This window comes from Zobellella endophytica, from assembly GCF_003012775.1.
Classification (GTDB): Bacteria; Pseudomonadota; Gammaproteobacteria; order Enterobacterales; family Aeromonadaceae; genus Oceanimonas; species Oceanimonas endophytica.
The window spans coordinates 1-115,343 of the sequence record NZ_PXYG01000004.1 but is presented as its reverse complement, the minus strand read 5'-3'; the positions used below and the strand labels follow the sequence as shown (position 1 = coordinate 115,343).

Here is a 115,343-nt window from a genome sequence, read left to right as displayed (position 1 = left end):
AACCCATCAGCTGCCGCTTTTGTCATCAGTGTGCTGCTTTTTTTGGCTAAACTTGCCGTAAGCCAAGGTGCCCTCATTGACTTGCCACGGGAAAGGCCTACAATTCCCCGCTAGTGAATGAACGTTCATTCAGAAGCAGTACACCACCAGAGCAAGCCAAGAGAATGTCGGATAAACGTGAACGCATATTGAACGCAGCCGAAACCCTGATCGCCCACTATGGCTTTCAGGGCATGTCGATGCAACTGGTGGCCAAACATGCCGACGTCGCGACGGGCACCATCTATCGCTACTTCCAGGATAAGGAAAGCCTGCTGCGTTGTGTTCACGAAGAGCGCATGCAGGAAGTGTCCCTGGCCATCTGCAAAGAGGTCGATCTCGACAGACCCGGCTATCCGCAGTTCCGCCAGCTGTGGCTGAACTGTATCCATTATCTGATGAACAATCCGGATTGTCTGCTGTACCGGGTGCAATACGAGGCCTCTCCCCTGTTCGACCGGGAGGAGGAAAAACAGATGGACGAGCACTACTTCAAGCCCATCTTCGAGTTTTTCGAGCGCGGCCGGCAGCAAGGCATTTTCCGGGATATCCCCGCCGAACTGCTGGGTTTTCTGGCGCTGGAAAACCTGATGCTGTTGTCGCAAAAGCACACCAAAGGCTGTATCGAGCTCGATGAAACGCTGTATGAGCAGCTGATCGATGCCGCCTGGAACGCCATTCTAAAACGATAATAATGTCGCGGGAGTAACCCTGATGAAAAAGTGGACCCTGTCCATGCTGCTGCTTGTGATCCTGATCTTCGGCAGTGTAATTGGCTTCAACCTGTTCAAGCAAAAAATGATGGCCCAGTACTTCGCCAACATGCCGGTACCCAGCGTTCCGGTGACCCTGGCCGAGCTGCAACCCCGGGACTGGACGCCACGCATCGCCGCCATCGGCTTTATCGAGCCGATCCAGGGCATCAACGTCAGCAATGAATCTGCCGGCATCGTCCGCACCATCCACTTCGAATCCGGCCAGCAGGTGACGGCCGGCGACATCCTGGTGGAGCTGGATGCAGACGTGGAAAAAGCCAACCTGCGCAGCGCCGAGGGCCGGCGGCCCTCGGTGCAGGCCAACCTGGAACGGATGCGTCAGCTCTATGGCCGGGGCTCGGTGTCCAAGGGCCAGCTGGACGAAGCCGAAGCCAACTATCGCGAGCTGCAGGGGCAGATAGACTCGCTCCAGGCCACCATAGAGCGGCGCACCATCCGCGCCCCCTTCGACGGCATCATGGGCATCCGCAACGCCTTCCTCGGCCAGTACCTGAACGCCGGCGCGGACATCGCCCGGCTGGAAGACATCAGCCATTTCAGCATCCGCTTCACCATCCCCCAGACCCGGCTGGCCGACATTGCGGTGGGCCAGGCGCTGAATATCTTCGTGGACGCCTACCCGGACACCCCCTTCGAAGGGGAAATCACCGCCATCGAGCCGCAGGTGAATCCCGACTCGGGCGTGGTGCAGGTGCAGGCCAGCATTCCCAACCAGGACGGCAAGCTGCGCTCGGGCATGTTCGCCAAGCTCGACGTCAGGCTGCCGACCCTGAGCGAGCAGATGCTGGTGCCCCAGCATGCCATCAACTTCACCCTCTACGGCCAGACCGTCTACGTGGTGGAGGAAGAGCAGGCCGACAACGGCGAAACCGTGCTGGTCGCCCGGCAACGGGTGGTGGAAGTCGCCGAACGGGAGGCCGAGTTCGCCCGGGTGGTGAAGGGGCTGGAACCCGGCGAGCAAATCGTGACCTCCGGCCAGGTGCGGCTGTCGAACGGCAGCCGGGTCACGCCGGTGGAGAGCGACGCCCTGGATACGCCTGAATCGACCCCCATGCTGTAAGCGGAGAACCCGATGCGCTTTACCGATATCTTTATCAAGCGGCCGGTACTGGCCGTGTCGATCAGCCTGCTGATCGTGCTGCTGGGGTTGCAGGCCCTGCAGAAGATGCAGGTGCGGGAATATCCGGAGATGACCAACACCGTCATCACCGTGTCCACCGGCTATTACGGCGCCAGCGCCGACCTGGTGCAGGGCTTTATCACCCAGCCGCTGGAGCAGGCCATCGCCCAGGCCGACAACATCGACTTCATGAGCTCCACCAGCAGCATGGGCAGCTCCCAGATCACGGTGCAGATGAAGCTGAACACCGACTCCAACGCGGCCCTGTCGGACATACTGGCACGGGTCAACTCGGTGCGCTCGCAGCTGCCGCGGGAGGCGGAAGACCCCAGCCTGGAGATGACCACCGGGGCCTCCACCTCCATCATGTACATCTCCTTCAGCAGCGAACAGCTGAACTCCTCCGAGATCAACGACTACCTGGAGCGGGTGGTGCGGCCCCAATTCTACTCGGTGGACGGGGTGGCCAAGCTCAACCTGTTCGGCGGCTCCAAGTTCGCCCTGCGCATCTGGCTGGATCCGCTGCGCATGGCCGCCTACCAGCTCACCGCCGGCGAGATACTGTCGGTGCTGCAGGCCAACAACTACCAGGCCGCCGCCGGCCAGGCCACCGGCCACTTCATGCTCTACAACAGCGACATCAACTCCCAGGTCAGCAGCACCGAGGCGCTGGAGTCGCTGGTGATCGCCACCCGCAGCGACGCTGTGGTACGGCTGCGCGACGTGGCCCAGGTGTCGCTGGAAAAGAGCCATGATGTGGTGCGCGCCCTGGCCGACGGCGAGTCGGCGGTGATCATCGGGGTGGATCCCACCCCCTCCGCCAACCCGCTGGACGTGGCCGCCAACGTGCGCGAGATGCTGCCGGGCCTCGAACGCAACATGCCCGACACCATCAAGATGAAGCTGTTGTACGACGCCACCGACGCCATCAACGAGTCGATCTTTGAAGTGGTCAAGACCATCCTCGAAGCCTCGCTGATCGTGCTGGTGGTGATCACCCTGTTCCTCGGCTCACTGAGGGCGGTGCTGATCCCCATCATCACCATTCCCCTGTCGCTGGTGGGCGTGGCGATACTGATGAACCTGTTCGGCTTCAGTATCAACCTGATGACGCTCTTGGCCATGGTGCTGGCCATCGGCCTGGTGGTGGACGACGCCATCGTGGTGGTGGAAAACGTCGACCGCCATATCAAGGCCGGCGAAGACCCTTACCGGGCCGCCATTCTCGGCACCCGGGAGATCGCCCTGCCGGTGATCACCATGACCATCACCCTGGCGGCGGTGTACGCCCCCATCGCGCTGATGAGTGGCATCACCGGCTCGCTGTTCAAGGAGTTCGCCCTGACCCTGGCCGGTGCGGTGTTCATCTCGGGCGTGGTGGCGCTGACCCTGTCGCCGATGATGTGCTCCCGGCTGCTCAAGGCCCACGTCAATCCCAACCGCTTCGAACGGGGGGTGGAAGACACCCTGGAGCGGCTGACCGATGCCTATGCGCGCATGCTGGACGCGGTGCTGGGCAAACGCCCGGTGGTGATCGCCTTCGCGGTGCTGGTGTTCGGCTCGCTGCCAGTGCTGTTCAGCTTCATCCCCAGCGAGCTGGCGCCCAACGAAGACCGCGGCGCCTTCCTGATGATGGCCAAGGCCCCCAACAGCGCCAACCTCGACTACATCGAGAACAACATGCGCAAGGCGGTGGCGGTGCTGAACCGGGACGATGCCCTGGCCACCTCGCTCACCATTACCGGCGTACCCAATGCCAACCAGGGCCTGGCGGTAGCGGTGCTCAAGCCCTGGAGCCAGCGTGATTCCCAGAAGGCGGTGATCGAGCGGCTGACCCCGCCGTTACAGGCCATTCCGGCGGTGGCCATCAGCGCCTTCGAGTTCCCCGAGCTGCCCGGCGCCTCCAGCGGCCTGCCGATACAGTACGTGCTGACCACCCCCAACAACTTCGAGAGCTTGTACGAAGTGGCGGCGGACGTGCTGCAGAAGGTCAGCAGCAACCCGCTGTTCATCTACAGCGAGCTGGATCTGGCGTTCGACGCCGGCACCATGAAGATAGATGTGAACCGGGACAAGGCCGGCGCCTACGGGGTGACCATGCAGGACATCGCCATCACCCTGTCCACCATGATGAGCGACGCCTACGTCAACCGGGTGGATCTGGACGGCCGCAGCTACGAGGTGATCCCCCAGGTCACGCGGGAAAACCGGCTCAATCCGGACTCGGTCAACAACTACTATGTGCGCGCCCACAACGGCGACATGGTGCCGCTCAGCAACCTGCTGACCATCACCATGGAAGCCCAGCCGCGCGCCCTGCCCCACTACAACCAGCTGAACTCGGCCACCATCGGCGCCGTGCTCACCCCGGGGGTGTCGATGGGCGATGCCATCAACTTCCTGGAGCAGGAGGTCACCGCCCAGTTGCCCACCGGCTACAACCACGACTACCTGGGCGCCGCCCGCCAGTTCGTGACCGAGGGCAACGCCCTGTACATGACCTTCCTGCTGGCGCTGTTCATCATCTTCCTGGTGCTGGCGTCCCAGTTCGAGAGCGTGCGCGATCCCCTGGTGATCATGGTGTCGGTGCCGCTGGCCATTTCCGGCGCCCTGATCGCCCTGGCCTGGGGCCTGGCCACCATGAACATCTATACCCAGGTGGGGCTGATCACCCTGGTGGGCATCATCACCAAGCACGGCATCCTGATGTGCGAGGTGGCCAAAGAAGAACAGCTGCATCGGGGCCGCGGCCGCACCGAGGCCATCCGGGTGGCCGCCCGCATCCGCCTGCGCGCCATCCTGATGACCACCGCCGCCATGGTCGCGGGCCTGATCCCCCTGCTGTTCGCGGTGGGCGCCGGCGCCTACTCCCGTTTCGGCATGGGCATCGTCATCGTCTCCGGCCTGAGCATCGGCACCCTGTTCACCCTGTTCGTGCTGCCGGTGATCTACACCTTCCTCGCCTCCCGCCACCAGCCGCTGCCGGAGTTCGACGAAGCGCTGGCACCCAAGGCGCACGGCATGCACTGAGCCGACAGTGAAGCAAGAAAAAGGGCTGCATTGTGCAGCCCTTTCCTTTTTTCCGGCCGCCGTCACATAGTAAGCTGACCTTTTCGGACGGGGGGAAGCACCATGCTGCTATGGATACTGCTGCTGGGGGCGGGGCTGCTGGTCACCTCGCTGTTGCTCAACCAGGGCCGGGCCCAGGGGGAGCTGGAAGAGCGGATACGGGGGCTGGAGGCAGACAACCGGCAGTTGCACGAGCGGATAAACACCCTGGAGGAGCTGGTGCTGGAGCGGGAAAAACGCCGCCCTTTCGAGGACATGGCCAAAGATCCCGACCGCTACTGAAAACGCCGCCTCTTCTCCTGCCCCGGCTTATTGCCTACACTGGAGGCCTCTGTCTCCCACGGGCCCGATAACAAGATGAAAGATCAGAAAAAAGCCTACCTGTACGGACTGGGGGCCGTGGCCTGCTGGTCCACGGTGGCCACCGCCTTTAAGCTCTCCCTCGGCTACTTTTCCCCGGCCCAGCTGCTGCTGGTGGCCACCGCTACGTCGCTGTTGCTGCTGCTCGGCCTGTTGGCGGCGCAGGGCAAGCTGAGGTACCTGGGCCGCTATCTGCGCGACCGGCCCGGCTACTACCTGCTGCTGGGGCTGCTCAACCCGGCGCTCTATTATCTTGTCCTGTTCCAGGCCTACGACCGGCTGCCGGCCCAGCAGGCCCAGACCCTCAACTATACCTGGGCCATCACCCTCACCCTGCTGGCGGTGCCCTTCCTCGGCCAGAAAATCCGCGGCCAGGACTGGCTCGCCATCGTGCTCGGCTACCTGGGCGCCATGGTCATCGCCACCCGGGGCGACGTATTCGGCCTGAACTTCGAGGATCCCCTGGGAGTGGCCCTGGCGCTGGTGTCCACCCTGATCTGGGCCGGTTACTGGATCCTCAACACCCGCAACCAGGGCGATGCGCTGGTAGCGCTCACCCTGAGCTTCCTGCTCGCCCTGCCCTTCATCGTGCTGGCCACCGCCCTGTGGTCGGATTTTGCCCTCACCGCCTGGCAGGGCTGGGTCGGCGCCATCTACGTGGGCCTGTTCGAGATGGGCTTCGCCTTCGTGATGTGGCTGCTGGCCATGAAACACGCGGAAAACACCGCCCGCATCTCCAACCTGATCTTTATCTCCCCCTTCGCCTCCCTGCTGCTGCTGTGCTTCCTGGTGGGCGAGGCCATCTACCCGGCCACCGTGGTGGGGCTGGTGATGATAGTGGCCGCGCTGCTGATCCAGCAGCTCCGGCTCGGGCCCCGGTTTGCCAAGGCTTCCGGGGCGGAGTAGAGTGACCGAATCACAGACCCGATACGATGTCAGATGAACCGGACGCCCTGCAAAATCCTGCCCCTGCCGGTAGTCGACATACTCCGCGCCCGCCTCCTCGAGGGCGAATTCGGTGCCGGCGCCGCCCTGTTGCAACAGCCTATCGAATCGGCGGGTCGCCCCATCAAGCAATTACTCACTTCGCGTTAAGGAATCGCCATGACTTATGCCACTCGCCTCGCCGCCGTCCGGGACAGCATGAACCAACAGGGCCTGGACGCCTTTATCGTGCCCCACGACGATGAACACCTGGGGGAATACATTCCGCCCCATGCCGAGCGGCTGGACTGGATCAGCGGCTTCAACGGTTCCGCCGGCGCCGCCGTGGTGCTGGCCGACAGGGCGGCCATCTTCGTGGACGGCCGCTACACGGTACAGGTGCGCCACCAGTGCGATCCGGCGCTGTTCGAGTTCCGCCATCTGGTCAACGAGCCCTTCCTCGACTGGATAGCGGTGGAGCTGCAGGCCGGCAGCCGGGTCGGCTTCGACCCCCGGTTGCACAGCCAGAGCTGGCACCGGGCGGCGGTGGCCAGACTGGCGGCGAAAAACATCAGCCTGGTGCCGCTGGCACAGAACCTGATCGACCTGCACTGGCACGACAGACCCGCCCCGGAGCACCGGCCGGCGCTGCTGCTCAGCCAGGAATACAGCGGCCAGCACAGCGAGGCCAAGCGCCACCGCATCGCCGAAACCCTGGCCGCCGCCGGCGTCGACGCCCAGCTGCTGACCCAGGCCGAGCCTATCAACTGGCTGCTCAACATCCGCGGCCGCGACATCCCCTGCCTGCCGGCGGTGCTGAGCTTCGCCCTGCTGCACCGGGACGGCGCCGTGCAGCTGTTCGCCGATCCCGCCAAGTTCGAGGATCTGGATCTGGCCGCCCACTGTGGCAAAAACGTCAGCCTGGCACCGATGGACGGGCTGGAACAGGCCCTGCTCGCCCTTGGCAAGCAGGGAGCCCGGGTGCAGCTCGACCCGGCCACCGCCAACGCCTGGAGCGCCCTGGTGCTGGAGCAGGCCGGCGCCGAGCTGGTGTTCGCCGACGACCCCTGCATGCTGCCCAAGGCCTGCAAGAACCCGGTGGAAGTGCACGGCAGCCGTGCCGCCCACCTGCGCGACGCCGTGGCGGTATGCCGCTTCCTGGCCTGGCTGGACCGCCGGCTGGCTGAGCCCAACCCGGAACGGGAAGACGAAGGCACCCTGGCCGACAAACTGGAGGCCTTTCGCACCGAGCAGCCCGAATTCGTGGAGCCGAGTTTCGGCACCATCTCCGCCCTGGGCCCCAACGCCGCCATGTGCCACTACCGGCACAGCAACGGCACTCCGCGCCGGCTGGGGCAGGACGCCATCTACCTGGTGGACTCGGGCGGCCAGTATCTGGACGGCACCACCGACATCACCCGCACCGTGGCGGTGGGCGAGCCCGACGCCGAGATCGCTAAGCTGTTTACCCTGGTGCTGCGCGGCCATATCGACCTGGCCTGCGCCCGCTTCCCCGCCGGCACCGGCGGCCTGCAGCTGGACGCCCTGGCGCGCCTGCCCCTGTGGCAGCAGGGCTACAACTTCGACCACGGCACCGGCCACGGCGTGGGCCATTTCCTCAGCGTGCACGAGGGCCCGCAACGCATTTCGCCCAAGGGCAGCATGGTGCCGCTCACCACCGGCATGATCGTCTCCAACGAGCCCGGCTACTACCGGGAAGACGCCTTCGGCATCCGCTGCGAAAACCTGGAAGTGGTGCAACCCGCCGACACCGACGGCGACATCCCGGTGTTCGAGTTCGAAAACCTCACCTGGGTGCCCTTCGATCGGCGGCTGATCGATACGGCCTGGTTCGAGCCCAAGCATGTGCAATGGCTGAACGACTACCACGCCCGGGTGTGGGAGCAGGTCAGCCCGCGGCTCGCCGGGGACGACCTGGCCTGGCTGGAACAGGCCACCCGGCCCCTTTGAGGGACTCGGGAATAGGGACTCGGGAGTGGGGTAGCCGCGCTAATCCCCAGTCCCTGATCCCCAGTCCCCGCAGTAATTTGCCGCCTTTCCCCTAAATTCGGTAAACTGCCCCGAATCTTGTCGTTTGAGTATGGTCTTACTCGGCAACCTTATTAACCAGGTTTACCTATGCAACTAGCCAACTACTACCGAACCCTGCTGCAGCGACTGCCGACCCTGGCGGTGAATGCCGACCGGGTGCAGGTGCTGCACTCCGCCCGGGCCTTCAAGCAGCGGCTGCTGGAGCTGATCGCCGCCGCCCGGACCCGCATCTGCATAGTGGCGCTCTACCTGCAGGACGACGAGGCCGGCCGGGAGGTGCTCACCGCCCTCTACGAGGCCAAACAGGCCAATCCCGTGCTGGACGTACGCCTCTATGTGGACTTTCACCGGGCCCAGCGGGGGCTGATCGGCCATCAGGGGCAGGGCGGCAACCACCTGATGTACCAGGAATTCGCCACCCGTTACCCGCATCCCATCGCCATTCACGGGGTTCCGGTCAAGGGCCGGGAAATCCTCGGGGTACTACACCTCAAGGGCTTTATCTTCGACGATACCCTGCTCTACTCCGGCGCCAGCCTCAACGACATCTACCTGCACCAGCAGGACAGGTACCGCTTCGACCGCTACCACCAGCTCACCTGCCCGCAGTTGGCGGACACCATGGCCGACTATATCGACCGGCTCTTTGCCGACAATCCGGCGGTGCCGTCGCTGAACAACCCGGAGGTGCCCCGAGCCCGCCAGTTGCGCCAGCAGATCCGCCAGTTCAAGCAGCAGATGCGCCGGGCGCATTACCAGTTCGAGGACCTGCCCCGCCAGCCGGGCCAGGTCGCCGTTACTCCCCTGGCCGGCCTCGGCAAGCTCGGCAACCGGCTCAACCGCACCATCCGCCACCTGCTGCGCGGCACCCGGGAAAAGCTCTTTATCTGCACCCCCTACTTCAACCTGCCCAAGCCGCTGGCCAAGGACATCCGCGGCCTGCTCAAGAAAGGGATTGAAGTCACCCTGGTGATCGGCGACAAGACCGCCAACGACTTCTATATTCCGCCGGAAGAATCGTTCCGCACCATCGGCGGCCTGCCCTACCTGTACGAAACCAACCTGCGCCGCTTCGCCCGCGCTAACCAGACCTTCATCTACCAGGGCAAGCTCAACATCATGCTCTGGCGCCACGAACGCAATTCCTACCACCTCAAGGGGCTGTTCGTGGACGACGATCTGGCGATGATCACCGGCAACAACCTCAACCCCCGCGCCTGGGGACTGGATCTGGAAAACGGCCTGCTGCTGCAGGATCCGGAACTATTGCTGCATGCCCGGTTCGAGGCGGAAAAGGCCAATATCCTCGAACATTGCACCCGCCTGAAGCATTTTTCGGAAATCGAAGAGCTCGGCGACTACCCGGAGCCGGTGCAGAAGCTGCTGAAACGGGTGGCCCGCACCCGCGCCAATGTGCTGCTGAAGCGGCTGCTGTAAGAACCGGGATTCGGGATTCGGGATTCGGGATTCGGGATTCGGGATTCGGGATTCGGGATTCGGGATTCGGGATTCGGGATTCGGGATTCGGGATTCGGGATTCGGGATTCGGGATTCGGGATTGAAGACCAGAACCAGGAACCAGACAACCCCCAGTCCCCAGTCCCCAGTCCCCAGTCCCCAGTCCCCAGTCCCCAGTCCCCAGTCCCCAGTCCCATTTTAATCCCGCCTCTGCTATCCTCTGTAAATATTTACAGTGTAAGGCCGCTATGAATCTGGACAAGATGTCCCTCAGCCTGCTCAAGGGGGTGGGCGATAAAATGCTGGAAAAACTGCACCGCCTGGGCCTGGATACGGTGCAGGACCTGCTGTTTCACCTGCCCCTGCGCTACGAAGATCGCACCCGTCTCTACCCCATCGCCGGCCTGATGCCGGGCATGCACGTCTCGGTGGTGGGCGAGATCGTCGACAACCACATCAGCTACGGCCGCAAACGCATGCTGATCTGCCGCCTGCGCGACGACAGCGGCACCCTCACCCTGCGCTTCTTCAACTTCGCCGCTGCCCAGAAGAACAGCCTAACCGCCGGCACCCGGCTGCGCGCCTTCGGCGAAGTCCGTCCCGGCCACCACGGCCTGGAGATCATCCACCCGGAATACAGCCTGCTGCAGGGGGAACAACCGGTCAGCGCCGAGGCCAGCCTGACCCCGGTGTACGGCACCACCGAAGGGTTGCGCCAAATCAGCCTGCGCCAGCTCAGCGACCAGGCGCTGGCCCTGCTCGAACAGCAGCCGCTGCAGGAATGGCTGCCCGACGGCCTCTACGACCGTCAGCTGGGGCTGAACGAGGCGGTACGCCTGCTGCACCGGCCACCGCCCGAGGTGTCCCAGCAACAACTCGAGCAGGGCGAGCATCCGGCCCAGCGCCGGCTGGTAATGGAAGAGCTGCTGGCCCACAACCTGTCGGTGCTCAAGGTGCGTGAGCAGAGCCAGGCCCACCATGCCCGCCCGCTGCCCTGTCCGCAGCCACTGCTCGACCGCTTCCTCGACCAGTTGCCGTTCGCCCCCACGGTTGCCCAGCGCCGGGTGGTGGCGGAAATCGGCGCCGATCTGCAGAAAACCGTGCCCATGATGCGGCTGGTGCAAGGGGACGTGGGCTCGGGCAAGACCCTGGTGGCGGCGCTGGCGGCGCTGCAGGTGATCGGCAACCAGGGCCAGGTGGCGCTGATGGCACCCACCGAACTGCTGGCCGAGCAGCACGCCAACAACTTCGCCGCCTGGCTGGCCCCGCTCGGCATCCAGGTGGGCTGGCTGGCGGGCAAGGTCAAGGGCAAGGCCCGGGCCGAGCAGCTGGAAAAGCTGGCCGGCGGCGAGCTGGCCATGGTGGTGGGCACCCACGCGCTGTTCCAGGAGCAGGTGCAGTTCAACGCCCTGGAACTGGTGATCATCGACGAACAGCACCGCTTCGGGGTGCACCAGCGCCTGGCCCTGCGCGAGAAGGGCAGCCAGGGCGACTATTACCCGCACCAGTTGATCATGACCGCCACCCCCATCCCCCGCACCCTGGCGATGACCGCCTACGCGGATCTGGACACCTCCATCATCGACGAGCTGCCGCCGGGCCGTACCCCGGTCACTACCGTGGCCATTCCCGACGGCCGCCGCGACGAGGTGATGGCCCGGGTGCGCCAGGTGTGCCGGGAGCAGGGCCGCCAGGCCTACTGGGTCTGTACCCTGATCGACGAGTCGGAAGTGCTGGAATGCCAGGCGGCGGAAGACACCGCCAGCGAGCTGACCGCCCAGTTGCCGGAGCTGAAGGTGGGGCTGGTGCACGGCCGGATGAAGGCAGCGGAGAAACAGGCGGTGATGGCCGCCTTCAAGGACGGCGATATCGACCTGCTGGTGGCCACCACCGTGATAGAGGTGGGGGTCGACGTGCCCAACGCCTCGCTGATGATCATCGAAAACCCCGAACGACTCGGCCTGGCCCAGCTGCACCAGCTGCGCGGCCGGGTCGGCCGGGGTGCCACCGCCTCCCACTGCGTGCTGCTTTACCACGCCCCCCTCACCAAGACCGCCGGCCAGCGGCTGGGGGTGCTGCGCGACACCAACGACGGCTTCGTCATCGCCCAGAAGGACCTGGAAATCCGCGGTCCGGGCGAGCTGCTCGGCACCCGCCAGACCGGCCTGGCCGATCTCCGGATTGCCGATCTGGTGCGCGATCAGGCGCTGCTGCCGGAAGTACAACGGCTGGCCCGCTACCTGGCCGACCACCACCCCGAAGTGGTGGACCCGCTGATCCGCCGCTGGCTCGGGCTGCGCGACCACTACGGCAAGGTGTGAGCCCGGGTGTTCCCGCCCAAGGCCAAGCTATGTATGATACAAGCCTCGGATTTTAAAGGGATGTTGCATGAAAAAGCTGGCCAGATATCTACTGGTGTTATTGCTGGTGCTGGTCGCCGGCGGCTGGCTGCTGCTCAGCCTGTTTGATGCCAACCAGCTGAAAAAGCCGGTGCTGGGCTGGCTCAACGAACACACCGAGCTGGATCTCGCCATCGGCAAGCTGGAATTCAACCCGCTGCATCCCTACACCCTGCTGGCGGAAGACGTGCGCCTGGGTGACTGGTTCCGGGCCCGCCAGCTGTACCTGGAGCTCGAGCAACTCTCGCCCCTGGCCGGGCAGACCCGGGTCGCCGTGCTGGATATCATCGACGGTTACCTGCACCTCGACCGGAATGCCGAACTGGCGCTGCCGGACAACCTGGCCAATATCACCGTGGCCGAACTCAATACCAAGAACCTCACCCTCGCCTGGGACGGCTGGGAAGCCCAGGGCGCCAGCCTGACCCTGCGCGACTGGCAGCCCCGTCAGGACGGCGACTGGCAGTGGTGGTCCGACCTGCGCCTCGACGGCCAGGTGCGCCAGCTGTCCCACCCCTGGCTCGAAATGTCCCAGATCAGCCTGGAGGGCCGCCTCAGCCAGCGACAACTGGTGCTGGAGCGGGTGCAGAGCCGATTGTTCGGCGGCCTGTTCGACAGCGGCCTGACCCTGGATCTGCCGGCGCGGGAACTGGTGCTGAACGCCCCCCGCTTTAGTCACAACCGGCTGCAGTTTGACCGCGCGCCCGCCCTGGCCGAGGGCTGGACCCTGCTGCTCAACCGCGCCCGCCTGGAAGATCTGAGCCTGACCAGCCCCTGGCTCACCGCCAACGGCATCGACGGCAACTTCCGCTATGTGGAATGGCAGGGCCAGGGGCTGCCCGAGGCCCGGGGCGAGTGGCAGGCGGAAGAGGCGGTCATGGACTGGCTGCGGCTCGACGCGCACCAGGCCCAACTGACCGGCAGCCGGGAGCGGCTGGGGCTCGCCCTCAGGGGCAAGGCCTACCAGGGCAGCATCGAAACCGAACTGAGCTGGTACCCGCAACAGGGCCGGCTGGATATCGACAACCTGCAGCTGCTGGGCAACAAGCTGGAATGGCTACCCGACATGAACTGGCCGGTGCCGGATGTCCGCATTCACAAGCTCAACCTGGGCCAGGGCGAGCTGCTGTCCCTGGATCCGGCGCTGCCCCTGTCGCTGCTCGGTGGCCAGTTGTTTGTCGCCGACCTGGCCTGGTCCGCCGATCAGTGGCGCCCGCTCAGCGATCAGGCCCGGCTGGAGGGTCGCTGGAGCGAGCTGGCCTACGACAGCCTGATCGCCCGCCAGGGCCAGTTCAGCGCCCGCCTGAACGACACCCTGCTGCTGCTGGACGAACTGGACAGCGAGGCGCTGGAAGGCCGGGTCCGCCTCAGCGGCAGCCTGGGACTCTATCCGCCCCATCAGGGCCGGTTACAGCTCGAGGGAGAAGCGCTGGAATTGCGCCGGCTCAGCAACTGGCTGAGGGTGGAGCGCGGCTTTTCCGGCACCCTGGATATCCGCGCCGGGCTCGCCGGCGAGCCGTGGCAACCGGCCAGCTGGGCAGGCAGCCTGGCGCTCAGCGGTCGAGATCTGTTCATCGAGCGGCTGGCACTGGATGACTGGCTGAAAAACCGGCTGCGGGAAGAGTACCCCCAGCCCAAACAGGTCGACCCCGCCCTGGCGGCCCTCGATCTGGACGGGGCCGACGCCTTTCTCTACCGGGCCGAACTGCAGGGCCCGGTGGCCGGGGGAGCATGGCGGCTGGACGGCAGCGCGGTACAAAGCGTGCGCCACCTGCTGGCGATGCGTGGCACCCTGGATTTCGCCGGAGGCTGGGAACTGGAGCTGGGGGCGATCAACGATCAGGGCTGCCGGGAGCTCGCCGTCCGTCTGACGGACAGCTGGCGGGCGCCCCGATTACGGCTGCACCAGCCGGCCCTGGCCGAGCCCTGCCAGCCCTGGTACCAGGGGCCCGTGCCCTATCCCGCCGCTGGCCTGCCCGGCCGGCTGGCCGAGGCGGTACGCAACCTGCCACGGGAGCCGTAAAAGAAGGGCCCATTTCAATGGGCCATCCCAACACCGATGCTATGTTTTGGTCGACTGAAGTCGACCCTATATGGTGGCCCGGCTTTAGTGCGGCAGTATCACATAGCGGCCGGTAAAGGTGGCGGCCTTGGCGTCCCCGCTGTAGAGGGTGACATTGAGCTCCACCTTGACCCTTTCCCCTTCCTTCAGCGGCAGCAGCTGCTCGCGCAGCCGGCCCTGCACCTCGGCGGTGGGCTCGTCCCACACCGGGGTCAGGTACTTGATCTCGCCGCTGCCCTGCACGATGTCGCCGGTTACCCCGTATTCCTGCATCTGCAGCCAGATCAGACCCCAGCCGGTGAGCACGCACTGGCTGTAAATGCTGCCGGCGAACATCGACTCGTGCAGGTTGAGGTTGGCGGTCAGGTTGGCCCGGGTCTTGAATTTGGTGCCGGTGTACTGGGTGATCTTGATACCCATCTTCTCGCTGATGGGGATGCGCCTGTGCCACTGGCGCTGCAGCTCGTCGCACAGCTCGGGGCAGTGACGGATCTGGTGGATGGGGGTCAGCGCCTTGATCATCTGCCGGTGCGGTATCTTGCCGAAGCTGATCGGACCCTCGCCCACCACGGTAAAGCCGCAGCGGCTGTAAAACGCCACCGCCTCTTCCCGGGCATTCATCACCAGCCGGCGCACGCCCTGCTGGCGGGCCACCTGCTCCAGCGCCTGCACCATGCGCGAGCCCATGCCCTTGTCGCGGCATTCCGGCACCACCGCCATAAAGCGGATCTGGGCCTCGTCGCCGCTCACGTAGAGCCGCCCCACGGCCACCAGCTTGCCGTCTTTATCCACCATCATCCGATGGTGGGCATATTCGTCGAATTCGTCCCGCTCCGAGCCCCGGGGCTGCTGCCAGGGCTTGCGCAGCAGCTGCCAGCGCAGCAGGTAGTAGGCTTCGAGTTCCGCTTCCGTTTGCGGGGTGACCACACGATACATGGTCTGCTCCTGTTATGATTATTTATGAACATCCTGCCGCCAGACGCGGCGGAGAACCATGTGGCGGGTCAAGATACGGTACGGCGCGGGTCACACCTGCAGCCAGAAGGTCACAGGGCCGTCGTTGGTCAGGGCCACCTGCATGTCGGCGGCAAAGCGCCCGCTCTCGGTGGTGATGCCCTGATCCCGGGCCGCCATCACGAAGTAATCATACCAGCGTTCGGCATCGGCCGGGACAGCCCCGCGGGAAAAACTCGGCCGCAGGCCGCTGTTGGTGTCTGCCGCCAGGGTGAACTGGGACACCACCAGCAGGCTACCGCCGGCCTGGCGCAGGTTGAGGTTCATCTTGCCATCATCATCGGCGAACACCCGGTAGCCCAGCACCTTGTTCAGCAGCTTGTCGGCCCTGGCCTGGTCGTCGTCCCGCTCCACCCCCAGCAGCACCAGCAGGCCGGGGCCGATGGCGCCCACCCGCTCGCCGGCCACGGTCACCGCAGCGTCGGTAACTCTCTGGATCAGGGCTATCATGCCGGTGCTATCTCCTTTGCCATCTGTTCGGTCGCTTTGATCAGGGCGTCTATGATACCCGGTTCGAAGGCCGAATGTCCGGCGCCCGGCACGATTTGCAACCGGAGCGCCGGCCACTGGGCGGCGAGGTCACAGGCCGCGGCGGGCTTGCAGATGGCATCGTAGCGGCCATGCACCAGCACCGCCGGCAGGTGGCGGATGTTATCCAGTTGGCGGATGATGTAATTTTCATCGATAAAACAATTATTTACAAAATAGTGGCACTCGATGCGGGCCAAGGCCAGGGCGCTGTGGGCTTCACCGTAATGGGCCTCGGCGTCGAGCCGGGGCAGCAGGGTGGCGATGCGTCCCTCCCAGATGGCCCAGGCCCGGGCGGCGTTCAGCCGGGCCAGCTCGTTGGCGCTGGTCAGCAGCCGGTAGTAGCGGCTCAGCAGGTGATGGGCATCGCCCTCCAGCGGCGCGAGAAAGTCCCGGTAATAATCGGGAAACAGCTGGGCCGCCCCTCCTTCCGGCTGGTACAGCCAGTGCAGATCCTCCGCCCGTCCCAGGAACAGGCCGCGCAATACCAGCCCCAGCACCCGCCCCGGGTGGGCGATGGCATAGCACAGGGCCAGGGTCGCGCCCCAGGAGCCGCCGAACACCAGCCAGCGCTCCACCCCCAGGGCCTCGCGGATCAGCTCCATGTCGGCGATCAGCGCCTGGGTATGGTTTTCGGCCAGTTCCGCGTGGGGCTCCGACTGACCGGCCCCGCGCTGGTCGAACAGGATGATGCGGTAGACCTCGGGGTTGAAGAAGCGCCGGTGCTCGGGCCCGGTGCCGGCACCGGGCCCGCCGTGCACCAGCACCACCGGAATGCCCAGCGGGTTGCCGCTTTGTTCTACATAGAGCCGGTGTCGGTCGGACACCTGCAGCCATTGCTGCCGGTTGGCGGCGATGGTCGGAAACAGGGTGCGCATCAGGACTGGTCCTCTGCCGGGTCGGATGGGTCTGCCTTAAAGCTTAGCCCGTGACTGTGTTCATAGTCGCCCAGGCTGGCGGTGAGCTCCGCCCCCAGCAGCGCCACCAGCCAGCTCAGGTATACCCAGACGAACAGGATGGGCACCGTGGCCAGGGCGCCGTAGATGGCTTCATAGGATGGAAACTGGGTGATGTAAAAGGCAAAACCGCGTTTGGCCAGCTCGAACAGCAGGGCCGCCACCAGGGCGCCGCAGATGGCGTGGCTGAAGCGCACCCGGGTATTGGGCACCACCATGTAAAACACCACGAACATCAGCGTCGACAGGATAAAGGGCAGCAGGCTCAGCAGCAGGGCGCCGACGCCGAAGAAGCTGTCCCCCTGGAAGATGCGCATGGAGGTGACATAAGAGCTCATCGCCAGGCTGGCCCCGGCCAGGATGGGGCCCAGGGTCAGGATCATCCAGTAGGTGGAAAAGGCCACCGACCAGCGCCGTTTCTGGCTGACCCGCCAGATATGGTTGAAGTTCTGATCGATGGCCGAGATCAGCAGCATGGCGGTCACCGCCAGCGCCGCCACCCCCACCGCCGTCATTCTGGAGGCGTTGTCGACAAAGCCCTGGATATGCTGCTGCACCACGTCGCCGGCGGCCGGCACGAAGTTGGTGAACACGAAGTGCTGAATGGTATCGCGGATGTCGGCAAACATCGGAAAGGCCGACATCATGGCGAACACCACGGCGATCATCGGCACCAGTGACAACAAGGTGATGTAGGCCAGGTAGCCGGCGGTCACCGTCAACCGATCCTGCTGCGCCCGCTTCAATACGAAACGGCCGAAGTCCAGGCCATGGTCACGGATAAAGTTCAGGCGATGCGCAATGCGCGCGAGAACCTTGCTCATAGGGGATCCTGCTTCGCTCAAGTGAAACGTTATTGTGGCAAATCAGGCGGGGGCAGTGCCAGTCGGATATGTCAGGGCTGTACTGGAGGAGAAGGCCGGGTCAACAAAAAGGGCGCCGAAGCGCCCTTTCGTCATGGCATCAAGGCTTATGCCCGGCCGGCGCGCTTGCGCTCGTTTTCGGTCAGCAGGCGCTTGCGGATGCGGATGTGGTTGGGGGTCACTTCCACCAGCTCGTCGTCGTCGATAAACTCCAGGGCCTGCTCCAGGGTCATCTTGATCGGCGGCACCAGGGTCAGCGCCTCATCGGTGCCGGCGGCACGGATGTTGGTCAGCTGCTTGCCCTTGAGGCAGTTGACGGTCAGGTCGTTGGAACGGTTGTGAATACCGATCACCATGCCTTCGTACACCTCGGTGGCGTGCTCGATAAAGAGACGGCCGCGCTCCTGCAGGTTGAACAGGGCGTAGGCCAGGGCCTTGCCCTTGCCGTTGGAGATCAACACGCCGTTATTGCGCTGGCCGATGTTGCCACCCTTGTGCGGACCGTAATGATCGAAGCTGTGGTACATCAGGCCGGAACCGGAGGTCAGGGTCATGAACTCGGTCTGGAAGCCGATCAGGCCACGCGCCGGGATCATGAAGTCGATGCGTACCCGGCCCTTGCCGTCCGGTACCATGTCCCTCATCTCGGCCTTGCGCTCGCCCAGTTTCTCCATCACCGAACCCTGGCTGCCTTCTTCCACGTCCACGGTCAGGTTCTCGAAGGGCTCCATCTTGACGCCGTCTTCTTCCTTCAGGATCACCTCGGGGCGGGACACCGCCAGCTCGAAGCCTTCCCGACGCATGTTTTCGATCAGGATGCCCAGGTGCAGCTCACCCCGGCCGGACACGCGGAACTTGTCGGGATCGCCGGTTTCTTCCACCCGCAGCGCCACGTTGTGCACCAGCTCCTGGGTCAGTCGTTCGAGAATGTTGCGGGACGTCACGTACTTGCCGTCCTGGCCGGCGAAGGGCGAGGTGTTGACCTGGAAGGTCATGGTCACGGTGGGCTCGTCCACCGACAACGGCGGCAGGGCCTCGACCGCGCCCGCGGCGCAGACGGTATCGGAGATTTTGAGCTCGCCCAGGCCGGTGATGGCCACGATATCGCCGGCGTTGCCCTCGGTCACTTCGTGGCGCTTGAGGCCCAGGTAACCCATGACCTGGCCGATCTTGCCGTTGCGGGTCTTGCCGTCGGCACCCACCACGGTGACCTGCTGGTTGACCCTGACGGTGCCGCGCTTGATGCGGCCGATGCCGATCACGCCCACGTAGGAGGAGTAGTCGAGCTGGGAGATCTGCATCTGCAGCGGCCCTTCCAGATCCGCATCCGGCGCCGCTACCTGATCCACTATGGTCTGGAACAGGGCGGTCATGTCCTCGGCCGGGGTATCGGCATCGAGGGAGGCCCAACCGTTCAGACCGGAGGCATAAACGACCTGGAAATCGAGCTGCTCATCGGTGGCGCCCAGGTTGTCGAACAGGTCAAACACCTGATCCATCACCCAGTCGGCACGGGCGCCGGGCTTGTCCACCTTGTTGATCACCACGATCGGCTTCAGGCCCTGGGCGAACGCCTTCTGGGTCACGAAGCGGGTCTGCGGCATGGGCCCTTCCTGGGCGTCCACCAGCAGCAGCACCGAGTCCACCATCGACATTACCCGCTCTACCTCACCACCGAAGTCGGCGTGTCCGGGGGTGTCGACGATGTTGATGCGGTATTCCTGACCTTCGGGAGAAGTCCAGCGAATGGCGGTGTTCTTGGCAAGAATGGTAATGCCGCGCTCCCGCTCCAGATCGTTGGAATCCATGACCCGCTCTTCGGCTTCACCACGGGTTTCCAGTGTGCCGGACTGCTGCAACAGCTTGTCCACCAGGGTGGTCTTGCCATGGTCAACGTGGGCGATGATGGCGATATTACGTAAATTTTCTAACATTCCTGCCTCAAAAATACCGGGGTGGGTAAAAAATGGTCGGTCATTTTACTCGGCCACCCCGGATCTGCCTAGCACAATCGAAAATTACTGCCGGCGGCTTCCAAAGCGACCCGGGATGCACCATGATGATCTGCGCCGGTGCCGGGATGCACCAAAAAGATCCATAGATGCACCAACATTGTGCATATTGCCTCGAATTGGCGCTAATGCACCAAGGTAAAACACAAGTGTGACAAGCATTTGGCAACCTGGCACAGTTCTCGCTTTATATTTTGGCAACTGATGAATTTGTTCATCAGACCCTAGGATAATTAATTTTGGAGGTCGACACCGATGTCAGCAGAAAACGTACTGGCCATGATCAAGGAACACGATGTCAAATTCGTCGATATGCGTTTTACCGATACCAAAGGTAAAGAGCAGCACGTTACCTTGCCGGTCAACCAGATCAATGAAGATTTCTTCGAAGATGGCAAAATGTTCGATGGCTCCTCCATCGGCGGCTGGAAGACCATCAACGAATCCGACATGGTGCTGATGCCCGATCCTTCTACCGCGGTGATGGACCCCTTCACCGAAGACGCCACCCTGAACATCCGTTGCGACGTGCTCGAGCCGTCCACCATGCAGGGCTACGACCGTGACCCGCGCTCCATCGCCCGTCGCGCCGAGGAATACCTGGTGTCCACCGGCATCGCCGACACCGTGCTGATCGGTCCCGAGCCCGAATTCTTCATGTTCGATGACGTGCGCTTCCACACCGACATGTCCGGCAGCTTCTTCAAGATCGATGACGTAGAAGCCAAGTGGAACTCCGGCCGCGACTACGAAGAAGGTAACAAGGCCCACCGTCCGGGCGTGAAGGGCGGCTACTTCCCGGTTGCCCCGGTCGATTCCGCCCACGACATCCGTTCCGCCATGTGTCTGATCATGGAAGAGATGGGCCTGGTGGTTGAAGCTCACCACCACGAGGTGGCCACCGCTGGTCAGAACGAAATTGCTTGCAAATTCAATACCCTGACCCTGAAAGCCGATGAAATCCAGATCTACAAGTACGTGGTTCACAACGTCGCCCACGCCTTCAACAAGACCGCGACCTTCATGCCCAAGCCGCTGGTCGGCGACAACGGCTCCGGTATGCACGTGCACCAGTCCCTGGCCAAGAACGGTGAAAACCTGTTCGCCGGCGACCTGTACGGTGGCCTGTCCGAGCTGGCCCTGTACTACATCGGCGGTATCATCAAGCACGCCCGAGCCCTGAACGCCATCACCAACCCGTCCACCAACTCCTACAAGCGTCTGGTGCCCGGTTTCGAAGCCCCGGTCATGCTGGCCTACTCCGCCCGTAACCGTTCCGCTTCCATCCGCATCCCGCTGGTCGGTTCACCCAAGGCCCGCCGCATCGAGACCCGCTTCCCGGATCCGGCCGCCAACCCCTACCTGGCCTTCTCAGCCCTGCTGATGGCCGGTCTGGACGGTATCCAGAACAAGATCCACCCGGGCGATGCCATGGACAAGGACCTGTACGATCTGCCGGCCGAAGAAGCCGCCGAGATCCCGACCGTGGCCGTGTCCCTGGACAACGCCCTGGATTGCCTGGACAAGGATCGCGAGTTCCTGACCCGTGGCGGCGTGTTCAGCGACGATTTCATCGACGCTTACATCAAGCTCAAGCGTAAAGAAACCGAAATCATCAACATGGCGACTCACCCGCTGGAATTCGATCTGTACTACTCCGTCTAAGCTTGAAGCGATAAGCTAGAAGCCAGAAGTGAAAAGGCCCGGGAAACCGGGCCTTTTTTGTTTTTACTTCCAGCTTCAAGCTTTCCGCTTACGGCTCATAGAACCTGGTGGCGGGTGGCGGGAAACAGGTTCAACAGCTTGTGCACCAGATAGATGCAGCACAGGGTCAGCAGTATCGCCACCGTCATCGAACTCAGCCGGTAGAGGGCGCTGAACACCAGATCGTGCTCCGGGGTCACATACTGGCCGAACAGTATGCCCACCGTGGTCAGGCCGGCGAAGCCCACCCCGGGCAACCCCTCCTTCGCATGCAGCCGGGCGAACAGCATCACGCAGATCCAGAACGCCAGGGTCAGCAGCAGCAGGTTGTGGTAGTGGCTGTAGAGCAGCAGCTGGAACAACAGCCCCAGGGCACAGCCGAGCAAGGTGCCGATGCAGCGCTGCCGCCCGGACTGCACCGCGCCGGCGAAGCTCATGGGAAACAGCACCAGCACCGTCGCCACCTGGGCCGACAGCGAATCCACCAGATCCACCGTCTGGAACACCACGAAGCTGCCGGTCGCCACCAGGGCGCCCAGCAGGGCCTGGTGGCGGATGAGGTTGGCGCTCTTTTCCGGCAGGGCCCTGGCCCGGGGCGGCTCCCGGTTGGGCAGCAGGGCATAGGCCACATAGGCCAGCGCCACCGACAGCACCGAGGCCATGATGTTGCTCATCGCCATGTCCGCCAGATCGAACTGCCGGTAGCTGGCGAAGTGCAGCATGATGCTCAGGCTGACGCAGCCCGAGGCGCCGAACAGCATCAGCGGTCCCCTGGCCATCAGGAAGAAACGCCCCAGGAAGAGGCAGAACACCACCACCGTATAGGCCGGCGGCCAGTGGCCGAGCAGGCCCGGCAGCAGCATGATCTCCAGCGAGGTCAGCAGCGCGGAGCCGACGAACTGCAGCACCACGAAGCGGTTCAGCACCGGCACCATGCCCAGCAGCAGCATGGGGTAGACGGTGAAGAAGACGCCGAAATTCCAGTTCATCATTTTGGCCACCAGCATCCCGGCGCTGCTGCCGAGGGCGATGCGCAGGCACAGCCGAAGCCGGTCTTGGCTCAGTTCCATGGCGCGCCTCAGTACAGGTAGCGCAGCTGGCTGACCAGCCAGGCCTGGGTGGCCGCCAGGCCGTGCAGCAGCGGATTAGCGGAAGGATACAGCTGCACCGTGGCGCGGGCCCCGGTGGCCAGCGGCGGCCATTCTTCATCCAGGGTGATGTGGGTGCGCAGGCGCTGGGCATCCCGCACCCAGCGATCGGAATTCACCGGCTGGGCCAACTGGCCGTCGGCGGCCTGCTGGCCTTCCCGCACCCCCACGTCGATGCTGGTGATGTGGCCGGCAAAGACCCGGCCCGGCAGCGCATCGAACACGATGTCCACCGCCGTGCCGGCCTGCACGTGGCGCAGGCTCTTTTCCCGCAGATCCGCCGTCACCCAGGCCTGATCGGAAATCAGCGCCAGCAGCGCCTGGCCGGCGGCCGCATAGTTGCCCTGTTGCAGCTGCAGGTTGCCCACCCGCCCGTCCGCGGCGGCATGGATGCGGGTGCGGGACAGCGCGAGCGCGGCCTGCTCCCGCGCCGTCCCGGCCCGTTCCACCTCGATCCCGGCCGCCCGCAGCGACTGCTCGGCCTCCTGCCGGCGCGCATCGGCCGCCAGCCGGGCCACCCCGGCCGACTCGGCCTCGACCCGAGCCTGTTCCAGCCGTTGTTGGGACATATGTCCATTTTGGTGCAAGCGGACGATGCGCCCGGCTTCCCGCTGCAGCTCGTCCGCATTGAGCCCGGCCTGGCGGGCGGCGGCCACGGCTTCGGCCAAGGCCGCCTCGGCCTGCTTCTGCGCCGTGCGCGCCTGACGCAAGCCGAGTTCGGCCTGCTGCAGGGCCAGCCGGTAGTCGCTGTCATCCAGCTCGAACAGCAACTGGCCACGACTGACATGCTGGTTGTTTTCCACGTGGATGCGACTGACCAGGGCGGACACCTGCGCCGCCACCGGCACCACGTGCCGCTGGATACGGGCCTCCGGGGTCATCGGCATGTAGCTGTCGGCAATCACAAAGTAGGCAAATAGCAGGATAAAAGCGCACAGGGCCCGGCGGACCCAGCGGGTGAAACTTTGTTCGGGTGTCATTTGTACCTCAGCAAGCTGTTATTCTTTAGGCCCGCTCATTCCTTGCAGGTTATCGTGAATCTGTTCCATGACCTGGCAAAACACGCCGAGCTGCTCCTCACTCAGGCCGGCCAGGATCTGGCGACGGGAGTCGTCCAGGATCAGTTCCATCTGTGCCAACAAGGGCCGGGCCGCCGCCGTCAGATGGACCCGCTTGGCCCGCCGGTCCTCACTGCAGGGCCGGCGCTCGATCAGTCCCTGCCGCTCCAGCCCGTCCAGGGTGCGGACCATGGAGGGATTCTCCACCCCCACGCTGCGCGCCAGTTGATGCTGCAACACCCCGTCTTCCTGTTTGAGGTGAGACAGAGTGATCCACCGGCTCTGGGTCAGTCCCAGCGGCTTGAGTCGTTCGTCGTTGACCGCGCGCCACTGCCGTACCAGGCTGGCCAGCGCCATCCCCAAGGTTTTCATGGCTACCTCCCAATTAGTTAGCATGCTAATTATGCTCTTGCTAACAATATCCGGCAAGTTATTTTCCCGGCCCTGTGCCTTTCACTATGCTTTAAAGGGGTGCGTCATTCGGACGGGAACCATGCGCTATCATTACTGGCTGCTGCTGGCGACATTACCGGTGGCCGCCGACACGCTTTATCAGTGGCAGGACGAGACCGGCACCGTCCATTATTCCGATCGTCCCGCCCCGCCCGACCCGGCGGCGCTCCCCACCCGTTCCGCGTCCCTCGTCCCCTCTCCCGGGCCAGTGCCGGCCCGGCCTCCGGCACCGTTGTTCGGTTACCGGCTCCGCCTGCCGCCGCCCTCGTCCTCCCCGGGCATGCCGGGACTGCTCGTTTTCAGTGCAGAGCTGGAGCCGCGGCCGGCCAGTTTCCGCTTGCAGCTCTGGCTGGATGGCCAGCCGGTGGCGCAAGCCGAAAATAACACCCAAATGACACTTAATCGCCCGCCGCCGGGCGATTATCACGCCGTGGTGAAACTGCTGGGTAAAGACGGCAAGCTTCTTGCAGAGTCTAAGGCGATAACCTTTTCTCTACACCGCACCCAGGCGGAGCAGGCCGCGCACAGCGCACCATAAGGCGGCAGAGCCCACCCGGGAGGTGGTAGAATAAGTGCACCATAGTGGTGCAAATGCCATAAAGGGGGCAAACGGTGTTGGAATCCCAGATCACCACCAAGGCGATCATCGACAATCTGCTCACCGCCGTACTGGTGGTGGACGGCAACCTGCTGGTACATTTCGCCAATACCGCCGCCGAGCAGTTGCTCACCCTGAGCAAGCGCCGGCTGCAGGAAGCCCAGCTCGATCAGATAGTGGAGGATATTTCACTGGATACCCGGCGTATCCAGCGCTGCATCGAGTCCGAGCAGGGCTTTACCGACAGCGAGGTGCAACTGGTGATCGACGGCGCACCGCGCTGGGTCGATGTCAGCGTCACGCCTTTTATCCTGGAGGGAAAAACCCGGGCGCTGATCGAGCTGCGGCTTATCGATCAGCAAAAGAAAATCAGCCAGGAGCTGCAACAACGGGCCCAGCAGCAAGCCGCCCGCGAGCTGGTGCGCGGCCTGGCCCACGAGATCAAGAATCCGCTCGGCGGCCTGCGCGGTGCGGCGCAGCTGCTGGAGCGGGAGCTGGCCCAGGAAGACCTCAAGGAGTTTACCCAACTGATCATCGCCCAGGCGGACCGGCTGCGCAACCTGGTGGACCGGCTGCTCGGCCCGCAGCGCCCCGGCCTGCGCCAGGTTACCAACCTGCACTCGGTGCTGGAGCAGGTGCGCCAGCTGGTGGCGATGGAAATCCCCCAGGACATCAAGCTGAGCCGCGACTACGACCCCAGCATCCCGGATTTCGAGATGGATCCGGAGCAGCTGCAGCAGGCCTTCCTCAACATAGTGCGCAACGCCGCCGAGGCGCTGGGCGACAGGGGTCATATCCAGATCCGGACCCGCACCGCCTTTCAGGTAATGCTGCAGGGCCGCCGTTACCGGCTGGCGGCCGAGATCCGCATCATCGACGACGGCCCCGGCATCCCCGAGCAGCTGCGCGACACCCTGTTCTACCCCATGGTGACCGGCCGGGAAGGCGGCACCGGCCTGGGCCTCTCCATCGCCCAGGACCTGATCCATCAACACAAGGGGCGCATCGAGAGCCAAAGCCGCCCCGGGCGTACCGAATTTATTATCTATCTGCCGTTACGACGATAGGAGAAGTTTATGGCTGAACTGGTATGGATAGTCGATGACGACAGCTCTATCCGCTGGGTATTGGAGCGGGCACTGGGCCAGGCGGGCTTCCGCTGCCACAGTTTTGCCGACGGAGAAAGCGTGCTGGCGGCGCTGCCCCAGGGCAAGCCGAGCGTGGTGGTATCCGATATCCGCATGGGCGGCATGGATGGCCTGACCCTGCTCAACGCCATCCACAAGCAGGCCCCGCAACTGCCGATCATCATCATGACCGCCCACTCGGATCTGGACAGCGCGGTCAGCGCCTACCAGCACGGCGCCTTCGAGTACCTGCCCAAGCCGTTCGATATCGACGACGCCGTGGCCCTGGTGCAGCGGGCCGTGGCCCACATCAAGGAGAGCAGGAGCAAGGGCCGCAGCCTGGCGCCCGAGTCCCTCAACACCCCCGAGATCATCGGCGAGGCCCAGGCGATGCAGGAGGTGTTCCGCGCCATCGGCCGGCTGGCCCGTTCCTCCATCTCAGTGCTGATCAACGGCCAGAGCGGCACCGGCAAGGAGCTGGTGGCCCACGCCCTGCACAAGCACAGCCCCCGCGCCCGGAATCCCTTTATCGCGCTGAACATGGCGGCCATCCCCAAGGATCTGATCGAATCGGAACTGTTCGGCCACGAGAAGGGCGCCTTCACCGGCGCCAACAGCGTGCGCCAGGGCCGCTTCGAACAGGCCGACGGCGGCACCCTCTTCCTCGACGAGATCGGCGACATGCCGCTGGATATCCAGACCCGGCTGCTGCGGGTGCTGGCCGACGGCCAGTTCTACCGGGTGGGCGGCCACCAGCCGATCAAGGTGGACGTGCGCATCATCGCCGCCACCCACCAGGATCTGGAGAAGAAGGTGGAGGATGGCGACTTCCGCGAGGATCTGTTCCACCGGCTCAACGTGATCCGCATCCATATGCCGGCGCTGAAAGACCGCCGCGAGGACGTGCCCAAGCTGGCCCGCCACTTCCTGGCCCGGGCCGCCAAGGAGCTGGCGGTGGAGGCCAAGAGCCTGCACCCGGACACCCAGGTGTATCTGCAGTCCCTGTCCTGGCCCGGCAACGTGCGCCAGCTGGAAAACGTCTGCCGCTGGCTGACGGTGATGGCCTCGGGCCAGGAAGTGCTGATCGCCGACCTGCCGCCGGAGCTGATGCAGAAGGAGCGGGAAAAGGAAAAGGACGGCGGCAGCCAGGACTGGCGCCAGGCGCTGAAGGACTGGGCCCAGCAATCCCTGGCCAAGGGCAAGCAGGATCTGCTGGCCGACGCCCAGCCCGAGTTCGAACGCATCCTGCTCGACTGCGCCCTCACCCACACCCAGGGCCACAAGCAGGAGGCGGCCCGGCTGCTGGGCTGGGGCCGCAATACCTTGACCCGGAAGTTAAAAGAGTTGCATGGTGACGACAGCCTGGTAGAGGATTAGCATTCAGTTAATCCCCGTTAACCCTTGCCGATGGCCGCCCTTCGGGCATCGGCAAGGGTCCAGACCAGATAAAGGAAGACACCATGATAGATCCCAGCCTGCCCCTGCTCGACCTGCACCGCCACCTGGACGGCAACATCAGGCCCGCCACTATTCTCGATCTGGGCCAGGCCTTCAACATGGTGCTGCCCGCCACCACCCTGGAAGGGCTACGCCCCCATGTGCAGGTGCTGGACAACGCCCCGGACCTGGTGTCCTTCCTCGCCAAGCTGGACTGGGGCGTCAAGGTGCTGGGCGACTACGACGCCTGCCGCCGGGTCGCCTACGAGAACGTCGAGGATCTGCAGACCGCCGGCATCGATTATGCCGAGCTGCGCTTCAGCCCCGGCTACATGGCCATGAGCCATAACCTGGATCCCCAGGGGGTGGTGGAAGCGGTGATCGACGGGGTGGCCGCTGGCCAGCGCGACTTCGGCATTCCGGTGAAACTGATCGGCATCATGAGCCGCACCTTCGGCCAGGCCGCCTGCGAGCGGGAGCTGGCCGCCTGCCTGGCCCACCAGGACAAACTGGTGGCGATGGATCTGGCCGGTGACGAGCTGGGCTTTCCCGGCGAACTGTTCAACGACCACTTCAAACGGGTGCGGGACGCCGGCCTGCACATCACGGTGCATGCCGGCGAGGCGGCCGGCAGCGACAGCATCTGGCAGGCCATTCGCCAGCTCGGCGCCGAGCGTATCGGTCACGGCGTCAAGGCGGTGGAGGACGAACGCCTGCTCGACTACCTGGCCGAACGCCGCATCGGCATCGAATCCTGCCTCACCTCCAACCTGCAGACCAGCACGGTGGCGGATATCGCCGCCCATCCCATCCACCGCTTCCTGGCAAAAGGCGTGCTCGCCTGCCTCAACACCGACGATCCGGCGGTGGAAGGTATAGAGCTGCGCCACGAATACACCGATGCCGCGGCCCGCGCCGGCCTCAGTGCCGCCCAGACCCGCCAGTGCCAGGAAAACGCCCTGCAGATGGCCTTTATCAGCCCCGCGGAAAGGGCCGCCCTGCTCACCGCCAGCGCCGAGCGGGAGTGACAACCGCAGAGTAAAGGCCCAGTTAGCCGACGCTGCGGACCGCAACGGCCTTGCCCGTCGGGCAAGGCCTTTCATCTTACTGCCACAGCACCAGGACGCCCGACACCAGGGCGAACACCAGCACGAACTGGCGCAGGAAACGGGCGTTGATGGTGCGGTGCACCAACTGGCTCAGGATCAGCCCCGCCGCCAGCGCCGGCAACATCCAGCCCACCGGCAGCAGCAGTTCGGCCTGCAGCCGGCCGTCGAGCGCCAGCACCAGCAGCGAGACCAGCTCGCCGATCAAAAAACACAGGGCCACCGAGGCGCGCAGGGTCGCCACCGGCATATGCTGGTACACCAGGGCCAGGGGCGGCCCGCCGATGCCGGTGGCGGTTTCGGTGATGCCGGTGATCACCCCGGTGGACACGAAGGCCTTGCGCCCTGGTGCAAAGGCCGGCGCCAGCCAGCTGACCAGCACCGCCGCTATGGTGGACACCCCGATCAGGATGTTGAGCTGGTTTACAGGCAGCACCACCAACACCCAGAGCCCGCCGAAGGTGCCCAGCACCCGGCCCAGGGATATCCACTTGGTGCCCCGCAAGTCGATGGCGTGGCGCTCCCGCCAGGCGATCAGGGCATTGAGCGGCAACATCAGCACCAGCAGGCTGATCGGCAGCAACGCCGGCGCCAACAACCCCAGCACCGGTGCCACCACCAGGGCGAAGCCCATGCCGGTGGCACCCTGGACAAAGGCGCCCGCCGCCACCGCCAGGGCGATCCAGGCGAAAACATCCGGGCTCATGACGCGCGTCCGCCGGGGCCCGGGCGTGCCGCCTCCCACTGCCGCCGATGCTGGCCCGAGTCGGGATGGATTTTCTGGATCGGCGCCCGCGCCACCACCGCCTTGGCGTGCTCGTCCACCTCCCGCATCAGGGCCTGGGCGTCCCAGTCCAGCGGCCAGCCCTGCCACAGCCGCAGGCGGCCGGCCACGAACACCCCCAGGATCTGATCCCGGTTGGCCAGCCGCACCAGCTCCCAGCACAGATCCCAGGACGGCAGCAGCTCGGGCACCTCCAGGTCCACCAGCAGGAAGTCGGCCGCCCGGCCGGGCGCGATCTCGCCGGTGTTCAGCCCCAGCACCCTGGCCCCGCCGCGGGTGCCCTGCTCCAGCCAGGGCCAGCCGCCGCCGCAGGAGGAGTCCCCCACCGCCAGGCCGAAGGCGAAACGCTGGGCCGCCTCGGCGTAATCCAGCAGCCGGAAACCGTCGCTGCGGGTGCCGTCGGTACCCAGGCCGAGGCGGATCCCCAGGCTGTGCATCAGCTGGGCCTGGGCCACGGCGTTGCCTTTCCAGGCGCTGGCCACCGGGTTGTAGCTGACCGCGCTGTCGGAGTCGCGCAGCATCATCAGCTCGTCGGGGGTGAGCAGGGTGGCGTGGGCGAGCAGCGCCTGGGGCCCCAGGGCCCCGGCCCGGTGCAGGTGCTCCACCGGACGCAGGCCGCGCTGCTCCAGGGAGCGCTCCACCGCCACCAGGTGTTCGTTGACGTGGGTCTGGAACAGGATGCCGGCCTCGGCGCAGAGCGCCGACACCCGGTGCAGCATGGCATCGGTGGCGATCTCCGGGATGGGCACGGCCAGCGAGGGGGTCACCAGCGGCTGGCCCTGCCAGCCGGCGATATGTTGCTCGGCCCGCGCCAGTATGGGCCCGGGCGCCAGCTCCTCGCTGCCGCGCTTGTCGTTGCACACCAGCCCCAGCACGCAACGCAGTCCCGCCTCGGTGGTGGCGCGGGCGATAGCGTCCAGCCCCTCGCTGGCCCGGGTACCGGCGTCGCAGACGGTGGTGAAGCCGCCGCGCAGGGCCTCCAGCGCCGCCAGCTTGGCGGTCAGGTAGAGGATGTCCGGGCTCAGGCCGGATTCCATGGGCACCCACACCCGGCGGAAGATCTCCGACGGCTCGCCGAACACCAGCGCCTTGCCGAAGGCCTGGGTCAGGTGGTGGTGGGTATCGACGAAGCCGGGCATGATCAGCTTGCCGGGCAGGGCGGTCACCGCCAGCTCCGGGTGGGCCGCCTGCAGCTCGGCCAGGGGACCGACGGCGCCGAAGCGCTCGCCGTCCAGCAGGATGGCGTGCTCCCGCACCGGGCCGTCCGCCAGCAGCAGCCAGTCGGGCGCCAGCAGGCAGCGTTGTTCGAACTGGGAGGGATTGAGTTGCGTCTTCATGATGGTCCTTTTATTGGCTGGGGCAGGCCGCGGGGCCTGCCCGGGTAGATCAGCGGCTCTGCAGCCGGGAGTGGTCTTCGGCCGCGGCGACCGGCGCCGGCCCCTTGCCCAGGTAGTGGAACAGGGCATTCATCAGGGCGGCGGTGATGGCGCCCATGGCGACACCGTTGCCCAGCAGGGAGGCCAGCCCGGAGGGGAACTGGCTGTAGACGCCGGGCACCAGTATCGGGAACAGGCCCACCGCCAGCGCCACCGACACCACATACATGTTGGCGTGCTGGCGCAGATCGACCCGCCGCAGCATGTCGATGCCCATGGTGCCGACGATGGCGAACACCACCAGGCCGGTACCGCCGACCACCGCCTCGGGCACGCCGTGGATCACCCGCGCCAGGGGCGCGAGCAGGGCGAACAGGATCAGCATCAGGCCGGAGACCAGGGTGACGTAGCGGGAGCGGATGCCGGTGGCCCGCACCACGCCGATGTTCTCGCCGCTGGTAATGATCAGCGAGGTGCCGAACAGGCCGCCGAGCAGGGACACGGCGGCGTCGCCGCGGATGGTCTTGGCCACGTCGTTCTCCGGGTCCAGCTTCTTGTCCACCACCTCGCCGATGGCGATGGTCTGGCCGGTGGCCTCCACCATGGAGATGATGCAGAAGATCATCAGCGGCAGCGAGGCCAGCAGATCGAACTTGGGCATGCCGAAGGGCAGCAGCGACGGCAGGCTGAACAGAGGAAACAACGACAGGTGCTCGACATGGAAGGCGCCGAACAGCACCGCCATCAGGGTGCCGCCCAGCAGGCCCAGCAGGATCGCCAGCTGGCCCATCATGCCGCTCAGCACCCGGGCGAACAACACGGTGAAGCCGATGGTGGCGAAGGCCAGCAGCAGGTTGAGCGGGGCGGCGAAGCCCTCGGTGCCGGGCTTGCCGACGATCAGGAAGCCCGAGATCTTCACCAGGTTGATGGCCACCAGCAACAGCATGGTGCCCACCACCACCGAGGGGAAGAAGCGCAAAAACTTCTTGAACACGGGCAACACCAGGAAATAGAACAGCGCCGTCAGGATCACCGCCCCCGAGGCGGTGGCCACGTCGGTCTGCTGGGCGATGAGGATGAACAGCACTATGGGCGCGCCGCCCGGCAGCATGATGAACGGCAGCCGGGCGCCGAAGCCGCGCCAGCCGATGGACTGCAGCAGGGTGCCGATACCGCAGATGATGAAGGTGGCGCTCAGCAGGTTGATGGTCAGCTCCGGGGGAAAATCCAGCGCCGTGGCCATCAGGAACACCGAGGCGATGGGCGAGGCCGCCATCACCAATACATGCTGCAATCCGAACGCCAGCAGCGTCTTCAGGGGCAGCTTTTCGTCGACCGGGGCGGTGACGTCCTTGTGTACTTCCGACATGATATTCTCCTTGCATCCATATGCCGCCGGCAGCGGGTACCGGCGGCTCCTTGTGCCCACCACCAAAATCGATTTGGGTGATGAGATAAAAACAACCCGTCGCCATCATGTCCGGTGCGGGTTCCCCATCTCTCGCCAGTGTTTCCAGAGATGAATCGATTTGGTCGCTTAACCGACAAACCCAAATCGATTTGGTTAAAAGTTATTTCAGGTTCCGTTCCCTGTCAAGCCGGTTTTTTCACCAGACCGGTCGAGACGGGGCCGGTACCCGAATCGATTTGGTCCCGGCCGGGGCCGGAGGTATACTCGACGGCATACGCGATAAGCCCCCAGAGGCCCCATGAGTTCAGCCAAACACGGCGGCCCGCGCCGCCTCACCATCGCCGATGTCGCCGAGGCGGCGGGCGTGTCCCGCACCACCGTCTCCCACGCCCTCAACGACCGGGGGCAGGTGGATCCCCAGACCCGGGCCCGGGTCAAGGACGTGGCCCGCCTGCTGGGCTACAGCCCCAACCTGCGGGCCCAGCGCCTGCGCACCGGCCGTACCAACTCCATCGCCCTGCTCTCCTCCATGCCTTTCGCGGTGGCCGGCGGAGCCTCCCGCCTGGGCTTTATGATGGAAATCGCCGCCACCGCGGCGGAGGCGGCGCTGAAGCAGGGCCTGGCCCTGGTGCTGGTGCCGCCGCTGGCGGAAGCCAGGGGGCTGCTGGACGAGCTGGACGTGGACGGCGCCATCATCATCGAGCCGGTGGCCCAGGATCCCCAGGTCACCCAGCTGCGGCGGCGCGGCATCACGGTGGTGTCCATCGGCCGCCAGCCGGAGGCGGATCCCCCCCTGCCCTATGTGGACCTGCAAGCCGGGGCCACCGGCCGGCTGTTGCTGGAACACCTGGCGGCCCAGGGGGCCCGCCACATCGCCCTGCTGATCGGCCAGCAGCGGCGCCACTCCTACGTGGACGTGGAGCAGGCCTACCGCGACTTCACCACCGCCCGCGGCCTGCCCTGCCTGATCGCCAAGGCCGAGGAAGCCGGCGGCGAAGAGGCCGGCGCCGAGGCCTGCCGCCGGCTGCTGGCCGAGCACCCGTCGCTGGACGCCATCTGCGCCCCGGTGGATGCCTTCGCCGTGGGCGCCATCCGGGCGCTGCGGCAGGCCGGCCGCCGGGTGCCGGAAGAGGTGAAGGTGGTGACCCGCTACGATGGCCTGCGGGCGCAGAAATGCCAGCCGCCGCTGACCGCGGTCAACCTGCACCTGGAAGAAGTGTCGGCCCGGGCCATTTCCCTGCTGCTGGCGCACATCAACGGCAAGGAAGCCCCGGATATCGTCCGTGGCCCCACTCCCGAGCTGATCGTCAGGGCCTCTTCCGATAATGCTTGAGCCGTCGACGGGCCTCGCCGCTCAGATCACCCGGGAGAACTGCTGCATCCGGACCTGGCGGCGCAGGTGCACGTCCCGGTTCAGGGCGTAGCCCACCGTCTGGGCGTGGCCCAGTTGGTCGAACCGAGCGTAGTTGAACACCGACAGCCGGGCCGGCCTCATGGCCGCCAGCGCCGAGCGGGAATAAGCTTACCGTCTTCGCCGAGCGGCAACCTGAAATCGGGGGCGGCATGAAATGCCGTGGGAGGTTCGCCTCACACGAGCCGCATTACCACCTGCGTGAGGAAGAGACGCCTTGGGATCCGGCCTGACTTATCCGACCAGCCCTTCGGTCACACAATAACGGATCAGTTCGGCATTGTTGGCCATATTCATTTTCTTCATCAGGCGGGTCTTGTGGGTGCTGACCGTCTTGTGACTGATCACCAGCCGGGAGGCGATATCCTTCAGGCTGTGCCCCTTGACCAACAGTTCCAGCACTTGCTGCTCCCGGCCGGTGAGCCGTTCGTGGAGAATCGGTGACAGGCCGGCGCTCATATCGAAGACGACACGCTCCGCCAGTTCGGGAGCGATAAAGTGCCCCCCGTCGGCCAGGCGGTGGATCGCCGCCAGCAGCGTGTCCGGATCGCAGTCCTTGGTAAGGTAGCCGGATGCGCCCGCCTTCAGGGTACGCCGGACGATCTGCGGTTCATTGTGCATGCTGAGCACCAGGATCGGCAACGACGGATACCGGGTGCGAATACAATTAATCAGTTCCTCGCCGCTCAGGCCCGGCATGGATACGTCCAGCAGCAGCAGATCGAAATGCCCGCGCCACAACAATTCCAGCACCTGGCCGCCGTCGGTCGCCTCACCGGCCACCGTCAGCCCGCCGGCCTCGGCAAACAGCTGTTTCAGTCCCTCTCGGACCAGGGTATGGTCCTCCGCCATCAACAATCGAATCATCCTGGTTCTCTCGCTCTCGTTATCGGTGCTTATCTGTCGCAAAGGCGCTCCATCGCCCTGGGGCATTCGGGGTCGCCCCCATCATGCCTCAGGGCGCTTCCCGTCGCCAAGGTGCTCCGGCCAACCGTCCTTAAATACGGTTCCGAAATGCGAGGCGGATCAATTCGGCGTCGCTGTCGACCTCCAGCTTTTGCATCAGCCGGGCCTTGTGACTGCTGACCGTCTTGTGGCTGATCACAAGCTTGGCCGCAATATCGCGTAAACAGTGGCCCTCGACCAGCAGTCGCAGCACCTGACGCTCACGTCTGCTGAGCCGCTCAAACTGCAACGCCGCCAGCTCCGACTGCGCCTCAAAGGCAACCCGTTCAGCCAGATCCTGGCCGATGAAGCGTCCACCAACCGCCACCTTGCGCACCGCCGTCAGCAGCACCTCCGGCTCGCTGTCCTTGGTCAGGTAGCCGGCGGCCCCGGCCTTCAGCTTGCGCCGTACCACCCGGGGATCGTCGTACATGCTGAGCACCAGAATCGGCAACTCCGGCAGGCGGCGGTGCACCCGCCGCATCAGCTCCTCACCGCTCAGGCCCGGCATCGATATATCGAGCAGCAACAGGTCGAACCCGCCGGGGCGCAACAGTTCCAGCACCCGGTCGCCGCTGCTCGCCTCGCCGGCCACGACGATGTCTCGGGTACCGGAAAACAGCCGTTTCAGGCTCTCCCGAACCAGGGCATGGTCATCGGCTATCAGCAACCGGATCACGGCGTTATCTCCGGCCGGCGAAACAGCGGCATCTCCAGTTGCAGCAGGGTTCCCCGCCGGGGCAGGCTGGAGACCACCAGTTCCCCCCCCAGCATCAGCGCGCGTTCCCGCATGCCGATAAGCCCATAGCCTGTCCTGCCGGCGGGATCGAAGCCGACACCGTCATCCCTGACGGTCAGGCAGCAGACGTCCGCCACCCGATGTAAGCCGAGCTCGACCGTTTTGGCGCCGGCATGGCGCGCCACATTGGTCAGCGACTCCTGGGCCACCCGGAAGACCCCGATCGAACGCTCCTCGTCCAGCACGATCCCGTCGTCGACATCCAGCCCGCAACGGATGCCGGTGTTCCGGCTGAACTCGTCCGCCAGCCACTCCAGCGCCGAGGAGATCCCCATGTCGAGGGCCGCCGGCCGCAACTCGGTGGCGATGGAGCGCACCGCGCCTATGGTGCGGTCGACCAAGCGCTTCATCTCCCCGATGCGCCTGGACAATTCGGGGTGGAGCCCTCCGAACTGGCGGCACACCAGATTCAGGTTCAGACGCAGCGCGGTCAACAGCTGCCCCAACTCGTCATGGACTTCCCTCGCGATGCGCTTGCGTTCGGCTTCCAATTCCGCCTCGCGGCGGGCACCCAGCTCCCGCAACTGGGCGCGGGATTCGCGCAGTTGCCGGCCACTCTCCTTCAGGCAGGTGATATCCCGCCCGATAGCCAATACGCTCATGACGCACCCCTCGCCGTCACATTCGGGAACGAAGCGAATCAGATGCCATTGCCGGCGGGACTCGAAATGGAATTCCTGCTCGAACGGCAAACCACTGGCCACGGTCTCCCGGATACAGGCAGCGAAGCGGTCGAATGCGGGTGCATTTGCCAGCACCTCGGCCGACGCTTTGCCCGCCACGTCTTCCAGCGAGACGCCCAGCCAACGGCACAGCGAAGGGTTGAGATAGAGGATATGGCAGCTGTTGGCGTAACGTCCGATAAAATCGGGCGAGTTTTCTACCAGGGTGCGCCACTGGATCTCGGCTTCCTTGAGTGCCGAGATGTCGCGGCCTACGGCGAGGACAGAGGCGAGCTTTCCATCCGGATCGAATTCCGGCACGAAGCTGAGGTCGAAGAACCTCAGTCGGTCATCCGCCGCAAGCACCCGGAGCTGCGCCCGTGCCTCGAGGCCGCTGTCCAGCACCTGCTGCAGGGGGCGCCGGTAGCTGTCGCCCTCCGCCAGGTTCTTGCCGATAAGGCTGTCCGCCGGCACCCCCAGCAGGCGCTCTACCGCCGGGTTCACATAGAGCCGCCTCCCCCGGCGATCGTAGCGCACCACCACGTCCGGCGAATGCTCGACCAGGGCGCGGAACTCCTGCTCCCGTTCATGCTGCAGCCGCTCCGCCCGCTTGCGTTCGGTGATGTCGCGGGTGATGCCGACGATACGATGGATCCGACCCCCGGCATCGCGCACCGGGATCAGCGTGGAATGAAAGAACAGCCGCCCAGCCGGCAGCTCGAGCTCCACCTCCTCGTCGACGACGGCGCCGGCGGTCACGCAGCGCCGGTACTTGGCGTTGACCTTGGTCGCCTCTTCTGGCGACACCGTTTCCTCGACGGTCTTGCCGATCAGTTCATCCCGCGACATGCCCACGGCCCGCTCGAAGGCGGGGTTGATCGCCAAGTTGCGAAATCGGCCGCCCTCGGTCACCTCGAGCAGGAAGAGCGCATCCAGCGAATTGTCGAAGATATCGCGGTAGCGCTGCTCGCTCTCCAGTTGGGCCTGCTCCAGCAATGCGCGCTCGGTAATATCCCGCGCCAGCGCCAGGCTGTACCGTTCCCCCTCGTGCTCCAGGAACACGCAGCTCACCTCCACCGGCACCAGGCGCCCATCCCGGGTTCGGTGCCAGGTTTGTACGGTATCGGTCAGCTGTCCCAGTTGAAGCTGACGTCGCCAGGCCTCCTCCAGCCACCGCATCGAGCAATTCGGATCTATATCGGGTACCGTCATGGCGAGCAGTTCGCCGCGGTCGTATCCCAGCACCCGGCAGGCCGCGCCGTTGACATCCCGGATACGGCCCCGGGCATCGATCAGGTACACCGCCTCCTGGATATGGTCGAGGGCGATATCGGCCAGCATCAGGGCGGAGGCATCCTGGATCTGCGACAGGAAACCGAGCAACCGGCCACGGCCGTCGCGCAGCGGGGTGGTGATCGCCGTCACAGACACCACTTCGCCATCACGGTGCAGGTAGCGCAGCAGCCGCTTGATGGCGCCGCCATCCCCGCCTATCCGGGCGCACTCATCGACAAAGCTCGCCCGATCATCGGGGTGCAGCAGCGCGGTCATATCACGCCCCGCCAGCTCGGCGGCGCCATAACCCACCAGCCCGGCGAAGGCGGTGTTGCACTCGCCCACCCGGCATTCGTTGCCAAACACCACCATGCCCATCGGTGATTGTTCGAATATCGCCTGATACATCCCCGGCCTCCCCGCCACGGCGGCTCGACCAGCCCCCCTTGGCGCAATGCGAGAACACCAGCGCGGCCGACGCCCGACAGGTACCGAAGCAAATCGATCCCGCAAGGTGCTCTGACCGATCCTTCTCCCTTGCCTGGCCGGGGTCAAGCTCTATCCTCCCGTTGCCGGATCCCGGACAAACCGAGGATTTCCCCCGGGATCTCGTCAAGGGAGACCACCCGCTCCGCCGCCGCCAGCCTGATCGCCTCCTTCGGCATACCGAACACCACGCAACGGGCCTCGTCCTGGGCCAGGGTCCGGGCACCGGCGTCCCGCATCCCCTTGAGGCCATGGGCGACGATGGCGACCACCTTACCGGTCATGCCCAGGCCATCGTTCGGCCGGCCCGATCCGAGGGGCTGGCCGGGCCCGGCCTCCAACTGCCGGAGATTGGCCTGTGCCGCCTTGTTCGCCTGGACTAGATCGTCGGTACCGTTGCGCAGATAGTCCCTGAGCCCCAACTTCGACTTGGTCACGACGCTGGCCGCGCCGGCGGCAAGCGCCTGCAGCGTGACTTCGGCCCCTTTTTCGGTCAGGGTCGAACAGGTCACCACCGCCGTCGGCCGCTCGGCCATCAGCTGTTTCAGGAAGGTCATGCCGTCCATGCACGGCATCTCCACATCCAGCACCATGACATCGGGCCAGGCCTGCTTCATCTTCGCCATGGCGAACACCGGGTCCGCCGTGCTCCCCAACAGTTCGATGCCGGCATCCCGCTCCAGTCGTTCGGCCAGCGCCATCCGCACCACGGCGGAATCGTCGACGATCAGTACCTTGATTCGCGACATCGGGTCTTATCTCCTGGTTGTTGCCGGAGCGGGGCCTGAACTGCCTGAGCCAGACCTGCCCGTTTCCGGTATCGAATATCAGTTCGCGATGGCCGGCGCCGCCGAGGTGCTCGGCCACGCAGCTCAGGCCATGGTGGCGCAGCCGCTTGGCGAGGCGGCCGCTGACTAGCGGCATCTTGTTCGGCGTCAGGTGGATGCCGGCCCGGCGGTAAAGCCAATCCCTGAACTGGGCGAACTCCCGTTCGCTGATAGGCTCCGCTTGCATCAAAACTCCACCAAAATTCCCGGCAGCGGTTGCTGCCTGTGCTGTTTGTACCAGGACACCAGTTGTTCCTCCGACAGCGGCTTGGCGAACAGATAACCCTGGGCCAGGTGACAGCCTATCTGCCGCAGATAGGCCGCCTGCCCGGAGGTCTCCACCCCTTCGGCCACCAGCAGGATTGCAGGCTGCGGGCGAGGCTGACGATCCCCCGGACCAGCTTTTCGCTGCTCTCGTCCCGGCCGATACCCTGGACGAAGGAACGGTCGATTTTGAGGATGTCGATCGGAAAGCGCGCCAGGTAGTTGAGCGCCGAATAGCCGGTGCCGAAATCGTCGATGGCCAGCTTCAGGCCGAGGTCGCGCAACTGCCCGAGCGTCGCACGGGTTTCGTCGCGATCCTCTAGCAGCAGGTTCTCGGTGATCTCCAGTTCGAGCCACTCCGGCCGGCAGCCGGTCTCGACCAGTATGGCCCCGACTTCTCCGGCCAGGTCGTGCTCCAGGAACTGGCGCACGGAAAGGTTGACGGCCACGGTGAAATCCGTCCAGCCGCCACGGCTCCAGCGCACCGCGGCCTCGCAGGCGGTACGCAGCACCCAGCCACCGATCTCGACGATGATGCCCGTCTCCTCGGCAATGCCGATGAAGCGATCCGGCGTCAACAGGCCCAGCGACGGGTGGCGCCAGCGCAGCAGCGCTTCGTAACCGGTGATCCGCTCGCGCAGCAGGTCGACCTTGGGCTGGTAATAGAGCTCGAGTTCCCCGCGCTCCAACACCTTGCGCAGCTCCGCCTCGAGCGACATCCGTTCGGTCAGGCCGATGGTCAGCCCGCGCTCGTAGAAACCGTAGCCGTTGCGGCCATTGTCCTTGACGTGGTGCATCGCGGAATCGGCATACTTGATCAGGTCGTCGGCCGACAGGCTGTCGTCGGGATAGAGCGCGATGCCGATGCTGGCCGAAACGACCAACTCGCGGCCCATCAACAGGTAAGGTTCCTCGAACAGTTCGAGCACCGCGCGGGCCCAACCGTTCAGCACCTCCCGGCCATCGAGGCCCGGCAGCAGAATGGCAAACTCATCCCCCCCCATACGGGCGACGAAACCGCTGTCAACAAGGTATTCCGACAAACGCCCCGCCGTTTCTTGCAACAGGGTGTCGCCGGCGACATGGCCGAGGCTGTCGTTGATCACCTTGAAGCGATCGAGGTCCAGGAGCAGCAGGCCGACCCAGCCCTCACGGGTGTCGGCCTGGGCGAGGGTCTGCCGCAGCCGGGTATAAAACTGCTCCCGGTTCGGCAATCCGCTGAGGGTGTCGTAATAGGCCAGACGATGGATATGGTGCCGATACCGGGCAGCCTCGGTGATATCGTGCCCCACCGAGAGCACGCTGACCACCTCGCCATCTTCGTCGAACTCGGGCGTGAGCCTGATCAGGGTACAGTGCTCCGAGCCCTTGCTGTCCTGCCAGCGCAATTCGTATTCGTCCGGTTCCCCCTGGGCGAGCACCGCCTGCATCGCGCCCTGATACGCCGCCATCGCCGGGCCACCGGGATACTCCAGCGGTGTCTTGTCCAGCAGCTCGGCCAAAGGTACCCCGGCTGAGCGAATGAATTCAGCATTGGCAAAAACACGCCGGCACTGCCGGTCGTAGCGGGCAATGGTGTAATGCGAACTCTCCACCGCCGCCCGGTATATCCGCTCATGCTTGTCCAGTTGCTCCTGCAACCGGCGCACATCGGTAATGTCGCGCCCGTGCAACAGCACCCGCCGGTGGCCGGTGGCCGACGCGGCGAGCGGCGTCAGGCTAACCTCCAAATAGCGCCGTCCCTGCGGCAACGCCAGTGTTGTTCGGTAGCTCCACGCTTCGCCGGACGCCAGGCAACGGGCCAGGCTGCCGAAAAACCAGTCTTGCCGGGACGGCGGCAACAGTTGCTGTAGGCCACGACCGAGCGCACGCTCCCGCGTCAGTCCCACGATGCGGGTGGCGGCGCCGTTCAGGGCGATCAACCGCATCTCCCGGACCGAGGGGCCTTCGATCAGGCCGAGCGGGTCGGGCAGCCGTTCGAACGCCTCCGAGAGGAGCCGCTCCCCGGAAGAGGATACCAGTAACATATGCCGTTCAATCTCGTCCATCATGATGTCCTCTCCTGATTCCAGCGTTCGCGCCATACTGAGCGAGGGGGGTGGCGAGTTATCCAGGAGTGCAAGACAGCTTCAGGGAAGGAAGAGAGTGGCGGACTCCCCGGAAGCCACCGTGCGGAACCCTGCGGAGAAGCTGGTTCGCTACGGTGCAGCGCCAACCAACCGCCGGGGAACCGCCAGTCTACTGTCGCAAAAACCATGACCCGCTGCTATCGGACATTGGCTCAATTTGAACTAAGGAAATCCCTACAACCACCCGGCCCATACCGGTTTTTTCTTGTCTTTCTCTCATATCCCCGGAGTTTATCCTGCAGGTTTCCCTTTACGTAGCGCGAGCCGGCAGGCGGCGGAGAGCCTGAAAGCCCGGCACGGTTTTCCCCGCCAGCCCATGCCAGCTAAAGCGGCGGCGGCAATCCCCCGCACTCGAAGCGGCAAGCATTTATGCGCGTTCATTGAAACGGCCCATGGCTCAGCCCTGCTTGACGACCCGGTACAATCGCTGTTATGCGCTCGGCATATCGATTGAGGAAAACATCCTCTGTCACCTCGATGGCCAGATCGTGCCAGCCAAGGCCAAACTCGCGGATAGCCGAGGCGAGCATGTCGAACACGCTCTCGTTGTTCAGCAGTGCCTCCGGCAAATTGGTGGCGACGGGCCCGGGCAAGAGTCCCGCCACTTTCCATGCCGAGAGGTCGCGCCAACCAACAGGGTCATAATAATGGCGGCACAGAGATAGTGCCGGCCGCTAGAGCGAATATATCCTTCGGCCGAAGAACAAGTTTTTGGTGAAAACGTCGATATTTCAGGCATACTGCGCCGCTCTTCGGAATAAACTTTTGAGTATACAGGCTTGCCCTGTTTCTCATCCGCCGGCATCCATAAACGCCTCCTGCCGAGCCGTCTTTGACAAAGGCGGCCCGAGCTACGGATGGACGGCAGAGTGTGCCCCAACCTCCGTGTTGAAGGATGGACACTGATTCGCCCTGATGAACAAGCCGAACCGCGACGGCGAAACGAGAGCAATCATTTTTTCCCCTGCCCGGGTTCTTCTTGTACGTGAAAACCGGTTTCGGCGACGGGGCGCTTCGACCGCACCACCGCCTTGATGCCATCGATCAGTTCCCCGGCCTTATCATGCAGGGAGCGCCCGAGTCCCGGTTCAGGCCTGGAGAGCACGCTGACGGCACCGGCGAACACCGCCTGGAGCACCATTTCGGCGCCCTTGCCGAGGTGCGGGGAGAAGAGGAGCACGGGAGTCGGGCGCACCGCCATCAGCTCTTCCAGGAAGGCAATGTCATCCAGGCCTAGTGCCGCCATATACAACAGGATCACATCCGGCCACTCGCGCGCCATGCTCGCCAAGGCGAGCGCCGATTCGGTTCCGGCCACCTCGAGCCCCCCATCCTCCGACAACAAGGCGGCAAGCGCCAACCTCGCCGCGGCGGAGTCATCCACAATCAGGACCTTGATTCTGCTCATCATTCCTTTACCTCGCAGTGGTTACCGGCCGGGGACTCCGTAACCCGGGCCACCCGCGGTAGACAAAGGAAGGGGAAACCGCCGTTCCATCGCGGTGCCGGAGCCCCATCGTCGGAAAAAACACCCGTGTTCTACTATCGCAAAAACCCTTTCCCGTCGCTATCGGACACCGGACCAATCCGGACTAAGGAAATTCCTACAACGTAACCGTTCACCAGCCCCCTCTTGACATGAAAAAAGTGATGATCATCCCGTGATCCGCTTTTTCCGGTTGAACGATCCTGGGCAGCCTTCACGATGAGCGCATGAAAAAGAAAAAACTGTTTACCCATGAGCCGCCGCCGGTGGCCAACCTGACCGAAGCCAATGTCCTGATCCGGGAGTTATGGGAAAAACTGCGCGAGTACGAAGATCGGCTCGCGACCAGTTCCCGTCATTCGTCTCGCTCGCCGTCGTCGGATACCCCAGAGGCCAAAGCCGAGCGAAAAAAGCTCAAACGCCTGGTGGTGGAAATACGATTGGCGCTCAACCAGGTCACCCAGGACACAAACGCGCGCTGAGCCCGCTTAAGCCGACCGATGTTCAGGTCGCCTGCCTGCCGGAGCCAATTTGTGCCGAATGCGGCGATGAGGTGATGCCTTATGACGCCCCCAGCCAGCGCCGCCAGGTCTTTGAATTGCCGGTTGTCCCCTTGGATATCACCGAATATCAGCTGTTTCATGGCCGTTGCCAAGGCTGCCGGCAGGTCACCAAAGGGGCCTTGCCCGACACCGCGCCATCAGGTCAGATGGGGCCGCGTTTGCTCAGCCATATCGTCGTGTTAAGCGGGCAATATCACCTCAGCGTGCGTAAAATACAGCGCCTGTTGCAAGACCAATATGGGGAAACCTTCTCCATCGGGGCCATTTCCGAGGCCCAAGGAAAAGTCAGCGCCATGCTCACGCCGGTACATCAGGCCTTGCATCAGCATCTACGATAAGCTGAGCGGGTTCATGTTGATGAAACCACCCATCAACGTAATCGAGAACCGGGTACCCGCTGGGTCTGGCTGGTCGCCAATGACGAGGCGGTATTTCAGCAGAGGCGGTATTTCAGCAGAGCCGCTATTCCCGTAACCAGGACTCGGCCAAATACCTGTTGGGAGAACACTTCTCCGGGGTGGTCATCTCGGATCAATGTGCCAGTTATCATTGGCTGGAGCAGGATAAGCATCAGCTCTGTTGGGCGCATATCGACCCTAACTTACAGAAAATGGCCGACTATAGCGGCCAGGGGCTGACCGGCTTCCTTGGTGGCAGACTGGTATTGTTATGCAAATCGGTGTTCCGAACCCGGCACCGTTATGAGCTCGGCTTGCTTGAAAGAGAGATTTATCAGCGGCGCATGCAGCGGCTTCGACGAAGTATGCGGTATTGGTTGGAAAAAGGAACGCGGACCCTGTTCACGTTATGCCGGACGCGGTGCCTATATCCTCAAATATGAACCCGGACTGTGGGTGTTCCCTGCAGGATGACCAGATCCCGCAGACCAATAACGAGGCGGAACGTTGTCTGCGCGGCAGCGTGATCCTGCGAAAAATCTGCTACGGAACCAGCTCGGATCGGGGAGACAAGTTCCGCTCCCGGGTGCTGTCGGTGGTGGAAACCTGCAAGAAACGGCGGTTATCCCCCTCGATGTGATCAGTGAGATAGTCAATGCGGTGCTCGGCAAACAGCCTTACCCAGACGCATTTGGTCTGGCATCCTGATAGTCAATATCCCTCTGGTGAACGCTTACACTTGGGTTACCAGCGCAGTCGCTGGTCTACCGAGCTCTTTGCTATTGAAATCAATCGATTGTTGGGTCTCAGCATCGCGGCTTCCACACTCCGCCGTTGGCTGCCTCGTGAGGGGATTGTCTGGCGTAGCGTCGCCCACACACTGCGGATCAAGGACCCGGACTACCACAGCAAAGTCGCGCAGATCAGGGCAGCGCTGGCGGGCAGCAGCCAAGATAACCCGGTGCTTTACGCCGATGAAGTCGACATCGACCTGAACCCAAGCTGGGGGCGGACTGGATGCCACGAGGCCAGCAGAAGAAAGTGGTGACACCGGGGAAAAACGAAAAGCATTATCTGGCTGGCGCGTTGCACTCGGCCACCGGACAAGTGACCTATGTCTCTGGCCATAAAAGAATTCTTCCCTGTTCATCGCCCTGCTGGAAGCCTTGCGGCGGCGCTATCGCCGGGCTCGGCAGATCACTCTGATCCTGGGTAACTACGTGATCCACAAGAGCCGCCAGGTCCAGGCCTGGCTGGCGAAGAACCCCAAGTTCATCTTGCTCTTCCAGCCGGTTTACTCACCTTGGAGCAACAAGATAGAGCTGCTCTGGCACAAGCTGCACGAGACGGTGACCCGTAACCACCAATGCCGTAGCATCTGGTCTCTTCTCCAACGGGTCAGGCACTTCATGGATACGGTTTCGCCCTTTCCCGGAAGTGGCTACGGAACAGCCAGAATGTAGCACTATTACATAGACAGGATCTTAAGCGGTAACATCATGAAATAGATAGAAAAAAGGCTTCAGTTGTGATCTGATGTTAGTCGCCAAACAAAACATAAGAACCCAACAAAGCCGATGTCTATTATCCATCTAAAACAGCGACTAACGCAATTCCTGAATCCCGTTACCTTGAACCTGCAGGCCAAGCACTGCCAATTCATGCAGCGGATCCGCGACATTCAGCCCTTGCAACTGGTTACTTGCTTGGTCGCCGCCTTCAGCCAGGGCAACACCGCTTCCATCGCAGAGCTGCTGCGCCAGTTTAACGGGATGCAGCTCTGTGAAGCTGACTTTGTCGCCTATAAACCGTTCCACAATCAGTTGAGGAAGTCCGGCTTTGCCTCCTTCATGGCGTTGTTGACGCGGCAGGCCATGCCACTGTTGATTAAACAGTACCAGGGGAAGATACCCAGCAAGTTTCAACGATTTTAGCGCATTTTGCTGCATGATGGCTCTTCGTTTGCCATCCATGACAAGCTGAAAGATGAATTTCCCGGCCGTTTTCATACGGTATCGCCGGCCGCCGTTGAATGTCATGTCACCATGTCGTTGCTCGAGCAGGCGCCGGTGAACATGACCATTGCGGCCGATACTATCTCGGAGCATGATTTTCGACCTGCAGCGAACGAGCTGCGCGGACAGCTGCTTCTCGCTGATGCCGGTTACCTGGATCAGAGCTATTACCACGAGATTGAGCGCCACGGCGGATGTTATCTGGTTAAGGGCAAGCTGACCCTGAACCCGACCATCGAGGAAGCACGTAATGGGCAGGGGCGTTTGCTGCCCAAGTTGGCCGGGAAAAAGCTCAAGGCCGTCACACGCCGTAACAACCGCTCTGATGTGCTGGACATGATCGTCCGCTCGGGCAAATTCCGGTATCGGGTTATCCGCCGCTGGTTTGCGCAGGAGCAGCGCTTCGTGCTTTGGCTGACCAACCTGCCGCGTGACGAGTTCAGCACCATCGATATCATGCTGCTGTACCGTAGCCGCTGGCAGATAGAGCTGCTGCTCAAAGAGCTGAAATCCCACACCAACCTGCGAAAATTCAACACCGAGCAAAAAGCGATCGTCGAAGGGCTGATCTGGGCCAGCCTGCTGACCTTGCTCCTGAAACGGCTCATCGTGAACTCGGCTGCACCGGGGTTATCGCTGTTCAAAGCGGCCAAAAATGCGGATGTGTGGTTCTGTCCGGTCATGACAGCGATAAGCCAACGGGCGATGAAGGAAATAGAGTATCACCTGGACTGGGCCTGCCAGTTCTTACGACGAAACGCCCAACCATCTCAACAGAGTAAATCCAGGCAGGGCAATAGGTTACATGACATCTATGAACGTTTTAATGCTTAAGAACCTGGCTATGAGCACTATTAGGATCAGTTATTTAACGCAAGGTTCAGGAAGAAGATCAGCAACGCATCCAACACAACGAGATCTATAATGCTACGCCATAGCACCCTCGCCAAAGACAACTCCATGTGGGATTCATCGTAATAGGTAACCACCGCACCGACATCGTTAAAACTGTCATATTCCTCAAACACCAGCGACTGCTCCAATTGAAATAGCGTTTCATATTCAGAAATAGACCCGGGCACAACCTCTTCGGCAACACTATTTGTTCAGAGGGAAGATAAAGAAATAAAACAGGATTGCCTACCACATCCTTCACTTTAATGGCCCGAATATCCGGCAACTTTAGCTCTGCGGCAATCGCCAGCTTGGCCGCCTGCAGGTCAAAATCCCATATAGCCTTAGGCAAGCTTCGACTCATACGAGCATTCGCGCTGTCAATCGATGCCAAGAGTGATTTGTTCAGTCTTTCCCTTGCCGACTCGTAGTCGACATAGCTGGATATCCCTAAAATAAGGGATACCGTCATGAAAATTTGAACAACAAAAATTACCCTGGCACTTTTCAACATCCCTTTCCCCACTGTTATTAAACCCGGCCCAACGACGCCTCAGACGTTGCTGAAATATCTCACCAGGCTATTCAGCTCTTTGCTCAAACTCTCCAACTGGCCGCTCGCCACTGAAATTTCCGCACTCGCGCTGGCCGACGCCTCGGCCGAGGCTCGCACCGTCGACACTCGTTCGTTGCTCTCCGCGGTGACCGCGGCCTGTTCTTCGGTAGTGGTCGCGATAAGCTCGCTCATCAGTTGGATATTGGATACCTGCCGGGTGATGACGTCCAACGCCGCTCCCGTCTCGCGAACCGCGGCCACGGATGCCTGGGTGTGCTCTACGCTTGCCTGCATGGTGGCCGTACTTTCGTCGGCAATGCCCTGAAGTTCTGAAATCAACTGCTCTATTTCATTCGACGACCGCTGGGTCCGTTGGGCCAAATTACGAACTTCATCCGCCACCACGGCAAATCCCCGGCCGGCGTCCCCCGCCCGAGCGGCCTCGATAGCGGCATTAAGCGCCAACAGGTTGGTCTGATCCGTGACTTCCTTAATCACGTTAAGGATACTACCGATGCGCCCGCATTCTTGCTGCAGGCGCCCCATGAAATCCGCAGAGCTCACAATTTCCGAGGAGAGAGATTCAATCTGTGTGATGGCCCGTCGTGACAGAGCCTGTGCATTGAGGACCTCTCCGGCGGTGTTTTTGGCGGCCGTTGCGATTTCCTCGGCGTTACGGGCCACGTCTTGCACCGTAGCGGCAATCTCGCCCATCGCCGAGGCAATCAAATATGTTTCACTCTTCTGGTCGTTGATTTGCCCCTGAGTCACGTCGGTAATGGTGGTTAACTGAGAAGCGGAGGCAGTGAGTTCATGGGACGCCAACCCCATCTGAGAAACCACGTTACGCAGGCTGGAGTTCATTGTGTCGAGAGAAGAGAGTAATGTGCCCAGTTCGTCCCTGCGATTCTCGCCTTGTTGCTCCAAGACAAGATCACCATTGGCTATTCGCTGGGCGATTCGAACCGCCTGTTTCAATGGCAGGACAATCTGCCGACTGATGACGACAGTCACTATTCCTCCCATTACCAATGTAACCAGGGTAATAATGATGAGCAGATAAAACACCTTGCTGGCCAGCTCGGCGGCTCGCTCTTCCTCGGAAATATACAATTCGTTGCTTTTGTCCAGTAGTTCCGAGAGCAACTCATTGGCGGCGAGCAGCTCGGATCTTGTATGCGTGGACGCCCTCATCTTCAAGTAATTATCCAGATCATTTTTCAAATCTTTCAGGACAGCAATATCCTGAGGCGGCCACAGACCGGCTTCAGCGTCGATCAGTAACTGGTCGATGGCACCCTGGAGATTTTTATGTCGCTGATTGTGCTCCTCTGCCTGATGGGAATCACTATCCAGCGCGTACTGGTAATTGGCCTCACGGGTAAAGACTATCTCGTCGAATAGATTGCCGATCTGAGAGATACGTTTTAACGTCACATCGTTATTGTGTAACCCGTAAAGCCCGAACATAGACAGCAAGAGGACGAAGAAAAACAGTATCCCGAAACCGATGCAGAGCTTCAGGATAATGCTCAGGTTTTTAATAGTTGGCATATGCTTCCATATTTAAACGGATACTCCGAACAGCTGGGCATAAGGGCAGTAGCCGCTGAACAGAGCCTCCATCAACAGTTTACAGAGCACCGCCAAAACAGCCCGATGCCCGGTTTACATGCGAAGAGGCTACCCGATCAGAAAATCTTCCATTCTCTTCTCCCCACCCTCCATGGCTCTTCGGATAACGCTGGGCGTCCGACCCTGCCCGGACCAGGTTTTGTATTCTCCGTTTTCGTCTCGGTATTCATACTTGGCGGGCCGTTTTTCACGAACGCCGGTGGATTGCCTGCCAGGTTTGGTGACCTTGACGATGTCCCTGACGTCGATGCCGTCGGCTTCCAGTTGGCTGAGCAATGCTCTCAGCTTTCGCTCACGCTCTTCCGTGGCCACACGTTCCAAGGCCTCGGCTCCGCGCCGTTCCTCTACAACCGCCATCAACTTGGCCAGCCCCTCTTCCAGTTGCTCCGCGGTCAGTTCATGGGTAGCGGCGCGCAGGCTACGAATGTTGAACAATGTTTTCAGGAATTCGGCCATCGGCTTTACCTATAGCAATTATTTATATATCCATGAAAAAATTAAAACTCATAATAACCGGGACAAATACCCAAAGAATGAAAAATTACGAGGCATCAAGGATATTATCCCTTCAATAGCGCCGACCAAAAAATAGGAGCATTCGCCTCCTCTAATGATCGACGATTATTATTGCGAAAACCGCCCCATCCCTCAATCAGGCGAGGCCCATTTTTGAGTAAGGAAATCCTTACTATAGCAGGAGGATACCAACTTTAGTCCCATCAGCTCTGTGGTATTGAAATGAAGCGCCCTACTCCATGGAGGCAAGGCAGAATAACCAAGGTATGAGACTTTAATCTGGATATCAGCGGCCACGAACAGCGGATCATTGCGAGAATGGCGAGATACCTCAATAAGGGAAACCTTATTTAAGGGTAAGGAATACCCTATGACGAAAGGTCCCCTACGGGAAGGTAAGCAAAAGGCCGGAGCGGGCGGCAACCCCGGTCCGGTAAACTCCCTCCTGCGTCGGAGTCGCCCCTCGCGCTCAGATCACCCGGGAGAACTGCTGCATCCGGGCCTGGCGGCGCAGGTGCACGTCGAAACACATGCAGATGTTGCGGATCAGCAGCCGGCCCTTGGGCGCCACCCGGATGGCGCCGGCGCCCAGCGCCACCAGGCCGTCGTCGACGAAGGTCTGCAACAGCGCGATATCCTCGGCGAAGTAGTCGGCGAAGCGGATGCCGTATGCCCGCTCCAGGGGCGCGACCTCCAGCTCGAAGTTGCAGATCAGGGTCTTGATCAGATCCCGGCGCAACCGGTCGTCCTCGTTCAGGGCATAGCCCACCGTCTGGGCGTGGCCCAGTTGGTCGAGCCGGCCGTAGTAGCGCTTGAGATCCTTGTGGTTCTGGGAATAGGCGTCGCCGATCATGCTGATGGCGGACACCCCCAGCCCCAGCAGGTCGCAATCGCCCTGGGTGGTATAACCCTGGAAGTTGCGGTGCAGCTCGCCCCGGCGCTGGGCCACCGCCAGGCTGTCGTCCGGCAGGGCAAAGTGATCCATGCCGATGAACTGGTAGCCCTGGCCGGTGAGGTAACCGATGGTGTCCTGCAGCATGGCCAGCTTCTGGGCGGGTTGGGGCATGTCCGCCTCGTTCAGCTTGCGCTGGGCGGCGAAGCGGCTGGGCAGGTGGGCGTAGTTGAACACCGACAGCCGGGCCGGCCTCATGGCCGCCACCTGCTCCAGGGTATGGCGGAAGCTGGCCGGGGTCTGCAGCGGCAGACCATAGATCAGGTCCAGGTTGGTGGACTCGAAACCGAGTTCGGCCGCGTGTTTGACCAGCGCCTTGATGAAGTCGTTGTCCTGCTCCCGGTTCACCACCTTCTGCACCGCCTTGTCGAAGTCCTGCACCCCCAGGCTGATGCGGTTGAAACCTTCCTCCTTCAGCACTTCCAGCACCGACAGCGCGATTTCCCGCGGGTCAATCTCGATGCTGAACTCGCCCCGTTCGGCGAAGCGGAAATGGCGGCGCAGCAGGCCGTTGAGCCGGCGGATCTGCGGTTCGGTGAGGAAGGTGGGGGTGCCGCCGCCCCAGTGCAGCTGGGTCACGGTGCGGCCGGCGAACAGCGGCGCCAGGCGCTCGACCTCCCGCTCCAGGTAGTCCAGGTAGACGTCGGCCTTGCCCTGGTGGCGGGTGATCACCTTGTTGCAGCCGCAGTAGTAACACAGCTTGTGGCAGAAGGGCACGTGCACGTAGAGCGACAGGGGTCGCTCGGGATAGCGCCCGGCGGCGGCCTCGAACTCGGCCATGCCGAAGGATTCGTTGAACTCCAGGGCCGTGGGGTAGGACGTGTACCTGGGCCCCGAATAGTTGTATTTCTCGATGAGGGACTGATCCCACTCGATGCTTGCTGACATTGCCTCCTCCCCGGGTCAGCGACCGGGCAGTTCCAGGCTGGCCAGCCGCTCGACCTCAATTTTTATCCGAGCTTCAAGCTCGTGTTCGAAACCGGCGCGCTGCAGATCCAGACGCATGATTTCGTTGCGCTTGTATTGCTTGCGCGCCTCGTGGGTCGGCATCTCCTTGACCTTGTCATAGAGATCGTAGAGGCCCGGGTAGTCCTGGGCAAAATCCCTCGGCCGGCTGAACTGCAGGGTGTTGAGCAGATTGGTCAGGCGAATGGCCCCTTCCGACAGGTTGCACTGATCGTCGCGCACCGCCATGGCGATGGTACGGATGCTGTCGAGGATACGCGTATTGCGCCGAATGATGGCCTGTTCGCGCCGTTGCGTCTGCTGCTTCAGCCGGGCCAGCAGGATACCCGCGTACACCGCCAGACCCACTATGATGAGGCCGCCCAGCAGGGCGGCCATCAGCCAGGGTGAGATCATGACTTATCTTCCTTCTCCTGGTATTGCGCAGGATCAAGATCCGCGTCCATAAAGCGGGTCCAGAGGTCATCGCCCTCTTCCGGCGCCTCGTCCTCTTCCTCCAGCAGGCCGAGCTGCTCCAGCAACTGCTGGTGACGGGCCAGGGTCTGATCGAGCCAGGCGGCGTCGTCCTTGTCCAGCTTGTCGCCGGCGTCGACTCGGTCCAGCAGGGCGTTGAGCCGCTCGTCGTTCTCCAGCCGCTCCAGTTCCTGCTCCGGGGTCAGGGCCTCGGGCTTGGCCACCCTGACCCTGGCGACCGGTGCCGCCCTGGTCTCGTCCTTGATCAGCGCCACCGGTTTTTTGGAGCCCAGACGCGGATCCTTCTGCACCTTGGCGGCACCGCCGCCGGACTCGCCGCCCGGGTTATGACGAGAGCCGGGAGCCAGTCCCTTGCGCCTGGCCTTGCGCTTGCGCTCCCTGCTCTGCTCGGCATTTTCCCGACTTTCCTTGCGGGTCCCGAGTTGACCCGGCGTGCGGGTCTTTTTAATACGTGTCATACAGACTCCGGTTTTTGCAGAAGTATCACATCGGCACCGATGAATTCGATGCCGAGCCCGTCCCGGGTCGCCAGCCAGAGGAAGGTGTCCCGGCTGAAAAAGCTGACATGGGTGGGATCCTGTTTGTAGTGCCAGTGGGCAAAGGCCGCCTGGTCGCGGGCCAGCTTGGTCATCAGCCCCAGCCAGCCGCCGGGCCTGAGCATGGCCAGCAACTGCCGCCATTCCCGTCCCGGCTGGTAAAAGTGTTCTATCGCCTCGCTGCAGGTCACGAAGTCGTATTGCCGCCGCAACCGTTCGGGATGATCCGCATAATAAGGATCATAGGTGGTGGTGGCAAAACCCGCCTCGGTGAGCATGGCGGCCAGGGCCGGCCCCGGCCCGCAGCCGAAATCCAGCCCGGTGCTTGCGGGCGCCAGCCGCGCCGTCAGCGGCTCGGCCAGTCGGCTCAGGAAACGCCGGTAACCCGGATCGTCCACCTGGTTGCGGTGCGTGTCGTACACCGTCTTCTCCGCCGCCGCGCCCAGCCGTTCGGCGGGCGGCACGAAAATCAGGCTGCACCGGCGGCAACGGAGATAGCATCGCCGTCGATCCTGCCAGAACAGGGGCGTCTCGGTATGGTGACAGAGGGGACAGGGAACGTCTTGCGACTGCACGGACATGGCAAACCAGGAAAGCCGGGGGGCGCAGGCCCCCCTTTGAATTAACGCAGACCTACTACGTATTGAGACAGGACTTCGATGTCCGCGTCGGTCAGCTTGGTGGCGATGTCGCGCATCATGCCGTTGGGATCGTTTTCGCGCGCACCGCTGCGGAACGCTTCCAGCTGGGCCTTGATATAGGCCGGGTGCTGGCCGGACAGGCGCGGGAACTTGGCCGACTCCAGGCCTTCGCCACGGGGACCGTGACAGGCGATACAGGCGGTGATACCACGCTCGATGTCGCCGCCCTGGTACAGGGCGGCGCCCTGCTCGATCACCGCTTCCGATACCGCGACGGGGGTGACCGCTTCGCTGGCATAATAGGCGGCCAGATCGGCCATGTCCTGCTCGGACAGGGGCATTACCATGCCGGCCATGATAGCATTGGCGCGGCCGGTACCACCAGCGGCGGCCGCCTTGAACTCAAGCAGCTGTTTTTCGATGTAGGAGGCGTGCTGGCCTGCCAGTTTAGGGTACATATCGGTCGGACTGTTGCCATCATTACCATGACAAGCGACACAGGTGGCGGCCTTGGCTTTGCCGGTTTCGGCATCGCCCTGAGCCTGCGCTGCACCGACAACTCCGAGCATTAAGGCTAGCGTGAAAACAATTTTTTTCATGACGTTCCGACTTCTCGTTGTAAGAGCTTCCAGATCACATACCAGAGGCGGCATGTTACAATGCGACTTAAAAAACGGCACCATTTTACACGATTTTGCGAGAAAGTAAGCAAGGCGGGTTCAGAACCTCGGGGATTTCACATTGGATAACAAGCAGATAAATTTCAACGCAGCCCGCTTTATCACCAGCGCGCCCAACATCAAACATATGCCGGAAGACACCGGCGTGGAAATCGCGTTCGCGGGACGGTCCAATGCCGGTAAATCGTCCGCCTTGAACACCATTACCCAGCAGAAAAGCCTGGCCCGGACCAGTAAAACCCCGGGCCGCACCCAGCTGATCAACGTGTTCGAGCTGAGCGAAGGCAAGCGGCTGATCGACCTGCCCGGCTACGGCTACGCCAAGGTACCGGAAGAGATGAAGCTGAAATGGCAGGCGGCCCTCTCCGAATACCTGCAGCAGCGCGACAGCCTCAAGGGCCTGGTGGTGCTGATGGATATCCGCCATCCGCTGAAGGACATCGACCAGCAACTGCTGCAGTGGGCCTGTGACTGCGAGCTGCCGGTGCTGGCGCTGCTGACCAAGTGCGACAAGCTGAAATCCGGCGCCCGCAAGGCGGAAGTGCTCAGGGTACGTGAAGCCGTGGCCATCTTCGGCGGCAATATCCGGGTCGAGGCCTTCAGCTCGCTCAAGGGCACGGGCCTCGACCAGGCCAGGGCCATCCTCAGCGAATGGCTGCTGCAGGACGAGGTGGCGGCCGAGCCCGCCACCGATGAAGGTGAACAAGCCTGATGCGCCTCGATCGTTTCCTGTGCGAGAGCACCGGCCTGACCCGCTCCCTGGCCAAGAAGGCCCTGCACCGGGGCGAGGTCACGGTGGATGGCATCATTGTCAAAAAGGGTGATCTGCACGTCCGGGAGCAGGAGGTGCGCCTGGAAGGGCGTCTGCTGAGTCTTCATCCGTCCCGCTACATCCTGCTGCACAAACCCAAGGGCTACATCAGCGCCACCCAGGATGAAGACCATCCCTGCGTGCTGCAGCTGTTGCCGCCGGAACTGTGCCGCGACCTACAGTGCGCCGGCCGACTGGATGTGGACACCACCGGCCTGCTGCTGCTCACCGACGACGGCCAATGGTCCCACCGCCTGCGTTCGCCGAAGAAGGCCTGCGGCAAGGTTTACCGGGTGGATCTGACCGAGCCCCTGGCCGAAGGCACCGCCGCCCGCTTCAAGGAAGGGGTCATGCTGCACGGCGAGCCCAAACCCACCCAGCCCGCCACCCTGGACGTGCTCAGCCCCACCCGGGTACTGCTGACCATCCAGGAAGGCAAATACCACCAGGTGAAACGCATGTTCGCCGCCGTGGGCAACAAGGTGGTGGGCCTGCACCGGCTGCAAATCGGCGCCATTCGCCTGGACGACAACCTGGCGGAAGGCGAATGGCGCCACCTTACCGAAGAAGAAATCGCCTCGGTGTGAAGCGCGGAGCGGGAAACCGCCCTTGCGACCTTATGGGTATGGCGTCATCCCCGTCCGGACAATAGACTGAGCCCGACCGGCGCTACAGATATGGCGAGCCCGAATGAAGGTACTGATCCTTGAACACCATCTCCCCACGGCGGAGTTGCTGGAAACCGTGATCATGGGGCTGGCACCGGACATTGGGGTGCACATGAGTCGCAGCATCGAAGACGCTATCCGTGTCTGGCACCGCCACCTCCCTTCCCTGGTGATCAGCGAATGGAGCCTGCCCGACGGCTCGGCCCTGGCCCTGGTCCGCCATATCCGGGCCAGGGACAAAACCACTCCCATCATCATGCTCAGTGCGCGCACCGATAAGGAAACGGTACTCACCGCCGCCCGGTACGGCATCAGCGGCTTTATCGCCAAACCCTTCGATGTGGCCCTGCTACACCAGCGGCTACAGCCCTTGCTGAGGACGGATACCGCTCCCGACCGCCCCGCTCCTCCTCCCCTCGACCGCTATCTGGCCGAGACGGCCGAACGCGCCATACAACTGCCCACGGACATCGAGCAGCAGGCAGTGCTGGCCCTGATGGAGCGCCGCCAGGAGCTGTCTCCGGCCGAACTGGCCCGGCACTGGCGCGGCTTGGCCGCACTCTCGGCCAGGCTGCTGGATATCGCCAACAGCGCCTCTCTGGGCCGGGCCGGCAAACCCATCTGCAAGCTGGAAGAAGCCATCGCCGCCATGGGCGTGGAGATGGCGCTCAACCAGGCCTTCGCCCTGTCCCTGGACATTTCCCGCTCCCTCGCCGATCCCCGCCTGGGCGAGCGGGCACGCTACCATCTGCAGCAGGCCGAGCAGGTGGCCGCCATCGCCCGAGGCATGGCGCTCAGCCTGGGGCTGGAAGGCGTCGCCTTCTACACGGCGGGGCTGCTGAGCCGGGTGGGCGAACTGGGCGTGCTGCGCGCCTTGCAGGATTTTATCCGACAGGGCGGCTCGATATCGGAGCCACAGATAGACGACAGCCTGAGCCGCTGGGCCGCCGGCTATGGCAACCGGCTCAAGATACAGTGGCGCCTGCCATTACACCTGCGCGAACTGATCGGCGCCGTGCATCAACTCAAGAGCAGCAGCGCCGACCGGGGGCCACTACTCATGTACCTGGCGGCCATGACGGTGGCAGGGCAACAGCAGCAGGACGAGGCCCTGCGCCTGATGCGGCGAGTCGGACTGGATGCCGACAGGTGGCAGCGCCCCAAGGCGCTCCCGCCGACCGACGACTGCTGACCTCAATCCTCTTCCCGCTTGCGCGAGGAGCTGCCGAGCTGGTGGGTCTTGAGATCGTAGCGTTCCTTAATCACATCCTTCACCGTACCCTCCCACAGCTTGATGCCCACGAAGTAACCGGCCCGGGCCAGCACATGGGCCGCCACCGGCGCCGTCATGATCACGAACACCACCACCGCCAGGGCCCGCACCACCACGCTCGCCTCCTGGAAATATACCGCAAAACCGCAGGCCATCAGGCCGGCACCCAGGGCACCGGCCTTGCTGGTGGCGTGCATCCGGGTCAGCAGGTCCGGCATGCGGATGATGCCCAGCCCCGCCAGCAGCATCAGGAAGGAGCCGAGCAGCATGAACAGGCTGGTAATGATTTCAGTCATCATCGCGCTGGCCTCCCCGTTCCAAGTAACGGGCGAAGCCCACCGCCGCCATAAAGGATGTCAGCGCCAGCACGATGGCCACGTCGATAAACTGCGGGGTATCGTAGGCCACGCTGTAGAGCACGATAAAACCGACGGTCATGGAGGCGATCACCTCCAGCGCCACCACCCGATCCGGCAGGGTCGGGCCGAGCAGCAGCCGGGCCGTCGCCAGCACCAGCCCCAGGCTCAGGAACACGAAAGACAAGGTAAGGGCAAGGTCGAACATAGGCTTATCCCAGCAAATCGATAACACGGGCCTCGAGGGCCTTGAACTCCGCCAGTTGGCGGGACTCGTCATCCAGGTACATCAGGTGCACATAGAGCACCTTGCGGTCGCTCGACACGTCCAGCGCCAGGGATCCCGGGGTGGCGGTGATCAGGTTGGCGAACATGGTGATGGCGCCGTCATCCTTCACATCCAGCGGAATGGCGATCACCCCCGGCCGCATCAGGTGGGTGGGGGTGAGCACGTCGTAGGCGACCCGGGCGTTGGCCTTGATCAGATCCCAGATGAAGAACAGCACGAAGCTGACTATCTTGGGCAGCTTGCCCAGATAGCGGGCGAACATCGGCTTGTCCCGCCCCACGTAGGCCAGCACCAGGTAGCTCAGCACCATGCCGATAAAGAGGTTGCTGATGGTATAGGTGCCGGACAGGATGACCCAGGCCAGGGCCAGCAGCATGTTCCAACCAAAGGCTCTCATGGGCGTCCTCCCAGTACGGCGTCAATATACAGCTCCGGCGACAGCAGCTGCGCCGCCGTGTCCATCGCCAGCTGCACGAACCACTCGGCACCGAAGCCTATCCCCAGGGTGATCAGGGCCAGGCTCAGCACCGGCAGATAGAGCAGGTAGCGGTGCGGATCCGAGCCGCCGCGCAGGGGCTTGGCATCCTCCGGCAGCTCCTTCCAGAAGGCCTCGGCCCAGATCTTGATCATCGAATACAGGGTCAGCAGGCCCACGATCAGGGCGATGGCCACCATAAACCAGGATTCCGCCAGCACGCCCGCCTTGATCACCGTGTATTTGGCGAAAAAGCCCGACAGCGGCGGCAGCCCCGCCAGCGACATGGCCGGGATCAGGAACAGCAGCGCCAGCCAGGGCGCCGAACGGTACAGGCCGCCCAGCCGGGACAGGTCGTAGCTGCCGTGGTAGCGGTACATGACGCCGCTGATCAGGAACAGGTTGGTCTTCACGATGATGTGGTGAAAGATGTAGAAGACGCCGCCGGCGATGGCCAGGGGCGTGAACAGCGCCAGCCCCACCAGCATGTAGCCTATCTGGCTGACGATATGGAAGGAAAGGATGCGGCGCACCTCGAACTGGGCCGCCGCCCCCAGCACCCCGGTGAGCATGGTGAAGATGCCCATCCACATCAGCACCCCGTGATGGGTGAAGCTCACATCCTGCACGAAGATCAGGCTGAACACCCGGTACAGGGCATAGACTCCCACCTTGGTGAGCAGGCCGGCGAACACCGCCGAAATCGCCACCGGTGGGGTATGGTAGGAGGCGGGAAGCCAGAAAAACAGCGGAAAGGCCGCCGCCTTGATGCCGAAGGCGATCAGGAACAGCATGGCGATCACCGTGACCAACCCGGGCTGGTCGCCGTTGCCCAGCTTCTCGGCCAGGTCCGCCATGTTGAGGGTGCCGGCGTAGCCGTACAGCAGGCCGACGGCGGTGAGGAACAGCGCCGAGGAAATCAGGTTGAGGGTAACGTACTTCAGCGCCCCTTCCATCTGGGAACGCTCTCCGCCCAGGATCAGCAGGCCGAAGGAGGCCACCAGCATGATCTCGAACCACACATAGAGGTTGAAGATATCGCCGGTGAGGAAGGCGCCCACCACCCCGGACAGCATCAGATGCAGCAGCGGGTAGTAGCCGAAGGCCTCGTGGTTACGGCTCATGGTGGCGAGCGAATACACCGCCACCGCCAGGCCGATGACCCCGGTCACCACCACCATGATGGCACTGAGCAGGTCCGCCACCAGGGTGATGCCGTAGGGGGCGGACCAGTTGCCCACGTAGGTGACCAGTATGCCCCGGCTCTGTACCTGCGCCAGCAGATAGAGGCCGGCCAGCAGCAGGCCGGCACCGGAAAACACCGATATCCAGCGCTGCACCAGCCGCCAGCGCCAGCAGGTGAGGGTCAGGGCCCCGGCCAGCATGGGGATCAGAATGGGAATGATGACTTCTGCGTTCACAAATCTGTGCTCTTCATCTCGTTCATATCATCGGCGCCGATCACTTCGTAGGCCCGGTGGATCAACACCACGGCGAAGGCCAGCACCCCGAAGCTGATGACGATGGCGGTCAGGATCAGCGCCTGGGGCAGCGGATCGGCAATGGCGCCAACCGGCTGATAAAGCCCTTCCGGGATCAGCGGGGGGGCGCCGCGCACCAGGCCGCCGCCGGTAAAGATCAGCAGGTTGGCGGCGTTGGACAGTATCATCAGGCCGATCACCAGCTTGACGATGCTGCGCCGCAGCATCATAAACAGGGCGGTGGCGTAGAGGCCGCCGATCACGAAGGCGAACAGGTTTTCCATTTATTCCTCCACTTTGGCCAGCGACAGCATGATGGTGGACACTACCCCGATCACCACCAGATAGACGCCGATATCGAAAAACAGCGGGGTGCTCAGCTTGAGTTCGCCGATGCCCGGCACCGACAGGGTCCACCACTGGCTGGACAGAAAAGGCTGGCCGTGCAGCACCATGCCCACGGCGCCGCTGGCCAGCGCCAGCAGTAGCCCCGCGCCCATCAGCAACTGGGTTTCCACCCCCATCAGTTTCTTGGCGCTGCTGGCGTCGAAGGCGAACAGGTGCAGGGCGAAGGCGCTGGACGCCACCAGCCCGGCGATAAAGCCGCCGCCCGGCTCGTTGTGCCCGCGCAGCAGCAGGAACACCGAAAACAGCAGCAGCAGCGGCACCAGGAAACGGGTGGCGGTCTGCAGGATCAGGGACGAATCGGATCTCATTTCTGGTCCTCCCAGCGGAAGCGGATCATGGCGTTGACCCCGATGGCCGCCAGGGCCAGCACGAAGATCTCACCCAGGGTATCCAGCGCCCGATAATCGACCAGGATGACGTTGACGATATTGCGGCCGTGGGCCACCGCGTAGCTGTTCGCCACCAGGTAATCGGTAATGCCCTCGCCCAGGGACGACTGGTTGACGGTCAGCACCATCATGGTCACCAGTATGCCGAAGGCACCGGCCACCAGCGCATCGCGCCAGCGCACCATGGGGCTCGACAGATCCTGGAAACCGGGCAGGCGGAACAGCACCAGCACCAGCAGGATCACGGTCAGGGTTTCAATCAACACCTGAGTGATGGCCAGATCCGGCGCGCTGAAAAACACGTAGATCAACGCCATGGCGAAGCCCAGCACCCCCACCGCCGCCACCGCGCCCAGCCGTAGGTGGGTGGCGCTGGCATACACCACCGCCACCAGCATCAGCAGGCTGATCACCACCTCGTAGAAGCGTACCCCCTCGAACGACAGCCGGTAGATAAAGGCATCGTGGGCCCAGAAGGCGTAGGCCAGCAGGGCTATGGTGGTGAGCAGTATGGTCAGGATGTAATTGGTCATGTAGCCGTTCTGCAGCACCCGGGTCTGGCCGCGCGCCAGCACCACCAGGCCGTCCATCATTTTTTCGTAGCCCCGCTCCGGACCATAGGCCAGGGGCCGGATGGCCGCCGCCAGCGGCCGGTAGGCCAGATCCCAGTAACGATAAAGCACCGCGCCGGCCACCAGCGCCAGGGCGCTGAGCAGCAGCGGCAGATTGAAGCCATGCCACAGCGCCAGATCGAGCCCGCCCGCCGGGACACCACCGACGGCGGTGACCGCCGCCTGCAGCAGCGGCTCGGCCAGCCCGGGCAGCAGGCCCAGCAGCAGGCCGAGGCTGGCCAGCACGGTAAAGCCCAGCCGCATCGCCGGGGGGGCCTCATGGGGCTTTTTCGGGGTGGGCTTCAGGGCCCCGAAGAAAGGTTTCACCGCCACCAGGGCACTGGCGGCGACGATGCAGATGGCGGTGATCACCGCCAATCCCGCCAGCAGGCCGGACAGGGCGCCGGCCCCCAGGGTCGCCTCGAGCATCAGCTCCTTGGCGATAAAGCCGAACAGCGGCGGCACCCCCGCCAGCGCCAGGGCCGCAACCCAGACAAAGAACGCGGTCTGCGGCATGGGGCCACGCAGGCCGCCCAGCTCGCGCACGTCCTTGGTGCCGGTTTCGTGATCCAGGGTGCCGGCGGCCATAAAGAGCGCCCCCTTGTACAGGGCGTGGGCCAGCAGGAACACCATGGCCGCCTGCAGCGCGTAGGGGGTGCCGATGCCGATCAGCATGGTCAGGGTGCCCAGGGCCATCACGGTGGAAAACGCCAGGATGCGCTTGAGATCGGTGCTGCACACCGCCATCACCGCCCCCACCGTCATGGTGACGGCGCCGAACAGCGACAGGGTCAGCATCCAGGCCTCGCTGCCGGCCATCGCCGGTTGCAGCCGGGCCATCAGGTAGACCCCGGCCTTGACCATGGTGGCCGAGTGCAGGTAGGCGCTGACCGGGGTCGGCGCCGCCATGGCGTTGGGCAGCCAGAAATGGAAGGGGGTCTGGGCCGACTTGGTAAAGGTGCCCGCCAGGATCAGGATCATCATGCCGAGGAACAGCGGGTGCGCCTGCAACGACCCGCCCCGGTCCAGCAGTTCGTTCAGCTCGAAGCTGCCGCCGATATAGCCCAGCAGGATCAGCCCCGTCATCAGCGCCAGGCCGCCGCCCACGGTGACGATAAGCCCCTGCAGCGCCGCCTTGCGCGCCTTCTCCTGCTCGTGGTTGAAGCCGATCAGCAGGTAGGAGGTGATGCTGGTCAGCTCCCAGAACACGAACAGAGAGATCAGGTTGTTGGACAGCACCAGGCCGAGCATGGAAGCCATAAAGGCCAGCAGGTACATCAGCAGCTTGTGGATGTCCTTATGGCCCTCGAGGTAACTGCCGGCGTAGATCAGGATAAAGGTGCCGATGCCGCTGATCAGCAGGGCGAACATCAGGCTCAGGCCGTCGACCAGGAAATTGAGGCTGATATCGAGGCTGGGGATCCAGTCATAACCGATCAGCACCGGCTGGCCGCCGGTGACCGCCGGCCAGAAACTCAGGAAATACCCGAACAGCGTCGCCGGCAACAAGGCCAGGCACCAGCCGATCTTCGACCCCAGCAGGGGCGAGAGACGGGGCACCAGCGCGGCCAGAATAAAACCTGCTAAAACAGCAACGAGCATAGGCAAAAAGCCTCCTTTCAATGCCTATTCAGGCGACAGGATCAGCTGTAAAGAGGGGAGAAACGGCACGGTACGCAGACTATAGTAAGGAAGTAATTAGATTAACTATCAAGCAGTTAATTAATTATTTTTGAGTTGTTATGGAGCACGATACTACAAGCCCCCCCTGCAAAACGCAAGCGAAGGCGGGCCCGGAAAGAGCCCCCGCAACCCCGCCTAGCGGCGGAAGAAGTGATCCACCGGCCCCCTGCCACCGCCGATGCGCAGCGTACTGCCGGCCAGGATGGCCCTGTCGATGTAGTGCTTGGCGCTGGCCACCGCCAGCTCCAGCGACAGGCCCTGGGCCAGGTAACAGGCCAGGGCGGCGGACAGGGTGCAGCCGGTGCCATGGGTGTTGGCGGTGACCACCCGCGGCGCATCGAAACAGCGCACCTCGTCCGCGGTGATCAGCCAGTCGGGGCTGCGGGCCTCCCGCTGCCAAAAACCCCCCTTGAGCAGCACCGCCCGGCAGCCGAGGCCGGACAGGGCGGCCAGCAGGGGCTCCACTTCCCCCGGGCCGGCGGGGATGTCGCGGCCGGTCAGGCGGGCCGCCTCGGGCAGGTTGGGAGTGATCACGTCGGCCAGAGGCAGCAGCTCTTCGCGCAGGGCGGCCACCGCCTCCTCGGCCAGCAGCATGTCACCGTTGGCGCTCACCATCACCGGATCCATCACCAGGTGGGCCGGCCGATAACGGCGCAACGCCTCGGCCACGGTGCGGATGGTCGCGCCGTCGCCGAGCATGCCGACCTTCACCGCCGCCACCGGCAGATCGCCGAATACCGCCTCCAACTGGGCGCGGATCATCGGCTGGGGCACCGGATGCACGGCGCTGACGCCACGGGTGTTCTGGGCGGTGAGGGCGGTGATCACCGAGCAGGCATAGCCGCCGGTGGCGGAAATGGCCTTGATGTCGGCCTGAATGCCGGCGCCGCCGCCGCTGTCGGAGCCGGCGATGGTCAGAATAACGGCCTTGTGGTTGTGCATGTCCTTATGGTCCTCCCCTGGCGCGGAGTGACCGGCCGGCTGGCGCCCGCCCGTTAGTTTCCTACGCCAGCATTGACTGGATCAGGTTCGCGGGTCCGGCGATGCCGTCTCAGCCCTGGGGCTCCCCGACTAACTCTGGCCCGATGATAACGGCGCCACCGGGCAAAAGCCAGCACGGCGCCGACAGCAGGAACGGCGATTTATAACGTAATTAAGCAACATTAAATATGTGTATTACTCGTCGTTCGGGAAGGGCTTACGGGAGCATGGGCAGGGGCTGCCCCCGACGAAAGGAAGCTATCGCCGGATGGCGGACAAAAAAATGCCCCCGGGAAACCCCAGGGGCGGCCTAGCCAGCCATATTCAATTACGTGAAATAAAAGGTTGTAAGACATAACGCCTTACCTCTGTACCCTACGCCGCAAACTGTACAGCAGCTGACCAGATAAAAAAAGCAGTTTACGTAATATATTTTCAATTTTGTTAGTGAACTACCGCTTTAGTGAGCCTGATCCCAGTTGTCCCCCACCCCGGCCTCCACCAGCAGCGGCACGTCCAGGGTCGCCGCCTGCTCCATCAGGGTCCGGATCTGCTCCTTGTAGGCGTCCACCTTGTCCTCGCGGATCTCGAACACCAGTTCATCGTGCACCTGCATCAGCATGCGCACCTCGCCTTCCGGCAGCCCGGCCAGCCAGGCGTCCACCCGGATCATCGCCTGCTTGATGATGTCGGCGGCGGTGCCCTGCATGGGAGCGTTGATGGCGGCACGCTCGGCGCCCTTGCGCCGGGCACCGTTCTTGGCGTTGATCTCGGGCAGGTACAGCCGGCGACCGAACAGGGTGGACACATAGCCCCGCTCGGCGGCCTGGGTACGGGTCTCCTCCATATAGCGCAGCACCCCCGGGTAGCGCTCGAAGTAGATGTCCATATAGGCCTGGGACTCGGCCCGGGGAATGCCCAGCTGGCGCGACAGTCCGAAGGCGCTCATGCCGTAGATCAGGCCGAAGTTGATGGCCTTGGCCCGGCGTCGCTGCTCGCCGGTCACCTGCTCCACCGCCACCCCGAACACCTCGGCGGCGGTGGCCTTGTGGATATCCAGCCCCCTGGCGAAGGCGTCGAGCAGGCCCTGGTCCCGGGACAGGTGCGCCATGATGCGCAGCTCGATCTGGGAATAGTCCGCCGCCACCAGCCGGTAGCCGGGCTCGGCCACGAAGGCCTGGCGGATGCGCCGCCCTTCCGGGGTGCGGATGGGGATGTTCTGCAGGTTGGGATCGGAGGACGACAGCCGGCCGGTGGCGGCGTTGGCCTGGTGGTAGGAAGTATGGATGCGGCCGCTGTGCTCGTTGACCATCAGCGGCAGCTTGTCGGTATAGGTGGACTTGAGCTTGCTCAGGACCCGGTGCTCCATCAGCAGTTTGGGCAGCGGGTAGTCCAGCGCCAGCTCCTGCAGCACCTCCTCGGCGGTGGACGGCGCCCCCTTGGGGGTCTTCTTCAGTACCGGCAGCTCGAGCTTGTTGAACAGGATCTCGCCCAGCTGCTTGGTGGAGCTCAGGTTGAAGGGCTCGCCGGCAAGCGTATGGGCCTCCTGCTCCAGCTCCTTGAGCCGCTTGGCGATCTCGTCGCTCTGGATGGCCAGCAGCTGGCTGTCGATGCGCACCCCGGTGTATTCCATGCGCGCCAGTATCGGCACCAGCGGCATCTCGATGGTCTCGAACACCCGCTGCAGCTCCGGCTCGGCCGCCAGTTTCGGCGCCAGATGGTGGTGCAGCCGCAGGGTGATGTCGGCGTCTTCCGCCGCGTAGGGCCCCGCCTGCTCCAGCGGGATCTGGTTGAAGGTGAGCTGCCTGGCGCCCTTGCCGGCGATGGATTCGAAGGAAATGGTGTCCTGATTGAGGAAAAAGGCCGCCATGCTGTCCATGTCGTGCCGGGTCTGCACCGAGTTGAGCACATAGGATTCGAGCATGGTGTCGAGCAGGGCGCCCTTCATCTGGATGCCGTGGTTTTTCAGCACATTGGCGTCATACTTGAGGTTCTGGCCCAGCTTGACCTTTTGCTCGTCCTCCAGCAGCGGCTTGAGCGCCCCCAGCACCGCCTCCTCGCTCAATTGCGCCGGCGCGTCCAGGTAGTCGTGGCCGAAGGGCACATAGGCGGCCCGTCCCGGCTCCACCGCGAAGGACACCCCTACCACCCGGGCATCCCGGTAGTTGAGGCTGGTGGTCTCGGTATCGAAGGCGAAATAGGGCGCCCCCTGCAGCCGTTCGATCCAGGCTTCCAGTTGCTCCTGCTCCAGCACCAGCTGGTAGTCGGTCTCCGGGGCCGGCGTGGCCGGTTCGGCGGCGGCCGCCTTCCCCTCGCCCCGCTCCAGTTCTTCCAGCAGGCTCCTGAACTCGTATTCCCGGTAGAGGGTCGCCAGGGCGTCCCGGTCCGGCTCGCCCGGTTGCAGCTCGGCGGGACCGAACTCCAGCGCCACGTCGGTCTTGATGGTGGCCAGCTCCCGGGACAACTGCACCATCTCCCGGTGCTCGAGAAACTTGGCGGCGAAGGTCTTGGCGCCGCGGAAGCCCAACCCGGCGATCCGCTCCGGATCGGCAGCGACATCCTTGATGGAGCCCAGCCCCTGCAGCAGCGCCAGGGCCGTCTTCTCTCCCACCCCCGGCATGCCGGGAATGTTGTCCACCTTGTCGCCCACCAGGGCCAGCAGATCCACGATCCGTTCCGGCGGCACCCCGAACTTCTCGATCACCCCTTCCCGATCCATGAAGCTGTTCTTCATGGTATCCATCAGCAGCACATGATCCGACACCAGTTGGGCCATGTCCTTGTCGCCGGTGCTGATCACCACGTCCAGCCGCTGCTCGGTAGCCTGGCGCGCCAGGGTGCCGATGACGTCGTCCGCCTCCACCCCGTCCTCGATCAGCAGCGGCAGGCCCATGGCGCGGATGATGGCATGGATGGGCTCCACCTGGCTGCGCAGATCGTCGGGCATGGGCGGCCGGTTCGCCTTGTAGTCGGCGTACATGTCGTTACGGAAGGTCTTGCCCTTGGCGTCGAACACCACCGCCACCCGGGACTCGGGAAACTGCTTGTGCAGGCTGCGCAACATATTGGTCACCACCCGGATGGCGCCGGTGGGACGACCGTCGCTGGTGCGCAGATCGGCCTGCTGGGAGGCGAAATAGGCACGGTACAGATAGGAGGATCCATCGACCAGGATCAGGGGTTTGGCAGGAATGGCAACCATGGTGTCTTTCTCGTTGGTACGTTGGCCGCTAGAATGCCACAGCAGGGCCAGGGACACCACGGCGGAGCCCGGCGGAGCTGTGGATAACTCTGTGAAAAGGGGATCGTGACCGGATCTTGATGAAATAAAATAAAATATATTTATCAGTGACTTATAATTTACATAAGGATCTTGATAACTGATCTTGGGATGTGGAAAGTCGGCAGCAAAGAAGATCTGCGCAATTGTTGACCGGAATTAATGCTAGCACAGTTCCGGGGGAGCACCCGGGGCTGGATCACAATTTTGAAAGCCGACAAAAGGAGAGCCATATGAAAAAAGTTGCCGTTATCTTGAGCGGCTGCGGCGTCTATGACGGCGCGGAAATCCACGAAGCCGTGCTGTGCCTGCTGCACCTGTCCCGCCACGGCGCCGGCTACCAGTGCTTCGCTCCCGACAAGCTCCAGCATCATGTGGTGAACCACCTCACCGGCGAAGAGCAGGCCGGCGGCCGCAACGTGCTGGAGGAAGCCGCCCGCATCGCCCGGGGCCAGATCAGGCCACTTCATGAGCTGAATGCCGCCGACTTCGACGCCCTGCTGCTGCCCGGCGGCTTCGGCGCCGCCAAGAACCTGTGCGACTTCGCCTCCAAGGGGGCCGACACCAGGGTGGATCCGCAAGTGCTGGCCGCCTGCAAGGCCTTCGCCGCTGCCCGCAAGCCCGCCGGTTACTGCTGCATCGCCCCGGTGCTGATCCCCCACGCCTATCCGGCCGGGGTCAAGGGCACCATCGGCACGGATGCGGGTGTGGCCGACGCCTTCACCGCCATGGGCGGCGAGCATATCGGTTGCGCCGTGACCGACGTGGTGGAAGACAGCCACTACAAGGTGATCTCCACCCCCGCCTACATGCTGGCCGAGAACATCGCCGAGGCGGATACCGGTATCGGCAAGCTGGTGAAGCGGCTGCTGGAAATGTAAGAACCTGTGTACGAGCGTCGCGAGCGATGGCCAGGCTAGGCGAAAATCGGCGAGAAAGCGGAGTGTACAAGTAGTACATGAGCATTTTGAGCCGTTTTTCAACGACGTATGGCCGAGCACAGCAGCTCGTAAACTGGTGCTAAAAAAAGGGCCGGCATAAAAGCCGGCCTGAAAACTCTGGAAGCAATGTGAGCAATGTCGTGCCTTCGCAAGTTGTCTTCACCTACACCTAGAAGAAGTGGAAGTCATTCCCGGAAAGCAAGTTAACGATAATCGTTATCATTTATAATTGCAAACAAATTTCTCGCTTTTCTCCAATAAAAAACGGGCTCCGGTGGCCACCACCGGAACCCGTCCTCGCCGCGCCGCCATCAGTAGCCGGTCTGTACCCGTGGTGCGGGCTCGCCCACAAACTTGCGGCTCAGGTATTTGAGCAGCAGGCCGTAGGCGGGCACGAACAGCGCCAGGCTGAACACCAGCTTGAAGGTGTAATCCACCCAGGCGATTTCCACCCAGTGTTCCGCCATGAAGGGATCCGGCGAGCGGTAGAAGGCCAGGCTGAAGAACGCCAGGGTATCCACCAGGTTGCCGAAGATGGTGGAACAGGTCGGCGCCACCCACCATGCCTTGATCTGGCGCAGCCGGTTGAACACCGACACATCCATGATCTGGCCCAGCACATAGGCCATAAAGCTGGCCAGGGCGATGCGGGCCACGAACAGGTTGAACTCGGACAGGGCCGCCAGCCCCTGGTAACGGGCTTCGAAGAACAGCACCGACAGCACGTAGGAAGTGGCCAGCGCCGGCAACATCACGTAGAAAATGATACGCCGGGCCATGCCGGCACCGAAGATACGCACCGTCAGATCGGTGGCCAGGTAGATAAAGGGAAAGCTGAGCGCCCCCCAGGTGGTGTGGAAGCCGAACAGGGTGAAGGGCAACTGCACCAGGTAGTTGCTGGCGGCGATGATGGCGACATGAAACAGCGACAGCCGGATCAGCGCCGTGCGGTATTGAGCGGGAGAAATCACGATGTTTTCACCTTTTTGTTCAATGGGGTAAGGGAACCCATCCCGGTGCGGTCTGGACAGGCCGCAGTATAAGGCCGCGCCGTCAATTGACAACCGCCTTGTTTTTGAGCACCGGAATGCGAAGCGGCACCATTTTAGCCGTTCTTCGGGAATTTGTCTTCACTTAAAGATAAAAGCAGCCCTAACGGGAAAGGCCCCGGTTCCACTGTGCCGTCAGCCAGTCGGATGCGTCCCGATCCTGCTCGCCCAGCGGCTGCAGCCAGGCGGCGTCCGCATAGTGCTGGAAGCACAGCAGCAGCCGACTGCCCTCGAAGGCCACCAGCCACTGGTGGTAGTCGGCGCCCTCCTCCCGCTCGACAAGCTCGAGCTCCAGCTCCCGCACCAGGGCCTCGGCCCAGGCGGGAAAGTTTTCCATGGTCAGGATAATGTCGGTAGTCAGTGTCTTCATCGTCAGGAACTGCAGGAAATACAGAGTTGTCCGGCCCATTCGGGGGCCGGGGCGGCGTAATCATCGAATTCGGGCTGTTCGTCGAAGGGCCGCGCCAGCACCATCAGCAGCCGGTCCGCCTCGCTCATGTCGCCCTGCTCGGCCCGCTCTATGGCCTGCTGGGCCAGGTGGTTGCGCAGCACGTACTTGGGGTTGACCGCGTTCATCTGCGCCGCCCGATCCGGCTGGCACTTACCGTCCCGCGCCAGCCGGGCCTGGTAGCGGGCGAACCAGTCGTCCCAGGCGCCGGCGTCGCTCAGCAGGGCGAGCAGCGATTCGGGCACTGTCCCGTCGGGCGCCAGCTGCGCCAGCCGGCGGAACCAGCAGCTGTAATCGACCCGCTGTGCCGCCATCAGGTTGAACATGTCGCGGAACAGCGCCGGATCCTCGTCCTCCCAGGCATCCAGCCCCAGTTTCTGTCGCATCAGTTCGGAATAGGTCGACATCAGCCGGTGTTCGTACTTGCCCAGGGCCTGCTGCAATGACTCCAGCTCGATCACCCCGGACAACGCCTGGGCCAGCCGCTGCAGGTTCCACATGCCTACCGCCGGCTGCTGATCGTAGGCATAGCGGCCGCCGTGATCCGAATGGTTGCAGATATGGCCCGGATCGTAGGCATCGAGAAAGCCGTAGGGGCCATAGTCCAGGGTCAGGCCCAGCATCGACATGTTGTCGGTGTTCATCACTCCGTGACAGAAACCCACCGTCTGCCATTCGGCGATCAGGATGGCGGTGGCTTCCACCACCCGCTCGAACAGGGCGGCATAGCCGGCCTGGTCCTTGCCGAGCTCCGGCCACTGGGTCTCGATCAGGTAGTCGAGCAGGGCGGGGATGCGCTGCGGCTCGCCGCTGTAGTAGAAATATTCGAAATGGCCGAAGCGCAGGTGGCTCTGGGCGGCGCGCAGCACGGAGGCGCCCGGCTCCACCTGCTCCCGGAACACCGGCTCCTCACTGCCCACCAGGCACAGCACCCGGGTAGTGGGGATGCCCAGGTGGTGCATGGCCTCGGACGCCAGGTATTCGCGCAGGGAGGAACGCAACACCGCCCGGCCGTCGCCGAAGCGGGAATAGGGGGTCTTGCCGGCACCCTTGAGATGCAGATCCCAGCGCTGCCCGTCGGGGGCCACCACCTCGCCCAGCAGCAGGGCGCGGCCGTCGCCCAGCCGTGGACTGAAACCGCCGAACTGATGGCCGGCGTAAACCTGGGCGAAGGGCTCCATCTCCGGCAACAGCCGGGTGCCGGCGGTGATGTCCAGCCACTGCCGCTCACTCAATGGCATGCCCAGCTCCTCGGCCAGGGTGCGATTCAGCAACAACAGCCGGGGCGACTGCAGCGGCGTCGGCTCGACCCGAGTGCCGGCCCAATCAAAAGTTGCATATAGATTGTTTAATATCACATTTTCATCCTGTTGCCGTCGACCGTGTTTTCTTTTTCACCATGGCTTACTTTATACTGCCTCGGCTCAGTAAATGGCTGATCCCGACGCCGTACCTTCGGGCGCGGTGGCCAAGTGCCGATAAGCAGACCATGACACGCCGGAGATGCCGTGTCGAGCCCGCGCCGAGAGGCCGGCGGGGTCTGCCTGCGGAAACAGTCGTTTAAGGAAGCTCGGAAGCAACTTGTCTATATATAATAACGGAGTTCAACGATGAAAAAATTGATGACAGCCGCCGCCCTGATGGCGTTGATCAGTGCTCCCGCCTTTGCCGCCGGCGATGCGGAAGCGGGCAAGGCGAAATCCGCCGTTTGTGCCGCCTGTCACGGCGCCGAAGGGATTTCCGCCATGGATATCTACCCCAACCTGGCCGGCCAGAAAGCCGCCTACACCGCCAAGCAGCTGAAAGCCTTCCGCGACGGCGAGCGTAATGATCCCATCATGGCCCCCATGGCCAAGCCGCTGTCCGACCAGGACATCGAGGATCTGGCCGCCTACTTCGCCAGCCTGTAATGCCCGCACAGGGTCCGCTGATGGTGGGCCCTACTCCTGCCGGCGCAGCAGCGCCAGGAAGGCCGCGCCGAACCGCTCCAGCTTGCGCATGCCCACCCCGTTGATGCCCAGCAGCTCCGACTCGGTTTTCGGCCGGTAGCGGGCCAGCTCGGTGAGGGTGGCGTCGCTGAACACCACGTAGGGCGGCACGTCCGCCTCCTCCGCCAGCTGCTTGCGCAACTGCCTCAGCTCCTTGAACAGCGCCCTGTCCTCGGCCCGGCTCAAGACCGCCTCGCCCTTGTCCTTCTGCTTCACCCGTACCAGCCGGGGCTCCGCCAGCTCCAGCCGCACCTCGCCACGCAGCACCGGCCGGGCCGCCTCGGTCAGCTGCAGCACCATGTTGCGGGTGATGTTCTGGGTGAGCAGGCCGGAGTGGATCAACTGGCGGATCACGCTGACCCAGTGCTCCTGGCTCTTGTCCTTGCCGATGCCGTAAGTGGACAGCTTGTCGTGGCCGTGCTCGCGGATGCGCTGGGTGGCGGCGCCGCGTAGCACCTCCACCACGTACATGACCCCGAAATGCTGGCCCACCCGGTAGACGCAGGACAGCGCCTTCTGGGCATCCTCGGTACCGTCGTAGCGCTTGGGCGGATCCAGGCAGATGTCGCAGTTGCCGCAGGGCTCGCGCTGGTACTCGCCGAAGTAGTTGAGCAGCACCTGGCGCCGGCAGGTGAGCGACTCGGCGAAGGCGGCCATGACGTTGAGCTTGTACAGCTCCACCTGCAGCTGCTGTTCGTTGTCGCTGTTCTCCAGCAGCCGCCGCACCCGGCCCACATCACCCGGATCGTACAGCAGCAGCGCCTCCGCCGGCAGGCCATCGCGCCCGCCCCGGCCGGTTTCCTGATAGTAGGACTCGATGTTCTTGGGAATGTCGTAGTGCACCACGTAGCGCACGTTGGGCTTGTCGATGCCCATGCCGAAGGCAACGGTGGCCACCACTATGTCCAGATCGTCGCGGATAAACCGCTCCTGCACCGACTGGCGCAGCTCCAGCGGCAGTCCGGCGTGGTAGCTGGCGGCCCTGTGGCCGCGGGACAGCAGCCGCTCGGCCACTTCCTCCACCCGCTTGCGGCTGGAGCAGTAGACGATGCCGCACTGCCCCGGCTGCTCGGCCACGTAGCGCAACAGCTGGTCGATGCCCTTGAACTTCTCCACCAGGGTGTAGCGGATATTGGGCCGGTCGAAGCTGGCGATATGGATCAGCGGATCGGTCAGGCTCAGCCGGCTCAGCATGTCCTGGCGGGTGGCCTCATCGGCGGTGGCGGTGAGCGCCATCACCGGGATCCGGGGGAACCACTGCTTGAGCCGGCCCAGCGCCGCGTACTCGGGCCGGAAATCGTGGCCCCACTGGGAGATGCAGTGGGCCTCGTCGATGGCGAACAGCCCCAGCTCCAGCTCCCCCAGCCGCTCCATGAATTCGTGCTGCAGCAACCGTTCCGGCGACACATAGACCAGCTTGATCTCGCCCCGGCGCAGGCCGGCGAAGTGGCGCAGCATCTCTTCCCGGCTGAGCGCGCTGTTGATATAGACCGCGGCGACCCCGTTGGCGACCAGGGTGTCCACCTGATCCTTCATCAGCGAGATCAGCGGCGACACCACCACCGTCAGGCCCGGGCGCAACAGGGCGGGGATCTGATAGCAGATCGACTTGCCGCCGCCGGTGGGCTTGATCACCAGGGCGTCGCGCCCGGCTACCACCTCCTCGATGATTTCCTGCTGGCCGTCGCGGAAGGACTGGTAGCCGAATACCTGCTGCAATACCGCCAGCGGGCTGTCGGGAATGGCGATGGCATCGGTCGGTTCGGGCGAGGCAGTCATGGGGATCCGTTCTCTTCAAGGGAAGGGGCATTGTAAAGCAGGGGGCGACAACAATAAACCGGGCCCGGCGTCGCGGCAGGCACCGGCACGGGTCCGGGCCGGCTATTTAGTTACATTTGCTACTGGTAAGCCCCCCGGGATTGTGGCTAAACTGGCTTTCTGCCCTCTCACCAGATTTCTGACCATGGAAAAAGACCAAGCCGCCCAAGGCGCCCTGTACGCCCTGGGTGCCTATTTCCTGTGGGGTATCGCCCCCATCTATTTCAAGCAGCTGACGGCGGTGCCGGCCTTCGAGATCCTGACCCACAGGGTGATCTGGTCTTTCCTGCTGCTGCTGGCACTGATCAGCGCCCTCGGCTATTGGCCCCGGGTCAGGGCCCTGCTGCGCGAGCCGCGCCAGTTGCTGATGCTGCTGTTGTCGTCGGTCACCATCGGCCTCAACTGGCTGGTGTTCATCTGGGCGGTCAACAACGACCATATGCTGGATGCCAGCCTGGGCTACTACATCAACCCGCTGTTCAACATCGTGCTGGCCATGCTGTTCCTGGGCGAGCGCTTCCGCCCCATGCAGTGGCTGGCGGTGGGGCTGGCCGGCCTGGGCGTCGTCATCCAGATACTGGTGTTCGGCAGCCTGCCCTGGGTGGCGCTGGTGCTGGCGTTGTCTTTCGGCTGCTACGGCCTGATCCGCAAGAAAGTCCCGGTCGACCCCTTTACCGGCCTGATGCTGGAAACCCTGGTGCTGCTGCCCGCCGCCGCCCTCTACCTGTGGGGCTTTGCCGACACCGCCACCAGCCACCTGGGCGACAACCCGCTCAGCCTGAACCTCTGGCTGATCTCTGCCGGCATCGTCACCACGGCGCCGCTGCTGCTGTTCGCCGGCGCCGCCAGGCGCCTGCGGCTGTCCACCCTCGGCTTCTTCCAGTACCTGGGCCCCAGCCTGATGTTCCTGCTGGCGGTGCTGCTCTACGACGAGCCCTTCACCCGGGACAAGGTGATCACCTTCGCCCTGATCTGGACCGCGCTGGTGATCTACACCCTCGATGGCCTGCGTCAGCGGCGGCGCAATGTTTTACAAAACAGCGGCGGCCCGGAGCCGCTAAAATAACCGGATGAGCGACGTCAAATACTGGAAATACCCGGGTCTGAGCGGCCTGGAGCTGTGCCTGGCGGATCATGTGGCCTTCCGCTACGGCCGCCATGTCCACCTCGACTACCATCTCGGCCTGGTCGAGCAGGGGGCGCAGAACTTCATCCACCAGGGCAGCTCGGCGCCGCTGGCGCCGGGCCAGCTGTCGCTGCTCAACCCGGACATCGCCCACGACGGCAGCTGCTTCGGCGATCTGGGCTTTCGGGTACGGGTGTTTTCCCTCGCCCCGGAGCTGATGGCCGCGCTGGCGCAAGAGCTGGAGCAGGCCCCGCCCTTTTTCGGCCGGCCCCTGCTGCACCAACCCCAACTCTACCGACAGAGCCTCGGGTTGCATCGGCAGCTGGAGCAAGGGACGCTGGCCCCGGAGGAAGCCGAGAGCCAACTGCTGGCCCTGCTGTCCGGCTTCTTCCCCTATCGTGACCAACGGCCGCTGGAGGCCGCCACCCTCGGCCGCCTGCGCGACCGGCTGCTGGCCGAACTGGACCAGCCCCACCCTCTGGAACAACTCGCCGCCGACGCCGGCCTCTCGCGCTTCCAGTTTTTGCGCCGGTTCAAGGCGGCCGTGGGCATAACGCCCCACGCCTACCTCCGGCGGCTGCGGCTGGAGGCCGCCAAGAAACACCTGGCCCGGGGCCGCGCCGTCGCCGACACCGCCCTGGCGGTAGGCTTTTTCGATCAGGCCCACTTCCACCGCGCCTTCGTGGCCGCCTATCGCATCACCCCCGCCCGCTTCCGCGCTCAGATGCAATAAGTTACAAGCCGGCGGCCCGCCGGCACCCTAGGCTGTGAGCATCCCCCTCACCGGAGCCGCACATGGATACATCCCTTCTTCTCACCATAGGATTCATTCACCTGGTGGCGCTGGCCAGCCCGGGGCCGGACCTGGCGCTGATGCTGCGCTTCTCGGCCCGGCGCCGGGCCGCCTTGGGCGCGGCCATCGGCATCGCCGCCGGCATACTGGTGCACAGCCTGCTCAGCCTCACCGGCATCAGCCTGCTGATCCAGGGCCACCCGCTGCTGTTTACCCTGGTCCGGCTGCTCGGCGCCGCCTACCTGGGCTGGCTGGGCTGGGGCGCACTCAGGGCGGCGCTGGCCCCCGCCCCGGACGCGCTCGGTGCCACCGCTGTAACCGGGCTGCCGGACAAGGGATTCTGGATCGGGTTCAACACCAATCTGCTCAACCCCAAGGCGCTGGTGTTCTTTGTGGGCCTGCTCGCCGCCCTGGTCGGGCCCGAGGTGAGCTGGCTGACCCGCGGCCTGCTGGTGCTGGAGCTGTTCCTGCTCAGCCTGCTGTGGTTCCTGGCCCTGGCTTGGTGGCTGTCGTCGCCCCGGGTGCAGACCCGGCTGCTGGCCTGGAGTCGGCCGATCAATGCCCTCTGCGGCCTGCTGTTCTGCGGCGTGGCCGGCTCCATCCTGTGGTTGGTGGCGGGGGAATTGACGAGGATATGACAGGGGCCGGCCCCTGAAAGGCTCAGTGCGCGCAGACTTCGGCGAAGTTGAGCTGCCAGCCCTGCTCGGTCAGCACCAGCTTGCCCTTGGCCTGCATGATGGGCAGCAGTTCGTCCAGGCTCAGATCCTGGTGGGAGCAGGTACAGAAACGGGCCGCCTTGCCGAAGCGTTCGGCCACAAAGGCGTGGATATGGGTGGCGGGCACCGGCCTGGCGTGGGCCAGCAGGGTGTGCAGCAAGTCATGGGCATGGGTCATCTCGGTCTCCGGATTGAACAAACGGCGCTGTTGTACCATTGCCGCCTGCTCCCGATGCTGATCGATATCAAACTCAGAGCGCTTCCAGCCTGGCGTAGGCGGTGACCAGCCACTTGGCGCCGCCGTCGTCGAAGTTGACCTGCACCCGGCTCTGGCCGCCGGCACCCTCGAAGTTGAGCACTATGCCTTCGCCAAACTTGGGGTGCAGCACCCGCTGGCCCAGGCGGAAACCGGTCTGGTCGAAGGTCTCCTGCACCCGGTCCTGGCTGAAGCGGCCGTTGGGCAGGGCCCGGGTGACTTTCGCCTTGAGCCGGATCTCCTCCAGGCAGTCGGTGGGCAGCTCCTTGATGAAACGGCTGGGTCGGTGGAACATCTCCCGGCCGTAGAGGCGGCGACTCTCCGCATGGCTGATATAGAGCTTGTGCATGGCCCGGGTCATGCCCACGTAGGCCAGCCGGCGCTCCTCCTCCAGCCGCCGGCTCTCTTCCGCCGACAGCTGGCTGGGGAACATGCCCTCTTCCACCCCCACCATGAACACCAGCGGGAACTCCAGGCCCTTGGCCGAGTGCAGCGTCATCAGCTGTACCGCGTCGTCGAACTGATCCGCCTGACCCTCGCCCGCCTCCAGTGCGGCATGGGACAGAAAGGCCGACAGCGGCGACATCTCGTCCTCCTCCGCCGGGCTGAACTGGCGGGTGGCGCTGACCAGCTCCTCCAGGTTCTCCACCCGGGACTGAGCCTTTTCGCCCTTTTCCGCCAGGTACATGGCCTTGAGCCCGGACAGCTCGATCACCCGGTCGGTCTGCAGGTGCAGCGGCAACTCCCGGGTGTCGTCCTCCAGCTGGTTGATCAGCGCCAGGAAACGGCTCACCGCCGAGGCCGCCCGGCCGGTGAGGATTTTTTCCTCCACCAGCGCCCAGGCCGACTGCCACAGGGTCAGCTGGCGGTCCCGGGCCGCGTCGCGAATCAGCCCCAGGGTGCGCTCGCCGATACCGCGGGTGGGGGTGTTGACGATGCGCTCGAACGACGCCTCGTCGCCCCGGTTGTTGATAAGGCGCAGGTAGCCGAGGGCGTCCTTGATCTCCTGCCGCTCGAAGAAGCGCAGGCCGCCGTAGATGCGGTAAGGCAGGCGCTCCTGGATCAGCGCCTCTTCCAGCACCCGGGACTGGGCGTTGTTGCGGTAGAGGATGGCGCTTTCGCTCAGGGCCCCGTCCTGCTGGCGCCACTGCTTGATGCGCTCCACCACGAAGCGGGCCTCGTCCACCTCGTTGAAGGCGCTGTACACGGCGATGGGCTCACCCTCGGCACCCTCGGTCCACAGCTCCTTGCCCATGCGCTCGGCGTTGTTGGCGATAAGGCGGTTGGCGGCCTTGAGGATGGTGCCGGTGGAGCGATAGTTCTGCTCCAGGCGGACGGTCTCGGCGCCGGGGAAGTCGGCCAGGAAGCGGGCGATGTTCTCCACCCGGGCTCCGCGCCAGCCGTAGATGGACTGATCGTCGTCGCCCACTATCATCACCCGGGCCCGCTCGCCGGCCAGCATCCGCAGCCAGGCGTACTGGATGCTGTTGGTGTCCTGGAACTCATCCACCAGGATATGGCGGAATCGGTCCTGATAATGCTGCAGTATGTGCGGCTTGTTGAGCCACAGCTCGTGGGCGCGCAGCAACAGCTCGGCGAAGTCGACCAGCCCGGCCCGGTCGCAGGTGTCCTGGTAGACCTGGTAGATCTGGCGGTAGGTTTTCTGCAGCGGGTCGTTGATCACCTGGATATCGCCCGGGCGCAGGCCCTCGTCCTTGCGGGCGTTGATAAAGCCGGCGGCCTGGCGCGGCGGCCATTGTTTCTCGTCCAGGTTCAGGCTCTTGAGGATGCGGCGCAACAGCCGTAGTTGGTCGTCCGAGTCGAGGATCTGGAAATCCTGGGGCAGGTTAGCGTCCAGGTGGTGGGCGCGCAGCAGCCGGTGGGCCAGGCCGTGGAAGGTGCCGAGCCAGAGCCCGAACAGGCGCCCGCCCAGCAGTTGCTCCACCCGGCCGCGCATCTCGGCGGCCGCCTTGTTGGTGAAGGTCACCGCCAGTATGGCGGAGGCCGGCACCTGCTCTACCTGCATCAGCCAGGCGATGCGATGCACCAGCACCCGGGTCTTGCCGCTGCCGGCCCCGGCCAGCACCAGCATGTTCTGGGAAGGGGCGGCCACCGCCTCTCTTTGCTTGTCGTTCATGCCGTCAAGCAGGCTGGATACATCCATCACATCTCCTGGGAATATTTACAGTATGTCGGCGATTATAACAGCTCCAGCAGCTGCTCCAACCGCTCCAGGGTCACCTGGGGCAGACAATGCAGATCCGCTTCGCTGCGACCGTTGTCGTTGAGCCACACCGCCTGGCAGCCACTGCGCACGGCGCCGGCCACGTCGGTGTTGATATGGTCGCCGACATGCAGGATCTCGGACGGCGCCACCCCCAGCCGTTCGGCCAGAGCCAGGAACATGTCCGGCGCCGGCTTCATCCGGCCATCGGGCCCGGCCCGGAGCACCGTCTCGAAATAGGGTGCCAGCTCGGTGCGCTCCAGCGGCAGGTTGCCGTTGGTGATCACCGCCAGCCGGTGGCGCAGGCCCAGGGTAGAGAGCACCCTGTGGGTCACCTCGGGCACCTGGATGCGGCCACGCTCGGCCAGAAAGCCCAGGTAATACTCCTCGGCGAGCATTGCGGCCCGCGCCTCGGCCACCCCCTGGCGGCGCAGGCCCTCGGTGAGCACCGCCCGCCGGCAGGCGCTGACATCGTGGGCCAGTTCGGGCCGCTCCTGCAGCAGTTGTCGCTTGACTGCCGCCAGTGATTCCTTGCCGAGCAGGGTGGACTCGGGGTGATCCTGCTTGAGGGCGTCGAGCAGCCAGGTTTCCGCCGCCGCCATCACCGGTACGTTGTCGTACAGGGTGTCGTCCAGATCGAAGCTGAGTACCTTGACGGGGCCGAGTCGTTTGTAAAAGCGCATCCTGGGTTCCGGGTAAAGGGAGATGGGGGATGGGGGATTCTAACCAAAAAACCGGTGCCAGGTCTTGGAGATTAGGGCGGCTATTCCTCTTCCTTGCGCCGTTTGGCCCTGGGGTGGGCCTGGTCGTAGGCGTTGGCCAGGTGCTGGAAGTCGAGGTGGGTGTAGATCTGGGTGGTGGCGAGATCGGCATGGCCCAGCAGCTCCTGCACCGCGCGCAGATCGCCGCTCGATTCCAGCATATGGGTGGCGAAGGAGTGGCGCAGCTTGTGGGGATGGATATGGCTCGACAGCGCCTGTTTGCTGCCCCATTGAGCCAGGCGCAGCTGCACGCTGCGATGGGAAATGCGCCTGCGCTGCTGGCTGACGAACAGCGCAGGCTCATCCGGCCCGGCCAGTTCGCCCCGCACCGACAGCCATTTCCCCAGCCACTCCAGCGCCATCCGCCCCACCGGCAGGATACGCTCCTTGTTGCCCTTGCCGATCACCCGCAGCTGGCGCTCGGCAAACTGCACATCGCCCAGGTCGAGACTGACCAGCTCGGCCAGGCGCAGGCCGGAGGAATACATCAGCTCCATGATGGCCCGATCCCGCACCGCCAGCGGCTCGGACTCGCCGATGTTCATCAATTGGTGCAGCTCGTCCACGTCCAGGTTCTTGGGCAGGGGCCGGCCCTGCTTGGGGGCACTGACCCCCTTGGCCGGATTGGCGGCGAGCTGGCCCTGGAGGATCAGCCAGTCGCAGAAGCTGCGCAGGGCGCTGAGCTTGGCGGCGATGGAGCGGGGCGACAGACCCTGCTTGTGCAGGCGGGTGGCCAGGCCGCGCACATGGGCCACGGTCAGCTCCCGCCATCGGGTCAGGCGCAGCTCGGCCAGTTGCCCGGCCATGGCATGCAGGTGACGGCCGTAGCCGTCGCGAGTGTGGGCGCTCAGTTGGCGCTCCACCCGCAGGTATTCGATAAAGTCGGCGATGACCAAGGCCAGTTTCGGCGCGGCCGGCTCAGGCTTCGCCATCGGCCACCAGCCGGGGCAGCAGCAGGGCGAGGAAGTCGGCGAGCTGGCGGATGATCAGGGTATCCATGCCCAGCCGGTAGTGGCCGCTGTCGGCGCTGCCGAAGGCCAGCAGCCCCATTTCCCCTTGCCGCCCCAGGCGGATCAGGGCGCAGGAATTGACCAGGGCATCCCCGAACAGTCGCAGCTTCTCGTCTTTGCCGAGCCGGCCCAGGTACACGTCCTGGCCCGCCATCCGCTCCCGGTACAGCCGCTCCAGTTGTTCGCCATCCAGCGCCTGCGCCGACGGATGCCGGCGGGCGTCCGGTACCAGCCGCACCGCCGACACCCGCAACTGCTCCTGCAGGGTGCGGCGCATGCACCGCTCCAGCTCACCCAGGCGGGTACATTCGAACAGCCGGGGAAACAGGTCCAGATAGACCCGGAAGATGCGCTCGTTCTCCCCGGCCACCGTCATCAGCTGGGTGATCTCCTCTTCCAGCGCATGAATGCGCTGGCGCTGACGCTCCAGCTTGGCCTCCACCAGCGACACGCTGCCCCGTTGTTCGTGGGGCAGCCGCAGTTGCTCCAGCAGCCCCCGCTGGCGCACAAAGAAATCCGGTTGCGCCGCCAGATACTCGGCAATCCGGGTATCGTCCAGGCTGATTTCCGCCCGTTGGGTTCTGTCGGTCATAGGTTAATCTGTCCGTCGAAGACGTGTTCCGCCGGGCCGGTCATGTACACCGGCTTGCCCGGCCCCTTCCAGGCAATGGTGAGGGTGCCGCCGGGCAGGTGTACCTGCACCCGGTCGGCCAGTTTGCCCCAGCTCATGCCCATCACCGCCGCCGCGCAGGCGCCGGTGCCGCAGGCCAGGGTCTCGCCGGCGCCGCGCTCATGCACCCGCAGCTTGATCTCCCGGGCGTTGAGGAGCTGCATAAAGCCGACGTTGACCCGGGCCGGGAAGCGCTCGTGGTTCTCCAGCTCGGGGCCCAGGGTAGCCACCAGCTCGGTGTCGATGTCGTCCACTTCCAGCACGCAATGGGGATTGCCCATGGACACGGCGCCGCACAGTACCGTCTGCTCTTCGGCCCGGATCAGGTAGGTCTTTTCCGCCTTCTGCGCCTTGAACGGAATATTGGCCGGCTCGAACTCGGGCACCCCCATGTTGACGGTGACCTGGTTGTCCTTTTCGAGCTGCAGCACTATGTTGCCCTTCTGGGTGCTGACGTTGATCCTGTCCTTGTTGGTCAGCCCCTTGAGCCGCACAAAACGGGCGAAACAGCGGGCGCCGTTGCCGCACTGCTCCACCTCGGAGCCGTCGGCGTTGAAGATGCGGTAGTGGAAGTCGAGCTCGGGATCATAGGGCGGTTCCACCAACAGCAGTTGATCGAAGCCGATCCCGAAGTGACGGTCGGCGAGCTGCCTTATCACCTCGGGATTGAAAAATACCTTCTGGGTAACGCCGTCGACCACCATAAAGTCGTTGCCGAGCCCATGCATTTTGGAAAAGTGGATCACGCTAACCCCTCAGGCGCCGGGCAGCAGGCTTTCGCCCCGCCACAGCTCGGTCAGTTGTTCCCGCTCGCGCACCACAAAGGCCTGATCCCCGTCTACCATGATCTCGGCGGCGCGGGGGCGGCTGTTGTAGTTGGAGGCCATCACAAAACCATAGGCGCCGGCGGAGCGCACCGCCAGCAGATCCCCCTCGGTAATCGACAGTGTACGGTCCTTGCCGATAAAGTCGCCGGTTTCGCACACCGGACCCACCACGTCGTAGACGGCGGCGTCACGCTGCAGGGTGGAATCGACCGGAATGATGGCCTGCCAGGCGCTGTACAGCGCCGGGCGGATCAGATCGTTCATGGCGGCGTCGACGATGGCGAAATTCCTGGCCTCACCCGGCTTGAGGTGCTCCACCCGGGTCAGCAGCACGCCGGCGTTGGCGGCAATGGCCCGGCCCGGCTCGAACACCAGGGTCAGGTTGCGGTCCTGCAGGCGGGCCTTGAGCTGCTCGGCGTAGCGGCTGGGCTCGGGCGGTGCCTCCTGGTCGTAGCGCACCCCCAGGCCGCCGCCCACGTCCAGGTGATGGATATGGATGCCGTCCTCGGCCAGGCCGTCGATCAGCACCAGCAGCTTGTCCACCGCCTCGAGGAAGGGCGCCAGCTCGGTGAGCTGGGAGCCGATATGGCAGTCGACGCCGTTGACCTCGAGGTGAGGCAGGGCCGCCGCCTGGCGATAGATGTCCCGGGCCTGCTCGATGGGAATGCCGAACTTGTTTTCCTTGAGGCCGGTGGAGATATAGGGATGGGTACCGGCGTCGATATCCGGGTTGACCCGGATGGACACCGGCGCCTTGAGACCCATCTCGCCCGCCACCCGGTTGATGCGCTCCAGTTCCGCCACCGACTCGACGTTGAAACAGAAAATCTGCTGCTCCAGGGCGAAGCGGATTTCGTCGACCCGCTTGCCGACCCCGGAAAACACCACCTTGCGCGGATCGCCGCCGGCGGCGATCACCCGGCTCAATTCCCCCTTGGAGACGATATCGAAGCCCGAGCCCAGCCGCGCCAGCACGTTCAGCACCGCCAGGTTGGAGTTGGCCTTGACCGCATAACAGATCAGGTGGTCGACCTCACCGGCCGCCTGATCGAAGGCTTTCCAGTGACGCTCCAGGGTGGCGCGGGAGTATATATAAAGAGGGGTGCCGTGCTGCTCGGCTAAACGAGTAAGATCGCAGGCTTCGCCATAGAGGCGGCCATCGTCCTGATAATTAAAGTAATCCAAGGTAGTTTCCTTTACGACTGCTCAACCCGGGGCTGCTCCTGCTGCGCTTCGGGCAGGGTCAGTGGCCCCTTGAGGCCACAACCCGCCAGGCTCAGGGCCAGGGCAACCAGCGCGGTCAGCTTGAATTTGTTCATCGTATGACTGTGAATATGGTTCCAGGCTCTTATAATCGCATTCAGATTCTCAAAAGCAATAGGAAGCGGACGATGAAAGACAGTGAATTCCATGCCTTGGCGGACGCCATTTACCAGCATATCGAAGAGTGTATCGACCGGAGCGGAATCGATATCGACTGCGAGACCATCGGCGGCGTGATGACCCTGACCTTCGAAAACGGCGTCAAGTTCGTGATCAACCGCCAGGAGCCGCTGCACCAGATCTGGCTGGCCACCCGGGAAAACGGCCACCACTTCGCCCTGCAGGGGGACAAGTGGATCGACAACCGCCAGGGGCACGAACTGCTGAGCTGGCTCAGCCTGCAGGCCCGGCGCCAGGGTGGCGTCGAACTCCCCCTCTGACGCTTGTACAGACAACAATCGGGTCCGGCGAGTCCGGGCCTGTTGCTTTTTCAAGCAACCAGAGCGTGCAAAAATCAACCGGGAATGGGATAATCCGCCCCTGATGCCGGATAGACAAACCCACCCGAGTCTAACTTCGATTTGTTACCTACCCGGGCACCCCTCCATCACCGGCCCGGCAAACTGAAACTAAGTTACCGGATCGGCTTCCTTCGAACACCCTCCCCTGCTTTTTTTTGGCGACACTAAAAAAACTTTGTCGCCATTATGATACATACCGATAAAAAGATTCATTCAGACCTTTGTGACGATACCAACGGCCTTGCCGACGCCCCCGGAAACCACCAACAATGGATTGCAAAATAGTTACTTAGTGCAAAAATACGGCGTCTCCTCCCAACTTCCATCACGCCAGATTGATGATTTTTCACCCGGTCCTTTTTGAAGCTCAAGCCCCGTCACAACAGTACCATGCGAGTACTCACTACCAATAGTGTCTGCATATAACGTCACTTTTTCAGGATAAATCCTGCTTGAACCCCCTCAGGGGCGATGGTACCTTCTCGCTCACTTTTTGATCATAAGGCGATCAGAAAGCGCCCATGGGAAAGTAAACAACGGGAGGGGTACAACCAGACGTAATGGTTTGCCCCTGTATCTGGAGAGCCCCGAGGGGCACGGTCAGCCTGGGTAGTGGATATGCATAACCACCCGGGATACGGCCGATAACATTGACAAGTGGAATGAAGCCATTATGAACACACTCACTTCATTGATTCAAAATGAGACTTTTATGGAACTGCTGCGCATGGGTATCGTCTATGTGCATCTGTTGGCCTGCTGTGTCGCCGTCGGCCTGGTGCTGACCAGCGATATTTCCATGGCAAAGAAAATGCTGAAACATGGCGCGGCCGCCACCTTCGACAAACCACACTTCAACAGCCTGCAGAAGGTGGTTTCCCTGTCGCTGGCCATCCTCTGGCTCACCGGCATCAGCATTATCGGACTGGACGTATCGGGCGCGGGCCTGGAATACTTCAACAACCCTAAATTGCAGGCCAAGATCATCATAGTGTCGCTGCTGACCCTGAACGGCATACTGCTGCATAACACCGTGATGCCGCTGATGCTCAAGGCCGGCGCCATGCTCCGGATGACGCCCAATGCCCAGATGCTGGCCGTGACCAGCGGCACTTTCTCCGCCGTGTCCTGGTTCTATGCCGCCATGCTGGGGATTGCCCGCCCGCTGTCCTGGAAATACTCCCTGACCGAGGTGATGGCCTTCTACCCGCTGCTGATTGTCGCAGGTATTACCGGCATGCTGGCGCTGATCAGCGTGGCACGCCGCCGGGACAACGGCCAGTATTCACTGTTCGCCAACCGCCAGTACGCCTGAAACGGCGCCTGAACCAAGCCCCCAAAAATGCCCCGAAACGATTCGGGGCATTTTTTATTTGGCACATATAAAAAGGCCACCCGGAACACCGGGTGGCCTTGCCTTATTCAGCCACTGCAGGCTTCGGTATTACCCTGCTCAGGCAGCCAGGATAAAGTCCGCTTCCACCACTGCCGTTACCCCCACCAGAGTGATGCTGCTGCCACCGATGGTAACGATGGCATCCACACCGCCGTCGGTAATCACGACCTGGCTGGCGAAGTTGGCGCTGGTGACGCCCAGGGCGGAGATATCCATCAGGTCCTGACCGGAGGTAAAGTCCTGAATGGTATCCAGACCGAAGTTGGCCTGGGAGAAGGCGAAGGTGTCGTTGCCGGCGGCACCGATAAGCAGGTCGTTACCGGTCCCCCCATCCAACACATCGTCCCCCTCCTGACCATTCAGGGTGTCGTTCCCCGCCGCACCATAGAGTGCGTCGTTACCCAGCCCCCCCACCAACAGGTCGTCCCCGCCCTGGCCGGTCATGAAGTCGCTACCATCACCACCATAGAGGTTGTCGTTGCCCTGGCCACCATAGAGCATGTCATCTCCGGCGTTGCCTGCCATAAGGTCGTTACCATGGCCCCCATAGAGACTGTCATTGCCCAGGCCCCCTTGTAGCTGGTCATCCCCGGCGTTACCGGCGAGAAAATCGTTGCCGACCCCACCGAAGAGGACATCGTTGCCACCCTGGCCATAGAGCAGGTCGTCTCCGGCGTTGCCGCCAAGGGTGTCGTTGTTGCCACCGCCGTAGAGGGTATCGTTACCCGCACCACCGGCAAGCTGATCGTCCCCGCCATGACCATTCAGCAGGTCGTCGCCATCATCCCCGTAGAGGGTATCGGTGCCCGCCCCCCCCAGCAGCACATCGTTGCCTCCCTGGCCATGCAACGAATCATTCCCGTTGGCGCCCGACAGCCAGTCATCACCTCCTGAACCGAGCAGTTGATCGTCGCCCGCGAAACCCCGGGCAATGTCATTGCCGAGCGTCAGCGACACAATATCGCCGAGGGCCGAACCCGAGTAGAGATCCCCCACCACTCCGGTCGGTACCGATGCCACTGTTTCCAGGAAGCCGACATCGTCACTAAAAGACACCACCACCCGCAACTGCTGACCGACCTGATCCTGGGTCGGCGTAAAGGTCGCCCCGACCGCCCCCGCTATATTGACAAAGGTCAGGCCACTGCCCACCTGCCACTGATAGCTGAAGGTCGAGTTGTTGGTGCCATTCAGATCGACGAGCGAGCCGAGACCGGCGGTCAGCTCCTGCCCCTCGGTGGGGGTGGTATCGTTGACCTCGGGGGTGCCCGATGCCAGCAGGTTGCCGCTGACCAGATCCATGGTGACATCGCTGAACTGCAGCCGCTCGATATTGCGCAGCAAGTCGCTGCCATCCAGCAGGGTGCCGCGGGCGTGCGTCACCGTCCAGCTGAGGTCGGCCGGGTTTTCCACGATATCGTAGCTGGCCATCACGTCCGAATAGACGGCGGTATCGATATCCCCGACCTGGCCGCCATTCAGGATTTCCCGCACTATGCTGAGCTGACCGGGGTTGATCTCGCCGGAGAACATGCGGGATTCGATATCCTTGAGGCTCTCGATGGAGGTCAGGCCATCCACGCCGCTGACCGCGATACGCACGTTGAGCCAGGCGTCGCCGTCGATAATATCGTTGGCGCCCTTGCCGGTGATGATATCGCTGCCACCGCCACCCATGATGATATTACCGGCGTTTTCGCCACTGTTGAAAATCACCGCATCCGGGTCGTTGGTAGGATTGGCGTTGGCCCTGATGCCGAGGATGTCGATCAGGCCATCGATACGATCCACCCCGGCCTGGGTTAGCTCATGGCCGACCATGGTCAGTTCGGCATCCAGCTCAGCCCCTTCGGGATCAACCATGCCCCGATCATCGCCGATCAGCACATCGTCATGGATCCATCCGGATACCCCCTCCACCCGATCGAAGCGGTTGCGCAGGATATCCTCGAAATCCGTTTCGAACACCCGCAGTCGCAAGTCGGAGTCGGCGGCAAGGGGATTGTTCTTGTGGGTAATCCAGTCGAAGCCGAGCATGCCTTCGTTACGGCTGATACCGGTGTTCTGCACCATGATATCGTCGCCGGACTCGCCGTCGAAGTCGGTATCGTTACCGCCACCGAGCATGACGTCGTGGCCGATGATGGAACTGTTGAAGAACAGTTCGGAGTTTTCCCCGGCGAGGGTATCGAAGCGCGGGCCGCCCTCCAGCCAGTCGTCCCCCTCATTACCGAGGATAAAGCTGGGGCCGTCACCGGCATAGATAAAGTCATCACCGGTACCGCCGAAGATTTCCTTGCTGTCGGGACCGCCGATAATATAGTCGGTACCGCCACCACCGAAGATCAAGTCCAGGTCACCGGGGCCGGTATGGATCACGTCGTTGCCGTCGTCGCCGTGGATGACGTCGTTGTCGCCGGAGTCGGTGATGATATCATCGCCGGCACCACCATGGATGGTATCCACCCCATAGCCGCCTTCGAGCCGGTCGTTGCCGCCGTCGCCCCAGAGGGTATCGTCACCCTTGCCGCCGATCAGGGTATCCATCTCTTCAGTACCACCGAGCACTACGTGGTCGGCACCGGTATAGTGCAGGTAGTCCCAGTCGCCGTCATTGTCGATATCCCGCCGCACCACAAAGGGGCTGAGGGCATTGAGGATGGGATCATCCTGAGTCGGATCCGGACCTATCTGCAGGGCTTCGTTCATTTCCAGGATATGGCTGACCGACTGGAAGATGGCGCCGGGCAGGTGGGATGAACCGGGGCTGCCCAGGTCGGTGTTGGCCATAATCAGCTTGGCGAAGGAGTTGTTTTCCAGCTCGTTCAGCAGGTTCAGGCCCTGGGTCCGGCTCAGGTAGTAGAAGCGATCCCCTTCCTGCAGGTTTTCCAGCTGCACCTCGAACACGAAGTTGAAGGTAGGGCCAAGGAAGCCGCCGAACGGCATATTCTCCTCGGCCAGGCCGCCAACCCAGAAGTCCACATCGTTCAGGCCGGTTTCCATTCCGGCCCAGCTGCCGGTGCTGTTAAGGTAATCCACCCTGTCACCAGGCGCACCATCTCCCCCCATCACCAACAGGGTAGCGGCATCCCGCTTGCCTGCCAGCGTGGTCTCCGCGGTGATGGAGCCATGGGTACCGTAGGCAGCGATAAAGTTGATAATGGACGCCGGGTTCTTGATGTTCTGGGCAAAATCCACCCAGCTGTCGTAGGGGCGCAGCTGGCTGTCGCCGGAGGCTTCAAAGAACTGGGCCCGGGCATGGTTAAGCGAGGGCACGCCCACATCCCGGCCCCGGGCGATATTGATGGTCGCCAGATCCAGCGGCAAGCCCAGCAGATTGTTGCGCAGGGCACTGGTCACGAACTCATCGATCTCGTTGCCGGTCTGCCGGGTCATGCCGCGAATAATGGCGCCGGCGGCGGCGTCCGCATCCACCCCACTATTATTGAACTCGATGGGATTGAGGAAAGCCTGGATCAACCCGATGGGATCCTCGGTCATGTCCATATTTACCCGATCGATGGTATCGGTCAGCATGGAGTGGCCGAAGCGGTACACCACATGGGCAAACTCGGCGACGATGGCCGGATCGATATCCGCGTTATTGGAGAAGAAGAAGGGGTCTATCGCCGGCTGTATGGTGCGGGCGAATTCTTCGAACACCAAGTGCTGGTATTCCATTTCGGTAACGAAGCGCGCCGCCTGGAACAGATACTCCCCGTTCCATACGCCCGGAGACAATTGCCACTGGGCGATATAGTCCGCATCGCCGCTGGCCAGTATCAGATCCTGCACATGTTCCACCAGGCGGTTGTGCTCGGAGTGGAACACATGGTGTACCGTGGTCAGGCCGATATTTTCGTTGCCGCGGCCGTCGCCGGTAATAAAGTGAGCTTCCAGCAGGGCGGCATCGTAGGCGGTCGGATCGGGCACGCCATCCACCAGCACCGGTACCGCCGCATGAGCGATATCATCCAGGAAGGCATGGCCGGTGCGCAACGCGCCTTCGGTGCTGACGCCACCCTCGGTTCCTTCCAGCAGACTGCCGTCCGCCATCACCAGCTGGGCATAGCCGTTGGCACCGGGAATAAACTTGCCGTAAAGGTCGGTGGCCAGCAGCGGCACATTGAGCACATCTGCATCGGTCAGTGCAATACCCAACATATCCAGGGCCTGGGCCTTGACCTCGGCCCAGTTGGCCAGGCCGCCGGTGGCGCCGTCCAGCAGGTGACCGGTGGACACCGGATTACCGGCACCGTCCAGCTCGTATTCCCGCAGAAACACCTGGTGGGAAGCGTGGGAGGTATAGGTCTGGTTCTGGTCGACAAAAGGGGTGGTCTGGTTGACCTGGGTACGGATTTCTTCCCCGTTGGGGCCGATAAAGACCTCGTTGGTGGCCCGGGTCAGGATCATAAAGTTGGTGGGACTGCCTTCCACAAACAAGGGATCGTCGGGTTGCAGCGGAATAAAGACGCTGCCGTTGTCACCTTTGTTGATCAAGTCCAGACCATGGTCGAAAAACTGGCCAAAGAAGGTCATCCAGGAGTTAAAAGGCGCGGTCAGGCCCTCATCCGGCGCCTGGTTGGGAATAAAGAAGTCGCCATTGTTCGCAATACCTGATCCAAAGTCGACCGTGCTGTCGGCCGCCGCCGCCGCCGCCGGATTGTCCTGTGATTGATCGACGATCAGGTTACTGATGGTTCTGGGCTGGGAGTCCACTACCCCGGCGCCGGTATTGTCGAGGTAGGAGGTGCCCATTTCCCCATCGCGGAATTCCGGATCCAGCAGTTGGGGCATGGGCTGATCGGCGGAGCCGAAATGCTCGGAGCCGGGCAGGAAGTTATTAAAAGAACCGTCGACGGTGCGTACACCCCAGGGCAGCAAGGGCTCGGGGATCATGTCCGCCAGGTTTTCCCCGGCCGCATGCCGCTCGGAGATATGGATCTGTTGCAATATAAAGTCCAGATCGTTTTGAGTTAACTTAACCATGATAGCCACTCCATTTGGCTTGGCTTCACCCGGAGATGATTAAATAATCCCCCTCCGGAGAGAAACCATTTTTCCAATAACCAGGTGCCGCCATCTTTATTCGATAACAGCGCCAGGCAGATAGCAGAGATAAAATATTACCCGTACCTATTACCCACCCGCTCTTTACTTAAAAAGTAAAGAGCTCCTGCTTGGCAATTAACTATTACCAATTATTGAAAGGAACAGGATGAATAAGCTCACCGCGCCTGAAAATACAGGAAACGGCAAGAATGGCGGGGGATCATGCCCCCGGAACAGATATTTCCGATGAACGGCTTGAGCTTCCATGGCTTCCCTCCATGGCACATATCAATGCTGGCTCAAGTGAGACTGACAGCGAAATTCCCTTTCTCGCCAGCGTGACTTATCAATAACCGAGCGGTGGCCGCCTGGTGCAACAACCCTGGCCGGGCGCAGATCCGCTCTCCTTCCCTGGAGAGCCCGGCCACACCATCCCTGGGGGTCCTGCTGCCCGAACTGGCATCCAATTGGCTCCCGATTCGTTATTTAAATCCATATCCTTTTGTATATTAAAGGCTTATCCGACTATTAATGTTGCAATCCATATACTCTATTTAGTCGGTATTCGCCCATCCACCTGGCGCACTTGAGTTAATTAGTGGTGCATGGACACCGGACCGTCAAGGAAACCAATAGAAATTCACTTATCTTTTTTCTTGTAAAAAATCCATCCGACTTTTGGTTATTAAACTAGCCTGTAATTACGGGGAAATTGAAAGCTGGCCCAGGACGGACTGGCTTTGCGCTTAACCATTTTATAACCCATTGAAAAAACAAAAATGGGATTCAATCAAAGCTGGGTTGACCGCCATCGGGCGGCAACACGAGGGCCATAGTCATGAAACGGATTTCGACTTCAGGTTCCGAATTGGCACAGGTGCTGTTTCGCTTGCGTCGGACCTTTATCTCACTGGCTGCGTTTAGCGGTGTCGTCAACCTGCTGATGCTCACGCCGGCGGTCTACATGCTGCAAATCTACGACCGAGCTCTGGTCAGCAGCAACGTCAACACCCTGCTGATGCTTTCCCTGCTGGTCATCGGGCTCTACCTGTTGCTGGGTCTGCTGGAAATGGTTCGCTCCAGCGTGATGATTCGCGTCGGCAACCGCCTGGATACCAGCATCAACAAACGCATCTTCAGCGCCGCCTTCGAGCGCAACCTCAGGCGTTCCGGTGGATCCCCCTCCCAGGCACTGCAGGATCTGTCCCAGGTGCGCCAGTTCCTTACCGGCAACGGGTTGTTCGCCTTTTTCGACGCCCCCTGGACCCCGCTGTTCATCTTTATCGCCTACCTGATCCACCCCCTGCTCGGGCTGGTGTCGCTGGTCGGCTCGCTGATCCTGCTGAGCCTCGCCTGGCTGACGGAGAAAGTAACGCAATCGCCCCTGGCCGAAGCCAACCAGGCTTCGGTGCTGTCCGGCAACTTTGCCAACAACAACCTGCGCAACACCGAGGTGATCGAGGCCATGGGCATGCTGCCGGCCATTCGTAACCGCTGGTTCGGCCACCACCTGCGCACCCTGGAGATGCAGTCCCTGGCTTCCGACCGGGCCGCCTATATCAACGGCGCCGGGCGCTTCGTGCGGGTGACCCTGCAGTCCACGGTGCTGGGGGTCGGCGCCTGGCTGGCGATCCGGGGCGAAATCACCCCGGGCATGATGATCGCCTGCTCCATCCTCTCGGGCCGTGCGCTGGCGCCGGTGGAGCTGGCCATCTCCACCTGGAAGCAGCTGCTCGGCGCCCGCTCCTCCTGGCATCGTCTCACCGAGCTGCTGGAAGACTTTCCTGCCCGCTCTTCCCTGATGAGCCTGCCTAAACCCACCGGCAAGCTGAGCGCGGAAGGCCTGATCGCCACCATTCCGGGTACCAACCAGACCATACTGCGGGGCATCAACTTCAGCCTGCAGCCGGGCGAGGTCCTCGGCATCATCGGTCCTTCCGCCTCGGGGAAATCCACCCTGGCCCGCCTGCTGGTGGGGATCTGGCCCTCCCAGTACGGCACGGTGCGCCTCGATGATGCCGATGTGTTCCAGTGGAACAAGGAGGAACTCGGCCCCTGGCTGGGTTACCTGCCCCAGGATGTGGAGCTGTTCGAGGGCACCATCGCCGAGAACATCGCCCGCTTCGGCGACATCGACAGCGAGGCCATCGTCACCGCCGCCAAACGCGCCGGGGTACACGAAATGATCCTCCATTTTTCCCGGGGTTACGATACGGTGCTGGGCATGGATGGCTCCCCGCTCTCCGGCGGCCAGAAACAACGCATCGCCCTGGCGAGGGCCATGTATGGCGAGCCGGCGCTGATCGTGCTCGACGAGCCCAACTCCAACCTCGACGACATCGGCGAAGCCGCCCTGATCAAGGCCATTGCCGATATCAAGCGCCACCACACCACCCTGATCCTCATCACTCACCGTCCCAGCATACTGGCCGCGGTAGACAAGGTGCTGATGCTGAACGATGGCAACATGCAGGTGCTCGGCACCCGGGACGACGTTTTCGCCACCCTGCGCAAGGCCAACGTGGTATCGGCCAGTGCCGCCCCCCTGGCCTCGGTTAAAACAGCGGAGTAAATGATCATGGCAACGAATCAATATTACCTTCCCGCCGTCAAGGATCCGGCCGAGGTGCTGGACGTGGACGTCAAACGCCCGGTCAGATACGGCCTGCTGCTGATCCTCCTCGGCTTCGGCGGCTTCCTGGGCTGGTCCGGCCTGGCGCCGCTGGATGCCGGTATCGTCTCCAGCGCCACGGTCAACGTGACCAATAACCGCAAGACCATACAGCACCTGACCGGCGGCTATGTCGACGCCATCCTGGTGCGGGAAGGACAGCGGGTGACGCGGGGCCAGGAGCTATTGCGGCTGGACGCCACCCAGGCCACCGCGGAGCAGGGCGTAGTCAGCACCCAGTACATTATCGCCAGAACGGTCGAGGACCGGCTGCAGGCGGAACGCGACGGGCTGGATGACGTGTACTTCGACCCGGCGCTGCTGCAGCGATTTGCCGGCGATCCCCGGCTCGAGTCGGCCACCACCTTGCAGCGGCAGTTGTTCTTCACCCGGCGCAACGCCCTGAACGGCGAGATGAACATCCTCAATGAAAAGCTGAGCGGCGCGGAGGAGCGGGTAAAGGGGCTGGAGCAGATCCTGAGCATCCGCCAGGGCCAGCTCAGTAACTACCGGCAGGAACTGTCCGGGGTGCGGACCCTGGCGGCGGAAGGCTATGTGCCCCGCAACCGCCTGCTGGAGCTGGAACGCAGCGCCGCCGAAATCAACAGCAGCAGGGCGGAGAACCTGACCGAAATGGGCAGAACCCGCTCCGAAATAGCGGAACTCAAGCTGCAGATGCTGCAACTGAAGCAGAAATACCATCAGGAAGTAGAATCCCGCCTGACCGATCAGCAGAAAGAAACCGCCTCGCTGTTCGACCGGCTGCGGGCGCTGGATTATCAGGTGAACCACACCGTGATCCGCTCCCCCATCGATGGTTTCGTGCTCGGGCTCAACGTCTCTACCGTGGGCGGCGTTATCCAGTCCGGGGAGCAAATTATGGACATAGTGCCGGAAAACGAACCGCTGCAGGTCGACGCCATGATCCCCGTGCAGGGCATCGACCGGCTGGAGCCCGGCCTGCCCGTCGATATCGCCTTCCCGGCCTTCAACCACGCCCAGACCCCGAACATCCCCGGCCAGGTGATCACGGTGTCGGCCGACCGGCTGATGGACAAGGACAGCGGCCAGCCCTATTATCTAGCTGAAGTCGAGGTGCTGCCGGAGGGCATGGAGTTACTGGGCAGCAACCGGATCAGGGCCGGCATGCCCGCCACCGTGACCATCAAGACCGGTGAACGCAGCCTGCTGAGTTACCTGATGAAACCCCTGCTGGACAGGGTCGATAAAGCATTCAAGGAGCAATAATATGCGAGGGATAGCGTGCCTGATTGCCATGGGAAGTATTGCGGCAGCACCGGTGAAAGCCCTGGACCTGGAACAGGCCTGGACGCTGCTGCAACAGCAAGGACCTCGTTACCAGGCCGCTATCCATGAACGAAACGCCGGCGAGGAGCACAGGGCCATCGGCCGGGCCGGACTGCTCCCCAGCGTCAGCCTCTCCGCCTACCACAACGAAAACCGCGGCACCCTGAAGCAACCCGATGTCAGCGGACAACTGGTCTCTTCCGATCTCGACTACTCATCCCAGGCCGCCACTCTGCAACTGCGCCAGCCGTTGTTCAACAAGCAGAAAATGGCCGAATTCCGCCAGGGGGATCACCGGGCCGAACAGAGCGGGGCGGTGTTTGACGCCCGTCATCAGGAAGCGGCGGTACAGCTGGCCGAACGCTATTTCGATGTGTTGCTGGCCCACGAAACCATCGGCCTGGCCGAAGCCAAGCTCAACGCCTTCCAGCAGCAGCATGACGAGGCACAGCGTCGTTTCGAACTGGGTGACGGCACCGTGATCGATGTAGACCAGGCCATCGCCCGTCAGGACCTGGCCGAAGCCGAATTGATCGAAGCCCAGGATCGCATGATGGTCGCCCAGCAGCTGTTACAGGAGCTGCTGGGCGAGCCCCTGCAGCAGCTCGCCATCCTCAACGACGACTTTCACACCTCGGGGCTGCAGTCCGATGCCCTCGACGTCTGGCTCGACAAAGTGCTGTCGGCCAACCCGGTGATCCTCAGCCGGCGGCTCGAATCGGCGGTGGCCAACGAAGAAATCAACCTGGCCCGGAGCGGTCACTGGCCAACCCTCGATCTGGTGATGGGCTACACCGCCAACGAGAGTGACAGCGTCACCAGCCGTGAACAGCGTCAGGAATACGGCTGGCTCGGGGTCGAGTTCCGGATGCAGCTGTATTCCGGCGGTTTGAGCAGTGCCCAGGTGCGCCAGGCCGCCGCCGGCTACGAGCAGTCCTACCACACACTGCGGGCCACCCAGGAAGAGATGAGGACCATCGCCACCCGGGAGTTTCGCCGGGTACAGAGCAATGAAGCCCGGCTGAAGGCGCTGGAAAAGGCGGTGCTGTCCAGCGAACGGGCGGTACTGTCATCCCGCCGGGGCTTTATGTCCGGCACCAGCACCAACCTGGATATTCTCAATGCCGAAGAACAGGTATTTATCGCCAAACGGGATCTGCTGGAAGCCAAGGTCGGCTATCTGTTATCCCGCCTCCGGCTGAATGCGGTCGCCGGCGAAGTGGGTGTGGACGATATCCGTCAGCTCAATGCCTATCTGGGTCCGGTCACTTCAGTACGCTCCTGAGCCCAGCTACTTGCCCATGCAGGCCCGGTCTTCCTTGAAGGTGCGGTAGGGCAGCACCCGGAACTGGCCTGCCTCGGCCACTATCTCGTAATACTGCGGCAGGTTGAAGTTGGCAAAATGACTCTGCCCGGTGACATGCTCGTGATGCGAGGTATAAAAGCGGTTGATGCTCTGCACCAGTTCGTCCTTGCTGCCGGACACCTGACGATAGACTTCGGTACGGTTGGCCTCATCAAGAATATAGAGGTTGTAGCCGTCGCCGCTGTCTTCAAAGAAAAACTGCATCAGGCCTTCACTGGCATAGGCATCCACGATATCCGGTATGGACTTGTCTTCCCGCTGATCCAGGCGCAGGGCATGGCGGTGCTGTTTCTGGCTGGACAGCTGGCGGTAAAAATCGACCGCATTTTCCATCTTCTGCACGCTGACTCCGCGCCGTTCGAAGAAGATGCCGTATTTTTCCGCGCCCAGCAGCAGGGTCTTGATGGTGCTTCCCTGCTGGCGCGCCAGCCGCAGGCCGATACACTCCTTCACCAGTTGCTCGAACCGGGTACGGATCAGGCTGCGAAAATGCAGGCTGTAACAGAACACATCCAGACTTTCCGGGGCATTGGCGTCCTGATGCATCTTGCCGAGCACCGTGGTGAGCGCGTCCACCACGGCGGAGGGGCCGCCAAAGTTCAGGGTGCGGATCTCGTCCCAGGAGTTGCGATAGATCAGATCCACCGACCCCACCAGGTTCTCCAGCCGATGGCCGAAGCTGAAAGGATCGCTGGTTTTGGCACTGAATTCGATGGGCCTGTCCTGCCAGCGGGCGGTGGGATCCTGCTCCAGGTTGAGGTAAATCCCGAGGTTGCGCACCTCGCAGGGCCGGCTCAGGGCCAGGTTGGTAGGGGCCGGCATCCGCACCGGGAACACCCGTGCCAGATCCCGGTAAAACTCCTGCACATGCTGCCTGTTCAGGTCCGTATTCTGGTTGAACAGGTGCAGGCGGGTGTCGTTTACCAGCAGCCCGTTGAAGTGGGCCCAGGCCACCAGCTTGCTGGCATAGCCGCTGTATTCCAGCGAGCTGCGCCCGATGATATCGGTGGGGGACAGGGCGTACTTGTACAGATACCAGCCGGCCTTGTTGACCCGGCCTTCCGGCACCTGCACCAGGCTGATGTCCGGCTCGCTCAGATCGGGCGCGATTTTCAGGTTGATCAGTTGCACCTTGCCCGGCAGGTTCTCGAACGCCGCGTACAGTTTGCGCGACAGTATGCCGATATCTTCCGGGTTGATCGACTCGCTGATATTGTTGCGCCGGGCAAACTGGATCAGGTTGCGATAGCTCTGCATCAGCGCCTCGAGCAGCTCGCCGTAGGCGGCCTTGACCTCCTCCACCTTCCAGTGAGCCCGGTCATCGAGCCGGGCCAGCTTGGCGTCCGGCCAGCCCCAGGCCGCCACCAGCCGGTTGATCAGCCGTCGCCGCCAGGCGTACTGATCGTCGTTGCCGTGGGTGCGGTGCAGCCCTTCCGACACTTTCAGGTAGAAACAGCGCCGCACCAGATCGAGCCGCTTGTCGTCACCGATGGACTTGAGATAACCGGTCACCTTTTCCAGCATCAGCATGTAGTGATCCTGGTATTCATCCAGCACCTCGGATGACTGGAAATGTCCCTTGAGGTGGCGGCACAGCAGCTGGGTATCCGGATACTCATGGGAATAGGCTTCCATCAGTACCGTCTTCAGCACCGCCTTGTAGGGCGAGTCGATGCCCTTGTACAGCTGCCACAGGGCCGAGCCGAAGTACTCCTCCGCCGGAATGCGGGCAAAACCGCCCAGATCCAGCCATTCGTCGGTATTGAGGGTGCCGTTGGCGAACTGCTCGGCCACGAACTGATCGTACTTGGGCCCGAGTTTGCCCGGCGCGAACATCCACACCAGCCGTTTGCCGGCGATGCGCAGGTTGCTGCGGTAGAATTCGTCCAGCAACAACAGGTGCTGGGCGCTGCCGCAGCTCTCGCCTTGCACCCATTGCTGGTTGTCGGTGCGGAATTTGTTGTCCGGGATCAGGAACAGGTTAAGCTCCACATGGCGCTGCTCTGCCCACTTGGAGATCAGCATGCATTTCTGTTGCAGCAGTTCCACCCGCTCGGGGGCCATCTGGTGGGAATAGCAGACCCAGACGTCCAGATCCGAATGGCGGCACTGGCCGATGGAGGAGGTGCTGCCCATGGAATAGAGCCCGAAGATTTCCCGGCGTTCGTTGTGCAGGCCTTGATGGCCGTTGGCCGCCTGACACAGTTCGTCGATAAACTCCTGTTGCCGCACATTGGGCCGGAAGTGGCAGACACCCACAGGCACATCACCGGGCAGATAACCCGGCAACAGGGGGTGGTGGTAATGCAACAGCACCGGCAGCAACTGGAACACCTGCTGTCCGTAACGGCTCATCACCGCCAGGGCGCGAGCCTGTTTTTGCTGATTAAACTGGTCACACCGCTCGACGAGCCGATGAAAATTCGCGTGCAAGGGTACAGGCCTTCGTTGGACCGACACAGACCCGGAACAGGTCAAAAGTGTGATCATGGTAACAATTAGCCAGTAAATGAACAATATGTTCCACGATACATTTTCGCAACATGTTGACTACTTTGCTTTCTTCCCTGAAATACGCCGGCGGGGATGATAATATCGACGTATTAATGGACAAACGAAGAGATTCAAATGGCAAATCGCATCATCCGAATCGCCACCCGCAAGAGCCTGCTGGCCCTGTGGCAGGCCCATTATGTCAAAGACCGGCTGGAACAGCTGCATCCGCAGATTACCGTGGAGCTGGTCCCCATGACCACCCAGGGTGATGTGCTGCTCGACACCCCGTTATCCAAGATCGGTGGCAAGGGCCTGTTCATCAAGGAGCTGGAGCAGGCGATGCTGGACGGCCGCGCCGACATTGCCGTGCACTCGATGAAGGACGTGCCGGTGGAATTTCCCGACGGCCTGGGCCTGACCGTGATCTGCGAGCGGGAAGATCCGCGCGATGCCTTCGTGTCCAACCGGTACCAGCGGCTCGACCAACTGCCGGCCGGCGCCGTGGTCGGCACCGCCAGCCTGCGCCGGGAATGCCAGATCCGCGCCCGCCGCCCGGACCTGGTGGTAAAAACCCTGCGCGGCAACGTGCAGACCCGGCTGCGCAAGCTGGATGACGGCGAATACGACGCCATCATCCTCGCCGCCGCCGGCCTCAAACGGCTGGAGCTGGAAGCACGCATCGCCTGCCTGCTCAGCCCGGAAGAGAGCCTGCCCGCCAACGGCCAGGGCGCCGTGGGCATCGAATGCCGGCTGGACGACCCCGAGCTACAGGCCTTGCTGGCCCCGCTCGATCACCATCCCACCCGGCTGCGGGTGCAGGCGGAGCGGGCCATGAACCAGGGCCTGCAGGGTGGCTGCCAGGTTCCTATCGGATCTTATGCCGAACTGGAAGGAGACAAGATCTGGCTGCGGGGCCTGGTCGGCAAGCCCGACGGCAGCCAGATGATCTTCGACGAGATCACCGGCTTTGCCAGCCAGGGCGAGGCCCTGGGCGCCGAACTGGCCAAACGGCTGCTGGCCCGGGGGGCCGACAAGATACTGGCCGAGATCTACCAGTCATGATCCCGCTGGTGGTGCGCCCCGAGCCCCAGGCACAGGGCCTGTGCCAGGCCTTGCAGCAGGCGGGCCATCAGCCGGTAGCCACCCCCCTGCTCAGCTTTGCCGAGGGCGCCGGTCTGGCCGGACTCCCCGCCCTGTTTGGCTCCTTGTCCCCCCGGGATTATGTGATAGCGGTCAGTGTACCGGCGGTGAATTTCGCCGATAATGCCCTGAACAAGCAGGGCTTGCCCTGGCCCGACGCCAGTTACGTCGCGGTGGGCTCGGCCACCGGCAAGGCCTTCTCCGCGATCGGCCTGACCGGCGTCGCCGTGCCCGAAGACTCCCGCTCCGAGGGTGTCATCTCCCTGCCGGAACTCCGGCAACTGCACGGCCGCCGGGTGGTGATACTGCGCGGCGATGGCGGCCGGGATCTGATTGCGCCAACCCTGGCTCAACGAGGGGCCCGGGTGATGTATTGCGAAGTATATCGCCGCTGCTATCATCCCGATCCGGACGGCATGCTGGTGAAAAGTTGGCAGAGCCGGGATGTGGACAGTATTATCGTCACCAGCGGCGGGCTGCTGAATCATCTTGTTCAACTGACCGCCGCCAGTGCAAAGGACTGGCTGCTAAGCCGTTTATTGATTGTGCCCAGCATACGGGTAGCCGATGAAGCCCGCAGGCTGGGGTTCACTCAGGTCATTAATGCAGAAGGTGCATCCAACCAGGCGCTGATTGCCGCCCTGGATGAGAGGAAAAGGAATGACAGACAATAATCAAGATAAGCAAGAGAAGCCCGTGACCAGCAGTGCTGACGCCACACCGGACACCGCCCCCGAGGCGGCATCGCAGCCCACTCCCGCCCCCGCCGACGAGAAAAAGTCGTCATCTTCCGCCAAGGCGCTGGCCATCGTGGCCATTATCCTCGCCATTCTGCTGACCGGTGGCCTGTACTGGCACGGCCACAACCAGGCGGTGGCCCAGGCCGGGCAACTGGACCGGTTGCAGGCCGAATTGCAGCAACAACAAGATGTGCTGCAGGCCACCAGGGCCGAACAGGACGCCAGGCTGGCCACGCTTGCCGGCAACCAGGACAGCGTCACCGAACAGCTCGACGGCCTGTCGCGTAAGGTGCTGGATCTGGACAACAAACGCCCCAATGACTGGATGCTGGCGGAAGCCGAATACCTGGTGCGCATGGCCGGCCGCAAGATGTGGCTGGAACAGGACGTGGTGGCCGCCGCCATGATGCTGGCCAACGCCGACGAACGTCTGGCCGCCCTCAACGATCCCGGCCTGGTGCCCATTCGCCGGGCGCTGGCGGAAGACATCGCCAGCATAAAATCGGTACAGAAGGTCGATCGGGAAGGCCTGGTGATCAAGCTCAACAGCGTCAACGAACAGGTCGACAAACTCCAGTTGGCCGGGGTGATCATGGCCCGGGCCGAAGAGCCGGACTTCACCCTGTCCGAATCGGTCGGCGACTGGAAAGAAAACCTGAAGAAAAGCTGGGCCAGCTTTACCGACGACTTCGTCACCGTACGCCGCCGCGACGGCAACGTGGAAGCCCTGCTGTCGCCCCAGCAGCACTGGTACCTGGGCGAAAATCTCAAGGGCAAGCTGTTGCAGGCCCAACTGGCGGTCTATCGCGAGCAGCAGGAGGTATACGACAGCTCTCTGGCCCAAGCCAGGCAATGGCTGCAGGACTACTTCGCCGACGACAGCGTGCGCCAGTTCATGCTGGAGCAGATCGACCAGCTCAGCGGCCAGCAGATCGATGTGGACTACCCCGAGCAATTCACCGCTCAGGAGCGTCTGCAACAATTGCTGGATGATCGGCTGCAACGCCTGCTGACCGGCCTGTAAGGGGGAGACCATGATACGTCTTGCGATTATCGTCGCCATACTGGTGGCCGGCCTGGTAATAGGGCCGGATCTCACCGGCCGCCAGGGTTATGTGCTGGTGGCCGCCGGCAGTTACACCATCGAAACCACGGTCACCATCTTCCTGGTGGCGGCAGTGCTGTTCTACCTGTTGCTGCTGTTTATCGAATGGCTGCTGGGCCGCCTCTTCGGCCTCAGCCACCGCACACGTGGCTGGTTCATGGGCCGCCGTCGCCGCAAGGCGCTGAGCTACACCCAGAGCGGCATGCAGGCGCTGGTGGCGGAAGACTACGCCACCGCCGAGAAAATGCTGCTCAAGGGCACCAAGGGCAACGATCTGGCGCTGCTCAACTACCTCAACGCCGCCACCGCCGCCCAGGCCCAGGGCCTTGAAGAGAAGCGTGACGACTACCTGCGCCAAGCCCATGAGCAGAGCCCCGGTGCCGGCCTGGCGGTGGGCATCACCCAGGCCCGGCTGCAATACCAGCAGGGCCAGTTTGAACAGGCCCTGGCGGGAGTCCGACTGTTGGAAAAGGAGTACGGCGCCCAGCCGGCCATCCTCAAGCTGCAGAAAGACGTCTACCTGGTCACCGGTGAATGGCAGCCACTGCTGGCCACCCTGGATGCGCTGGCCGACAAGGGCCTGCTCGACACCGATGAAAAACAGGTGCTGCAGCAACAGGCCTATGCGGGCTGGTTTGACGATACCGCCAAAACCGGCGGCAGCGATGGCCTGATCACCCTGTGGCAAGGGCTGGCACGCAAGGAGAAATATCAGGCAGATATCCTGGCCCCCCTGTGCGAGCGACTGATCGGACTCAAGGCGCACAAGGAAGCCCAGCAGCTGTTGCTGGAAGGGCTGGACAAGAAAACCGACCCGCGCCTGCTGACCTGCCTGACCCGGCTGCAACTCGGCGACTATCACCCGCTGCTCAGCGCTCTGGAGAAAAAATCGAAGAAGGAAAGCCTGCCCGAGCTGCACTCCGCCCTGGGCCAGCTGTACCTGAAGGACAACAAGCCCGAGCAGGCCGAAGAGCAGCTGCATAAGGCGGTGTCGCTCAAGCCCTGTGCCCGGGACTATGTGCTGCTGGCCAGCCTGGCGGAAAAACGCAAGGATCTGGCCAAGGCCAATGACTACTACCGCCATAGCCTGGCGCTGTGAGCCGGCCACCGGCCTGAATCAGAAAGGGAACCTTAAGGTTCCCTTTCTGATTGGTGACAAAGTCGTCTGTTCCACTGGAATGAGTCGGCCAAAGGCCCAACTCCGCCGACACGCTTCAAAAACCGACACTTGCCGTTTCAGCCTGCTGCGAACATTCACCGGATGTTCGGTCAGGCTGAAACGACTCGTCAAGGCGAGGCAAGCTCGCCCCTGTGACGCTCGGCACATGCCCTCCCTGGCATGTGACGGTCGGCGGAGCCGTTCCCTTTGTCCTCCTACATTGGCATAGGTGTTGCCTGTTTAAGTAAGCCCGAAGCTTTGTCAGTAGTCTGAAAGGGAGCCATCTCGGCTCCCTTTTTATCACTGTTTATACAATTTGATCAGGGTGGCGGGATCCCGCTCCAGGTAGCCCTGGCTGCCGTGCTGGCGCATCAGCTGGGCGGCCAGCCCCGACATGGGAGTGGCGCTGCCGGCACGCTGGCTCTGGGACGTTGCCATGTCCAGATCCTTGAGCAAGGTACGCACATGCCACTTGGGATCCGGGTCCGACTCCGCCGCCATCAGGGGGCCGGTGAGCTGCATGGGTTTGGAGTCGGCAAAGCCGCCGGCCAGGGCCTCGGGGATCCTGTCCGCCGCCACCCCGCAGGCCTTGGCCAGGGCCATCATCTCCGCCAGCACCATCAGGTTGCAGCCCACGATCATCTGGTTGCACACCTTGGTGACCTGACCGGCGCCTACCGGCCCCATATGGGTAATACGCTGGGACAAGGGGGCGAGTACCGGGCGAATCCGCTCTATGTCCGCCGTCTCACCACCGCACATGATGGCCAGGGTGCCGGCCTCGGCCCCGGCCACGCCGCCGGATACCGGCGAATCCACCCAGCCCATGCCGCAGGCGGCCTGTAGCCGGGTGGCAAAATCCCTGGTCGCCTCCGGATCCGAACTGGAAAAGTCCACCAGCAGTTGCCCGGCCCGGCCGTGGCCGGCCACGCCGCCAGCGCCGAACACCACCTCTTCCACCACCGCGGTGTTGGCCAGGCACAAGAGCACCAGATCCACCTGCTCCACCAGCTCAGCGATGCTGGCCGCCTCAAGAGCGCCAGCCGCTTTCACCGCCACCAACTTGTCCGGGCTGCGGTTCCATACCCGCACCTCGAAGCCCGCCTGCAGCAGCCGTTGCGTCATGGGCTGGCCCATCAGTCCGATCCCGATAAATCCCAGTTTCATGCCTTCTCCCTGTCGTGAATGCGTTTGTTTCCCTGATAACAGATCCCTTGGCGCAATGCCAGGCACAGCCAGCAACTCAGCACGAAGGGCATGGTCAGCATCGGCAGCCCCAGCTTCAACATCAGGCCGCTGATCAGCCCGGCGGCGACAATGCCGGCCAGGATCCAGCCCGGCGCCAGCCGGTGCCAGTACAGGCCGATGGCGACCAGCACCCCGTTGTAGCCGGCCAGGCCGAAGGTGATGACATCGCTGCTGACGCCCAGGCCCCAGGCGGCCAGGCTGGCCAGCACCCCGCCGATCACCGCCCAGCACAGCAGCCCGGCCCCCGCCAGCGAGAGCGCGGCACAGATCAGCAGGGCCGACAGGCTGTCGGGCAGGAACACCACCTGCCCCACCGCCGACAACGCAAACTGGTGGCCCTCGGGCACCTCGATCAACCGGGTCCCCTCGAGATACAGCCAGGGTAGCACCAACAAATTGAAAGGCAGCGTATACCAGGGAATGCCGGCCAGCCGGCGCAGCCCGGCGTAGATGGCGGCGCTCAGGGCGCCCCCCAACAGTGCCAGCGCCAGCCAGACCGGTCCAGGCGGCGCAAACAGGCCGATGGCCAGCCCCACCAGGGCGGCGTTGAAGCCGAACAGGCCGTCCCGCCAGGCCGCCGGCTCCCAGCGTCGCCAGCGGGCCAGCAGGGTAGCGGCGGCCACCGCCAGCGCCATGGCCAGTGCCATCCAGGGAGAGACCCAGGCCACCGCCAGCAGCATCAGCAGGCCGGCCAGGAGGTGATTCACAAAATAGATCTGGCTGATACCGGCCAGCATCGCAGACAACAGCGCCATCGAGGACACTCCTGCACAAGGAAAGGGAACGGCGAGAATTAGAGCAGGAGGACCGACATTGATCAATACATTGTTGTGAACAATGTTGCGGGTGGGTTAAGCCGCCTTTCATAAGAAGACCATAGATGGAAGCGAAAGCTTTAGGTTGTCTCAAGCAGACAACACTGATGTCAGAGCAGGCGGACAAAGGGAACGGCTCCGCCGACCGTCACATGCCATGGACGGCATGTGCCGAGCGATACAGGGATGTACTTGAAGCGTGTCGGCGGAGCTGGCCCTTTGGCCGACTCATACCCGTGAAACAGGCGCCTTTAGTCATCAAGTAGAGGGCCCCCATCGGGAGCCCTCGGTTTAATGCGCCAGAAAGAACTGGTAGGCGGGATCCTGGGTCACGTCGTACCAGGTGTAGCCGAGTTCCGCCAGGTGGCTCTCGAACGAGGCCAGATCCGCGTCGGGCAGTTCGAAGGCACAGAGCACCCGGCCGTATTCGGCGCCGTGGTTGCGGTAGTGGAACAGACTGATGTTCCAGTGAGTGCCCAGGGTGCGCAGAAAGCGCATCAGCGCCCCCGGCTGCTCCGGAAACTTGAAGCTGTACAAGCGCTCCTGCAACGGCTTGGGCGGCCGGCCGCCAACCATGTAACGCACATGGGACTTGGCCAGATCGTTGTCGGTCATGTTGGCTACCGGATACCCGGCCTGCTCCAGCTCCGCCATGATCTGCACCAGCTCCCGATCACCGTCGGACAGCCGCACCGACACCAGCAGCGCCGCCTTGTCTTCCGAGGAATAACGGTAGTTGAACTCGGTCACCATGCGGTTGCCCAGCACCTCGCAGAACTCCAGGAAGGCGCCCTTGCGCTCCGGTATGGTCACCGCCAGCACCCCTTCCCGCTTCTCGCCCAGCTCGCAGCGCTCGGACACGTAGCGCAGGGAATGGAAGTTGACGTTGGCCCCGCTGAGGATGGCCGCCATGCGGGCGTGGGCATAGTCCCCGGCCTGGCTGTATTTCTTCAGCCCGGCCAGCGACAGCGCCCCCGACGGCTCGGCGATGGCCCTGGTGTCCTCGAAGATGTCCTTGAGCGCGGCGCAGATCTCGTCCGAGGTCACGGTCACCACCCCGTCCAGGTATTCCCGGCACAGGCGGAAGGTTTCGGTGCCCATGCGCTTCACCGCCACACCATCGGCAAACATGCTGACCCGGTCGAGGGTGACGATCTCCCCGGCCTTGAGTGCCGCCTTGAGACAGGCAGAGCCCTCGGCCTCGACCCCGATCACCTTGACCTGGGGCAGCAGCTGCTTGATGTATACCGCCACCCCGGCGGCCAGGCCGCCGCCGCCCACCGGCACGAATACATGGGTCAGGCGGGTGTCCTGCTCCAGCAGCTCGCGGCCGATGGTGCCCTGGCCGGCGATCACGTCTTCGTCGTCGAAGGGCGGGATCAGGGTCAGGCCCCGGGCCTGGGCCAGTTCCTGGCAATGGGCATAAGCCTCGTCGAAGTTGTTGCCATGCAACACCACCAGGCCGCCAAAACGGCGTACCGACTCCACCTTGATGTCGGGAGTCACCACCGGCATCACTATGGTGGCATCGATGCCCAGCTTGGCGGCGGACAGGGCCACTCCCTGGGCATGATTGCCGGCGGAGGCGGCGATGACACCCTTCTGCTGCTGCTCGGGGCTGAGCTGGGCAATCTTGTTGTAGGCACCGCGCAGCTTGAACGAATGCACCGGCTGCATGTCTTCCCGTTTGAGCGACACCGGGTGCCCCAACCGCTCGGAAATTTTCTTGAGCGGCGACAGCGGCGTCACCCGCGCCGCCTCGTACACCGGTGACAGCAGGATCCGGCGCAGGTACTCGGTGGCCGAGCGCAGGGCGGCGGCGTCTTTCACTGCCGGTTGAGCCATCACCTCAACCTCCCAGCTTGCTGCGATCGCGTACCGCGCCCTTGTCGGCGCTGGTGGCCAGGGAGGCATAGGCTCGCAGGGCGAAGGACACTTCCCGCTCGCGGTTGACCGGGAGCCAGCCCTGCTCGTCCATGGCGGCACGGCGGGCGGCCAGCTCGGCTTCCGGCACATCCAGCGCTATCTTGCGGCCGGGGATGTCGATATCGATAATATCGCCGTTCTGCACCAGGCCGATGGTGCCACCGTTGGCCGCCTCGGGCGATACGTGACCGATGGACAGGCCGGAGGTACCGCCGGAAAAACGACCGTCGGTGATCAGCGCACATTTGGTACCCAGGCCCATGGACTTGAGGTAGGTAGTGGGATAAAGCATTTCCTGCATGCCCGGGCCACCCTTGGGACCTTCGTAGCGGATCACCACCACCTCGCCGGCCTTGACCTCGCCACCGAGAATGCCGGCCACGGCGGTGTCCTGGCTCTCGTAGACTCGAGCCGGACCGCGGAAGAGGAGATTGTCGTCGGCCACGCCGGCGGTCTTGACGATGCAGCCGTCCACCGCCAGGTTGCCGGCCAGCACCGCCAGGCCCCCTTCCAGGCTGTAGGCGTGCTCGATGCTGCGGATACAGCCCTCGGCGCGGTCGTCGTCCAGGGTCGGCCAACGACAGTCCTGGCTGAAAGCCCTGGTGGTACGGATACCCGCCGGGCCGGCACGGAACATGGTCTTCACCGCGTCATCGGGGGTAACCATGATGTCGTAACGGGCCAGTTGCTCGGCCAGGGTCATGCCCAGCACGGTGTTGACCTCGGTCTTCAGCAGGCCGGCCCGGGCCAGCTCGGCCAGTATGCCCATGACGCCGCCGGCCCGGTGCACGTCTTCCATATGGTATTTCTGGGTGGACGGCGCCACCTTGCACAACTGGGGTACCCGGCGCGACAGCTGGTCGATGTCGTCCATGGTGAAGTCCACGTCCGCTTCCTGGGCCGCAGCCAGCAGGTGCAATACGGTATTGGTGGATCCACCCATGGCGATATCCAGCACCATGGCGTTCTCGAACGCCGCCTTGGTGGCGATGTTACGCGGCAGCACGGCGGCATCGTCCCCTTCGTAGTAACGCTTGGTCAGTTCGACGATACGATGGCCGGCAGTCTTGAACAACTGCTCCCGATCCGCGTGGGTGGCCAGCAGGGAGCCGTTGCCGGGCTGGGACAGGCCCAGGGCTTCGGTTAGGCAGTTCATGGAGTTGGCGGTGAACATGCCGGAGCAGGAGCCGCAGGTGGGGCAGGCGCTGCGTTCGACCTGCTCGCTCTGGGCGTCGGACACGGTGGGATCGGCGCCCTGGATCATGGCATCCACCAGATCCAGCTTGATGATCTGGTCGGACAGCTTGGTCTTGCCCGCTTCCATCGGGCCGCCGGAGACGAAGATCACCGGGATGTTGATGCGCAGGGCGGCCATCAGCATGCCGGGGGTGATCTTGTCGCAGTTGGAGATGCACACCATGGCATCGGCACAGTGGGCGTTGACCATGTATTCCACCGAATCGGCGATCAGCTCCCGGCTGGGCAGGCTGTAAAGCATGCCGCCGTGGCCCATGGCGATGCCGTCATCCACCGCTATGGTGTTGAATTCCTTGGCGACCCCGCCGGCGGCCTCAATTTCCCGGGCCACCAGCTGGCCCATATCCTTGAGGTGCACGTGGCCGGGCACGAACTGGGTGAAGGAGTTGACCACGGCGATGATCGGCTTGCCGAAGTCTTCTTCGGTCATGCCGGTGGCGCGCCACAGGGCGCGGGCGCCGGCCATGTTGCGACCGTGGGTGGTGGTGGCTGAACGATACCTTGGCATTGCTTTACTCCTGAAATAAGGTGGGAACATCAGGGGCGCCCGTCGCGCCCCTTCTCCGTATGCGATTAATCTTTTACCGGGGTGAGCCAGCCCCACTTGTCCCGGGTGGTGCCGTCGAACAGGCCGAAGAAGGCCTTTTGCAGTTCGGCGGTGATGGGGCCACGCTTGCCCTCGCCCAGGCTGATGCCGTCCACGCTGCGTACCGGGGTCACTTCGGCGGCGGTGCCGGTCATGAACATCTCGTCGGCCAGGTACAGGGCTTCTCGGGAAATGGCCTCCTCGCGCACCTCGTAGCCGGCCTCCCGCGCCAGGGTCATCAGGGTGTCGCGGGTGATACCAGGCAGGATACAGGCGGTAACCGGCGGGGTATAGAGTACGCCCTTCTTGATCAGGAACAGGTTTTCGCCGGCGCCTTCGCTCAGGTGGCCGTGCACGTCCAGGGAGATGCCCTCGGTGTAGCCATGGCGCTTGGCCTCACCGGAAATCAGCTGGGAAGACAGATAGTTGCCGCCCGCCTTGGCGCCGGTGGGCATGGTATTGGGCGCCAGCCGGTTCCAGGAGGTCACGCACACGTCCACTCCGTTTTCCAGCCCTTCCTCGCCCAGATAGGCGCCCCAGGGAATGGCGGCGATGATCACCTCGCAGGGCACATCCTTGGGTGCATTCAGGCCCATGCCGACGTTGCCGATAAACACCAGCGGCCGCAGGTAGGCGCTGTCCAGCCCGTTTTTGGCCACCGCCTCGCGGCAGGCATCCATCAGCTCGGCCTTGGTGTAGGAAATCGGCATCCGGTAGATCTTGGCGGAATCGAACAACCGCTGAACATGCTCTTCCAGGCGGAAAATCACCGGCCCCTGGGGCGTGTTGTAGGCCCGGATCCCCTCGAACACCGAGGAGCCGTAATGCAGGGCATGGGTCATCACATGCACCTGGGCCTTGTCCCAGGGCACCATATCTCCATTGAACCAGATGTAGTTAGCGGTCGACATTATTATTTTCCTCAAGCCGTTTTTCTGAGCTGTTGTTCCAGCACCTGCGCCTCGACACGGGTGACGTCCATCAGTTTTTCAAGCTGGCGGCTCAAAAGCTGGATGGGCCTTTCGCTACTGACAGTAACTCTAATGTTAACGCTTTGACAATCGGCCGAGGTGGACATTTCCATGTCATCCACCCGGAAACCCCGGTGACGGGTGATACGGAGTACCCGTTCGAGCACTTCCGGGCGAAATTGGGTTTCGATGTGCAAATTGTGCTGGTTCATGCTTTTTTCTCCATCATCTGATCGTTGGCGACGCCCGGCGGCACCAAGGGCCAGACGTTTTCTTCCTCTGAAATACGGACGTGCAATAAGTAGGCGGTGTCGGTGGCCAGCATGCGCCGGATGGCGGGCTCGACCTCCTCCTTGCGGGTGATGGTTTCACCGGGGATATCGAAGGCCGCGGCCATGGCCACAAAATCCGGGTTGTCGGTCAGTATGGTTTCGCTGTAGCGGCCGTCGAAGAACAGCTCCTGCCACTGGCGCACCATGCCGAGTCGCTGGTTGTCGAGCAGCACCATCTTCACCGGCAGTTGGGCTCGCTTGAGGGTACCCAGCTCCTGCACGTTCATCATGAAGGAGCCGTCGCCGGACACCAGCACCGAGGTGTGCTCCGGTCGGGCCAGCTTGGCGCCGATGGCGGCGGGCAGGCCGAAGCCCATGGTGCCCAGGCCGGCGCTGCTCAGGTGATTGCGCGGGCTGGTGAAACGCATGTGCTGGGCCACCCACATCTGGTGCTGGCCCACGTCGCAGCTGACCATGGCGTTGTCGTCCAGGGCCTCGCTCAGCTGTTTGAGCATCAGTGGCGCGTAGATGGCCTCGCCCGGGTGGTCGTAGCGCCAGCCGTGCTCGACCTTCAGCCGCCTGCACTGCTCACGCCAGCCGGCGATATCCGGCTCACCGTCGGCCAGGCGCGGTAATACGGCTTTCAAATCGTCACTGATGGCCACATGGGCATGGCGCACCTTGCCGAATTCGGCGGCGTCCTTGTCCAGGTGGATCACCTTGGCGTCGACGGCAAAGGCGTCCAGCTTGCCGGTGACCCTGTCGTCGAAACGGGCACCGACCACAATCAGCAGATCACTCTGCTGAACGGCCAGGTTGGCGGCTTTTGTACCGTGCATGCCGAGCATGCCCAAAAACAGTTCATCGTCCGGATCCAGGGTGCCGATACCCTTGAGGGTGGTGACCGCCGGCAGGCGGCAGGCACGGGCAAAAGCACGTAATTCTGCCTCGGCACCGGCCATGCCGACACCGCCGCCCACGTACAGAACCGGTTGGCGGGCTTCGGCCAGCAGGGCCCTGGCCTGCTCCAGCGCCTCCTGATCCAGGGCATGGGTTTCGGATTCAAAGGGAGCCGTTCGTTTAGGTTCAACCAGCGCCACCTGGATATTCTTGGGCACATCAATCAATACGGGTCCAGGCCGGCCAGAACGGGCGACTTCGAAAGCTTCGGCGATGATGGCGCCAAGATCCTCGGCATTTTCTACCAAATAAGAGTGTTTGGTGCAGGACAGGGACATGCCCAGCACATCGACTTCCTGGAAGGCATCGGTGCCGATCGCCGCCATCGGTACCTGGCCGGTGATCGCCACCAGCGGGATAGAGTCGAGCATGGCATCGGCCAGGCCGGTGATCAGGTTGGTGGCCCCGGGGCCGGAGGTAGCCATGCACACCCCCACCTGACCACTGGCTCTGGCGTAGCCCACCGCCGCCAGGGCGGCCGCCTGTTCGTGGCGACACAGCAGATGCTCAACCCCGCCATCGTACAAGGCATCATACAGCGGCATGATGGCTCCGCCCGGATAACCGAAGATCTGGGTAACCCCTTGTTGTTTTAATGCCTTAACGATGTACTGAGCGCCATTCATCTGATTGTGTCCCTGTCCTGCTGCAAAAGCCGGTTAAAAAAAAACCCCCGAGTCGGTCGCTCGGGGGTTTTGCGTTGTTGTCTGCCGGTTGTTTTACGTTTCGTCAGACCACAGTACCCCGAGCGGCGATTTAGTAATCACCACTAGGACCACGATAATGCTGACGAAACGTACAAACAAATTCATATACCGACCGTAAAAATAGGTGTGCACGCCGGACTGTCCGGCTCGACCGGCATATAGAACTAGCATAATGACCAATACTAGACAAGACTTTATTGTTCACAAAACGAAATGAAGGCCCGTAGTGGCTCGAAAAAAACCAGAGTAAAAAACCAATAAAATCGTTTTTAATAAAATAAAGTGTCAGGGGGACCGGGATGTCACTCGCCGTTGTTTTTGCCCGCGCCAGCCTGGGGGTCAATGCCCCGCTGGTCACCGTGGAAGCCCATCTGGCCAATGGCCTGCCGGCGTTCAATGTCGTCGGCCTGCCGGAAACCACCGTTAAGGAAGCCCGGGACCGGGTACGCAGTGCCCTGCTCAACTCGGGGTTTGAATTCCCGGCCAAACGCATTACCGTCAACTTGGCTCCCGCCGATCTGCCCAAGGAAGGCGGCCGCTTCGATCTGCCTATCGCCATCGCCATTCTCGCCGCCTCGGAGCAGATACCGGCCGGCCAGCTCACTCAGCTGGAGTTTCTGGGCGAGCTGGCGCTCACCGGCGAATTGCGGGCGGTCAGAGGCGCCCTGCCGGCGGTACTCGCCGCCCGGGACAGCCAGCGCCAGTTGATACTGCCCGACGATAATGCCGGCGAAGCCGGTGTCATCGTCCCCTGCCCCGCACGGCTGGCGCCGCACTTGCTGGCCATTACCGCCTGGCTACAGCAACAGGGCGAGCTGGTCGCGCCCACGCCGGTCCCGGCCGCGATGGAAACGGCATCCGCCGATCTCAGCGACGTCATCGGCCAGGAGAGTGGCAAGCGCGCCCTGGAAATTGCCGCCGCCGGCGAACACAACCTGTTGCTGCTCGGCCCGCCGGGGACGGGCAAAAGCATGCTGGCCGGACGCCTGCCCGGCTTGCTGCCACCCATGTCGGAGGAGGAAGCGCTGGAAGCGGCGGCGGTGCGTTCGATCAGTGGTATCGGCCTGGATCCCAAGGCCTGGCGCCAGCGCGCCTTCCGCCAACCGCACCATTCCGCCTCGGCGGTCGCCCTGGTGGGCGGTGGCAGCTACCCCAAGCCGGGCGAAATCTCCCTGGCGCACCACGGTGTGCTCTTCCTCGACGAGATGACCGAGTTCGAACGGCGGGTACTGGATGCCCTGCGGGAACCACTCGAAACCGGCAACGTCAGCATTTCCCGGGCGGCACACAGAGTCACCTTTCCCGCCCGCTTCCAGCTGATCGGGGCCATGAATCCGAGCCCCTGCGGCCATTATGGGGATGGCCAGAGCCGCAGTTCCTCCGAACAGATATTGCGCTACCTGAGCAAGGTGTCGGGCCCCTTCCTGGATCGGTTCGACCTGTCGGTCGAGATCCCCCTGTTGCCGCCCGGCGAACTCAGCCAGCCCCGCCCGCCCGGCGAAAGCTCGGCCACGGTACGCCATCGGGTACTGGCCGCCCGGGCCAAACAGCTGGACAGGGCCGGAAAAACCAATGCCCGGCTCAGCGTCCCCGAAATGGAGCGCCTCTGTCCGCTCAAGGCGGAGGATGCTGTATTTCTGGAGCAGGCGCTGCACAACATGAGACTGTCGATTCGCGCCTGGCACAAGCTGATCCGGGTGGCGCGTACCATCGCCGATCTGGATGATCAGGAGGTGATCGGCAGGGCGCACCTGATCGAAGCACTTGGCTATCGCGCCATGGATAAATTGCTGCGCCAGCTGCAGAGCTGAAGCGGATGGCTGTCGCGCCGCCTTCAACACCGAATAAAAGAGCTGCTATACCTTAATAGGTGGCAGGCATAGATAAGGAAATCATATGAAAAGTGCTAAGGAGTTTGCTGCGTGGCTGCACGAGCGGTTTAAAGAGGCCAAACCCGGTGTTTATCTGACCAGGGACGATATCGCGACGCTCTCGGAAAGGCAGCGGTTCAATCATGAGTTTATTTCGGACATTCACTACGAGCTGGCCCTGCAGGGCATGGGGTTCGTAACCGATACCCACAGGGAGAAGTTCTACCTGTTCCATCTGCCCACCGAGCATTGGCAGGAACACGAAGCGCGCAACCAGGCCCATAGATCCAATATTCGCACCCTGGCGCCGGGCAAGCGCAATACTCCCTGACGACACTAAGGCCGGCAGGCCGAAGAGGAAGCCGGCCCACCTTCACCGGCGCGTCAGTCGGCCGCCAGCAGATACTCCACCACCCGGTAGAAACGCTCTTCCGAGCCAATTTCGCCCATGTTCAGCTCGTATTTCCCCTTCACCACTATGGTCGGCGTGCCCCGCACATTGAAGCTCTCGGTCGCCTTGTCGTATTGGGCCACCATGCCATTGAGCGCGAAACTGTTGATCACGCCGTCGAAGGCACTGGCCTCAACCCCATTGGCGACAAAAATAGCCTTGATTTCCTCCATCGAGCCGGGCGTTTTCTTCTGGCGATGGATTTGATCGAAGATGGCGGGTGTGAGTTGATCTTCCACTTCGAGCAGCACGGCAGCACCGTAGGCTCGCTGCAATATGGGCCCCAGCTCACGGCCCAGAAACGGCACCGGTACTTTGTTGATTTGCGCTTCGGGCACCCGCTCTTCCAGCTTGCTCATCAGGGGCTGAAAGCTGTAGCAGTGGGGACAGATATAAGAGAAAAACTCGGTGACCTCGGGTTTGCTGCTCGCCGTTTCCTTCACAACGGTGTATTCAACCCCTTCCTTGAACTCGGGCGCGGCGCTGGCCAAGGGAGCCAGTAACAGGGTAAACAAGGCAAAGATGAACGTTTTCATAAAGATTCCCAATCAGTAAAGGCTGCTTCAAGTTAAATAATCAGTTCCAGGACGTCAAGGACAACGGCGGGGCATCCAAACTGAGCTGCTGTTCGGCCAGTACCTTCAGTTGCTGCTGCCAGTAATCCTCGGTGTTGAACCAGGGAAAGTTGGCCGGAAAGGCGGGATCGGACCAACGGGCCGCCAGCCAGGCCATATAGTGCACCATTCGCATGGCTCTGAGCGGCTCAATCAGGGCCAGCTCGGCCGCATCGAACTCTCGCACCAACTCATAACCGGCCAGCAGGGTATCGAGCTGAACCAATTGCTCCTGACGGCTGCCGCTGAGCATCATCCACAGATCCTGCACCGCCGGACCGCGCCGGCAATCGTCGAAGTCCAGCAGCCAGGGGCCGTCGCGCCACAGGATATTGCTGCTGTGACAATCACAGTGGAGGGTAAGCTGCCGTTTCGGACGATAGAGGCGCACGGCCTGATCGATGACCTGGCGCAGCAGAGGAAAAAACGCCTGGCTGGTGGTCGGCTGGATGGTGGCCTGCCGTTTGAGGGTCTGATAAGACTGCTCCAGATAATCCTGGGTAGACAGCAGAGGACGGTGGCGCAGCACAAAGCGCTCACCAACCTGGTGCAGCCGGGCCAGCTGTTCCCCCAGCGCCTCCAACTGATCGAGATTATCGGCCTCGAACTGTCGCCCCGCCACCGCCGGCCAAACGGCGAACAGAATGCCATGGTACTCAAACAGGCTGGCACCCTGGCGGCGCAGCGGCGTCGCGACCCTGACTCCGGCGGCGTCCGACTCGGTCAGGAAATCATGCTCTTCCTGGATCTGTTCCCGGCTCCAACGCTGAGGCCGGTAAAACTTGGCGACCAGGGTCCCCTCGTCTTCACTTTTAAAGCGATAAACCCGGTTTTCATAACTGTTCAACGCCATCAGTCCTGAATCGGCATAGATTTCTACGCTGGCCAGGGCATCGGCAATGAAATCGGGAGTAAGCTGGTGATAGTTCATATGACTCCAGATAGAAGAAGGCCACGGAATATTGACCGTGGCCCGCAGGATCAGCGTGCAGAGCCGAAAAATTTACTTTCGTTACGCGCGCCGGACTTTCTTTCATCCGGCGCGGCGCCGGCCCGGGTCACGACAAAGGTAATGTCCTGTACCGGCGACGACAACAGGTAGGGATCCGCCGACAGACTGATGGGCAGGGTGAACACCTCCCCACCGCTGACGGTAACCTCGGTCGGACCAATCCATTCGAGCTCGTCGACACCGTCCACCTTCAGCTGATAGGTCTCCGCCTCCAGAGTTTTATTGATGATTTTCAGGGTATAGGTATTTTCTACCAGGCCCTCGGCGGTTTCACGATAAAGCTGATTGCGATCCCGGATCACCTCGACCCCCAGCGGCATGATGTTGGCCGCCATATAAACGAAGGCCGCCAGCATGATCACCATGACCACACCGTAACCGATCAGCTTCGGCCGTGCCACATGAGTTTCTTTGTGGCGCAGCTTGTGCTCGGTCGTGTAGCTGATCAGCCCATTCTCGTACCCCATGCGCTCCATGGTCTGATCACAGGCATCCACGCAGGCACCGCAGTTGATGCATTCGTATTGCAGACCATCCCGTATATCGATACCCGCCGGGCAGACCTGCACGCACATGTCGCAATCAATGCAATCCCCCAGCCCCAGCTCTTTCGGATCTTTCTTGCGCGGGCGCGGGCCGCGCTGTTCCCCGCGCTCGACGTCGTAACTGACGGTATAGGTGTCCTTATCGAACATGGCCGACTGGAAACGAGAATAAGGGCACATATGAGTACACATTATTGTCCGCATCCAGCCCGCGTTGCCATAAGTACAGAAGGCGAAGAACAATACCCAGAATACAGGCCAGAAGCTGGCGGAAAAGGTCAGTAGGCCCAGGCCCAACTCCACTGCCGGTACGAAATAGGCAATAAAGGTGAAGCCGGTGAACAGGGAAACCGCCAGCCAGGCTGCATGTTTGGCGGATTTACGCCACAGCTTATTGAAATTCCAAGAAGATTTATCCAGCTGCCGACGTTTGTTGGCACTGCCCTCGAATTTCTCCTCGAACCAGATAAACAGGAAAGTCCATACCGTTTGCGGGCACAGGTAGCCACACCAGACTCTTCCCAGGAAGGTGGTAATAAAAAAGAGACCAAAGGCCGCCACCACAAACAGCAGGGCCAGCAAGGTCAAGTCCTGGGGCCAGATGGTAGAGCCAAAGATATGGAAACGCTGCTGTTCAACATCCAGCAGTATTGCCTGCCGGTTGTTCCAGGTCAGCCAGGGGCCGACCACGAAGAGCAGCATGAAAAACCAGCCCATCAGCTTGCGCAGCCGCTGCCACTGACCTTTCTGCGCCCGTACATAGATATGGCCATCATCCGTCGGCCGATGGGAGCGTACGGCTCCGGTGACGTTTTTAACGTCAATCTGATTGTTTTTATCGTTCATTATGCTCACATATCTGCTTTGAATGACTGCTGCCGAATTATCTGCCAGACAAGATGTAACCTCTTGTTAACTTGCAGATAAAATACGAGTTATGGGGCATTTTGCGGCAAAAACCGATTCAAAAAGGTGATCTTTGTCACTCTTTATTGAGCCCATGGCACGCTCTCTCATTATCGAGAGCCATGAGAAGAACATCAGGTTCACCAAACGCCATGACAGCGAGCGACTGACCGGTAGGTTCCGGCAGCCGTGGCAGTATACGAAAAAATATCAGCTCTGAAACGAAAAAGCCCCGCTGTTTCAGCGGGGCTTGGGGATAGGTGTTTGACTGTGACCTACTTTCACATGGCAGCTGCCACACTATCATCGGCGCGGTCGCGTTTCACTTCTGAGTTCGGCATGGGATCAGGTGGTTCCACAACGCTATGGCAGTCAAACAAAACTTGCTACATCTAACTGTAATATGGTGCTGATACCCGGATTTGAACTGGGGACCTCACCCTTACCAAGGGTGCGCTCTACCAACTGAGCTATATCAGCAAATTTGGGTGCCTGGCAGTGACCTACTTTCACATGGCAGCTGCCACACTATCATCGGCGCGGTCGCGTTTCACTTCTGAGTTCGGCATGGGGTCAGGTGGGTCCACAACGCTATCGCCGCCAGGCAATAAACTGATGATTGCCGGTCTCTCGACCAACAATCGCTGGAAAACTGATGTTTGCTGTCGTTGTAGTCGCCTTGACCGCAAGGTCTCACACTTCTTGGGTG

The 115,343-nt window shown here is 62.8% G+C and carries 94 protein-coding genes, 1 tRNA gene, 2 rRNA genes, 5 pseudogenes and 1 riboswitch; of the genes and pseudogenes, 38 read left to right on the top strand and 64 right to left on the bottom strand.

The genetic code is table 11. From position 1 onward, the window contains the following. The first annotated feature begins 188 nt into the window (after nucleotides 1-188). The 9 genes from C7H85_RS11060 (at nucleotide 189) to C7H85_RS11015 (ending at nucleotide 14,220) form a co-directional block, all read left to right on the top strand. Nucleotides 189-731: a TetR/AcrR family transcriptional regulator gene (locus C7H85_RS11060; RefSeq protein ID WP_245879646.1), complete on the top strand. Its 543-nt coding sequence runs from the start codon at nucleotides 189-191 to the stop codon at nucleotides 729-731. A 22-nt stretch (nucleotides 732-753) separates the two neighbouring features. Then, on the top strand, nucleotides 754-1,875 hold the full coding sequence (locus C7H85_RS11055; protein ID WP_106729768.1) for an efflux RND transporter periplasmic adaptor subunit: 1,122 nt from the start codon (nucleotides 754-756) through the stop codon (nucleotides 1,873-1,875). A 12-nt stretch (nucleotides 1,876-1,887) separates the two neighbouring features. Beyond that, nucleotides 1,888-4,965: a multidrug efflux RND transporter permease subunit gene (locus C7H85_RS11050; RefSeq protein ID WP_106729767.1), complete on the top strand. Its 3,078-nt coding sequence runs from the start codon at nucleotides 1,888-1,890 to the stop codon at nucleotides 4,963-4,965. A gap of 102 nt (nucleotides 4,966-5,067) precedes the next feature. Then, a complete protein-coding gene (locus C7H85_RS11045) occupies nucleotides 5,068-5,286 on the top strand; it encodes a hypothetical protein (RefSeq protein WP_106729766.1) in 219 nt (72 codons plus the stop codon). Between the two features lie 75 nt (nucleotides 5,287-5,361). Continuing rightward, nucleotides 5,362-6,270, top strand: a complete 909-nt coding sequence (locus C7H85_RS11040; protein ID WP_106729765.1) for a DMT family transporter — start codon at nucleotides 5,362-5,364, stop codon at nucleotides 6,268-6,270. A gap of 198 nt (nucleotides 6,271-6,468) precedes the next feature. Then, entirely contained in the window at nucleotides 6,469-8,259 is a 1,791-nt protein-coding gene (locus C7H85_RS11035) for an aminopeptidase P family protein (RefSeq protein ID WP_106729764.1), read from the top strand. A 168-nt stretch (nucleotides 8,260-8,427) separates the two neighbouring features. Further along, the gene (gene pssA / locus C7H85_RS11030; RefSeq protein ID WP_106729763.1) at nucleotides 8,428-9,777 is read left to right on the top strand and encodes a CDP-diacylglycerol--serine O-phosphatidyltransferase; all 1,350 of its coding nucleotides are present in this window, start codon (nucleotides 8,428-8,430) and stop codon (nucleotides 9,775-9,777) included. Between the two features lie 269 nt (nucleotides 9,778-10,046). Continuing rightward, nucleotides 10,047-12,119, top strand: a complete 2,073-nt coding sequence (gene recG / locus C7H85_RS11020; RefSeq protein WP_106729761.1) for an ATP-dependent DNA helicase RecG — start codon at nucleotides 10,047-10,049, stop codon at nucleotides 12,117-12,119. 67 nt (nucleotides 12,120-12,186) lie between these two features. Then, entirely contained in the window at nucleotides 12,187-14,220 is a 2,034-nt protein-coding gene (locus C7H85_RS11015) for an AsmA family protein (RefSeq protein WP_106729760.1), read from the top strand. An 84-nt stretch (nucleotides 14,221-14,304) separates the two neighbouring features. Here C7H85_RS11015 and C7H85_RS11010 read toward each other — a convergent pair whose 3' ends face one another. From C7H85_RS11010 to typA, 5 genes are all read right to left on the bottom strand, one after another. Next, on the bottom strand, nucleotides 14,305-15,195 hold the full coding sequence (locus C7H85_RS11010; protein ID WP_106729759.1) for a bifunctional GNAT family N-acetyltransferase/hotdog fold thioesterase: 891 nt from the start codon (nucleotides 15,193-15,195) through the stop codon (nucleotides 14,305-14,307). A 90-nt stretch (nucleotides 15,196-15,285) separates the two neighbouring features. Then, nucleotides 15,286-15,723 (bottom strand): D-aminoacyl-tRNA deacylase, encoded by a 438-nt coding sequence (gene dtd, locus C7H85_RS11005; RefSeq protein WP_106729758.1) that lies wholly within the window; start codon nucleotides 15,721-15,723, stop codon nucleotides 15,286-15,288. Beyond that, the gene (gene pip / locus C7H85_RS11000) at nucleotides 15,720-16,679 is read right to left on the bottom strand and encodes a prolyl aminopeptidase (RefSeq protein ID WP_106729757.1); all 960 of its coding nucleotides are present in this window, start codon (nucleotides 16,677-16,679) and stop codon (nucleotides 15,720-15,722) included. The genes dtd and pip overlap by 4 nt, the downstream gene beginning before the upstream one ends. Beyond that, entirely contained in the window at nucleotides 16,679-17,581 is a 903-nt protein-coding gene (locus tag C7H85_RS10995; protein WP_106729756.1) for a virulence factor BrkB family protein, read from the bottom strand. The genes pip and C7H85_RS10995 overlap by 1 nt, the downstream gene beginning before the upstream one ends. 146 nt (nucleotides 17,582-17,727) lie before the next feature. Then, complete coding sequence (gene typA / locus C7H85_RS10990; protein WP_106729755.1) at nucleotides 17,728-19,554, bottom strand: translational GTPase TypA; 1,827 nt, start codon at nucleotides 19,552-19,554, stop codon at nucleotides 17,728-17,730. Between the two features lie 333 nt (nucleotides 19,555-19,887). Between typA and glnA the strand changes: the two genes are divergently transcribed. After that, nucleotides 19,888-21,297 (top strand): glutamate--ammonia ligase, encoded by a 1,410-nt coding sequence (gene glnA, locus C7H85_RS10985; protein WP_106729754.1) that lies wholly within the window; start codon nucleotides 19,888-19,890, stop codon nucleotides 21,295-21,297. Nucleotides 21,298-21,392: 95 nt separating this feature from the next. On the opposite strand, the gene C7H85_RS10980 is transcribed toward glnA, so the two are convergent. Genes C7H85_RS10980 through slyA form a run of 3 tightly spaced genes read right to left on the bottom strand, consistent with a single transcriptional unit; the run spans nucleotide 21,393 to nucleotide 23,914 of the window. Continuing rightward, the gene (locus tag C7H85_RS10980; protein WP_106729753.1) at nucleotides 21,393-22,406 is read right to left on the bottom strand and encodes a DUF2955 domain-containing protein; all 1,014 of its coding nucleotides are present in this window, start codon (nucleotides 22,404-22,406) and stop codon (nucleotides 21,393-21,395) included. A gap of 8 nt (nucleotides 22,407-22,414) precedes the next feature. Next, nucleotides 22,415-23,464: an HlyD family secretion protein gene (locus C7H85_RS10975; RefSeq protein WP_106729752.1), complete on the bottom strand. Its 1,050-nt coding sequence runs from the start codon at nucleotides 23,462-23,464 to the stop codon at nucleotides 22,415-22,417. An 18-nt stretch (nucleotides 23,465-23,482) separates the two neighbouring features. Next, the gene (gene slyA / locus C7H85_RS10970; protein ID WP_106729751.1) at nucleotides 23,483-23,914 is read right to left on the bottom strand and encodes a transcriptional regulator SlyA; all 432 of its coding nucleotides are present in this window, start codon (nucleotides 23,912-23,914) and stop codon (nucleotides 23,483-23,485) included. A 121-nt stretch (nucleotides 23,915-24,035) separates the two neighbouring features. On the opposite strand from slyA, the gene C7H85_RS10965 reads away from it, so the two are divergent. From C7H85_RS10965 to add, 4 genes are all read left to right on the top strand, one after another. Then, entirely contained in the window at nucleotides 24,036-24,533 is a 498-nt protein-coding gene (locus tag C7H85_RS10965; protein WP_158260085.1) for a DUF4124 domain-containing protein, read from the top strand. Nucleotides 24,534-24,610: 77 nt separating this feature from the next. Continuing rightward, nucleotides 24,611-25,660, top strand: a complete 1,050-nt coding sequence (gene glnL / locus C7H85_RS10960) for a nitrogen regulation protein NR(II) (RefSeq protein ID WP_106729929.1) — start codon at nucleotides 24,611-24,613, stop codon at nucleotides 25,658-25,660. Nucleotides 25,661-25,669: 9 nt separating this feature from the next. Beyond that, entirely contained in the window at nucleotides 25,670-27,097 is a 1,428-nt protein-coding gene (glnG, locus tag C7H85_RS10955) for a nitrogen regulation protein NR(I) (protein ID WP_106729749.1), read from the top strand. An 83-nt stretch (nucleotides 27,098-27,180) separates the two neighbouring features. Continuing rightward, complete coding sequence (gene add, locus C7H85_RS10950; RefSeq protein ID WP_106729748.1) at nucleotides 27,181-28,185, top strand: adenosine deaminase; 1,005 nt, start codon at nucleotides 27,181-27,183, stop codon at nucleotides 28,183-28,185. 76 nt (nucleotides 28,186-28,261) lie between these two features. Here add and C7H85_RS10945 read toward each other — a convergent pair whose 3' ends face one another. From C7H85_RS10945 to C7H85_RS10935, 3 genes are read right to left on the bottom strand one after another with little or no spacing between them, the layout of a single operon-like run. Beyond that, a complete protein-coding gene (locus C7H85_RS10945) occupies nucleotides 28,262-28,969 on the bottom strand; it encodes a sulfite exporter TauE/SafE family protein (RefSeq protein ID WP_106729747.1) in 708 nt (235 codons plus the stop codon). Further along, the gene (locus tag C7H85_RS10940) at nucleotides 28,966-30,384 is read right to left on the bottom strand and encodes an amidohydrolase family protein (RefSeq protein ID WP_106729746.1); all 1,419 of its coding nucleotides are present in this window, start codon (nucleotides 30,382-30,384) and stop codon (nucleotides 28,966-28,968) included. Before C7H85_RS10940 ends, C7H85_RS10945 begins: the two co-directional genes overlap by 4 nt. A 49-nt stretch (nucleotides 30,385-30,433) precedes the next feature. Then, nucleotides 30,434-31,792, bottom strand: a complete 1,359-nt coding sequence (locus C7H85_RS10935; RefSeq protein ID WP_106729745.1) for a uracil-xanthine permease family protein — start codon at nucleotides 31,790-31,792, stop codon at nucleotides 30,434-30,436. A gap of 340 nt (nucleotides 31,793-32,132) precedes the next feature. Here C7H85_RS10935 and C7H85_RS10930 point away from each other — a divergent pair, with 340 nt between their 5' ends. Next, nucleotides 32,133-33,167 (top strand): substrate-binding domain-containing protein, encoded by a 1,035-nt coding sequence (locus C7H85_RS10930; RefSeq protein ID WP_106729744.1) that lies wholly within the window; start codon nucleotides 32,133-32,135, stop codon nucleotides 33,165-33,167. Between the two features lie 21 nt (nucleotides 33,168-33,188). Here the strand turns inward: C7H85_RS10930 and C7H85_RS19725 are convergent, their stop codons facing one another. The 5 genes from C7H85_RS19725 to C7H85_RS10910 form a co-directional block, all read right to left on the bottom strand. Beyond that, the gene (locus C7H85_RS19725; RefSeq protein WP_158260084.1) at nucleotides 33,189-33,329 is read right to left on the bottom strand and encodes a hypothetical protein; all 141 of its coding nucleotides are present in this window, start codon (nucleotides 33,327-33,329) and stop codon (nucleotides 33,189-33,191) included. Between the two features lie 150 nt (nucleotides 33,330-33,479). Continuing rightward, nucleotides 33,480-34,112: a response regulator gene (locus tag C7H85_RS10925; protein ID WP_106729743.1), complete on the bottom strand. Its 633-nt coding sequence runs from the start codon at nucleotides 34,110-34,112 to the stop codon at nucleotides 33,480-33,482. Nucleotides 34,113-34,242: 130 nt separating this feature from the next. Next, nucleotides 34,243-34,869, bottom strand: coding sequence for a response regulator (locus C7H85_RS10920; RefSeq protein WP_106729742.1), 627 nt, complete (start codon nucleotides 34,867-34,869; stop codon nucleotides 34,243-34,245). Next, nucleotides 34,866-37,334, bottom strand: coding sequence for a sensor histidine kinase (locus C7H85_RS10915; protein WP_106729741.1), 2,469 nt, complete (start codon nucleotides 37,332-37,334; stop codon nucleotides 34,866-34,868). Before C7H85_RS10915 ends, C7H85_RS10920 begins: the two co-directional genes overlap by 4 nt. 143 nt (nucleotides 37,335-37,477) lie before the next feature. Next, the gene (locus C7H85_RS10910; RefSeq protein ID WP_106729740.1) at nucleotides 37,478-38,161 is read right to left on the bottom strand and encodes a response regulator; all 684 of its coding nucleotides are present in this window, start codon (nucleotides 38,159-38,161) and stop codon (nucleotides 37,478-37,480) included. On the opposite strand from C7H85_RS10910, the gene C7H85_RS19570 reads away from it, so the two are divergent. Continuing rightward, complete coding sequence (locus C7H85_RS19570; protein ID WP_146140447.1) at nucleotides 38,148-38,330, top strand: hypothetical protein; 183 nt, start codon at nucleotides 38,148-38,150, stop codon at nucleotides 38,328-38,330. The genes C7H85_RS10910 and C7H85_RS19570 overlap by 14 nt on opposite strands. Nucleotides 38,331-38,333: 3 nt before the next feature. On the opposite strand, the pseudogene C7H85_RS20335 reads toward C7H85_RS19570, so the two are convergent. The 4 genes and pseudogenes from C7H85_RS20335 to C7H85_RS10885 all read right to left on the bottom strand — a co-directional run. Beyond that, a pseudogene (locus tag C7H85_RS20335) lies at nucleotides 38,334-38,426 on the bottom strand (hypothetical protein); the annotation flags it as partial. Next, nucleotides 38,426-40,530: pseudogene (locus C7H85_RS10895) on the bottom strand (putative bifunctional diguanylate cyclase/phosphodiesterase). The pseudogenes C7H85_RS20335 and C7H85_RS10895, both read right to left, overlap by 1 nt. A gap of 479 nt (nucleotides 40,531-41,009) precedes the next feature. Next, nucleotides 41,010-41,237 carry a hypothetical protein gene (locus C7H85_RS10890; RefSeq protein WP_146140446.1) on the bottom strand — a complete coding sequence of 76 codons (228 nt, stop codon included), beginning with the start codon at nucleotides 41,235-41,237 and terminating at the stop codon, nucleotides 41,010-41,012. A 347-nt stretch (nucleotides 41,238-41,584) separates the two neighbouring features. Then, a complete protein-coding gene (locus C7H85_RS10885; RefSeq protein WP_158260081.1) occupies nucleotides 41,585-42,040 on the bottom strand; it encodes a response regulator in 456 nt (151 codons plus the stop codon). A gap of 305 nt (nucleotides 42,041-42,345) precedes the next feature. Between C7H85_RS10885 and tnpC the strand changes: the two are divergent. The 3 pseudogenes from tnpC (at nucleotide 42,346) to C7H85_RS10870 (ending at nucleotide 45,928) form a co-directional block, all read left to right on the top strand. Beyond that, nucleotides 42,346-43,787, top strand: a pseudogene (gene tnpC, locus C7H85_RS20265) (IS66 family transposase). A gap of 34 nt (nucleotides 43,788-43,821) precedes the next feature. Beyond that, a pseudogene (locus C7H85_RS10875) lies at nucleotides 43,822-44,542 on the top strand (IS630 family transposase); the annotation flags it as partial. A gap of 114 nt (nucleotides 44,543-44,656) precedes the next feature. Beyond that, nucleotides 44,657-45,928: pseudogene (locus C7H85_RS10870) on the top strand (IS4 family transposase). Nucleotides 45,929-46,013: 85 nt separating this feature from the next. Here the strand turns inward: C7H85_RS10870 and C7H85_RS19565 are convergent. The 8 genes from C7H85_RS19565 to C7H85_RS10830 form a co-directional block, all read right to left on the bottom strand. After that, on the bottom strand, nucleotides 46,014-46,502 hold the full coding sequence (locus tag C7H85_RS19565) for a hypothetical protein (protein ID WP_146140445.1): 489 nt from the start codon (nucleotides 46,500-46,502) through the stop codon (nucleotides 46,014-46,016). Nucleotides 46,503-46,541: 39 nt separating this feature from the next. Continuing rightward, nucleotides 46,542-48,098 carry a methyl-accepting chemotaxis protein gene (locus tag C7H85_RS10860; protein ID WP_106729735.1) on the bottom strand — a complete coding sequence of 519 codons (1,557 nt, stop codon included), beginning with the start codon at nucleotides 48,096-48,098 and terminating at the stop codon, nucleotides 46,542-46,544. A 129-nt stretch (nucleotides 48,099-48,227) separates the two neighbouring features. Further along, complete coding sequence (locus C7H85_RS10855; RefSeq protein WP_106729734.1) at nucleotides 48,228-48,635, bottom strand: H-NS family histone-like protein; 408 nt, start codon at nucleotides 48,633-48,635, stop codon at nucleotides 48,228-48,230. A 529-nt stretch (nucleotides 48,636-49,164) separates the two neighbouring features. After that, nucleotides 49,165-50,535, bottom strand: coding sequence for an oxygen-independent coproporphyrinogen III oxidase (hemN, locus tag C7H85_RS10850; RefSeq protein ID WP_106729733.1), 1,371 nt, complete (start codon nucleotides 50,533-50,535; stop codon nucleotides 49,165-49,167). Nucleotides 50,536-50,550: 15 nt separating this feature from the next. Next, nucleotides 50,551-50,994 (bottom strand): DUF2489 domain-containing protein, encoded by a 444-nt coding sequence (locus tag C7H85_RS10845; protein ID WP_210433640.1) that lies wholly within the window; start codon nucleotides 50,992-50,994, stop codon nucleotides 50,551-50,553. Between the two features lie 11 nt (nucleotides 50,995-51,005). Beyond that, nucleotides 51,006-51,545 (bottom strand): Der GTPase-activating protein YihI, encoded by a 540-nt coding sequence (gene yihI / locus C7H85_RS10840; protein WP_106729731.1) that lies wholly within the window; start codon nucleotides 51,543-51,545, stop codon nucleotides 51,006-51,008. Beyond that, complete coding sequence (locus C7H85_RS10835; protein WP_106729730.1) at nucleotides 51,542-52,204, bottom strand: class I SAM-dependent methyltransferase; 663 nt, start codon at nucleotides 52,202-52,204, stop codon at nucleotides 51,542-51,544. Before C7H85_RS10835 ends, yihI begins: the two co-directional genes overlap by 4 nt. 41 nt (nucleotides 52,205-52,245) lie before the next feature. Then, nucleotides 52,246-52,863: a c-type cytochrome gene (locus C7H85_RS10830; protein ID WP_106729729.1), complete on the bottom strand. Its 618-nt coding sequence runs from the start codon at nucleotides 52,861-52,863 to the stop codon at nucleotides 52,246-52,248. A 142-nt stretch (nucleotides 52,864-53,005) separates the two neighbouring features. Between C7H85_RS10830 and yihA the strand changes: the two genes are divergently transcribed. From yihA to C7H85_RS10815, 3 genes are all read left to right on the top strand, one after another. Continuing rightward, nucleotides 53,006-53,656, top strand: a complete 651-nt coding sequence (gene yihA, locus C7H85_RS10825) for a ribosome biogenesis GTP-binding protein YihA/YsxC (RefSeq protein ID WP_106729728.1) — start codon at nucleotides 53,006-53,008, stop codon at nucleotides 53,654-53,656. Next, on the top strand, nucleotides 53,656-54,342 hold the full coding sequence (gene rsuA / locus C7H85_RS10820; RefSeq protein ID WP_106729727.1) for a 16S rRNA pseudouridine(516) synthase RsuA: 687 nt from the start codon (nucleotides 53,656-53,658) through the stop codon (nucleotides 54,340-54,342). Before yihA ends, rsuA begins: the two co-directional genes overlap by 1 nt. Before the next feature lie 103 nt (nucleotides 54,343-54,445). Next, nucleotides 54,446-55,615 carry an HDOD domain-containing protein gene (locus C7H85_RS10815; protein WP_106729726.1) on the top strand — a complete coding sequence of 390 codons (1,170 nt, stop codon included), beginning with the start codon at nucleotides 54,446-54,448 and terminating at the stop codon, nucleotides 55,613-55,615. A gap of 2 nt (nucleotides 55,616-55,617) precedes the next feature. Here the strand turns inward: C7H85_RS10815 and mnhG are convergent, their stop codons facing one another. The 9 genes from mnhG to polA all read right to left on the bottom strand — a co-directional run bounded on the left by mnhG (nucleotide 55,618) and on the right by polA (nucleotide 65,571). After that, nucleotides 55,618-55,992, bottom strand: coding sequence for a monovalent cation/H(+) antiporter subunit G (gene mnhG / locus C7H85_RS10810; RefSeq protein ID WP_106729927.1), 375 nt, complete (start codon nucleotides 55,990-55,992; stop codon nucleotides 55,618-55,620). Beyond that, a complete protein-coding gene (locus C7H85_RS10805) occupies nucleotides 55,985-56,260 on the bottom strand; it encodes a cation:proton antiporter (protein WP_106729725.1) in 276 nt (91 codons plus the stop codon). Before C7H85_RS10805 ends, mnhG begins: the two co-directional genes overlap by 8 nt. Nucleotides 56,261-56,264: 4 nt before the next feature. After that, nucleotides 56,265-56,738, bottom strand: a complete 474-nt coding sequence (locus tag C7H85_RS10800; RefSeq protein ID WP_106729724.1) for a Na+/H+ antiporter subunit E — start codon at nucleotides 56,736-56,738, stop codon at nucleotides 56,265-56,267. Further along, nucleotides 56,735-58,237 carry a Na+/H+ antiporter subunit D gene (locus C7H85_RS10795; protein ID WP_106729723.1) on the bottom strand — a complete coding sequence of 501 codons (1,503 nt, stop codon included), beginning with the start codon at nucleotides 58,235-58,237 and terminating at the stop codon, nucleotides 56,735-56,737. The genes C7H85_RS10800 and C7H85_RS10795 overlap by 4 nt, the downstream gene beginning before the upstream one ends. Next, entirely contained in the window at nucleotides 58,234-58,581 is a 348-nt protein-coding gene (locus C7H85_RS10790) for a Na+/H+ antiporter subunit C (RefSeq protein WP_106729722.1), read from the bottom strand. The genes C7H85_RS10795 and C7H85_RS10790 overlap by 4 nt, the downstream gene beginning before the upstream one ends. Then, nucleotides 58,582-59,013 carry a Na+/H+ antiporter subunit B gene (locus C7H85_RS10785; RefSeq protein ID WP_106729721.1) on the bottom strand — a complete coding sequence of 144 codons (432 nt, stop codon included), beginning with the start codon at nucleotides 59,011-59,013 and terminating at the stop codon, nucleotides 58,582-58,584. It lies immediately after the preceding gene. Then, a complete protein-coding gene (locus C7H85_RS10780; RefSeq protein ID WP_106729720.1) occupies nucleotides 59,010-61,307 on the bottom strand; it encodes a putative monovalent cation/H+ antiporter subunit A in 2,298 nt (765 codons plus the stop codon). The genes C7H85_RS10785 and C7H85_RS10780 overlap by 4 nt, the downstream gene beginning before the upstream one ends. 216 nt (nucleotides 61,308-61,523) lie before the next feature. After that, nucleotides 61,524-62,330, bottom strand: coding sequence for a bifunctional hydroxymethylpyrimidine kinase/phosphomethylpyrimidine kinase (gene thiD / locus C7H85_RS10775; RefSeq protein WP_106729719.1), 807 nt, complete (start codon nucleotides 62,328-62,330; stop codon nucleotides 61,524-61,526). A 41-nt stretch (nucleotides 62,331-62,371) separates the two neighbouring features. Continuing rightward, nucleotides 62,372-62,468: riboswitch (TPP riboswitch) on the bottom strand. Between the two features lie 361 nt (nucleotides 62,469-62,829). Then, a complete protein-coding gene (gene polA, locus C7H85_RS10770; protein WP_106729926.1) occupies nucleotides 62,830-65,571 on the bottom strand; it encodes a DNA polymerase I in 2,742 nt (913 codons plus the stop codon). Between the two features lie 311 nt (nucleotides 65,572-65,882). Here polA and elbB point away from each other — a divergent pair, with 311 nt between their 5' ends. Further along, on the top strand, nucleotides 65,883-66,530 hold the full coding sequence (elbB, locus tag C7H85_RS10765) for an isoprenoid biosynthesis glyoxalase ElbB (RefSeq protein ID WP_106729718.1): 648 nt from the start codon (nucleotides 65,883-65,885) through the stop codon (nucleotides 66,528-66,530). Nucleotides 66,531-66,901: 371 nt separating this feature from the next. Here the strand turns inward: elbB and C7H85_RS10760 are convergent, their stop codons facing one another. The 3 genes from C7H85_RS10760 to C7H85_RS10750 form a co-directional block, all read right to left on the bottom strand. Beyond that, nucleotides 66,902-67,564: a 7-cyano-7-deazaguanine/7-aminomethyl-7-deazaguanine transporter gene (locus tag C7H85_RS10760; protein WP_106729925.1), complete on the bottom strand. Its 663-nt coding sequence runs from the start codon at nucleotides 67,562-67,564 to the stop codon at nucleotides 66,902-66,904. Nucleotides 67,565-67,742: 178 nt separating this feature from the next. Beyond that, a complete protein-coding gene (locus C7H85_RS10755) occupies nucleotides 67,743-68,009 on the bottom strand; it encodes a DUF3630 family protein (protein ID WP_106729717.1) in 267 nt (88 codons plus the stop codon). A gap of 2 nt (nucleotides 68,010-68,011) precedes the next feature. Beyond that, nucleotides 68,012-69,445 carry a protein adenylyltransferase SelO gene (locus C7H85_RS10750; RefSeq protein ID WP_106729716.1) on the bottom strand — a complete coding sequence of 478 codons (1,434 nt, stop codon included), beginning with the start codon at nucleotides 69,443-69,445 and terminating at the stop codon, nucleotides 68,012-68,014. A 252-nt stretch (nucleotides 69,446-69,697) separates the two neighbouring features. Here C7H85_RS10750 and C7H85_RS10745 point away from each other — a divergent pair, with 252 nt between their 5' ends. Next, nucleotides 69,698-69,997, top strand: a complete 300-nt coding sequence (locus tag C7H85_RS10745; RefSeq protein ID WP_106729715.1) for a c-type cytochrome — start codon at nucleotides 69,698-69,700, stop codon at nucleotides 69,995-69,997. A gap of 30 nt (nucleotides 69,998-70,027) precedes the next feature. Here the strand turns inward: C7H85_RS10745 and recQ are convergent, their stop codons facing one another. Beyond that, nucleotides 70,028-71,854 (bottom strand): DNA helicase RecQ, encoded by a 1,827-nt coding sequence (gene recQ / locus C7H85_RS10740; protein ID WP_106729714.1) that lies wholly within the window; start codon nucleotides 71,852-71,854, stop codon nucleotides 70,028-70,030. Between the two features lie 184 nt (nucleotides 71,855-72,038). Here recQ and rarD point away from each other — a divergent pair, with 184 nt between their 5' ends. From rarD to C7H85_RS10725, 3 genes are all read left to right on the top strand, one after another. Then, nucleotides 72,039-72,959, top strand: a complete 921-nt coding sequence (rarD, locus tag C7H85_RS10735; RefSeq protein WP_106729713.1) for an EamA family transporter RarD — start codon at nucleotides 72,039-72,041, stop codon at nucleotides 72,957-72,959. Nucleotides 72,960-72,963: 4 nt separating this feature from the next. Next, the gene (locus C7H85_RS10730; protein WP_106729712.1) at nucleotides 72,964-73,752 is read left to right on the top strand and encodes an AraC family transcriptional regulator; all 789 of its coding nucleotides are present in this window, start codon (nucleotides 72,964-72,966) and stop codon (nucleotides 73,750-73,752) included. A 62-nt stretch (nucleotides 73,753-73,814) separates the two neighbouring features. Continuing rightward, nucleotides 73,815-74,450, top strand: coding sequence for a LysE family translocator (locus C7H85_RS10725; RefSeq protein ID WP_106729711.1), 636 nt, complete (start codon nucleotides 73,815-73,817; stop codon nucleotides 74,448-74,450). A gap of 22 nt (nucleotides 74,451-74,472) precedes the next feature. Here C7H85_RS10725 and C7H85_RS10720 read toward each other — a convergent pair whose 3' ends face one another. The 8 genes from C7H85_RS10720 to lptM all read right to left on the bottom strand — a co-directional run bounded on the left by C7H85_RS10720 (nucleotide 74,473) and on the right by lptM (nucleotide 81,595). Beyond that, the gene (locus tag C7H85_RS10720) at nucleotides 74,473-74,745 is read right to left on the bottom strand and encodes a YecH family metal-binding protein (protein WP_106729710.1); all 273 of its coding nucleotides are present in this window, start codon (nucleotides 74,743-74,745) and stop codon (nucleotides 74,473-74,475) included. 34 nt (nucleotides 74,746-74,779) lie between these two features. After that, complete coding sequence (uvrD, locus tag C7H85_RS10715) at nucleotides 74,780-76,948, bottom strand: DNA helicase II (protein WP_106729709.1); 2,169 nt, start codon at nucleotides 76,946-76,948, stop codon at nucleotides 74,780-74,782. Between the two features lie 35 nt (nucleotides 76,949-76,983). Beyond that, nucleotides 76,984-77,691: an HAD-IA family hydrolase gene (locus C7H85_RS10710; RefSeq protein WP_106729708.1), complete on the bottom strand. Its 708-nt coding sequence runs from the start codon at nucleotides 77,689-77,691 to the stop codon at nucleotides 76,984-76,986. Nucleotides 77,692-77,771: 80 nt separating this feature from the next. Continuing rightward, nucleotides 77,772-78,701, bottom strand: a complete 930-nt coding sequence (xerC, locus tag C7H85_RS10705; protein WP_106729707.1) for a tyrosine recombinase XerC — start codon at nucleotides 78,699-78,701, stop codon at nucleotides 77,772-77,774. After that, nucleotides 78,688-79,371 (bottom strand): DUF484 family protein, encoded by a 684-nt coding sequence (locus tag C7H85_RS10700; protein ID WP_106729706.1) that lies wholly within the window; start codon nucleotides 79,369-79,371, stop codon nucleotides 78,688-78,690. The genes xerC and C7H85_RS10700 overlap by 14 nt, the downstream gene beginning before the upstream one ends. Next, nucleotides 79,368-80,195 carry a diaminopimelate epimerase gene (dapF, locus tag C7H85_RS10695; protein WP_342749336.1) on the bottom strand — a complete coding sequence of 276 codons (828 nt, stop codon included), beginning with the start codon at nucleotides 80,193-80,195 and terminating at the stop codon, nucleotides 79,368-79,370. The genes C7H85_RS10700 and dapF overlap by 4 nt, the downstream gene beginning before the upstream one ends. 9 nt (nucleotides 80,196-80,204) lie before the next feature. Beyond that, the gene (gene lysA, locus C7H85_RS10690; protein ID WP_106729705.1) at nucleotides 80,205-81,461 is read right to left on the bottom strand and encodes a diaminopimelate decarboxylase; all 1,257 of its coding nucleotides are present in this window, start codon (nucleotides 81,459-81,461) and stop codon (nucleotides 80,205-80,207) included. Nucleotides 81,462-81,472: 11 nt separating this feature from the next. Then, entirely contained in the window at nucleotides 81,473-81,595 is a 123-nt protein-coding gene (gene lptM / locus C7H85_RS19720; RefSeq protein ID WP_158260080.1) for an LPS translocon maturation chaperone LptM, read from the bottom strand. A gap of 72 nt (nucleotides 81,596-81,667) precedes the next feature. Between lptM and cyaY the strand changes: the two genes are divergently transcribed. Next, complete coding sequence (cyaY, locus tag C7H85_RS10685) at nucleotides 81,668-81,979, top strand: iron donor protein CyaY (protein ID WP_106729704.1); 312 nt, start codon at nucleotides 81,668-81,670, stop codon at nucleotides 81,977-81,979. A gap of 793 nt (nucleotides 81,980-82,772) precedes the next feature. Continuing rightward, complete coding sequence (locus C7H85_RS10680; protein ID WP_210433628.1) at nucleotides 82,773-83,375, top strand: hypothetical protein; 603 nt, start codon at nucleotides 82,773-82,775, stop codon at nucleotides 83,373-83,375. 138 nt (nucleotides 83,376-83,513) lie between these two features. On the opposite strand, the gene C7H85_RS20100 is transcribed toward C7H85_RS10680, so the two are convergent. Then, entirely contained in the window at nucleotides 83,514-88,445 is a 4,932-nt protein-coding gene (locus C7H85_RS20100; RefSeq protein ID WP_106729702.1) for a peroxidase family protein, read from the bottom strand. A 901-nt stretch (nucleotides 88,446-89,346) separates the two neighbouring features. On the opposite strand from C7H85_RS20100, the gene C7H85_RS10670 reads away from it, so the two are divergent. The 3 genes from C7H85_RS10670 to C7H85_RS10660 are packed head-to-tail and all read left to right on the top strand — an operon-like array spanning nucleotide 89,347 to nucleotide 93,772. Next, the gene (locus C7H85_RS10670) at nucleotides 89,347-91,080 is read left to right on the top strand and encodes a type I secretion system permease/ATPase (protein WP_106729701.1); all 1,734 of its coding nucleotides are present in this window, start codon (nucleotides 89,347-89,349) and stop codon (nucleotides 91,078-91,080) included. 6 nt (nucleotides 91,081-91,086) lie between these two features. Next, a complete protein-coding gene (locus tag C7H85_RS10665) occupies nucleotides 91,087-92,427 on the top strand; it encodes an HlyD family type I secretion periplasmic adaptor subunit (RefSeq protein ID WP_210433627.1) in 1,341 nt (446 codons plus the stop codon). 1 nt (nucleotide 92,428) lies between these two features. Continuing rightward, nucleotides 92,429-93,772, top strand: coding sequence for a TolC family outer membrane protein (locus C7H85_RS10660; protein WP_210433626.1), 1,344 nt, complete (start codon nucleotides 92,429-92,431; stop codon nucleotides 93,770-93,772). Nucleotides 93,773-93,778: 6 nt separating this feature from the next. On the opposite strand, the gene C7H85_RS10655 is transcribed toward C7H85_RS10660, so the two are convergent. Then, entirely contained in the window at nucleotides 93,779-96,286 is a 2,508-nt protein-coding gene (locus C7H85_RS10655; RefSeq protein ID WP_245879644.1) for a class I adenylate cyclase, read from the bottom strand. A gap of 195 nt (nucleotides 96,287-96,481) precedes the next feature. On the opposite strand from C7H85_RS10655, the gene hemC reads away from it, so the two are divergent. Genes hemC through C7H85_RS10635 form a run of 4 tightly spaced genes read left to right on the top strand, consistent with a single transcriptional unit; the run spans nucleotide 96,482 to nucleotide 100,433 of the window. Beyond that, a complete protein-coding gene (gene hemC / locus C7H85_RS10650) occupies nucleotides 96,482-97,411 on the top strand; it encodes a hydroxymethylbilane synthase (RefSeq protein WP_106729697.1) in 930 nt (309 codons plus the stop codon). Further along, nucleotides 97,408-98,163 (top strand): uroporphyrinogen-III synthase, encoded by a 756-nt coding sequence (locus tag C7H85_RS10645; RefSeq protein ID WP_106729696.1) that lies wholly within the window; start codon nucleotides 97,408-97,410, stop codon nucleotides 98,161-98,163. Before hemC ends, C7H85_RS10645 begins: the two co-directional genes overlap by 4 nt. 22 nt (nucleotides 98,164-98,185) lie before the next feature. Further along, on the top strand, nucleotides 98,186-99,253 hold the full coding sequence (locus C7H85_RS10640; RefSeq protein ID WP_245879643.1) for a uroporphyrinogen-III C-methyltransferase: 1,068 nt from the start codon (nucleotides 98,186-98,188) through the stop codon (nucleotides 99,251-99,253). Between the two features lie 10 nt (nucleotides 99,254-99,263). After that, on the top strand, nucleotides 99,264-100,433 hold the full coding sequence (locus tag C7H85_RS10635; protein ID WP_106729694.1) for a heme biosynthesis HemY N-terminal domain-containing protein: 1,170 nt from the start codon (nucleotides 99,264-99,266) through the stop codon (nucleotides 100,431-100,433). 360 nt (nucleotides 100,434-100,793) lie between these two features. Here C7H85_RS10635 and C7H85_RS10630 read toward each other — a convergent pair whose 3' ends face one another. The 7 genes from C7H85_RS10630 to ilvG all read right to left on the bottom strand — a co-directional run bounded on the left by C7H85_RS10630 (nucleotide 100,794) and on the right by ilvG (nucleotide 109,154). Continuing rightward, nucleotides 100,794-101,660, bottom strand: a complete 867-nt coding sequence (locus C7H85_RS10630) for an NAD(P)-dependent oxidoreductase (protein WP_106729693.1) — start codon at nucleotides 101,658-101,660, stop codon at nucleotides 100,794-100,796. Next, nucleotides 101,657-102,496 (bottom strand): urea transporter, encoded by an 840-nt coding sequence (locus C7H85_RS10625; RefSeq protein ID WP_106729692.1) that lies wholly within the window; start codon nucleotides 102,494-102,496, stop codon nucleotides 101,657-101,659. The genes C7H85_RS10630 and C7H85_RS10625 overlap by 4 nt, the downstream gene beginning before the upstream one ends. Nucleotides 102,497-102,847: 351 nt before the next feature. Next, complete coding sequence (gene ilvA, locus C7H85_RS10620; RefSeq protein WP_106729923.1) at nucleotides 102,848-104,368, bottom strand: threonine ammonia-lyase, biosynthetic; 1,521 nt, start codon at nucleotides 104,366-104,368, stop codon at nucleotides 102,848-102,850. A gap of 37 nt (nucleotides 104,369-104,405) precedes the next feature. After that, the gene (gene ilvD, locus C7H85_RS10615) at nucleotides 104,406-106,247 is read right to left on the bottom strand and encodes a dihydroxy-acid dehydratase (RefSeq protein WP_106729691.1); all 1,842 of its coding nucleotides are present in this window, start codon (nucleotides 106,245-106,247) and stop codon (nucleotides 104,406-104,408) included. A gap of 65 nt (nucleotides 106,248-106,312) precedes the next feature. Next, on the bottom strand, nucleotides 106,313-107,236 hold the full coding sequence (locus C7H85_RS10610; protein WP_106729690.1) for a branched-chain amino acid transaminase: 924 nt from the start codon (nucleotides 107,234-107,236) through the stop codon (nucleotides 106,313-106,315). A gap of 11 nt (nucleotides 107,237-107,247) precedes the next feature. After that, nucleotides 107,248-107,508, bottom strand: coding sequence for an acetolactate synthase 2 small subunit (ilvM, locus tag C7H85_RS10605; RefSeq protein WP_106729689.1), 261 nt, complete (start codon nucleotides 107,506-107,508; stop codon nucleotides 107,248-107,250). Further along, the gene (ilvG, locus tag C7H85_RS10600; RefSeq protein ID WP_106729688.1) at nucleotides 107,505-109,154 is read right to left on the bottom strand and encodes an acetolactate synthase 2 catalytic subunit; all 1,650 of its coding nucleotides are present in this window, start codon (nucleotides 109,152-109,154) and stop codon (nucleotides 107,505-107,507) included. The genes ilvM and ilvG overlap by 4 nt, the downstream gene beginning before the upstream one ends. A 380-nt stretch (nucleotides 109,155-109,534) precedes the next feature. Between ilvG and C7H85_RS10595 the strand changes: the two genes are divergently transcribed. Next, a complete protein-coding gene (locus C7H85_RS10595) occupies nucleotides 109,535-111,046 on the top strand; it encodes a YifB family Mg chelatase-like AAA ATPase (RefSeq protein WP_106729687.1) in 1,512 nt (503 codons plus the stop codon). A gap of 85 nt (nucleotides 111,047-111,131) precedes the next feature. After that, a complete protein-coding gene (locus C7H85_RS10590) occupies nucleotides 111,132-111,437 on the top strand; it encodes a hypothetical protein (RefSeq protein WP_210433624.1) in 306 nt (101 codons plus the stop codon). A 53-nt stretch (nucleotides 111,438-111,490) separates the two neighbouring features. Here the strand turns inward: C7H85_RS10590 and C7H85_RS10585 are convergent, their stop codons facing one another. From C7H85_RS10585 to rrf (C7H85_RS10560), 6 genes are all read right to left on the bottom strand, one after another. Then, nucleotides 111,491-112,093, bottom strand: coding sequence for a thiol:disulfide interchange protein DsbA/DsbL (locus C7H85_RS10585; RefSeq protein WP_106729686.1), 603 nt, complete (start codon nucleotides 112,091-112,093; stop codon nucleotides 111,491-111,493). Nucleotides 112,094-112,133: 40 nt separating this feature from the next. Then, complete coding sequence (locus tag C7H85_RS10580; RefSeq protein WP_106729685.1) at nucleotides 112,134-113,102, bottom strand: serine/threonine protein kinase; 969 nt, start codon at nucleotides 113,100-113,102, stop codon at nucleotides 112,134-112,136. A 50-nt stretch (nucleotides 113,103-113,152) separates the two neighbouring features. Beyond that, nucleotides 113,153-114,574, bottom strand: coding sequence for a cytochrome c oxidase accessory protein CcoG (gene ccoG, locus C7H85_RS10575; RefSeq protein WP_106729684.1), 1,422 nt, complete (start codon nucleotides 114,572-114,574; stop codon nucleotides 113,153-113,155). A 322-nt stretch (nucleotides 114,575-114,896) separates the two neighbouring features. Continuing rightward, nucleotides 114,897-115,011 (bottom strand): 5S ribosomal RNA (gene rrf, locus C7H85_RS10570). 27 nt (nucleotides 115,012-115,038) lie between these two features. Next, nucleotides 115,039-115,114, bottom strand: a tRNA-Thr gene (locus C7H85_RS10565). 10 nt (nucleotides 115,115-115,124) lie between these two features. Beyond that, nucleotides 115,125-115,239, bottom strand: a 5S ribosomal RNA gene (gene rrf, locus C7H85_RS10560). Nucleotides 115,240-115,343: the final 104 nt, after the last annotated feature.

Coding starts and splice junctions, on each gene's coding strand:
- C7H85_RS10940 (WP_106729746.1), bottom strand. CDS start 30,384: ATGAAGACGCAACTCAATCCCTCCCAGTTCGAACAACGCTGCCTGCTG.
- C7H85_RS10660 (WP_210433626.1), top strand. CDS start 92,429: ATGCGAGGGATAGCGTGCCTGATTGCCATGGGAAGTATTGCGGCAGCA.
- C7H85_RS10670 (WP_106729701.1), top strand. CDS start 89,347: ATGAAACGGATTTCGACTTCAGGTTCCGAATTGGCACAGGTGCTGTTT.
- C7H85_RS11050 (WP_106729767.1), top strand. CDS start 1,888: ATGCGCTTTACCGATATCTTTATCAAGCGGCCGGTACTGGCCGTGTCG.
- C7H85_RS10645 (WP_106729696.1), top strand. CDS start 97,408: ATGATCCCGCTGGTGGTGCGCCCCGAGCCCCAGGCACAGGGCCTGTGC.
- mnhG (WP_106729927.1), bottom strand. CDS start 55,992: ATGACTGAAATCATTACCAGCCTGTTCATGCTGCTCGGCTCCTTCCTG.
- C7H85_RS10785 (WP_106729721.1), bottom strand. CDS start 59,013: ATGAGATCCGATTCGTCCCTGATCCTGCAGACCGCCACCCGTTTCCTG.
- C7H85_RS10585 (WP_106729686.1), bottom strand. CDS start 112,093: ATGAAAACGTTCATCTTTGCCTTGTTTACCCTGTTACTGGCTCCCTTG.
- C7H85_RS20100 (WP_106729702.1), bottom strand. CDS start 88,445: ATGGTTAAGTTAACTCAAAACGATCTGGACTTTATATTGCAACAGATC.
- rsuA (WP_106729727.1), top strand. CDS start 53,656: ATGCGCCTCGATCGTTTCCTGTGCGAGAGCACCGGCCTGACCCGCTCC.
- C7H85_RS10580 (WP_106729685.1), bottom strand. CDS start 113,102: ATGAACTATCACCAGCTTACTCCCGATTTCATTGCCGATGCCCTGGCC.
- hemN (WP_106729733.1), bottom strand. CDS start 50,535: ATGTCAGCAAGCATCGAGTGGGATCAGTCCCTCATCGAGAAATACAAC.
- C7H85_RS10700 (WP_106729706.1), bottom strand. CDS start 79,371: ATGACCGACAGAACCCAACGGGCGGAAATCAGCCTGGACGATACCCGG.
- typA (WP_106729755.1), bottom strand. CDS start 19,554: ATGTTAGAAAATTTACGTAATATCGCCATCATCGCCCACGTTGACCAT.
- C7H85_RS11055 (WP_106729768.1), top strand. CDS start 754: ATGAAAAAGTGGACCCTGTCCATGCTGCTGCTTGTGATCCTGATCTTC.
- C7H85_RS10885 (WP_158260081.1), bottom strand. CDS start 42,040: ATGAGCAGAATCAAGGTCCTGATTGTGGATGACTCCGCCGCGGCGAGG.
- C7H85_RS10975 (WP_106729752.1), bottom strand. CDS start 23,464: ATGACACCCGAACAAAGTTTCACCCGCTGGGTCCGCCGGGCCCTGTGC.
- C7H85_RS10800 (WP_106729724.1), bottom strand. CDS start 56,738: ATGAGAGCCTTTGGTTGGAACATGCTGCTGGCCCTGGCCTGGGTCATC.
- C7H85_RS10635 (WP_106729694.1), top strand. CDS start 99,264: ATGATACGTCTTGCGATTATCGTCGCCATACTGGTGGCCGGCCTGGTA.
- C7H85_RS10815 (WP_106729726.1), top strand. CDS start 54,446: ATGAAGGTACTGATCCTTGAACACCATCTCCCCACGGCGGAGTTGCTG.
- C7H85_RS10965 (WP_158260085.1), top strand. CDS start 24,036: ATGCGCTATCATTACTGGCTGCTGCTGGCGACATTACCGGTGGCCGCC.
- C7H85_RS10925 (WP_106729743.1), bottom strand. CDS start 34,112: ATGATTCGATTGTTGATGGCGGAGGACCATACCCTGGTCCGAGAGGGA.
- C7H85_RS10790 (WP_106729722.1), bottom strand. CDS start 58,581: ATGGAAAACCTGTTCGCCTTCGTGATCGGCGGCCTCTACGCCACCGCC.
- add (WP_106729748.1), top strand. CDS start 27,181: ATGATAGATCCCAGCCTGCCCCTGCTCGACCTGCACCGCCACCTGGAC.
- C7H85_RS10930 (WP_106729744.1), top strand. CDS start 32,133: ATGAGTTCAGCCAAACACGGCGGCCCGCGCCGCCTCACCATCGCCGAT.
- C7H85_RS10730 (WP_106729712.1), top strand. CDS start 72,964: ATGAGCGACGTCAAATACTGGAAATACCCGGGTCTGAGCGGCCTGGAG.
- C7H85_RS10830 (WP_106729729.1), bottom strand. CDS start 52,863: ATGAAAAAAATTGTTTTCACGCTAGCCTTAATGCTCGGAGTTGTCGGT.
- pssA (WP_106729763.1), top strand. CDS start 8,428: ATGCAACTAGCCAACTACTACCGAACCCTGCTGCAGCGACTGCCGACC.
- hemC (WP_106729697.1), top strand. CDS start 96,482: ATGGCAAATCGCATCATCCGAATCGCCACCCGCAAGAGCCTGCTGGCC.
- C7H85_RS11035 (WP_106729764.1), top strand. CDS start 6,469: ATGACTTATGCCACTCGCCTCGCCGCCGTCCGGGACAGCATGAACCAA.
- lptM (WP_158260080.1), bottom strand. CDS start 81,595: ATGAACAAATTCAAGCTGACCGCGCTGGTTGCCCTGGCCCTGAGCCTG.
- C7H85_RS10610 (WP_106729690.1), bottom strand. CDS start 107,236: ATGTCGACCGCTAACTACATCTGGTTCAATGGAGATATGGTGCCCTGG.
- C7H85_RS11040 (WP_106729765.1), top strand. CDS start 5,362: ATGAAAGATCAGAAAAAAGCCTACCTGTACGGACTGGGGGCCGTGGCC.
- thiD (WP_106729719.1), bottom strand. CDS start 62,330: ATGCACAACCACAAGGCCGTTATTCTGACCATCGCCGGCTCCGACAGC.
- C7H85_RS10590 (WP_210433624.1), top strand. CDS start 111,132: ATGAAAAGTGCTAAGGAGTTTGCTGCGTGGCTGCACGAGCGGTTTAAA.
- C7H85_RS10665 (WP_210433627.1), top strand. CDS start 91,087: ATGGCAACGAATCAATATTACCTTCCCGCCGTCAAGGATCCGGCCGAG.
- cyaY (WP_106729704.1), top strand. CDS start 81,668: ATGAAAGACAGTGAATTCCATGCCTTGGCGGACGCCATTTACCAGCAT.
- C7H85_RS10860 (WP_106729735.1), bottom strand. CDS start 48,098: ATGCCAACTATTAAAAACCTGAGCATTATCCTGAAGCTCTGCATCGGT.
- ilvG (WP_106729688.1), bottom strand. CDS start 109,154: ATGAATGGCGCTCAGTACATCGTTAAGGCATTAAAACAACAAGGGGTT.
- C7H85_RS10595 (WP_106729687.1), top strand. CDS start 109,535: ATGTCACTCGCCGTTGTTTTTGCCCGCGCCAGCCTGGGGGTCAATGCC.
- C7H85_RS19565 (WP_146140445.1), bottom strand. CDS start 46,502: ATGTTGAAAAGTGCCAGGGTAATTTTTGTTGTTCAAATTTTCATGACG.
- C7H85_RS10980 (WP_106729753.1), bottom strand. CDS start 22,406: ATGGAACTGAGCCAAGACCGGCTTCGGCTGTGCCTGCGCATCGCCCTC.
- C7H85_RS10910 (WP_106729740.1), bottom strand. CDS start 38,161: ATGTCGCGAATCAAGGTACTGATCGTCGACGATTCCGCCGTGGTGCGG.
- polA (WP_106729926.1), bottom strand. CDS start 65,571: ATGGTTGCCATTCCTGCCAAACCCCTGATCCTGGTCGATGGATCCTCC.
- ilvM (WP_106729689.1), bottom strand. CDS start 107,508: ATGAACCAGCACAATTTGCACATCGAAACCCAATTTCGCCCGGAAGTG.
- pip (WP_106729757.1), bottom strand. CDS start 16,679: ATGCGCACCCTGTTTCCGACCATCGCCGCCAACCGGCAGCAATGGCTG.
- C7H85_RS10710 (WP_106729708.1), bottom strand. CDS start 77,691: ATGCGCTTTTACAAACGACTCGGCCCCGTCAAGGTACTCAGCTTCGAT.
- C7H85_RS10835 (WP_106729730.1), bottom strand. CDS start 52,204: ATGTCCGTGCAGTCGCAAGACGTTCCCTGTCCCCTCTGTCACCATACC.
- xerC (WP_106729707.1), bottom strand. CDS start 78,701: ATGGCGAAGCCTGAGCCGGCCGCGCCGAAACTGGCCTTGGTCATCGCC.
- rarD (WP_106729713.1), top strand. CDS start 72,039: ATGGAAAAAGACCAAGCCGCCCAAGGCGCCCTGTACGCCCTGGGTGCC.
- C7H85_RS10780 (WP_106729720.1), bottom strand. CDS start 61,307: ATGCTCGTTGCTGTTTTAGCAGGTTTTATTCTGGCCGCGCTGGTGCCC.
- C7H85_RS10745 (WP_106729715.1), top strand. CDS start 69,698: ATGAAAAAATTGATGACAGCCGCCGCCCTGATGGCGTTGATCAGTGCT.
- C7H85_RS10630 (WP_106729693.1), bottom strand. CDS start 101,660: ATGAAACTGGGATTTATCGGGATCGGACTGATGGGCCAGCCCATGACG.
- C7H85_RS10680 (WP_210433628.1), top strand. CDS start 82,773: ATGGAACTGCTGCGCATGGGTATCGTCTATGTGCATCTGTTGGCCTGC.
- C7H85_RS10805 (WP_106729725.1), bottom strand. CDS start 56,260: ATGTTCGACCTTGCCCTTACCTTGTCTTTCGTGTTCCTGAGCCTGGGG.
- C7H85_RS19725 (WP_158260084.1), bottom strand. CDS start 33,329: ATGAGGCCGGCCCGGCTGTCGGTGTTCAACTACGCTCGGTTCGACCAA.
- uvrD (WP_106729709.1), bottom strand. CDS start 76,948: ATGGATGTATCCAGCCTGCTTGACGGCATGAACGACAAGCAAAGAGAG.
- ilvD (WP_106729691.1), bottom strand. CDS start 106,247: ATGCCAAGGTATCGTTCAGCCACCACCACCCACGGTCGCAACATGGCC.
- C7H85_RS10725 (WP_106729711.1), top strand. CDS start 73,815: ATGGATACATCCCTTCTTCTCACCATAGGATTCATTCACCTGGTGGCG.
- C7H85_RS11015 (WP_106729760.1), top strand. CDS start 12,187: ATGAAAAAGCTGGCCAGATATCTACTGGTGTTATTGCTGGTGCTGGTC.
- glnG (WP_106729749.1), top strand. CDS start 25,670: ATGGCTGAACTGGTATGGATAGTCGATGACGACAGCTCTATCCGCTGG.
- C7H85_RS10915 (WP_106729741.1), bottom strand. CDS start 37,334: ATGTATCAGGCGATATTCGAACAATCACCGATGGGCATGGTGGTGTTT.
- ccoG (WP_106729684.1), bottom strand. CDS start 114,574: ATGAACGATAAAAACAATCAGATTGACGTTAAAAACGTCACCGGAGCC.
- yihI (WP_106729731.1), bottom strand. CDS start 51,545: ATGACACGTATTAAAAAGACCCGCACGCCGGGTCAACTCGGGACCCGC.
- glnA (WP_106729754.1), top strand. CDS start 19,888: ATGTCAGCAGAAAACGTACTGGCCATGATCAAGGAACACGATGTCAAA.
- C7H85_RS10935 (WP_106729745.1), bottom strand. CDS start 31,792: ATGTCGGAAGTACACAAGGACGTCACCGCCCCGGTCGACGAAAAGCTG.
- C7H85_RS11010 (WP_106729759.1), bottom strand. CDS start 15,195: ATGTATCGTGTGGTCACCCCGCAAACGGAAGCGGAACTCGAAGCCTAC.
- C7H85_RS10995 (WP_106729756.1), bottom strand. CDS start 17,581: ATGAGCAAGGTTCTCGCGCGCATTGCGCATCGCCTGAACTTTATCCGT.
- slyA (WP_106729751.1), bottom strand. CDS start 23,914: ATGAAAACCTTGGGGATGGCGCTGGCCAGCCTGGTACGGCAGTGGCGC.
- recG (WP_106729761.1), top strand. CDS start 10,047: ATGAATCTGGACAAGATGTCCCTCAGCCTGCTCAAGGGGGTGGGCGAT.
- C7H85_RS10945 (WP_106729747.1), bottom strand. CDS start 28,969: ATGAGCCCGGATGTTTTCGCCTGGATCGCCCTGGCGGTGGCGGCGGGC.
- C7H85_RS10720 (WP_106729710.1), bottom strand. CDS start 74,745: ATGGTACAACAGCGCCGTTTGTTCAATCCGGAGACCGAGATGACCCAT.
- C7H85_RS11045 (WP_106729766.1), top strand. CDS start 5,068: ATGCTGCTATGGATACTGCTGCTGGGGGCGGGGCTGCTGGTCACCTCG.
- recQ (WP_106729714.1), bottom strand. CDS start 71,854: ATGACTGCCTCGCCCGAACCGACCGATGCCATCGCCATTCCCGACAGC.
- elbB (WP_106729718.1), top strand. CDS start 65,883: ATGAAAAAAGTTGCCGTTATCTTGAGCGGCTGCGGCGTCTATGACGGC.
- C7H85_RS10855 (WP_106729734.1), bottom strand. CDS start 48,635: ATGGCCGAATTCCTGAAAACATTGTTCAACATTCGTAGCCTGCGCGCC.
- C7H85_RS10755 (WP_106729717.1), bottom strand. CDS start 68,009: ATGAAGACACTGACTACCGACATTATCCTGACCATGGAAAACTTTCCC.
- C7H85_RS10625 (WP_106729692.1), bottom strand. CDS start 102,496: ATGGCGCTGTTGTCTGCGATGCTGGCCGGTATCAGCCAGATCTATTTT.
- dtd (WP_106729758.1), bottom strand. CDS start 15,723: ATGATAGCCCTGATCCAGAGAGTTACCGACGCTGCGGTGACCGTGGCC.